Source organism: Acidithiobacillus sp. (assembly GCF_023256195.1).
GTDB lineage: Bacteria > Pseudomonadota > Gammaproteobacteria > Acidithiobacillales > Acidithiobacillaceae > Acidithiobacillus_A.
The window spans coordinates 1-115,343 of record NZ_JAGDWX010000010.1 but is presented as its reverse complement, the minus strand read 5'-3'; the positions used below and the strand labels follow the sequence as shown (position 1 = coordinate 115,343).

Sequence of the window (115,343 nt, the reverse complement as noted above, 5' to 3'; positions counted from 1 at the left end):
AACGCCTCAACGGCGAGGACGGGCTCAACGGCATTTTCCCGGCCATGGTCAACGCCCACGAGGCCCTGGCGTTGCTGGGCTACGAAGCCGAACACCCCTACCGCCAGCAGACCCGCGCGGCCCTGAAGAAGTTGGTGGTGGAACGTGCCGGCGAAGCCTACTGCCAGCCCTGCGTGTCGCCGGTTTGGGATACTTGCCTGGCTCTGCACGCACTCCTGGAAGCGGAGGGCGATGTAGCTGAACCGGCCAAGCGCAGTATGCAGTGGTTGCTGGATCGGCAGATCACGGACGCGCCGGGCGACTGGCGTGAGCGGCGGCCGGAGCTGGCTGGAGGAGGCTGGGCCTTCCAATATGCCAACCCTTACTATCCCGATCTGGACGATACCGCCGCTGTGGCCTGGGCACTGGCCCGCGCCCGTCGCCCGGAGGATCGTCCCGCCATCGAGCGGGCAGCGAACTGGCTCGCGGGCATGCAGTCCCGCAATGGTGGCTTCGGCGCCTACGACGTCGACAATACCTACTATTACCTCAACGAGATCCCCTTTGCCGATCACAAGGCCTTGCTGGATCCGCCCACGGCCGATGTCTCCGGAAGGGTGCTGGCTTTCCTGGCCATCCTCGACCGCGAGGTGGACGCGCCGGTGCGCGCGCGTCTCATCCAGTATCTCCTGCGGGAGCAGGAGGCCTCGGGAGCCTGGTTCGGTCGCTGGGGGACCAACTACATCTATGGCACCTGGTCGGTGCTCATGGGCCTGGCCGAGGTTCGCAATCCCAGCGCCGAGGTCCGCGATGCCATGTCGCGGGCGGCGCACTGGTTGCGCTCGGTGCAGCAGGACGATGGTGGCTGGGGTGAGAGCAACGACAGCTACGCCGATCCCGGTCTGGCGGGCCTGGGTCAAGAGAGCAATGCGGCACAGACCGCCTGGGCCTGCCTGGGTCTGATGGCTGCGGGCGATCGCGACAGCGAGTCCCTGCGCCGCGGAATCGACTGGCTCCAGCGTCACCAGGAGCAGCCTGGTGACTGGCGGGATCCGTATTTCAATGCACCGGGCTTCCCTCGGGTGTTCTATCTCACCTATCACGGCTACAAGATCTACTTCCCGCTCTGGGCCTTGGCGCGCTACCGCAATCTGACGGAGCGGCATTGCGTCTAGGCATTGTCACGGCGCTGCTCGCGGAGGCTCGCAGTCTGGGCCTGAGAAGGCCGCGCCCGGGACAAACCCAGTGCCTCGGTGACCATCTCCTGGTGCGGTTGTCGGGTATGGGGCCCGAGCGGGCAAGTCTGGCGGCGCAGCAGTTGCTGGAAGATGGCGCGCAGGCCCTGGTGTCCTTCGGCACGGCCGCTGCCCTGCAGCCGGAGCTTCGCCCCGGCACGCTCTGTCTGCCCCAGGAAGTGCTGTGGCAGGAGCAGCGTTGGCCGACGGACGAGTCCCTGCGCGGCAGGCTCATGGCAAAGCTGCCGGCGCGGCGGCGTTGGACGGTCTGTAGCCGGCCGCTGCTCACGGTGGCGGAGGCCTGCGTCGACCCCCAGGCCAAGGAGGCGCTGGGCCGACGTTTCGGTGCCGCAGCCCTGGACATGGAAAGCGGTGCCGTGGCGGCGGCGGCGGCCGGCGCGCAGGTGCCCTGGCTCGCGGTGCGCGCCATCATCGACCCATTGCAGCGCCGCCTGCCTAGGGCCGCCCTGGGCGGTGTGGATGCCTTTGGTCGCCTGCAACCCCGCGTCTTTCTCGGCCTGCTCTCGCGACGCCCGCAGGATCTGCCGGTACTGATGCTGCTGGGCCGAGATCTGGATACCGCCAGTACCAGTCTGCGCCTGGCGGGGGAGGCACTGCGGCAGGAATGGAGCCTATGAAGGTCCTGTTGACGGGAGCCTCCGGCTTCGTCGGCAGTGCCGTCCTGCGCCGCCTGCGCGCGGAAAATCTGGACATCCGCCTGCTCCTGCGGACACCCTCCGCCGCTCTTGAGGCCGACGATGTGGAGCTCTGCTACGGCGATCTGGCCGATCCCGCGAGCCTCGAGGCAGCGGTGCAAGGCTGTCAGGCGCTCTTTCACGTCGCCGCCGATTACCGGCTCTGGGTACCGGATCCGGCGGCCATGATGCGGGCCAACGTCGACGGTACCATAGCACTTCTGGAAGCGGCCCTGGCTGCCGGCGTCGAGCGCATCGTCTACACCAGCAGTGTCGCCGTCCTCGGTTTTTACCCCGACGGCCGTCCCAGCGATGAGGAGGCCTGGGCCAGCGTCGACGACATGATCGGCAGTTACAAGCGCTCCAAATTCCTGGCCGAGGAGGCGGTGCGACGCATCCAACGGCAGCATCAGGCATCCATCGTCATCGTCAATCCCTCGACCCCTGTCGGTCCCGGCGATGTCAAACCCACGCCCACGGGGCGCATGGTGCGCGATGCGGCCCTGGGACGCGTGCCCGCCTATGTCGATACCGGGCTCAACATCGTCCACGTGGACGATGTGGCGGAGGGGCACTGGCAAGCCTTCCAACACGGTCGGCCGGGAGAGCGCTACATCCTGGGTGGCGATAACCTCTCCCTGGCGTCGATCCTCACCCGCATCGCCGGGCTCACGGGTCGCCCTTCGCCGCGTCTGCGCCTACCCCGTAAGGCTCTATACCCCATCGCCTGGGCGGCGCAAGGCTGGGTACGCGCCCGCGGTCGGGGTACGCCGATAGTGACGGTGGACGAGCTGCGCATGGCCGCCCATCGCATGTATTTCAGTTCCGCCAAGGCAGAGGCCGAGTTGGGCTATCGCCATCGGCCGGCGGAAGAGGCACTGCGCGATGCCGTGCGCTGGTTCTTGCAGGCGCCGCCCCGCTGAGCATGTCCGGCTGGTGGGGTATCTGGCAGCTGCTGTGCGCATTCCTGCTGGTCGCAAGCTTCGTCTACTGGGGTCTGGCCTGGATTTCGCTGTGGCGCTGGCGGCCGCATCTGAAGGAGATGGACGATGGCAGAGCTCCCGAGGTGTCGTCCTGGCCGAGGGTGAGCCTGCTGAAACCCCTGCACGATGCCGAGCCCGGTCTCGGCACCTCGATCCTGGCGGCGGCGCGCCAGAACTATCCCCGCTATACGCTGCTCTGCGGTGTACAGCGCCCTGCGGACCCTGCCATCTCCGTGCTGGAAGCGCTGCGGCAGCAGCATCCGGAGCTGCCGCTGTACTGGCACCTGCACGACTGTCGGCTGGGCAGCAATCCCAAGGTGAACAATCTGGCCGGGATAAGCACGCTCGGTCTTGCCGAATGTCTGGTGATCCAGGATGCCGACATCGTCGTCGGGCCGGACTATCTGCGTCACGTCGTCGCTCCTTTGCAGGATCCCGAAGTGGGTCTCGTGACCTGCCTCTACCGCCCGCGGCCGGACCAGCGTTTCTGGTCCAGGGTACTGGCGGTACAGATTCAGGAGCTTTTCCTGCCTTCGGTGTTGACCGCTACCCGCCTCGGTCCGACCATTTATTGCGCCGGTGCCACCATGGCCCTTGGCCGCGACACCTTGGAGCGCTGCGGGGGTTGGCGGGCCATTGCCGATAGTCTCGCCGACGACTACGCCCTGGGCGCCTGTGTTCGCGCCCAGGGCAAGCGCATAGCGCTGTCGGATTATGTGGTGGATACGCAGGTGGCGGAGGCCAGCTTTCGGGATTTTCACCGCCACGCCCTGCGCTGGGCGCGCACCACCCGTTCGGTACAGCCGCTGGGGCACGCCTTTTCCTTTCTCAGCTATCCCGGGCCGTTGACGGTGCTGCTCGCGCCCTGGCTCGGCTGGCCGGGCTGGAGCCTCATTCCTGTGGTTCTCACGCTGAGGCTCGTGTACCATAGGGCGATTGCGAAGCAGCTCAAAAATCCCTTGCCGCCCGCGGCGGTATGGCTCGGCGACATGCTTGCCCTGGTGATCTGGGCCGAGGCTTGGATCTCTCGCCGGGTATACTGGCGGGGCGGTGACTTTGCCTACGACAGCCACGGTCGCATGCGTGGCGGAGACGGAGTGGAACGATGACCATGAAGACCCTATTTTTGCAGGCGCCATCCTTTGAAGGCTTCGATGGCGGTGCGGGCTCGCGTTACCAAGCCAAGCGGGAGATCCGTTCTTTCTGGTTCCCCACTTGGCTGGCGCAGCCGGCGGCTATGATTCCCGGGAGCCGCTTGCTGGACGCTCCGCCTGCCGACGTCAGCGTCGAAGAAACCCTGCGGGTGGCCAAAGACTACGAACTCTGCATCATCCACACCAGTACCCCTTCTTTTCCCTCGGACCTGCGAATGGCCGAGACCCTCAAGGCGCACTATCCACACATGCGCATCGGCCTCGTGGGCGCCAAGGTGGCGGTAGAGCCCGAAGAGTCCCTGCAGGCATCGCCGGCCATCGATTTCGTCGCCCGCGAAGAGTTCGACTACACGCTCAAGGAGATTGCCGAAGGGCGTCCTCTGGCGGAGGTGGACGGCATCCACTACCGCGATGCCGACGGACGCATTATCGGTAATCCCGACCGCGCCATGATCGAGGATATGGACGCCTTGCCTTTTGTGTCCGAGGTCTACAAGCGGGATCTGCGGATCGAGGATTACTTCATCGGTTATCTCAAGCACCCCTATATCTCTTTTTACACCGGGCGCGGTTGTCGGTCCCAGTGCACCTTCTGCCTCTGGCCGCAGACCGTGGGCGGGCACCGCTATCGCACCCGCAGTGCCGCCAACGTGATCGAGGAAGTGCGCTACATCCAGAAGCATTTTCCACAGGTCCAGGAGATCTTCTTCGACGACGACACCTTCACCGACGATCGTCCGCGGGCGGAGGAAATCGCGCGCGGCCTGGGCAAGCTGGGGGTGACCTGGTCCTGCAATGCCAAGGCCAATGTGCCTTACGAGACCCTCAAGGTCCTGCGCGACAACGGGTTGCGCCTGCTGCTGGTCGGCTATGAGTCCGGAGACCAGCAGATCCTCAACAACATCAAGAAGGGGCTGAAGGTCGAAGCGGCGCGCAAGTTCACCAAGGATTGCCACGAACTGGGCATCACCATCCACGGCACCTTCATCCTCGGCCTGCCCGGAGAGACGCGGGAAACCATCCAGAAGACCATCGATTTTGCCAAAGAGATCAATCCGCACACCATCCAGGTGTCGCTGGCGGCGCCCTATCCCGGAACCTATCTCTACAATCAGGCCAAGCAGGAAGGCTGGCTCACGGACGAGGACGAGGCGCACCTGGTCAATGATCGGGGGGTGCAGATCAGCCCCATGAGCTACCCCCATCTCAACCACACCGAGATTTTCGATTCGGTCGAGGTGATGTACAAGCGCTTCTACTTCCGTGCCGGCAAGATTGCCGAGATCACCGGTGAGATGCTCCGCAGCTCGCAGATGATGAAACGGCGTCTGCGGGAAGGTGTGGAATTCGTCCGTTTCCTGCGTCAGCGCCACGGTTGAGTGCCGCCAGCCTCGCCCCTCGGCGTATCGTCTTCAATGCCGATGACTTCGGTCTGGATGTGGCCGTCAATGAGGCCGTGGAGTCGGCATTTCGGGATGGTCTGCTCACCAGTACCAGCCTGATGGTGTCGGCGCCGGCGGCCGCCGATGCCGTAGCGCGGGCGCGGCGGCTCCCGGGCCTTGGGGTTGGGCTGCATCTGACCCTGGTGGACGGAGTGCCGACGCTTCCGGCCAAGGCCGTACCGGATCTGGTGGACGCACAGGGCCGTTTTGCCGCCGACCTATGGCGCCGTGGGGTTCGTTATTTTTTTCTGCCGCGCGTGCGCCGGCAGCTCGCAGCGGAGATCCGCGCCCAGTTCGAGGCTTTCGCGGCCACGGGTCTGCCCCTGGACCACGCCAATGCCCACAAGCACCTGCACGTGCATCCGACGGTGCTGCGCCTGCTGCTGGACATCGGCAAGGACTACGGTCTCGGCTGGGTGCGGCTGCCCTGGGAGCCGCTCCCGCTCAAACGTTGCATGGAAAAGCTCTCCTGGCAGGACAGCCTGGGAGCGCTGTTGCTGAGCCCCTGGGTGCGTCGCATGCGGCGCCAGATTCACGCCGCGGGCATGGCCTGCAACGAGGTTCTGGTGGGCCTGCAGGCCACCGGACGTATGGATAGCATGGCCCTGTCGCGTGCCTTGCAGTGTCTGCCCGATGGCGTGCTGGCGGAGGTCTACTTCCACCCGGCCAGTCGTCAGACACCTCTGCTGCAGCAACTCATGCCCCACTATCGGCCGGTGGCCGAGTGGCAATCCCTGTTGAATCCGGACCTTGCCAGCTATCTGGACGAGGCCCACTTCGTCCGCGGGAGCTTCCGTGATTTTTCCGGCTGCCGATAGATTTCTCGAGCGCCTGGGCAAGGCCTACGGTCGCTTGCTCGTGACCATAGTGGATGGCTGTGTGCGTTTCTCCGGCGCCGTCCTGTTGTTTTTTCTCGTGGCACTGGCGGCGTCGGTGTACTTCGTGGTCGGCCATTTTGCCATCAATACCGATACCAGCAACGCCTTGTCGCGCGATCTCCCTTTCCAACAGCGTGAAGCCGCCTACAAAAAGGCCTTCCCCCAGGATCACGACAGCATCGTCGTGGTCATTCAGGGGCAGAGTCGCAGCGCTACGGACGATGCGGTGGACCGTCTGGAGGGCTGGCTGCGAGCCCATCGCGAGACATTCCCCCAGGTCTACGTGCCGGGGGGTGGATCCTTCTTTCGGCGCAATGGTCTGCTGTATCTGCCGACGGCGCAGGTAGAGGAATTCGCCAAACGGATCACCGACGCACAGCCCCTCATCGCCCGCCTTTCCGCAGACCCCAGCATCGGTGGTCTCAGCACCTTGCTCTCCCAGGCCATTGACCACGAGCTCTCCGGTGGTAGCTCTCTCAGCGGCCTGACCAAGGTCTACGGCGCACTGAACGGTGCCATCCTCGCCAACCTGCAAGGCAAGCCCTATACCGTGTCCTGGGCCGAGCTCATGGGTGGCAAGCTCGGCGATCTTGGGCCGAGCAAACGCTTCGTCATCATCCAGCCGGCAATGAACTACCAGGCTCTGGAGCCTGCCGCAGCCGCCATCCATAGCCTGCGGGCCGGCCTGCACTCGCTGCAGCTGGACCCGGCCCATGGCGTGCAGGTGGGTATCACGGGCTCCGCCGTGCTGGACGCAGAGCAGCTGCAGACGGTGAGTCACGGTGCCGCCTTCTCGCTGATCCTGACCTTCATTCTGGAGATACTGCTGGTCAGCATCGCCCTGCGCTCGGTGCGGCTGGTGACTGCGGTATTCGTCAGCCTGATCAGTGGGATTGCGTTCACGACCGCATGGGCGCTCTTCTTCATCGGTCCCTTCAATCTGATATCCATCGCTTTCGCCATACTCTTCGTCGGTCTGGGCGTGGATTTCGGCATCCAGTTCTGCATGCGCTACCGCGAGGAGCTCTTCAACGGGGCGCCGCATCGCGAGGCCATAAGCTTGGTGACCCGTGGCATCGGCGCTGCCCTGACCCTGGCGGCGGTGGCTGCGGCCTTGAGTTTTTTTGCCTTCGTGCCCACGACCTACGCCGGTATCGTCGATCTCGGACTCGTCTCCGGGGGCAGCATGCTCATTGCCCTGTTCTTGACCATCACCATGGTGCCGGCCATCCTGACCGCCTGGCCCATATCGGCAAGTTCGTTGCGGCGGGTCACCTATCCGCACTTCCGCAAGGTGCCGACCCTGGCCCGGCACCCCATCCACCGTTACGCCTACTGGGTCCTGGGGGCCGTGGTCCTGCTGGCCCTTGCCGCCATCCCGGCGGCCCTACGGGTATCCTTCGATTTCAATCCCTTGCACATGATCGACAAGAAGGCGGAGGGGGTGCGGGTGTTCGAGTCCCTACTGGCTGACCCCGACACCGCTCCCTACCGCATTGAAGTGCTGCGCCCCAACCTTGCCGGCGCCCTGGCCACCGCCCGGCGTCTGGACAGCGTGCCCACCGTGGCGCGTACCCTCACCATCGATAGCTACATTCCCAAGGATCAGCCGGCCAAGTTGGCGATTCTGCAGAATCTGCAGATTCTCGTACCGCCCTTTTCCTTGCTCATGCCCGCTACCTTGACCCGCCCCGACGATCAGAAAAGCCTAGCGGATCTGGAAAAGCTGCAGACGAAGCTGCAGGAACTCATCCATCGCGATACGGACGCGTCGAAAGGATCCAAACCCTCTGCCGAGCTGATCGCCGCTCGGCAGCTGTCCGCAAGTCTCGCCCGCTTCCTGCCCGCAGCGCGCCAGGATCCTGCACGCATCCAGGCGCTGCAGGAGAGTGTGCTGGGGACCCTGCCCGGTGAGCTGAAGAAACTGGGAGAGGCGCTCATGGCATCTCCGGTGACCGTGGATACCTTGCCCAAGGATCTACGGGAACGTTACCTGAACGCTCGCGGGCAGGCTCGGGTCGAGGTGTTCCCCAAGGAAAATCTGGACAGCAATCGCAAGATGCTGGAATTCGTGCGTTCGGTTCAGCGGGTCGTGCCGGATGCCGTGGGAACACCGGTGATGCTCATCGAGGGTGGTGAGGCGGTGCTCTCGGCCTTTCGTCAAGCTACCTTCACGGCGTTGATCAGTATAAGCCTGCTGCTCCTGCTTGCCCTGCGCCGTTATCGCGACATGCTGCTGATCATGGGACCGTTGATGCTGGCGGCACTCTTTACCGTCGCTGCCATGTCCCTGTTCGGGCTCAGCTTCAATCTGGGAAATATCATCGTTCTGCCACTGCTCATCGGCCTTGGTGTTGCCTTTGCCATCTACCTGGTACTGCGCTGGCGCAGCGGGGTGGACGTCGCCCATCTGCTGCAGACCTCTACTCCCATGGCGGTATTCTTCAGCGGCCTGACCACCTTGAGCGCCTTTGGCAGCCTCGCCCTCTCCAGCGATCCCGGAATGGCCAGTCTGGGAAAGGCCCTGAGCCTTGCTCTGGCCATGGTGCTGCTCTCCATCCTGGTGGTTCTACCGGCCCTGCTGCTGATCTTTACCCATTCGCCGCAGGAAGAGGGGATGGCCGCGGACGAGGGGAGTTGAGCCCATGCAGCGGGGGAAAATCCTGACCCTGCTGAGCTTCCTGGTCGGGCTCGGATTTACCGTCTACCTCTTGCGGGCGGAGGGTTGGCACCAGATCTTTGCCCTGCTGCATCGTGCTGGATGGCTGTTGCTTCTGCTGCCGCTGGTACACGTCGTGCCCATCTTTCTGGACGCCCTCAGTTGGCGCTGGCTCCTCGACAGTCCGGGGCGGACCTCCCGGCTCTTCCTGACCTGGCTCGCCTTGTTGCGGGAGGCCGTCAATGCGCTGTTGCCTGTAGCTCGCATCGGTGGGGAGGTGCTGGGGGTACGCTTGTTGGGCAAGTCCGGTGTGCCCATCTATACCGCTGCGGCCAGCGTGCTGGTGGAGGTCAGCCTGACTCTCGCCAGCCAACTGTTATTCACTCTGGTGGGTCTCGTCATTCTGCTGGCGACCGTCGCCGATCGTCAGATCCTCCACTACACACTCTGGTTTCTGGTCGCGGCCATACCAGCGGTCGGGACCGTCTTTTGGTTGCAGAGCCGTGGCCGGCTCTTCGCGCGCTTTCAGTCGGTCCTACGTCGCTTTCTCGACGCCGACCAATGGTTGATGCGCGTGGTCGACCTCGAGCATCTGGATGCGGAGATCCAGCGTATCTACAGCCGGCGTTGGGCATTGCTGTGGGCCAATTTCTGGCAGCTATCGGGCCTTTTTGCAGGCGCCCTGGAAGTGTGGCTGACATTCTGGCTGCTCGGAAACCCCATTCCGTTGTGGTCGGCGGTACTTCTAGAGAGTCTCGGGCAGGCTTTGCGCAGTGCGGCCTTCTTTGTGCCGGGAGGGCTGGGTGTTCAGGAGGGCGGCTTTCTGCTGTTGGGTGCAGCCGTAGGCATCGGCCCGGATCTGGCCTTGGCTTTTTCCCTCGCTCGCCGCCTGCGCGAGCTCGTTTTGGGTGTGCCACTGTTGGGTTCTTGGTATATTTACGAGAGCCAGCGGTGGCAGCAGAGATGGCAAGGACAGGACGCTTCCAGGGAGGGTGTGATATGACGGCAGCATCGGCCGAGATGACTCCATCGAGTCACAGGGATCTTTTTTGCCGATTTTTTCACGACACGCACATCGAATTCGACCCGCGACGCATTGTTTGGCCGGAGCTGGATCCTGCAGCGGAACGGCGTCTCAAGTCGCTGCCCTTTTGGGGTGAGGCAGTGGCCACGGAGAGTGTCACCGCGCGCATGGTGCAGCACATGGCGGACTGCGAGAAGGATCCGGTGGTCAAAGCCGCGGTCGCCTTGGACGGCTTTGAGGAGCGGCGCCACGCCGAGCTGCTGAGCGCCCTGGTGGAGCATTACGGCATTGCCATCCCGCCCTTGCCCACTCCGCCAGCCATCCGCGATCCATACTGGGAATTCCTCTACACGGGCTATGGAGAATGTCTGGACTCCTATTTCGCATTCGGCCTTTTCGCAGCTGCCAAGAAGTCCGGTTTCTTCCCGGAGGAGCTGGTCAAGATCTTCGACCCCATCATGCAGGAAGAGGCGCGCCACATCATCTTCTTCGTCAATTGGCTGGCCTGGTATCGCCGGCAATTGCCCTGGTATCGGCGCATCGTCCTGGAGTTCCAGCGCATTCAGGTGATCCTGCTGCAGGCATGGGGGCGAATCCAGACGGCGCGGGGATTGGGTGGGCGTGAGTCGGAAAATTTTACCCTCACCGGCCACGAAGAGGTCAGCCGGGACATGAGCCTGACGGAGCTTCTGGCTCTGTGTCGACAGGAGAACGAGCGGCGCTTCAGCTACTACGATGAGCGCCTGCTGCGGCCAAAGCTTGCTCCTCGGATCGCGAATTTTCTCTTCTTCTTTCTGGCGCGGCGTAGAGCGGCCTGAGAGGCTGACCGCATGGTCGACATACGGTTTGGTATGTTATAGTTTCGGCAATTGAGTCGTAGTGCTTCGGAAAGGAGAGGCAAGAATGGGTGTTCCCTTGGTGCAAAGCTATCGGGTCGGTCGATACATTCTCGCGCAGAAGCTGCGCCGGCGCCGTCGCTATCCCTTGGTGCTCATGCTCGAGCCCCTTTTTCGCTGTAACCTGGCCTGTGCCGGGTGTGGGAAGATCGACTATCCGGACGATATCCTGGACAAGCGCCTGTCCGTAGACGAATGCATCGGCGCCGCCGAGGAGTGCGGTGCGCCCATCGTCTCCATCGCTGGCGGAGAGCCGCTCATTCACAAGGAGATGCCGGCCATCGTCCAGGGGCTCATCCAGCGCAAGCGCTTCGTCTATCTGTGCACCAACGCCCTCCTACTGAAAAAGCGGATGGACGACTATCAGCCCTCGCCCTACCTGACCTTCTCGGTGCATCTGGACGGCAACGAGCATCGTCACGACAGCTCCGTCTGTCAGCCCGGAACCTACCAGCGTGCCACGGACGCCATTCGCGAGGCGGTGGCGCGGGGCTTTCGCGTGACCGTGAACTGTACTCTGTTTCAGGGAGAGCAGGCGGACGAGATTGCGGCCTTTCTGGACGACTGCAAGGCTCTGGGGGTCGAGGGTGTGACCATCTCGCCCGGCTTCAACTACGAACGGGCGCCGCAGCAGGAAGTATTCATGAAGCGCCAAGCCTCCCGGCAGCTCTTCCGCGATCTCTTCCGCATCGGCAAGGAGCGCAAGGCGGGCTGGAAGTTCAACCAGTCCAGCCTGTTCCTGGATTTCCTGGCGGGCAATCAGGATTACCAGTGCACGCCTTGGGGCAATCCTACCCGTAATATCTTTGGTTGGCAGAAGCCCTGCTACCTGCTGGTGTCCGAGGGTTATGCTCAGAGTTTCCGTGAGCTCATGGAGACCACACCCTGGGACAAGTACGGTCTGGGACGTAACAGCAAATGCGATCAGTGTCAGGTGCACTCGGGTTTCGAGCCGACGGCGGTCAATGACACCTTTGCTCATCCCTTGAAAGCGCTGCGGGTCGCTCTGTTCGGCCCACGCACTTCGGGCCCCATGGCGCCGGACATGCCCATCAGTCCGCCCAGTGCGTCGGCCAATCATCCGGTATTCCCTTTGCGCGTGGAGCGATAAAAGTGGCGCGAGGTTTTCTTTGGCACCCGCTCGCTGGAGGGTGCAGGAGGAATGCGATGCAGAGAAACGGATTCGGTACCCATATCGGTGTGGTGCTGCTGGCCCTGATCGTCGTCCCGATCTCCGGGATGGCCGCCGACAGCGGATCCAGCGCGGCAGCGCCCAAATCGGAGTCGGCAGGCCCTGCCCAGAGATCGCCGGATGCTGCCATCCAGAGCCTGGATGCGGCGCTGCTGAAATCCATGCAGATGGGCAAGTCCGCCGGTTACTCCGGACGCTATCAAGCCCTCGCACCGGTGCTTTCCAAGGTTTTCAATTTCGAGCGCATTGCCGAGCTTACCCTGGGCCCGGACTGGCAGAAGCTCAGCGCGGCGCAGCAGAAGACCTTTGTCGAGGTCCTGCGGGAATACACCCTCGCAACCTATGCCGGTCGCTTCGATAGTTACGACGGTGAACGTTTCGCCATCGTGCAGACGCAGGCCTTCCAGCCGGGAACCGTAGGTGTCTATGCCACTCTGACGGAACGCAACGGCAAGGTTCACCGTTTCGATTATCTGTTGCAGAAAGACGGTGACGATTGGCGCATCGTCAATGTCGTGGCCGATGGTGTCAGCGATCTCGCCCTGAAAAGGGCCGAATATACCGAGACCCTCCGCAAGAAGGGTTTCGAGGCGCTCATCCAGCATCTGAAGAAACAGATTGCGGCCTATCGCGACGGGGCCAAGCAATGAGACCTTGGCGCATATGGTTGGGTAGCATCATCGTGCTGGGCGCACTGAGTGGTTGCGCGACCACCCAGGGACCGAAGAGCGTTGCCGATCAGGCATCGGGCGACCCCCTGCAGGCCGTGAACCGGCCTATCTTTCACTTCAACATGGGGCTTTACGATTACGTGTTGGAGCCGGTGGATCGCGGCTACAAGGCGGTGACTCCTGCCTTTTTCCGGCAGGGTGTGAGCAATGTCTTTGCCAACGCCGACACCCCCTACATATTCGTCAACGATTTTCTCCAGGGCCGTGTGCAGATGGGCATGGAGGATCTGAGCCGCTTCCTCGTCAACACGATCTTTGGTCTCGGTGGTCTTTTCGATGTGGCCAATCACTTGGATCTGCCCAAGCACGAGAACAGTCTGGGCGTGACCCTGGGTGTCTGGGGGGTGCCGCAGGGGCCGTATCTGGTCCTGCCATTCTACGGACCGAGCTCCCTGCGCAGTCTGCCGGGCCTCGCTCTGGCCATCTTCACCGGACCGACCTACTATATCTCCAGTAGCAACGCCCAGTACGCGCTGACGGGTATGGGCATCATCAACACCGGTTACGTCGACGGACCGAAGATCCGGATGGTCCAGGAAGCGGTCAATCCCTATATTTTCATGCGTAACGCCTGGGAGCAACACGAGCAGTACCTTATCGATGGCGGTAAGGTCAGTTCGTCTCAGCTCCTGCAGGGACTCGAGTTGCCGCCCGCTTCGGGTCCGTCTGCTGCTACGGAATCGGCGGGTAGTCTGCCCTAAGCATCACACCATCCGGGATAAGCCATGTCTTTCACCACCGATACGGTAAAACGCACAGCCAGTCTGGCGCGCCTGGCCCTGCCAGAAGCCGATCTTGCCCATGTCGCCCAGCAACTGGAAGGGATTCTTGTCCTCATCGAAAAACTGAGCGCCGTGCCCACCGAGGGTGTGGAGATCATGGCCCATCCCCTGGAGTTGCAGCAGCCGCTGCGCGAAGACCGTGCCGATGGGCGCGACCTCGCGGGTCGGGATATCTATTTGAAGAATGCGCCGGTCAGCGCCGATGGCCTGTTTCTGGTCCCCAAAGTCATTGAATAGGAGTCAGCGTGGAACTCCACGATCATGGTCTTGCCGACCTGCGCCGCCTGTTGCAGAAAAAAGAAATATCCGCCGTCGAGTTGACCACGCACTTTCTGCAACGCATCCGTTCGGTGGATCCCCAGCTACGGAGCTTCATCACCCTGAATGGTGAAAATGCCCTCGTGCAGGCCCATCGGGCCGACCGGCAGCGGGCGGATGGCTCTACACAAGCGCTGCTGGGTCTGCCCATTGCCCACAAGGATATCTTCTCTACCCGCGGACTGCGTACCACCTGCGGTTCACGCATGCTGGAGAATTATATTCCGCCCTTCGATGCCACCGTGGTGGAGCGTCTGGAGCAGGCGGGTACGGTATTACTGGGCAAGCTCAACATGGACGAGTTCGCCATGGGCTCCTCCAATGAGACCAGCCATTACGGTGCCGTGCGCAATCCCTGGGATACTCGGATGGTGCCCGGCGGTTCCTCCGGTGGTTCGGCGGCCGCGGTAGCAGCTCGTCTGGTGCCGGCGGCAACGGGTACCGATACCGGCGGCTCCATCCGCCAGCCGGCTGCATTCTGCGGTATCACGGGCCTCAAGCCCACCTACGGCCGGGTATCTCGCTACGGCATGATCGCCTTCGCCTCCAGTCTGGATCAGGCAGGCCCCATGGCCCGTAGCGCCGAGGACTGCGCTCTGCTCATGGATGCCATGGCGGGGCACGATCCGCGCGACTCCACCAGCCATCCGCAAGCGGCCGGCCAGTTTTCCGCCGCTCTGGACCGCCCGGTACGGGGCCTGCGCATCGGCGTGGCGGAAGAGTTCTTCGCCGACGGTCTGGACTCACAGATAGCCGAACAGGTACGCGCGGCCATCGCGCAGTTGGAGAGCCTCGGCGCCCGGATCGTCCCGGTGCACCTCCCGCATAATGCGGTGGCGGTGAGCGCTTACTACGTGCTAGCGCCGGCGGAGGCCTCCAGTAACCTGGCGCGTTTCGACGGCGTGCGCTACGGCCATCGCAGTCAGCATGCGGATAACCTTCAGGAACTTTACCAGCAATCGCGTTTCGAGGGATTCGGTGCCGAGGTGCGGCGGCGTATTCTCATCGGCAGCTACGTACTTTCGGCCGGTTACTACGACGCCTATTATCTCAAGGCTCAAAAAGTGCGAAGTCTCATCCGCGAGGATTTCCGTCGGGCCTTCGCTGAGGTCGATCTCATCGTCGGGCCGACGACGCCTACGCCGGCCTTTGCCCTGGACGCCAAAACGGAAGATCCGGTGTCCATGTATCTAGCGGATATCTATACCATCGCCGTCAATCTGGCGGGTATCCCGGCGCTCAATCTGCCCTGCGGTTTTACCCGAGAAGGCCTGCCCATAGGGATGCAGCTCATGGGAAATTACTTTGCCGATGAACTGCTGCTGGCCGTCGGCCACGCTTATCAGCAGGCCACGTCGTGGCATCTTCAGCGTCCGGATCTGGCGGAGGTACAAGGGTGAGTTGGGAGGTCGTCATTGGTCTTGAGGTACACGTACAGCTCAATACGCAGAGCAAGATATTCTGCAGCTGTCCCACCCGCTATGGCGCCGAGCCGAATCTGCACACCTGTCCCGTCTGCCTCGCCTTGCCCGGGGCGCTGCCGGTGCTCAACGCCGCGGCGGTGGACAAGGCCATTGCCTTTGGCTTGGCCGTTGGAGCCGAGATAAATCGGCGCAGTATCTTTGCGCGGAAGAATTATTTCTACCCCGATCTGCCCAAGGGCTATCAGATCAGTCAGTATGAGATTCCCATTGTCGGTCGCGGCCAATTGTTGCTGACCTTGGCCGATGGTACGGAAAAGGTCGTAGGCATCACGCGTGCGCACCTGGAAGAAGATGCTGGAAAATCGCTGCACGAAGCCTTTTCGGCGGAAACGGGCATCGATCTTAACCGGGCCGGTACGCCGCTGCTGGAGATCGTGTCGGAACCCGACATGCGCTCGCCCTCGGAGGCGGTGGCCTACCTCAAGAAACTGCACGCCCTCGTGCGCTATCTGGATATATCCGATGGCAATATGCAGGAGGGTTCTTTTCGCTGCGATGCCAACGTCTCCCTGCGGCGTGCAGGCGAGCCCTTCGGGACCCGCGCCGAGATCAAGAATCTGAATTCCTTCCGCTTCCTGGAAAAGGCTATCGAGTATGAGATGGAGCGGCAGCAGGATATTCTCGAGTCGGGCGGCAAGGTTGTGCAGGAAACGCGCCTGTTCGATGCCAACAAGGGCGAGACTCGCTCCATGCGCAGCAAAGAAGAGGCCAACGATTACCGCTACTTTCCCGATCCGGATCTTCTGCCCCTGGTTCTCGAGGAGAGCCACATCGAGACCGTGCGGGCAAGTCTGCCGGAACTACCGGACGCCAAAAAACAGCGCTTCATGGAAGCGTATGGGCTGCCGGCCTATGATGCCGGTGTGCTCACCAGCAGCCGGGCCCTGGCCGATTATTACGAGGTCGTTGCGGAAGGTCTGGATGCAAAGCTCGCGGCCAATTGGCTGATGGGCGACCTGCTAGGCGCCCTGAACCGCAGTGGTGCAGAGATCGAATCCTGCCCGGTACCGGCGGGTCAGATGCGCAAACTCCTACAGCGCATTCAGGACGAGACCATCTCCGGTAAGATTGCCAAGGAAGTCTTCGATGTGCTCTTTGAACAGGGCGCAGATGTGGACGATATCATCGAGCGCAAGGGCTTGCGCCAGATCACGGATCCCGCAGCGATTGCCCGTCTGATCGATGAGGTCCTGGCCAAGAACCCTGGGCAGGTGGCCGATTACCGGGCTGGCAAGGACAAACTGTTTGGTTTCTTCGTCGGGCAGGCGATGAAAGCGTCTCAGGGCAAGGCCAACCCGGAGCAGCTCAACCGCATACTACGAGAGCGGCTGGACCAGCCTTCTTGAGAGCGCCCCCTCAGGGGCCAATGACGCCCCTGAGGAAGACGGCTTGCGCCTTAGGATGCCGGAGGGACAGTTGCTGGCGTTTCCGCAACCAGCTTCAGGAATTCCGCAAAGGGCCCCATGTTTTCCATGGCTTCCATCTTTGGTCCCTTGAAATTGAGGCGACCCATCATCATGGCCATCATGGGTGAACCCATGTGGTGCCAGTCGTGGGTGGTGGCCCACATTTTGTAGTCGTAATTGTAGTTCAGCTTCTGCACCTTGACGGCGCCACCGTAGATGCACATGGCTTTGCCATCTTTGGGCGCAATCTCCAGCTGGACGGGTGCTACACCCTTGAGGCTAGAGTCCGAAATCTCCATGACTTTGTAGCCTTGCTTGCCGTCGTTCTTGATCCAGGAGCCGGCCAACTTCTCGGTAAGAGTGGCGTTGTTGTTCCAGGCAGCGCACAGATCCTTGGCCCAGCCTGCGGACATGAATTCCGGCGCGTCGCTGGCCCAGGCCGCTGTAGACGCTGCCATCCCCATTCCCAACAGTGCCAAGCATAGGGTTTTTTTGATCATCGGTTCTCTCCTTTCTCTATCCCGCAAAATTGCGGGCTTCTACACAAAGCCCACCTCAGTATATTGATCCGAGGGCAGATCTCCTAGCAAGGCCTTTTGATCCGGGAATAAAATCCAGGGAAGTAAGACATTATAATATAAGCAGATATAGAATGTTGTGCGTGTGTGCCCGAGCAAGCGAGTGAAATAGTACCGCTCGTACTGCGCTTCGGATCCCCTTGCCGGGCTTTTTCTGGCTTGGTGCTTTGGTTTCAGGGACCTTTGCATTAGACTAAAGGCGTCACGGAGGCGTGGCAGAGTGGTTGAATGCACCGGTCTTGAAACATCGAGCCCATCACGGGAAACGGTGGTGGTGAAGGGAATCAAATTCGGCGAAGCCCCTGGATGCTGTCCGAGGTAATGCCGAGCCAAGCCGGAGCGATCTGGAAGGTGTAGAGATCAGACGGTTCCCACCTAAGGCCCGGAAGCGGCTAGGGTGAAGGCATGATCCAGACCCCAAAGGCCCTAGGGTCGTGGCGAAAGCCATAGCGGGTACGGAAAACCGGCAGGGGTTCACGCCCCTCGTGAGTTCGAATCTCACCGCCTCCGCCACACAGTTAATCCGATAATCCGAACTCTCGATTCGAGCCCGTCGAGCGGTGTGAAAGGCTTGTGCCTTTGCCTACTCTATATGAATCTTTAGCTCTGCTTGGCTGCGGCTTGCGGAACCGTGTGGACTTTTCAGATGAGAAGGAGGACCAAGCTTTCGCTCCATGCAGGCAGGCTTTCGAGGACATCCTGCGCGGCATGCACATCGATCCGTCTTGCCGTTTTAGATTTGGCGCACCGAGCGCAGTACTTCAGCGCGGAATGCTGCGGCGCTTGCGCACTTCGACGGTGACCTTTTTGCCTTCTGCAGATGTCGGGCGCTGAGGAGTGGAGTTGGTGGGGCTATCCTCAGGTATGTCGAGATCCTTGGGGTACCAAAACTGCGGCTTGCCCGCTGGCGCAGCGGTCGGCGAGGTGGAGGGATGTTCCTGGTGGGACATGCCGTCCGTGTGTTCCCGATTCCTTTTACGCTCCGGGGTGATTCCATACTGCGGTGCGACGATGGGCATAACGCTCCCTGACAATGCCAGACCGGGGAAATCCTACCAAGGCATCTACCCGAATCTCTGACCAAAGCCTTGGATGCACTCCAGAGTGATGGACAGACACCCAAAGCCTACATAACTCAACGCTGATAATAGCAGAAAATCTCTGACAAAGGCAAAGCCTCATGGGTTCTATGGCGGTGGATCATCGCGGCCATGCGCGCCGCGGGCGCCAGAAGACGTCTATTGAAAAACCGGCGAGACCAGGGTTCCCAGGGATAGCAGGGAAAGCCTCGTTTCCTGTGTGCCGCTGCCCTTGCCTCCTGGCTACGGCAGCAAAGAGGTTACACGGGGTGTGTCCGATGCAAAGCGATGTTTCGCACTCCTGTCGCTGCGCCGCGCGGGGGTGATTTGCGCGGTCCATCCCCCAGCTCCAGCTGCAAGGGATGGGGGGTGCTCGGATAACTGGAGTCCAAAAACCACATTCCGAATCCTGTTCGGGTCGAGAACGGTTAGATTGGATTCGCGTCGCTCTTATCTGGTCTCCAAGTCAAACTCGTCGATCTATGGCATCTCGCGCCAAATATCCATGTTCCATTACATATCAAAATAATTATATATACATCTAATTTTAATCAAACATTTTATTGATGGGGCAGGAGCAATAAGAAAATTCATCTGTGATTACTAATTCTAGTAAGCTATACATTACCGGAGTTCCTTGTGAACCTTCGGTTGCGACACGGAGTTCCGGCTGCTGCGACATTGGGACGGCTCGTATTGGTTGAGGATAAAGAGTCACGATGACGCCTGTTCTTGGCCTGGTACGGCTGCCGCTTCGACTTTTTATGGGTGGCGTGATCTGGCAGGTTCGAAAGTTCGTGACCCTGACGATTCCGCACAGTCCGCCCTAATAGAATCGAGGGTGAAGATGCTTGGGAGGCTCACTATGATCCGGAGTTTATTGGTATGACCACAAAAAAATGGCTCCAGATGGGGCAATATGCCGCAATACTGCTGACCACGATGTTGCTGGGTGGGTGCGCGCGCCATTCCCCCTGGTGGATTTTTGATCCCAAGGGAGTAGGGGCTCGTGCCAGCTATGATTACATGATGATCGACATTGCTGTGATGTTGAGCATCGTGGGTTTGACGGCAATCATGATCGTATGGTTTATGATCCGTTACCGCAAGGGTGGGGGAGGCGGTAAATACGATGGTAAATGGAGCCACTCCATGACCATCGAGTTCTTTACCTGGGGTATTCCCATTGCCGCCGTTGCATTTCTTTCCTGGGCAGTGGCCATCAACGGTAGCTTTGCCCTGAATCCTTACAACCCCACGGTCATCACCCATACCATGAAGCCAAAGGGCGATCCTGTAGATGTCGACGTCATTGCGACGGATTGGCAATGGTTGTTTATCTATCCGCAGTTCCACCATATTGCCGTCGCCAATGAGTTGGTGGTGCCGGCCCATACCCCGGTCTTTTTCAAGCTGACGTCCACTGCGGTCACGACCGATTTCTTTGTCCCCCAGCTGGTCGGCATGATTGATGTCATGCCGGGTATGCGTACCAAAGATGCCCTGGAGGTCGATCACCGCGGCAGCTATCAGGGAATAGCTGCCGACTACTGCGGTGCCGGAACGTCCTGGATGCTCTTCAAGACGAAAGTCGTGAGTATGCGCGACTTTCACCGATGGGTGAAGACGGCGGAGGCGCAGCCGGAGACCATGAACTACCACCAGTTCAATGAATTCGCTCGTCCTTATATCAACGTGCATTATAAGACGCCGATATACGGGCATGTGGAGCCAGGTCTCTTCAATCACGTCATACTGGAGGTGATGAATGGCAAGAAATGGCCGCTGCCCATGTTCATGACCGAGAATATGTACGCCTATTTGCAGAAACAGGCAAAAGAGCACCGCGCCTGACGCTATTCGGAAGGAGATATCTGATGCTGGTTCACGTTCCCGGACCCTGGAGTCCATTACTCGGGCGACTTGCCCTGTCGGAGATTCCCTATAAGAATCTGATTCTTGCGCCCCTTTTTGTGTTGATCGTCCTGGTGGGTCTGGCTCTGGTCGGCTGGATCACCAAGCGAGGTCTGTGGGGTTATCTCTGGAGGGAGTGGTTTACCACGGTAGATCACAAAAAGCTCGGGATCATGTATATTTTTCTCGGCCTGGTCATGCTGTTCCGCGGGTTCATAGACGGTCTCATGATTCGCACTCAGCAGATGCTTGCAGTCGGCCCAGGCGATAATGGGATCAAGGCCATGGGGGCCATCCACGGTTATCTGACTCCCTTCCATTTTGGTCAGATCTACAGTGCGCACGGTTTGATCATGATCCTGTTGGCGGCGACACCCCTGCTGGTGGGACTGATGAACATCATCGTACCCTTGCAGATCGGTGCCAGAGACATGGCCTTTCCTTATCTCAACGCCTTGGGATTCTGGATTACGGCGGCCGGCGCGGCGCTGATCATGATTTCCCTTTTCGTGGGTGATTTCTCCCATAACGGTTGGTTTGGCTATGCTCCTATATTTGAGATGTCCTACAGCCCGGGTGTCGGTGTAGACTACTGGATCTGGACCTTGGAACTCATAGCACTTGGCACTACCCTGGGCAGCATCAATTTTCTGGCGACGGTGGTGAAGATGCGGGCACCAGGCATGACCTGGGGCAGGCTGCCGGTGTTCACCTGGTCCGCGGTGTCCGCCAATATCATCGCGCTGACCTCTTTCCCTTGCCTGCAGGTGGCCTTGGCGTTGGTAGGAGCGGACCGCTATCTCGGCACACATTTTTTTACGGCCGGTTTTGGCGGTAACTTGATGCTGTACACCAACCTATTCTGGCTCTGGGGCCATCCCGAGGTGTACTTCGTCATTCTCCCGGCCTTCGGTATGTTGGGAGAGATTATCCCCACGTTTTCTGAAAAGCCGCTGTTCGGCTACGTGGCGATGGTGCTGGCGACTTTTGCCATTGCCGGTGTGTCGTGGATCGTCTGGCTCCACCATTTCTTCACCATGGGCATGGGGCCTTATGTCAGTACCGAGTTCAGTGTGGCCACCATGCTGGTGGGCATACCTACGGGCGTCAAGGTCTTCAACTGGGCGTTTACCATGTACCGCGGGCGTATCAGCTACACGGCGGCCATGCATTGGGCTCTCGGTGCGCTCTTTCTGCTGCTCATTGGTGGCTTGACGGGGATGATGCTATCCATACCTGCCATCAATTACATGGTCCACAACAGCGTCTTTGTCGTCGCCCATTTTCACATGATGCTGCTGTGCATCGTCTATGCGGTGTTTGGGGCGGTCATCTACTGGTGGCCCAAGGTCTTTGGTTTCCGTCTCAATGAGGCCTGGGGAAAGATCATGTTCTGGCTCTTCAGCGCGGGCACCGCGCTGGTCTTCATCCCTATGTTCATGCTGGGCTTCATGGGCGAGACGCGGCGTCTGGACTGGCCCTTCGATCCGCACTGGGCGGGCTTGTTCGATGTCCAGGAATTTGGAATTGCCATCTACGTGCTGTCGGTAGTGTCCTTCGTAGTGCTGCTTTTCGTCAGTATCCGCGATCGCGCCAAGGAACGCGTTGGTGCCGATGCCTGGGGCACCTCTCGCTCATTGGAGTGGCTGACGGACTCTCCCGTGCCCTTTTATAACTTCGCCATGGTGCCGGAAATCAATGCCCGTGATGAGGTGGCCTGGCGTCGGGAGCATGGGTTTCTGGATATTCGTCCCGACCACTACAAGGCCATCCACATGCCCAATAATACCCCCGTTGCGCTCTACATCGGTGCGACCCTTTTTCTCCTGGGCTTTGCTCTGACTTGGCGCATCTGGTGGCTGAGTGGTATTGCGCTACTGGCAACCGTAGCCCTGATGATCTGGCGCTCTGCCAAAGGCGACCCGGGCTATGTCATCTCTGCTGAGGAAATCGCACGATTGGATCGCGAGGCTCGGCAAAAGATGCCCGTCGACGGTGGCGATACGGTGCCGGTAGGCGGTTTTGCCGGAGGCCAGATCATGGCCTATTCCCGTGAGGTATCCGACCAAGACCGAAGCCATCGGGGACCGAAATCTTGGTGATTTGTGTGAACGGCGGCGGCAGCGCTTATGGCACCTCGTCGCCGCGGTACCGCTGCATTGAGGAGAGAGAGCGATGAGTAGTTCGGAAACCGTAGTGGATCCGGATAAGGTCCGCCTGTGGTCGGAAGATTATGAGGGTCACGATGTCATATCCACGCGCACCTTCGGCTTCTGGATGTACGTGCTCAGCGATGCCATGCTTTTCGCGACACTGTTTGCGGCCTACGGCGTGCTCAGTTACCCACACAGCTATTACACCGGCCCGACGCCGGCACAGTTTGTCGCGCCTTGGTATACCTTCGTGCAGACCATGGCTCTTTTTCTGAGCGTGCTGGTTTACGGCTGGGCCATGGCAAGTCTCAAGGATGGCAATAAATCCGGTGTGATCAATGGGCTTTTGGGCGCTTTGGTGCTGGGCATATTGTTCCTGGCCCTCGATATACACGATGTGATGCGTCTGGTGGCCGCCGGAATCACGCCGGAGGTCAGCGGCGGTCTGTCGGCGTTCTACTGCCTGACCCAGGTGCATGCTGCCCACATATTTGCCGGTCTGATCTGGATTATCGTGATGCTCTGGCAGGTGGCACGCAAGGGATTCACGGAGGATGTAGTGGGGCGCCTGATCAGCTTGCGCATGTTCTGGCAGTTTCAGGCAGTGATGTGGGTCTTCATCTATGTCTTCGTCTATTTGTGGGGGTATATGTCATGAGTCATGGTCACGTCAATCCCATAGATCATCCGGAGGTGCAGATGGCCAGTCGCCGAGGTTATATGACTGGCTTCATTCTGGCCTCGGTCTTGATGGCTCTGGCGACCTTCCTGGTGTCCAGCCACGCCCTCCCACCCTTTGCCCTGCTCTTGGCCATCATGGCCTGCGCTGGCTTTGCAGTCATTGCTCAGGTGTATTTTCTGCTGCATATCGATATTTCTGAGCACAATATCTGGAATACCGTGGCCCTGGTGGCTTTCATCCCCCTATTCGTCATCACCATTGGGCTTACCTGGTGGATGTTCTCGCAACTCTATCTACGCACCATGCCGATGATTCCTGGGATGCCAGGGATGCATTGACAGTCCAGGGGCTCTCTCGCAGGACACGTGCCTGGGGGCAAGAGGAGGGTTGAGCCTCCTTGAGCCCCTTTCTCGTGCGCTCGGCTGAGACTCCTCGCGGTGTGCTGTGCCATCTGGCACATCCCTTTCGTCCGAAGCGGCGCACGGGCTCACCGAAGTGATGATCGCCGACGCCGCCCGTTGGCCTGGGCCGAGATCCAAAAAGTATAAATATTACAGTTCACAAATGAGACTGATCCGGAGGACAGACTGGATCGTAGCCTTTTGGCATACAGTTTGCTTTAGAGTCTATGCCTTACCCAAGGAGATGATAATGACCGCAAAATCTGTCCTGCTAGCTGCCGGAATGTGCCTGATGCCGGGCTTGGCCTTTGCCCAAGCCAATCCGGTCTATATCGAGAAGATCGATATGCCCATGGCCGCTGCGGCACACGAAGTGGAAAGCGTGCTGCACGATGGCGGCTACAAGATCGTGTTGAAACTCAACATACTGAAGCTCATCGGGGCGCAGCAGAAAACGCTGAAGATTCCGCACTTCAATGAGCGCCACTTCAGCGACATTCGCGCCATCGTATTCTGTAATCCCTTCGATTTCAGCAAGCTCATCAACAGTTCATGGCCAGTGGCCGCAGGCTGCCCCTTGACTCTGGATATTTTCTCCAAAGGTCAAACCAGCTATGTGGTGTACGGATTGCGCGCGGATTATGCGCTGACGCCCCAGAGTCGAAAGATCGCCGAAGCTCTGGATACGTCCGTCATCAAGGTACTGCAAGGCATACCCATGTCGCGGGTGGAGAAGGGTATCCCGGATATTGGCAAAAAGTAGTACGAGTGCCCGGAGTGAATGGTTCCCTATGGATATGGAAGGAAAAGTCATGGAAAGAAGGAAATTCTTGAAGCAATCTGTGTTGGTTTCGGCGCTGGTATCCACTGGTAGTGCCTTGTTGCCAAGCCTGGCCCGCGCCGCCAACGTTCCAGGGTGGCCGGCCAAGGAGTTCGATGCCAAAGTCCTGGACCAAGCCATGCACGACAGCATCGGCACGACTACGGTCCCTGAGTCTGCCGCGGTCCACCTGACAGCGCCTACCATTGCCGAAAATGGTGCGGCCGTGCCCGTCACCGTGGATGTGGATCATCCGATGACAGCAGATAATTACATAGACGCCGTATTTCTCTATGTAGATCACAATCCAACGCCTTTGGCGAGTGCATTTTTCTTCAGTCCAGAAAATGGTCGCGCTTATTTCCAGCAGCGTATCAAGATGGCCAAGACCGATATGGTTCGGGCCGTGGCGCGCACCAACAAGGGTGAACTGATGGGCTCAAAACCGCAGGAAGTCAAAGTGACCATTGGCGGTTGCGGCGGCTGATTGTGCCGGTGATTGGATTCTAGCATTTTATTCTACGGGAGACTGACCCATGGCTGATTTAGGTAATCCGATGATCCGTATGCCTGCCCACGCAAAAAAGGGGGAGGTGGTGGAGGTCCGTTCGTTGATCATGAATCCGATGACGACGGGCTTGCAGAAGAACAAGGAGGGTAAGCTGATTCCGGCCCACTTCATTCAGACGGTGACGGCGACTTTCGACGGTAAACCGCTCTGCCATCTGGACTGGAGTACGGCCATCAGTGCCAATCCTTACCTTGCCTTCAAGATGCGGGCAGAACGCAGTGGCACCCTGGCGATGACCTGGAAAGATAACCAGGGTGGTTCCTGGACGGCGGAGGCCAAGATCACCGTCGCCTGAATCGCGCGTTTTCATAACAGGAGTATAGCCGCATGAACCTATCGAGAAGAGATTTCATGGCCATTCTGGGCGTCGCCGGTGCCAGCGGATTTCTGGCGCCCGGCGCGGTGGCCGCATCCTGGGGATCGGGTAAAGATCCCTACGAAATTCAGCCCTACGGCAACGTGACCCTGTTGCATATTACGGATACCCACGCGCAGCTTTTGCCAGTCTGGTGGCGTGAGCCGGGTACCAATATTGGCACCCACCAGCAGCACGAGTGGGGAGTGACGCCGCACATCGTGGGTAAGTGGAAGCTGGATTATTACGGCATCAAGGCGGACACTCCGGAAGGCTACGCGCTTTCCTGTCTCGACTTCGACGCCATGGCGCACAAGTACGGCAAAATCGGGGGCTACGCGCATATCGCGACTCTGGTCAAACGTTACCGCGAGCAGCTGGGAAGCCGCGCGATCCTTCTAGACGGCGGCGATGCTTGGCAGGGCTCGGCGACGAGTCTGTGGACCAAGGCCGAAGATATGGTTGGGGCGCAGAATCTTCTCAAGGAAGATTATTTTGTCGGTCATTGGGAGTTCACTTACGGCGCCGATCGGGTGGAATATCTGCTCAAGCACAAACTCCAGGCAAAATTCCTGTCGCAGAATGTCTTTACCATCCCCTGGGACGAGCCGGTCTTCGATCCCTACGATATTCGTGAGATCAATGGCCGCAAGGTGGCCATCATAGGCCAGTCCTTTCCCTTTACCCCCATAGCAAATCCGGCCTACTTCATTCCCAAGTGGTCTTTTGGCATCCATCCCCAACACATGCAGAAGATGGTGGACGAATGCCGCGAAAAACATCACGCCGATGTCGTGGTAGTGCTGTCCCACAATGGTGCCGATGTGGACAAGAAGATGGCTTCCCAGGTAAACGGGATCGACATCATCCTCGGTGGTCACACCCACGAAATCATGGGGCCCAAGCCCGTGATGGTGAACAAGACGCTCATCATCAACACCAGTACCAACGGTAAATTTCTGGCGCGTTTCGATCTGGACGTGGGTAAAGGGCGTCTGAAGGGATTCCGCTTTTACTACCTTCCCATTCTGTCCAACATGATACCGGCTGATCCGGAGATGTCTGCGTATATCGAGAAGGTACGTGCGCCCTACGCTGAGAAGCTGGCGGAACCCCTCGCGGTAACGGAGAGTCTGCTATACCGCCGGGATAATTTCAACGGTACATTCGATCAGCTCATCTGTAATGCTCTGCGTGAAGAATTGGATTGTGAGGCGGCCTTCTCACCGGGCTTCCGCTGGGGCTATACCAAGCTTCCGGGAGAAACCATCACCATGGAAGACGTCATGGGCCAGACGGCTATCACCTATCCGGAGGTTACCGTTACGGAGTACACCGGTGCCGAATTGAAGAACGTCATGGAACAGGTGGCGGACAATCTTTTCAATCCAGACCCCTATTACATTCAGGGTGGCGATATGATTCGCGTGGGGAATATTCAGTATACCTTCAACCCTGCAGAGACTATCAACAAGCGTATCACCGATCTACGGGTGGGCGGAAAGATGGTGCATCCGAGCAAGAAATACAAGGTCGCCGGCTGGGCTGCCATGCAGAAGGTGGAGGGTACGCCGGTCTGGGACATCTTCTCCAAATGGCTGAAGGACAAGAAAACCGTCCGTGTCGATCATCGCGACAATCCGGTTCTAACCAAGAACATGAAAGGCAACCCGGGAATAGCCTATCCGCAAGAATACGATCTGTGAGCCCACTGTCATGAAAAGTCTGCCCGACCTGAGTTTGGTGGAAAAGATACTGTTCTCAGGCTTTATCTTTCTGGTGGGTCTGGGATTGCTGTGCGCCGAGGCGTATACCTATATCTCAATAGCCGGGCTTAACGGTAAGCCCGGCGTCCAGATGCAGGACCTGGTCATTCATTATTACGGCAACCGCAGCGCCAGTAAGCTGCAGACCATGTTGCCCAGCATGATGGTCATGGCGCATGTTCCCGTCGACGAACGTGGCAAAATGGAATCGGTGGTCAACCGGTGGGTGAAAGGAGGTGAGAGCAAAAGCTATTACCAGCAGCAGGTGCGACCCTTGATCAATGGCAACTGCCTGAAGTGCCACGCCATAGGCATGCCGAACATCGGTACGTTCACGCTTCTCAAAAGCCAGGCACACGTGGATATGGGGATGCCGTATTCTGCGATGCTGATGAACGGGATGATCCACCTGAGCACCCTGGGCGTGATTTACTTCTTGGCGGGCTGGATATTTGTCCGTACGCGGACTCCGGTCTGGCTGAAGATCCTGGTGGTCGGTCTGCCATTCCTGGCATTTTTTCTGGATTTCGCCGGTTGGTTTCTGACGAAGCAGAATCCGGACTTCGTTTGGCTGGTACTGGTAGGGGGTATTTTATCCTGTCCGGTGGCTCTGCTGGGGATGGCTCTGAGTCTGTTACAGATGTGGTTCCTAAAGCCCATGGAGAAAGATAACCACGCAGCACCTGGGGAGCTTGTCCAAAATGGCTAGCAGCCGTGACGCGGTCTATGTGGGTCCATTCCAGCGACCGCGTGCTCGGGTTTTGTGGGAGGTTCTCATATCCATGCGCTTGGCGGTGCATCTGCTGCTCTTTGTGGCCATAGCATCCGTCATCGGTACCATCCTTCCGCAGCAGGAATCCACAGCGCATTACCTGCAACAGTTCGGTCCTTTTTGGTATCAGATCTTCGGTAATCTCGACCTTTATGACGTCTACCGTTGTGGCTGGTATATGGGTATCGTTGCCTTCCTGGTGCTGTCGACGACGTCCTGTGTGGCGCGCAATACCCCCCACATGCTGCGCGATATGTTTCGGCATGAGTCTGGCATCAGCACGCGCGCCATCGCCGCCAAACCCCTCCATTACGAAGCGACGGTCTCGCAGCCGGTTGGCGCCGTTTTTGATAAGGCCGTGGATCTATTGAAGGAAGAGGGCTATGTCGTCCGCCGCCTGGCCGCACAGGATAGCAGGCTGCTGTTGTCGGCAAAAAAAGGACGCTATTATCGTTTTGGTTACATCTTTACCCACGTTGCCATCATTCTGTTTTGCGCGGGAGCGCTGTACAACGCCAATATTCCCCTGAAAATAGCGCAATGGACTGGCGCCGTAAAGCCGGAGCAGGATTTCGCCTTGCCCTTGTCCAAGGTGCCCAAGGATCGTTGGCTGTCACCGCAGCAGTCGTCCTTTCGCGGCATCATTACCATTCCCGTGGGACAAAGCGTCAACGCCATGTTTGAGTTGGTGGGAGATGGATTTCTGGTGCAGCAGCTGCCTTTCATCGTCCGCTTGGACAGCTTTCGGGTAACGCATTATCGCGACGGTCTTGCGAAGGATTATGTGTCCAAGGTGACGGTGCTCAAGCCCGACGGCAGAGTCTTGAAGACACACGACGTTCGTGTCAATCATCCGCTGACGGTAGATGGGGTCAACATCTACCAGTCCAGCTACAACGCCGATCCCTCTACGCTGCATCTGGTGAGTTACTCGCTGCTGGCACCCGATGCGTCCGCCACCCTCCTCAGAGCGCGCGTCGGCCAGAGCCTGGTCACGGGTGCTGGCGCATATACCCTCAAGGTGGACGACCTGAAGGTAGAAAATGTCTTGCCGCGCAGCTCGGTGGGGCTGCCGGCGCGTCCCGGGCATGGGATGGTCAACATGGGGCCGGTGGCGCGTTATACGGTCCTGCGGCACGGACAGCCCCCCATCCTGGTGAAGACCTTTCTGCGTCCGATGCCTCACGGCGCCTTGGACTATAAATTGGTGGCCTATCGTTCTGGGCATGGACAGGGCTTCCATTTTCTCGCATTGCCGATGGGACCAAAAGAAGGCGTCTCTCTCTTCGTGCATTACCTGGGAGCTCTGGAAAACGCAGCGCGCCATGGCGCCGTCGCAAGCTCCGCAGTGTTCCAACGCACGCTGGCGCAAGTAGAGCAGCGCCAGGGTGTGGAGCTGTCGCCGATTCAAAACCATTCTTTCCTTCGCGCAAGCCTCGTGGCGCTACAGTCTCTGCATACGTATCCGCTGCCTTTTCTGGTGCTCATACACGGTCTGTCACTGCATTGGGCGGCCGGATTGGAAATGACCAAGTACCCCGGTATGTCCATCGTATACCTTGCCTGCATATTGTTGGTGGTTGGCATCTTTGTTTTGTTTTATGTACCGAGAAAGCGGATGTGGCTGGCCCTTGACGACGGAAGCGCTGGTAAGACGCGCATTATTGCTGGCGGCGACGCATCACGCGATATAGAAGATTTCTCAGAACAGTTTGCTGAGTTCCTCGAGAAACTGGCTGGAGGGGAGCAGGATCGGACGGAAAAAAGGAGAAGGTCATGATAAAGTTCAGAGCTCTAGGATGGGGCCAGGTGTTGGCCCTAGGTTGCTTAACGGTAATGGGTACCGGGTTGGCGGTTGCTGCTGGTATCCCACCCATCAACGCCGCCAATATCGCGGCAGGCAGGACTATCGCCTTCAACAAGGCCCAGGGAAACTGTCTGGCATGCCACGTCTTGCCCGGCGGAGTGCAGGCGGGCAATGTCGGACCTAATCTCAGTGAGCTGCCCATCCATGTGATATTCAAGAACCGGGAGAAACTCGCGAAGTTTATTTACGACCCGGAAAAAGTCATTCCCCACATCAACATGCCGCGCTTTGGCAAGGACAAGGTGTTGACGAACCATCAGATCGGCTTGGTGACGGATTATTTATGGTCCCTCAAGTGACCATAAGGCGGGGTAACCAGGAGGAGTTATCATGAAAAAGACTACAGTCATTGCGATATTGACACTTGGGACGGTGGCCTTTGGGGTGCAGGCGCAGACCATCAATTGGTGGGATCTTGGCAACACCAAAGTGGGTCCGCAACGTACCTTGAAGGAGTTTCACGAGTACTTCAAGGAGCAGTTTCCAAAGATGAGTCTGCAGCAGTACGCCCTCGGTAGCTATGCCTTCAACAAGGGTCTCTATCAGCAGTATCAGGAGGCTATTCAGTTCAATCCGGGCGATCTCACCTTGAGTCAGGGCAAGAAACTTTGGGATACGAAGTTTCCCGACGGCAAGAGTTATGCGTCGTGTTTTCCCAATGGCGGTAAAGGTGTAGCCGCGAGTTATCCCTATTACGATGCCAAAACCCATGAGGTAACCACAGCGGCCATGAGCATCAATGCGTGCCGCGTCCAGAATCACCTCAAGCCCCTGCGCTACGGCAGCTCCAGTCTGATTGCCTTACAGACGTATTTTACCAGTCTATCCAATGGGATGCCCGTGGATGTGAAGGTACAGGGGCCGGGTGCAATCAAGGCCTTTGAAGAGGGCAAAGCCTATTATTTCATGCGGCGTGGGCAGCTCAATTTCAGCTGTGCTACCTGCCACGTGGCTTACGCTGGCAAGTATCTGCGGGCGCAGATCATCTCGCCGCTGTTGGGGCAGAGTGCACATTATCCGACCTATAGAGCGGCTTGGGGTGCGGTGAACACGTTCCAGAAGCGCTTCATCGGTTGCGATAAGAAGGTAGGTGCCAAGCCTGAGAAGCTGCAGAGTGTGGACTACCGTAATCTCGATTATTTCATGAGTTATATCAGTAACGGTATCAAGATCAACGTGCCGGGCTATCGGCCCTGATGGTACGCCTGTGGGTCACGGGGTCCTGGGCGCAAGCCGCGGTGAACTCGTGACCGTGAGAGGAGGTATTTATGGCTTTGGATACGGCGGACATAGGGCAACTGAGAGAAAGCTTCAGCGGTTACGTAGCGCAGGAAAAATGGCAGAGACGTATCTGGGTAGCTTTTCTCACCCTCGGGTCCGTGTCGGTGTGGTGGTGGTTCCGTGCCGATTTCTGGCTTTGGCAATATATCATTTTGGGAATATGGTATGCCGGCCTGATGTGGTTCGGTTTACGCTGGCCTGCATTTCGCCGGCTGTTTCTGGTGGTGCTGGCGGTGGCAGCGCCGGGCGTGGCACTGTACGATCTAGGCTATACGGCAAGGACCAGTGCCCTGCTGTACTGGATTTTTCAAAGTACTTCCATGTTCTACTGGATGAGTCTGGCCATTGCGTTAAGCGCGGTGGGTTATTACCGCTATCTCTATGCCGGACATCAGCTTAGTGGCGACTGGGGGCATCGTTTTGCCTGGGTTGCAGTGGTCCTGGGCTATGCGGGGCTGGCAATTCGTTGGAAGCAGACCTATGTGGGGCACCCTGGCTGGGGGCACATCCCGGTTACCAATATGTACGATGCCATGGTGCTCTTGTGTACGACCACGGCATTGTTCTACCTCTACTATGAATCCCAGGAAAAAAAGCGCGGGCTGGGTGCCTTTGCCATGCCGATGATTCTGTTGGCCGATATTTTTCTGGTGTGGGTGGGCATCGCCTATCATCAGAATCAGATCCAACCCGTCATACCGGCATTGCAAAGTTTTTGGATCAAGATTCACGTACCCTGTGAGTTCATCGCGTATGCAAATTTCTATCTCGCGGCCATGGTCGGACTGGCCTATCTCTTGCGCGAACGGGCGGGGCGGCTGGGTACGGTCTTGGCGGAACGCTTGCCCGACTTGAAACGCCTGGAGCGTATCATGAGCTCCATGATCATGTTCGGCTTCCTATTTTTCACGGCGGGTACCATTCTCGGCGCCATTTGGGCAGCCAAGGCTTGGGGCGGATTCTGGTCCTGGGACCCCAAGGAGACCTGGGCCCTCATCGTCTGGCTCAACTATGCTGCCTTTCTGCACCTCCGTTCGCGGAAGAGCTCGGCGCGGCCGACGGGACATACCCTGGCGTGGTGGTCGGTGATCAGCCTGGTGACGGTTACCTTCTGCTTCATTGGTGTCGACCTGTTCCTGGGCGGTCTACACTCCTATGCCAAACTCTGATGGCCGAAGCATCCCGATATAGGGTATCCCGCCCTGTCAGGAGCTGCTGCGCCGCACGTGGCGCGTCTGAAAACGCCGGTACAGGACGCGGCCCGGCGAACCGCTGGGGTGACGCTTGAGGTGACGCACTTCGGTCCAGTCGACGTCGGCACTTTTTGCCTGAATGTTACTAAACTGTAGTGCGGTCTGGGCGGCCGCTTCCAGCACCGCGTCGGGGACGGCGCGATCTCGAGGGCGGCGCAGGAGGACGTGGCTACCCGGATGATCCTGCACGTGAAACCAGAGATCCCAGGGCTGGGCCAGACGAAAGGTGAGATGGTCGTTGGCCTTGGCGTTACGACCCCAGAGGATCTCGAAGCCGTCGACTTCCTTGGACTCGATGGCAGGGCTGCTGTTTTGTGGTAGACGGCGCGGATCCCTGGGTTTTTCTGTGGGGCCCGGCGCGTCCTCGGACGGTGTGTGAAGCAGACGGGCGCGTTCTTGTTCCAACTTCGCTAGCTGCTCGGCGCAGGCCGCGCGACCGCGTTGCGCCCGCTGGCGTTGTCGTAACATATGGCGAGCATAGTCGTGCAGGCGGTATCCGGCAGGTACCGAAATGGTTCTGCGGCCGATACCGTCGCTGCGATAGTCGGTCACCTCCACCTCGCCACCGGGGTGTGTGGCGTCGGGGAGGCGGAAGAGCGCCTCGGCGTCGCGCTGCCAGGAATCGGGTATATTCTGCCAGCGAAGCAGATCACCCCGGACCTTCTCTAAACGCCGCTCCAGGTGCTGCAGCGCTTGTCGATGCGGCGCTAGAGAGTCCGCGGCGCCGGCGGCCTCCTCGTCCCAGGGGGCTGCGGCGAGGCGCAGCGCTGCTTCAGTCGGGATGGCGGAGTCCTGCGTATGCAGCCGAAGAGGGTAGCGCAGGACCCCAGCATCGGCGGAGCGCCACTCAAACCAGTCGCTGTCCGGATCTGAATAACGCGCCCGCAACGTTTCCGCCAGACGGGCGGAATCCAGGAATGCCGCCTCTGCCTGGGCGCGGATGCGGGGGGCGATGAGCTGCAGCGGCTCCCGCAAGGCATCGACGAACGACGGGGCGGGAACCGCAGATCTCGTGGGCGGGACGTAGCCGTGCCCCGGCAGGAAGCGTAATCCCGTGCTATCGAGTCGGTCCCAGCGCCAGGCCCAGAGGATGGCCCCGTCCTCATCGGTGACGGCCAGGTTGCCGCGTCCGCCAAAACACTCGGCAATGAGCCGGCGACGCTGCGTTTCTTTGGTAATGCTTACTCGCTGCCACGTCAGCTGCAGGATCCGGTCGGCCCAGGGCACATCGATCTGTTGCAGTTGAAAACCGCGCAGGAGCTGCCCTGGGACGTTCGGATGCGCATTTCGCAGGCGCGGACAGGGACCGGCAAGCCAGAGCCCGAGAGGTGCCCGGTGCTGGGCGATGACCAGGTTGACCTGCGTGCCGAGGCACAGGCGTAGCCAGCCGGAGCCAAGTTCTGCCTCGCGCAGGGTGGCCCCAGTGGCCAGCGGCGCGATGTAACGGGCGGCTGTCCATAACTGCAGGGTATCCATGGACAGAGTGGGATCACGAGCCGGGTTCACGATGGCTGTCGCCAGGGCCCAGGATACCGAGCCCGGTCAGTTTATCCAGCAGCAGGCGCAGAGCTGCCTGGCCCTCCAGGTGGCTGGTATCGATGCGGATGTCCGGATGCTCCGGTGCTTCATAAGGGTCGTCGACGCCGGTGAAGGAGCGAATCTCTCCCGCCAGGGCACGGGCGTAAAGGCCCTTGGGATCACGGGCAGCGCAAACCGAGAGGGGAGTGGCCACGTGGATCTCCACGAAGGCGCCGCCGGCCTCTTCCACCAGTCGGCGGGCCTCGGCACGTGCATCGCGATAGGGGGAAATGGCGGCGACGATGGCGATACCGCCGTGCCGCGCCACGAGGCTTGCGACAAAACCGATGCGACGGATGTTTTCGTCGCGGTCCTCGCGGCCAAACCCCAGACCTTTGGAGAGAAAGCGACGAACCACATCACCGTCCAGCAAGGTCACCGCGCGCTCGTCATGGATTTCCAGTTGCCGCGCCAGCATCCCGGCCAGGGTGCTTTTGCCACTGGCGGACAGTCCCGTGAACCACAGCACGAGCCCGCGTCGATCGGCACCCCGGTAGGCCTGGCGGAGGATACGGATGACCTCCGGCGGTGAGAACCAGGGGGGTATCTCTTCGTTGGCGGCAAGACGCCGGCGCAGCTCCGAACCGGAAATGCCTTCGAGACGCTCGCCGTTGGCCTCGGCGGCGGGCACATAGCTTTGCCGCGCCCGAGAGTAGGCGTACTCGGGCATGAAGACCGGCTCGATGCCCAGTTCATCGCGATGCGCGGCGACCCACTCCTGGGCCGCAAAGGGCGGATAGAACAGCCCGCCCTGCCAATGCCCCGGATCCGCGTGGCCGCGACCGATGAGAAAATGACTGGCGCCAAAATTGCGCCGGATAAGGGCATGCCACAGCGCTTCCCGGGGCCCGGCCATGCGCATGGCCAAAGGCAGTGGCGATAGCAGTACCCGGGCACGGGGATAGTGGTTCAGCACCGCTCGATAGGCACGCATCCGCCAGGAGGCCTCTACATCTCCCGGGCGCGTCGGGCCGATGGCCGGGTGCAGGAGGAGCCGCGCCCGTGGCCCCAGTCCTTCCAGGGCTGTCCGGGTGATGGCGATGTGGGCGTGGTGGAGCGGATTGCGGGTCTGAAAGGCGAGGGCAGGGGCGTCGGCCAGTTCGGCGCGGACTTGTGCCGGGCCGCGATACTCCGGTGGGAAGTCGACGGCGGCGGCCCGTTCCAGGGCGCCGTCGTCCCAGGGCTCCACGCTTCCGGCGATGTTGACGGGCAGGCGGTCCAGGGTCTCCGCCACACCGGGATGGCGACGGTCTTTGCTGCCGTAGATCTGCTGCACTTCCCAGTGGCGATCGGGGCGGTAGAGGCTGGCTACGGTCATGCGTGCCAGGGGTGTGCCGTCGTTGCGCTCCAGGCGCAGGATGGCGCCGGGGCCAAGACGCGCTGCCGTCGTCTCCTCCACTTCCAGGGTCACGGGCATGGGCCAGAGTCGGCCGTCGGGCAAACGCTGGCGTTCACAGACGGACTGCCAGGTCTGCTCGTCCATGAATTCCGTCAGAGGGGCAAAGGCGCCGCTGAGCAGGAGTTCCAGATCGCAGCGCTGCCGTTCGCTCAGCACGTGCACGGCATCGGCCGTGATAGACCCGGGTAGGCTCGGACCAGGGCCCGCATTAGGGCCCGCACTAGGGCGCGTCATGGTCGTCCCCGGTGGACGCTGCTGCCGGCCATGGGAAGAGCGGTAGGTGGGCCAAGGCCACGACATCCCGCCAGCGATCCGCGTCCCCTTCGGTGCAGATGGCAGCGCGGGCGACGACGAGGGCGCCCGCCTCGGTCATGAGGGTCTCCATGGCGCTGAGGGTAGAGCCCGTGCTGATGACGTCATCCACCAGAACGACCCGACGCCCCGCAATCCGGGGACGATCCTTGGCGTCCAGGTAGAGCTTCTGCGGGTGACCGGTGGTGATGGAGTGGCTGGTGCTCTGCAAGGCCTCGCCCATGTAGCTCTTGTACTGTTTGCGCAGCACGGCATGGGTCTTGCCGGTCTGACGGGCCATGGCATAAGCCAGCGGGATACTCTTGGCTTCGGCCGTGACCAGGCAATCGTAGTCGAGACCCTGCAGCGCCTCGGTCAGGCCTCGGGCGGCCGCCTCGCACAGCTCGACATCGCCCAGAATATTGAGCACGGCGATGGCGAGGTCGGGTGCTACGGGAAAGAGGGGAAGATCGCGCACCACACCCTGAATGTCCAATCGGTGGGTGGCGCCGCGGTGTTGGGTCTGGACCATCTATGGTTCTCCTTTCTGGCTTCCATTTTGCCACAGCCGTGACGGGGGCGCACCGTTCAAATGGTTGAGGGATGCAAAAGCAAAGGCCCCCGAAGGGGCCTTTCCGGTAGCCAGGTAGTGGGGGACTTAGAAGTCGCCCATACCACCCATGCCGCCCATACCACCCATGTCGCCGCCGGCACCGCCCTTGTCTTCCTTCTTGGGCAGTTCGGTGATCATGGCCTCGGTGGTGATCATCAGGCCGGCAACGCTCGCGGCCTTCTGCAGCGCCGTACGGGTGACCTTGGTGGGGTCGATGACGCCCATCTCGAACATGTCACCGTATTCGCCCGTCGCCGCGTTGAAGCCGTGCCCAGCCTTGCCTTCCAAGACCTTGTTGAGGACTACGCTGCCCTCGCCACCGGCGTTGGCAACGATCTGGCGCAGAGGCTCCTCGATGGCACGACGGATGATGGCTACACCCATCTCCTGATCGTGGTTGTCCACCTTGACTTTCTCCAGCGCGTGGCGGGCGTGGATCAGGGCGACACCGCCACCGGCGACGATACCTTCCTCCACCGCCGCACGGGTGGCGTGCAGGGCGTCTTCCACCCGGGCCTTCTTTTCCTTCATCTCGATCTCGGAGCCGGCGCCCACCTTGATGACCGCGACACCGCCAGCGAGCTTGGCCACCCGCTCCTGGAGCTTCTCCTTGTCGTAGTCGGAGGTCGCTTCTTCCATCTGCCGACGGATCTGCTCCACGCGCGCCTTGATCTCGCTCTGCTGGCCGTGGCCGTCGATGATGGTGGTGTTCTCCTTGCTGATGGTCACCTTCTTGGCCTGACCCAGGTCATTGAGGCTGGCGCTTTCCAGCTTCATGCCCACTTCCTCGGAAATCACCCGACCACCGGTGAGGATGGCCATGTCTTCCAGCATGGCCTTGCGCCGATCGCCGAAGCCTGGCGCCTTGACCGCCGCTACCTTGATGATGCCGCGCATGCTGTTGACCACCAGGGTTGCCAGGGCCTCACCCTCGACGTCCTCGGCGATGATCAGGAGCGGACGACCGCCCTTGGCTACCTGCTCCAGCACCGGCAGCATGTCGCGGATGTTGGAGATCTTCTTGTCGTGCAGGAGGATATAGGGGTTCTCCAGCTCGGCGGTCATCTTGTCCTGATTGTTGACGAAGTAGGGCGAGATGTAGCCGCGGTCGAACTGCATGCCTTCCACCACATCCAGCTCGTTCTCGAAGCCGGAGCCTTCCTCGACGGTGATGACGCCTTCGTTGCCTACCTTTTCCATGGCCTCGGCGATGATCTTGCCGATGGACTCATCGGAGTTGGCGGAGATGGTGCCTACCTGGGCCACTTCCTTCTGGGTCTTGCAGGGCTTGGACTGCTTCTTGAGGTCCTCGACCACGACGTGGACGGCCTTGTCGATACCGCGCTTGAGGTCCATGGGATTCATGCCGGCGATGACACCCTTGATGCCCTCGCGGATGATGGCCTGCGCCAGAACCGTGGCGGTGGTGGTGCCGTCACCGGCCTCATCGGAGGCCTGGGAGGCGACTTCCTTGACCATCTGTGCGCCCATGTTCTCGAACTTGTCCGCCAGTTCGATCTCCTTGGCTACGGACACGCCATCCTTGGTGATGGTCGGGGCGCCGAAGGACTTGTCCAGAACCACGTTGCGGCCCTTGGGGCCCAAGGTGACCTTGACGGCATCGGCAAGAACGTTGACACCGCGCAGCATCTTCTCGCGGGCGTGTTCGGCAAAAGCTACTTGTTTGGCTGGCATATACTCACCTCATCAATGGTTTGGAAGAATGGAAATGGCGTTGGGGATTACTTGTCGACCACGGCCATGACGTCGTCTTCGCGCATGACCAGCAGCTCCTCACCCTCGACCTTGATCTCGGTGCCGGCATACTTGGCAAAGAGCACCCGATCGCCGGGCTTCAGATCCAGAGCGCGGACCTTGCCGTCTTCCAGGATCTTGCCGTTACCCACGGCCACCACCTCACCCTGGACGGGCTTCTCTTTGGCCGTATCGGGGATGATGATGCCACCGGCGGTTTTCTGTTCTTCTTCCAGACGGCGAATGACGACGCGATCGTGCAAAGGACGCAGTTTCATAAAGCATTTCCTCGTGTGACTGGATTGTTGGGACAGATCCTCACTGACAGCGTGTTAGCAGCCGCTGCCATCGAGTGCTAATGATAAAGATTGTGTATGGCCTGTCAAGGCCGATGTGGAACGACGCTACGGTAGAGGTGGAGGCTGGCGCGCAGCAGTGCGGTATCGGCTCCCTGCAAACGGTGGTCGATCCCGGGCAGGTGTTCAACGCACAAGGGCCTGGCCTGGGCCCGTGCGGCAAAGTCGAAGCTGCGCTGCAAAGGCACGGCCTCGTCGGCGCTGCCGTGCAGGATGTGAACGGGGAAGGGATAGCTGGGCGGCTCCCGGAAAAGGTCGTACTGGGTGCTGTCGGCCACCAGGTCATAACGCATTTCCAGTTCTCCCAGACCGTAGGGGTCGCGCCAGCGGCGCAGACCTGTTTCTCGCCACTGCTCCTGCTCGGCGGCGGGGAGTGCGGCGAAGAGCAGGGGGATGAAGTTGAAGGCGGGAGCTATGAGCAGCAGGGCACGGATGCGTTGCGGCCAGCGCACCCCGGCCAGTGCGGCCACCCAGCCCCCCAGGCTGGAGCCCACCAGGAGCACCGGTCGATCCTGGAGGAACTCCAGCACCAGCGCCAGATCTTCCAGGTAGCGGGAGAGGGTGAGTTCGGCGAAGGCGCCGTCGGACTCGCCCACTCCGCGATAGTCGAAACGCAGCCAGGACCAGCCCTGCTGTTGGGCGAAGCGCGCGAGCAGCAGAGACTTGCTGCCGCCCATGTGCGATGCAAAGCCCGGCAGGAATATGCCCACGGGGCTGGAGCCAGCGTCCCGCCAGCGGCCACGGATGCGCTCGCCACGAACGTGGCGGAGTATCAAGGAATCTTCTTCCAGCTGCATGACACCAGCTTGAGACCGTAAAAAAGGGGCGTCAAGGACGCCCCTAAAACCACAAAGGAGGAAAGAAACATGCGCTCGCAACCAGCACTTGGCTGCAGGACAATATTAGCAAAGGTCCAGGAAGCATGCAACTACATGCTGACCGGTCGGAAGATAAAAGAAGGGCGAGACCGGAGTCTCGCCCAAAACCACCAAAGGAGGAAGAAACATGCGCTCGCAACCATCACAGCTGCTTGCAGGAAGTTAGAGCATGGGGTCGCGATAAAGTTCCCCCGAAGGGTGGATAGCTTGCTGAGCCTCTGCGGATACGCCCACCAGGCGGACCCCATGCCTGGTGGGCAGCTTGTAGGGGGGCAGGACGCTATCGCCAGAGACACGCTCCCAGGCTCAGTGCGGTCCGGATCCTACGGTGCCGTCCTCGTCGGGAAAGGGGAGCTCGTGCACCACGAGATCCGGGTTCTCCCGCTGCGTTGCCACCAGTTCCTTCGCATCATCGACACTGCCGACAATGGGCATGGAGCCCGGCAGGGGACGCCGTGCCGACTCGGGCATGAAGTAGATGGATATGGCGCCGATGACGGACATGAACATCAGGTAGTAAGCCGGCGCAAAATGGTTGCCCGTGGCCTGTACGAGGGATTCGATGATGAACGGTGTCGTTCCACCGAAAAGCGCCACGGAGATATTGAAGGCGATACCCATGCCACCATAGCGGTGGGAGGTGGGAAAGAGTGACGGCAGGGAGGAAGCGAGGTTGGCCGTATAGAAGGTGGCGGCCACGGCCATGACGAAGAGCCCGGCCAGGGACGACCAGGTGTGTCCCAGACCCATGAGCGCGAAAGCCGGTACCGACAAAAGGATGGTGATGGCAGAGCCGGTCCAGAGCATGGGGCGACGGCCGGTACGATCGGAGAGACGGCCGACGAAGGGCAGGCTCAGCGCCATGAAGGCGATCACCGGCACCGTCAACAAGGTGCCGTGCGCCGCATCGTAGTTCAGTACCTTGGTGAAATAGGTGGGCATGTAGGAGGTCAGGGCGTAACCCACGGTCTGGGTCGCGGCCACCAGGCCCATGGCCACGAGAATGGGCCGCCAGTAGCCGCGGATCACGGCCACGGGGTTCGTGCTCTCGGGGGAGGTGCTGGCCTCCTGGTCGCCCTCGTGCAGCAGCTCCCGAAAGGCCGGAGATTCCTCGACGCGCATCCGGAAGTAGATGGCAAAGAGACTGAGAGGTCCGGCGACGAGGAAGGGAATCCGCCAGCCGTAGGCCAGCATGTCCCGGGGATCCAAAAAGATCTGCAAGAGCGAGACCAAAGCCGCGCCGACCGCAAAACCCATGTAGCTGCCGAGGTCGAGAAAGCTGGCGAGGAAGCCGCGACGTTTATCCGGAGCGTATTCACTGATAAAGGTCGTGGCTCCGGCATATTCACCGCCGGTAGAGAAGCCCTGCAGCAGCTTCAGTAGGACCAGCGCCGCGGGTGCCAGCACGCCGATGCGGTCGTAGGTCGGGAGCAGGCCGATGAGAAAAGTGGATCCGGCCATCATCAGCAGAGTCGTCGCCAGAACCTTCTTGCGTCCGACCTTGTCGCCCAACCAGCCAAAGAACATACCGCCGAAGGGCCGAGCCACGAAGGTGACCGCGAAGACGCCGAGGCTGAACAATATCTGCAGCGAGGGGCTGGCCCCGGAGAGGAACAGCTGGCCCATGATGACGGCCAGATAACCGTAGACGCCGACGTCGAACCACTCCATGAAATTGCCGACGATCATGCCGGTCATGGCCGTGCGGAAGGTCTTGGGTTCCACGATGGTGATGTGGCGCAGACGCAGGCGAGGAATGCGCACGAGTTCATTGATGCGTCGCAACACCGCCGCGACTCGCTCCGAGCGTCGGGATCGACGTGGATTTTGGTCGTTCATGATGTATCTCCCTAGCGATAGAAGGTAGGATTCGTTGCATTTGATGATGATAGACGTTGACAACGAAGACCTATTTCAGGAAAACATACGATGGAAGGACGGTCAAATTATTGTTATAAATTACAATTAATTGTAGAATTATATATCTTTTTATAGAGTTATTCTGGGCGAACCTTATCCTGTAGTCTGTCATTTTCCAGAGGCATTGGACGACGTCATGGCTATTGGATCGTGGCCGCAATACATGGCATGTTGACCGGTCGTCCCTGCGAAGATGGATATCTCTCCACCCCGGTACAGGGACCGGTAAATCGGCGCTGCCTTACGTTGCGGTGGGGTTCGCTGGCCCGAGCTCGGTTCCTTCGGCACTCGCGTGTCGCGACAGCGCCTGACGGCAAGGGCGCCGCACCCGCGGCAGCGCCGCCAGGATCGGTCCGAGTCGGCCCGCGACCTTGCCAAGGTTGGGGCGCGACAAGTACCATCTGCCTTTACACTGCAGAGCAGGCATGCGCAGGAGCTCGAATGTTTCACGGCAGTATGGTGGCGCTCGTCACCCCTATGGATTCGTCCGGATCCATAGATTTCAAGGCCTTGAGAGATCTGGTGGAATGGCATGTGGCCGAGGGCACGCACGCCATCGTGGCGGTGGGTACCACGGGTGAGTCGGCTACCCTGGATGTTCGGGAACACGTGGAGGTCATCCGCACCATCGTCCAGCAAAGCCGGGGCCGGATTCCCGTCATCGCCGGCACCGGCGCCAATTCGACGGCAGAGGCCATCGAATTGACCAAGGCGGCCATGGACGTGCAGGCCGATGCCGCTCTGCTGGTCAGCCCCTACTACAACAAACCGACCCAGGAAGGACTCTATCGGCACTATCTTGCCGTCGCCGATGCCTGCCACTTCCCCATGATTCTGTACAACGTGCCCGGGCGGACCGCCGGGGATATCCTTCCGGAGACGGTGGCGAGGCTGGCGGTACGCCCGTGCATCGTCGGTATCAAGGAAGCCAGCGGCCACGTGGATCGCGTAGCGGAGATTCTGGCACGGTGTGAGGAGCACTCGGCAACCATCCGCGTCTACAGTGGTAACGATGGTGAGGCCCTGGCTGCGGTGGCTCTCGGCGCCCACGGGGTGATCTCGGTGACGGCCAACGTTGCGCCCAAGGCCATGGCGAATCTCATGACGGCGGCTCTGGCCGGGGATTTCGCCGAGGCGCGCGCGATCAATGCCCGGCTGGTGCCGCTGCATCGCGACCTGTTCTTGGAATCCAATCCGATCCCTGTGAAGTGGGCATTGCAGGAGATGGGGCGGATTCCCGGCGGTATCCGTCTGCCCCTGCTGCCTCTGTCCGAAACACTGCACGAGCGCCTGCGCCAGAGTCTGGTGCAGGCACAGTGCCTGGTTTCTCCCTCCGCCCCTCAAGGAGCGCATTGATCATGGGCCGTAAGCTGGGCCGTAGCATTGCCGTAGCCACCCTCGCCACGGTCGCTTTGAGCGGCTGTTCCTATCTACCCTTCTTCAAGAGCAACACGGGTCCGAATTATCAGGATGCCAAGCTGATGAAGCCTCTGGAGGTTCCGCCCGACCTGCTGGCCCAGGCGCCGGCGCCGGGGGTGACGGTCCCCGGCGGACCGGTGACGGCCGGTGAAGTGGCTAGCGAGGTATCGGGAGCGCGCAGTTCCGGCGGCTACGGCCTGTTCGTGCCCAGGGTGGCGCCGGGTGAGAAGCCTATCGAGGAAAAGACGCTACCGGGCGTGTCGGCGCAGGTGGCGGGCCAGGGTGCAGACCTCTATCTCGTGACCTCGGCCAGCGACGACCAGATATGGAAGGCGGTGCGCGCAGTGCTCGCCAAGGACAAGATCCCGGTAGAAAAATTCTCCGCGGAAGCGGGCACCCTGGATACGGGATGGCAGTATACGCGTTCCGGTATCAGCCGCATTTTCGGCACGGCCCTGGCGCCCAGCCACAAGATGCGCTATCGCTTCCGACTGGTCGCCGCCGCGGATGGGCAAAAAGAGCTGCACCTGGAGCAGGAGCGCTACCTCAACAATCCCGAGGGCAGCACCATCAACTGGCGCAAGCAGACCCCGGAAGCCAGCCGCAACCGGGACCTGCTCGAGGCCGTGCGGCAGCAGCTGGAACGCTCGGTGATCCTGGCTGAGATGCCGGTGATCAAGGTCACTCGCTATCGCGACGATCTCGGACCCTATCTGGTGCTGGACCAAGTGCCGGAGAAGGCGGAGCCGGCCGTGGCCATGGCGCTGCGTGGTCTGGACCATCCGGTCACCCAAGAGGGCGTCGGCGTCTGGTCGGTGCAAGTGCGCGCGGGCAGTGGCGAGTCGCAGCATTCCGGCGGCATGGTGGGCAATATGTTCAGCCAAGCCTGGTACAAGATCACCCATATTTTCGGTGGGTCGAAAAAGACCAAGCCGCTGGATGTCACCGTCAAGCTGCTGCGCATGAAGGACAACGAGGGCAGTGTGTTGGAAACCGAAGCTCCCAGCGACGAGGGTAAGGACGGCCAGAAGGCGGCTATCGACATTCTCGACCGCCTGCAGAGCGCCCTGAGCCCGAAAGATCAGGGCAAGGCATGATCGAGCGCTACACCCGCCCCGAAATGGGGGTTCTCTGGGACCAGAACGCCAAGTATCGGGCCTGGCTGGAGGTGGAGTTGGCGGCTTGTCGGGCCATGGCCGCGCGCGGCGAGATTCCAGCGGAGGCGCTGGCGGAGATCGAAGCCAAGGCCGACTTCGACGCCCAGCGCATCGCCGAGATCGAGGCGGAGGTCAAACACGACGTGATCGCCTTCCTCACCTCGGTGGCGGAGCACGTGGGGCCAGCCAGCCGCTTCATCCACAAGGGCCTGACCTCTTCCGATGTGGTGGATACGGGCTTTGCCCTGCAGCTGCGCCGGGCTGGGCAGCTGCTGGAGACCGGCCTGCAACGCCTGGATCGGGCTTTGGTGCGTCTGGCTTGGGAGTACAAGGACAGCGTCATGATCGGCCGCTCCCACGGCATCCACGCCGAGCCCATTACCTTCGGTCTGAAGGTGGCGGTGTGGCGGGCCGAGGCGCAGCGCAATCTGCAGCGTCTGCGCGATGCCATCGCCACGGTCTCCGTCGGCATGCTGTCGGGTGCCGTGGGTACCTTCGCCCACATCGATCCGGCCATCGAGGCCCAGGTTTGTGCCGAGCTGGGTCTGCAGGTGGAGCCCGCCAGCACCCAGGTGATCTCGCGCGACCGGCACGCACAATTCTTCTCGACGCTGGCGGTGATCGCCGGATCCCTGGAAAAGATCGCTGTCGAGATTCGGCATCTGCAGCGCACCGAGGTCCTCGAGGCAGAAGAGCCTTTCACCATCGGCCAGAAAGGCAGCTCGGCCATGCCGCACAAACGCAATCCCATCCTCTCGGAAAATCTCACGGGGCTGGCGCGGCTCATGCGTGGCTATGCCGGCATGGCCCTGGAGGATATCGCCCTGTGGCACGAGCGCGATATCTCCCACTCCAGCGTCGAACGTGTCATCGGTCCCGATGCCTGCATCGTTCTGGATTTCATGCTGCACCGTGCCAGTGGCCTGCTGGAGGGCCTGGTGGTCTATCCGCAGCGGATGCTGGAAAATCTGGGCCGCACCCACGGTCTGATCTTTTCCCAGCGGGTGCTCCTGGCGCTGACGGAAAAAGGCATGCTGCGCGAAGATGCCTACCGGCTGGTGCAAAAGCATGCCATGCGGGTCTGGGAGTCCGGTGGCGAGTTCCAGGATCTGCTGGCCGAGGATCAAGAGATCGGGCGCTACCTCAGTCGGGAAGCGCTGGCAGCGCTTTTTGACCTCGATTACCACCGCAAGGCCATCGATACCATATTCGCTCGGGTATTCCCGGAGGGGCGTCCGCAATGAGCGAAGCACCCGCGGCGATCTACGAAGGCAAGGCCAAGATCCTCTATCCGGGGGACGATGCCGATACCCTGGTGCTCTTCTTCAAGGACGACACCTCGGCCTTCGACGGCGAAAAGCGCGAGCAGCTGGCGCGCAAGGGCGAGATCAACAATGCCTTCAATGCCTACATTCAGACCTATCTGCAGGAGCACGGGGTGCCTACCCACTTCGTGCGGCGTCTGGATGCGCGGCGCAGCCTGGTGCGCCGTCTGGACATGATCCCGGTGGAGTCGGTGCTGCGCAATCGCGCCGCTGGCTCCCTCTGTCGCCGTCTGGGTATTGAAGAGGGCCGATTGCTGGAGCCGCCGGTACTGGAGTTCTTTCTGAAGAACGATGCGCTGCACGATCCCATGATCAATCGTTCGCACATGCGCACCTTCGGCTACGCCAGCACTACGGAAGTAGAGCTCATGGAGCACTGGACACAGCGGGTCAACACCCTGCTCAGCGCCCGTTTTGCCGATGCCGGACTCGTTCTCGTGGATTTCAAACTGGAATTCGGCCGCGCGGGCGGTGAGATCCTCCTGGGAGATGAATTCAGTCCCGATGGCTGCCGGCTCTGGGATGCACAGAGTCAGGAAAAAATGGACAAGGATCGCTTTCGGCGAGGCCTTGGCGGTGTGGTCGAGGCCTACATCGAGGTGGCGCACCGGCTTGGTATTGCCACGGACGCCTAGCCGCCGATGACTCCCGGATCCTTGCACTGCTACCAGGTCCTGCGGGGGCCGCGTGCCCTATCGGCGTTTCGCTGCAACACGGTCCTGCGCCGTCTGCGCGATGCGGGACTGCCCATCGTGGCGGTCTCCGCCCAGTTCGTCCACCTCGTACAGAGTCTGGGGCCCCTGAGTGCCGAGGAACAGGCAAGACTCCAGGCGCTGTTGACCTACGATGAGGCCTTTTCAGCCCCGCCAGAAGGTCGTCTTGCCGAGGTCTGCGTCGTACCGCGTCTCGGTACGATTTCTCCCTGGTCCACCAAGGCGACGGAAATCGCCCACTCCTGCAGTTTGTCCAGTGTCACCCGCGTCGAGCGCGGTCGCGCCTGGTTTCTGCAGATGGAGGCTGAGGCCGGCGTGACGCTGCCCCTGGATGACGCGCTTGACCTGCTGCACGACCCCATGACGGAGTCGATCCTGCCCGATTGGAGCGAGTCTCATCGGCTCTTTCAGCACCCGGCACCGCGACCGCTGCAACGTATTCCCCTGCACCGCGATGGTATGGGGGCGCTGCAAGCGGCCAACGCGCGCCTCGGCCTGGCTCTCAACGAGGCGGAGATGGAGTACCTGGCGCAGATCTTTGCCGGGCGCGCTGAAGACCCCAGCGACGCCGAAATCATGATGTTTGCCCAGGCCAACTCCGAGCACTGCCGCCACAAGGTCTTCAATGCCGAGTTCGTCATCGACGGGGTGGCCCGGGAGCAGAGCCTCTTTGCCATGATCCGCGAGACCCATCGCTTGCACCCTCGGGGAACGCTGTCGGCTTACAAGGACAATGCGGCGGTCATGGCAGCGGCAGCGCCTGGCTCCTACTTCCACGCGGGCGTCGACGGGGTCTACGGCGAAGTGCGCGAAGCGGGCGCCATCCTGATGAAGGTGGAAACCCACAACCATCCCACGGCCATATCGCCTTTCCCGGGCGCTGCCACGGGCAGTGGTGGCGAGATCCGCGATGAAGGCGCCACCGGTCGTGGTGGCAAACCCAAGATGGGGCTTTCGGGGTTTTCCGTGTCGCATCTGCGCATCCCGGGCTTCGTACAGCACTGGGAAAAGGATTACGGGCGCCCGGCGCGGATCCGCTCCAGTCTGGACATCCTGCTGGAAGCACCCATCGGTGCGGCCGCTTTCAACAACGAGTTCGGGCGCGCCGCCACAGCGGGCTACCTGCGCGTGTTCGAGGCGGATTTCGACCAGGTGCACTGGGGCTATCACAAACCCATCATGCTGGCCGGAGGCCTGGGTCAGATTCGCCCCAGCCTGATCCATAAGGAATCTTTGCCCATCGGCGCCAAGATTCTCGTGCTGGGTGGTCCGGCCATGCTCATCGGCCTGGGTGGCGGTGCCGCCTCCAGTCAGGCCAGCGGCAGCAGCTCAGAGGCTCTGGATTTTGCCTCGGTGCAGCGGGGCAATCCGGAGATGCAGCGGCGCGCCCAAGAGGTCATCGAGCGCTGCATCGCCATGGGCCAGGATTCCCCCATCCTGTCCATCCACGACGTAGGTGCCGGTGGGCTCGCCAATGCCATTCCTGAGCTTCTCCACGATGGCGGGCGCGGCGGCCATCTGCAGTTGCGGCTGGTGCCCAACGAGGATCCGGCCATGTCGCCCATGGAGATCTGGTGCAATGAAGCCCAGGAGCGCTATGTCCTGGCCGTGTCGCCCAAGCGTCTGCAAGACTTTCTCGACCTCTGCGCGCGGGAGCGATGTCCGGTGGCGGTGCTGGGGGAGGCCACCAAGGCCCAGGAACTGCGGGTAGACGATAACCTTTTTGCCAACACTCCCATCCGTATGGACCTCGGTGCCTTGCTGGCCTGCCCGCCGCGCATGCGTCGGGAGACGACACGGCGCAGGCGCCAGGGGGCCGACCTACACCTCGGCGAGTGGACCCTGACAGCGGCGGCGCGCGCCGTGCTCCAGCATCCGACGGTGGCCAGCAAGGAATTCCTCATCACCATCGGCGATCGCAGTGTTGGCGGACTCATCGCCCGTGACCCTATGGTCGGGCCCTGGCAGGTGCCCGTAGCGGACTGCGCGGTGTCCGTCGCCGATTTTCGTTCCCATTTCGGCGAGGCCATGGCCCTGGGCGAGCGGGCGCCCGTAGCCCTCCTGGACGGTCCGGCCAGCGGTCGTCTGGCCGTGGCCGAGGCCCTGACCAACCTCTTCGCCGCCGATGTCCGCGACCTTGGCGATGTGAAGCTTTCGGCCAACTGGATGGCGGCCGTGGACGAGTCGGGAGAGGATGCCAAGCTTTTCGACACGGTGCGTGCCGTGGCTCTGGAGCTCTGCCCGCAGCTGGATCTCAGTATCCCGGTGGGCAAGGACTCGCTGTCCATGCAGACGCGCTGGACCGAACGGGGGCAAGCCAAGCAGGTAGTGGCCCCCTTGAGTCTCGTCATCAGCGCCTTCGCACCTGTGGGCGATGTGCGGGCGACCTGGACTCCACAGCTCCGGGCGGAAGAGGACACGCAGCTGTGGCTCATGGAACTGGGACGCGGACGCTTGGGAGCGAGCATACTCGCCGAGATCCGGGGCGAAGTGGGATGTACGCCGGCAGACCTCGATCATCCTCAGCAGCTACGGGCAGCTCTGGAGTGCCTGCGCCGCTGGCGCGCCGAGGGGCTGGTCCTGGCCTATCACGACCGCAGCGACGGTGGTCTCTGGGCGACTTTGTGCGAGATGTCCTTTGCCAGTCGTCTCGGCATCCGGGCGGATCTACCCGCGGCAGCCGATGCCTGGGCCTGGCTCTTTGCCGAAGAGCCGGGGTTTGTGGTGCAGGTGCGCCGCCGCGATGGCGAGCGTCTGCGTGCCATCGCCGGGGAATTGGGCCTTGCGGCCGAGCTCCAGGCCATCGGCGAGGTGATGTGCGAGCTCTGGGAGCTGCAGGTCCAGGACGGTGATCAGGCCATCCTTTGCGAGTCCGCAGCCGATCTCCTGCGCCTTTGGGCCGAGCCCAGCTATCGCCTGCAGGCCCTGCGCGATGATCCCGTCTGTGCTGCCGAGGCCTACGCCGAAGTGGCGGCGACCCGACCGCCGCTCTTTTCCGCGGGAGTGCGCTCTGGTCACTCGGCGCCTCGGGTCCGTGTGGGTGGGCGGCCGCGAGCGGCCATCCTGCGGGAAGAGGGCGTGAACGGTCAGCTGGAAATGGCGGCGGCCTTCCACCGGGCCGGCTTCGAGGCCGTCGACGTGCACATGAGCGATCTGCTCGCCGGGCGGCTACGCATCACGGATTTCCCCCTCTTTGCCGCTTGCGGTGGTTTCTCCTATGGAGACGTGCTGGGGGCCGGTGCGGGCTGGGCCAAGTCCATTCGTTTCCACCCCGAGCTGCGCCAGCAGTTCGCCGATTTCTTTGCCGACTCCGGGCGTCTTGCCCTGGGCGTTTGCAACGGCTGCCAGATGCTGGCGCAACTGCGCGACATCATTCCGGGTACCGAGCATTGGCCGCAGTTCCGGCGCAATCGTTCGGAGCAGTTTGAGGCCCGTCTGGCCATGGTGGAGGTCTTGGATTCTGCCTCACCTTTCTTTGCCGGGCTGGCCGGTATGCAGGCACCCATCGTCGTTTCCCACGGTGAGGGCCGGGCCGAATTCGCCTCCGGGTCGCATCCCGAAGACCTGATCGTGCTGCGCTATGTCGATGCCCATGGCCGTCCCGCCCAGCACTATCCTGCCAATCCCAACGGCTCGGACGGCGCCGTCACGGGTCTGTGCAATGCCGATGGTCGGGTGACCATCCTCATGCCCCACCCGGAGCGCACCCAGCGCCGCCTCAACATGAGCTGGTGCCCGGACGACTGGCCCGAAGAGACCCCCTGGATGGAGCTCTTCCACAACGCCTATCGGGTTCTGGCCTAGCAGGATAGCGCCGCGGAGTCTTGCACGGCGACCGGATGGCCGGCGGCGTGCGCGCCCCGGGTTTCAGGAACGATCCACTGCCAGCACCTGGAGCAGACGCTTTGGGGCCTTGCGCGCCCAGAACCAACCCAGGATCAGACTGCCCGTGAGGGTGGCGGCGAATGCCAGCACCGCCAGGCCGACACCGCCACCGGGCCAGGGTGAGACGGTCCCCCAGAGGACGGCGAGCAGGAAGGGAATGGTCAGCACCGCAAGACCCAGACTCATCCAGCTCCACGGGTTACCGGCGCGAAAGAGACAGCGCGCCGCCGCCAGGTTGGCGAGACTGTAGAGCAGCACGAAGCTGAGGCCTGTAAAGGTGCCGAAGATATCGACGAGCTTCAGCACCCGAAAGTGGCCCAGCGCCACCGTCGCAATGCCTGCGAGTACCACGGCAGCGAGCAAGGCGAGAGCGAAGCTGGGTGTGGCGTGGCGCGGATGTCGGCGCGCCAGCGCCGCCGGCAGGACGCCGCGCTCCGCCATGCCGGCAAAGATACGAGAGATGCTGTTGAAGGTGGCGATGGTGGCGGAGAAGGCGGCAGCGGCCATGGCCAGGTCGCTGGCGATGGCGAGCTCCGGTAGTCCCAGCGCGCGGGCGATGTGCGACAGCGGCGCGTTGCTGTCGGCCAGGGTCTGCCCGAGACGGGCGAAGGCCAGAGTCTCCACATAGGCCATGAAGACGAAGAAACCGCCCACCAGCAGCACACTGCTGAGCATGATCCGGGGAATGCTCTGCGGTCGCCGCGCTTCGCCCACCAGATTGCCGGCCGTCTCGAAGCCACCGTAGGCCAGCAGGGAGAGGACCAGCGCCTGCAGGAAAGGCCGCAGCCGCCACTGTCCCCAATCCACCTGCGCGGGGTCGCGAAAACCAAAGTGCCACAGCACCCAGAAGGCAAGCAGCAGAATACAGGCCAAGGAAAAGAGCTCGATCCACAAGCCCCAGCGGGTGGAGAGTTCTGCGCCTCGGCGCGCCAGGTACCAGGACACCCCCGTAAAGACCAGCGCGATCAGTATCTCCGTGGGAAAAAAGGGTAGGGGGACGAGAATTCTCAAGGCCTCGGCCAGGAAGAGTCCGCCCAGCAAGGGTGCCGCCAGCAGGGCACCACCGTAGCCGAGTACCATGCTGAAGCCTGCGACCAGCCCGGCCACGGGGTGCAGACCGCGGGCAAGATAGGAGAACAGAGAAGCCCCGGACGGAAAATGGCGGGCCAGGATGCCCATCTGCCAGGCGACTCCAAGCATCAGCAGGCCCGTCACCAGATAGGCAAGCCAGGTGAAGGCGCCGCCGTGAATGGCCACCAGAGCGACGGTAACGGCTGCCATGGCCGAGGGGGTGATGTTGGCGACGGCATGTCCCCAGACTTCGCGGCTGCTGACGGTGGGAGTTTTCCTTGTTTCCGTGACCAAAATAACTCCTGGGTGGCGGTGTTGCCCGTCACTGGGACGGATCGAGGCCGCGGTCATCGATGGTGGATGCGAGAACACTCGGCGCGGCGGGCATAAAAAGAGTCTGCTATGCTGTTTTTCAGGTGTTCAGTCCATTGCAGGTTCAGCCATGTACCATAGAATCCTTCTGGCGGCGGACGGTAGCGCCGCCTCGGAGGCTGCTGTACGCCAGGCCTTTGCCCTTGCGCAGACCTCGTCGGAGCCTTTGCATGTCGTTACCGTGGTCGATGTCTTCGGCGCCTATTATGCCACACCCGAATCCATAGTCTTCCTGCAAAACGAAGGTCACAAACTCCTACAAAGCTTGCAGCACCGTGCTCAGTCGGAGGGCATCTCGGTGGTGACGCGTCTGTTGGAAACCGATACCGGCGGCAAGCATATCAGCGACCTCATCCTGGCCGAAGCCGAGCGCATGCACGCGCAGCTGATTATCCTGGGAAGCCATGGCTGGCGTGGAATGCGCAAACTGCTCATTGGTAGTGTCGCGCAGACCGTTTGCCAAGCGGCTCATTGTTCCGTACTGATTGCCCGCCAATGAGCGCGGCTGGGACGGACATTGACTCGAGCAATTCAGAGAGCGAGACGGCAGTTCCGCACCGCTGGGCCATCACGGTGGCGGTCATGACCGCCATCGTGATGAATGTCTTGGACATTACCATCGTCAATGTGGCCCTGCCGCACATGGAGGGCTCCCTGCGTGCCAACAGCAATCAGATCACTTGGGCCTTGACCACCTATATGCTGGCTATGGTCATCGTTACGCCCCTGACAGGACTGTTGGTAGAGCATTTCGGACAGCGGCGGCTGATCCTCGCCAGCGTCGCCGGTTTCCTGCTGTGTTCGGCCTTGAGCGGGCAATCCCACAGCCTCCCGGAGATTGTCCTGTGGCGCTTCTTCCAGGGAGTTTTTGGCGCCTCGCTGGTGCCTGTGGGACAGGCGATCCTGGTAGAGAGCTATCCTCGCTCCCAGCGGGGCATCGCCATGGCGACCCTGGGCATGGGGACCATGCTCGGGCCCATTCTCGGTCCGGTGCTGGGCGGTTATCTCACAGAAGATCTATCCTGGCGGTGGTGCTTCTATGTCAACCTCCCCATCGGCGTCATCGCTCTGATCCTGCTGTTCTTTTATGCGCCGGATTTCGGTCGGAGTGAGCACCCAAGCCCCCTGGACTGGCAGGGACTGCTGTGGATGACCCTGGGTCTGGGTGGTTTGCAGCTGATCCTGAGCCTTGGCGATCAGGATGACTGGTTCAGCTCCCGCTTCATCGTCGCAACAACGGTGGTCGCAGCTCTGGCCTCCCTGCTTTTCGTTGTGCATAGCCTGTCCGTGTGCAGCCCGGTGGTCAACCTACGCCTCCTGGCCGATCGCTCGCTCACCCTGGGCAGTATCGGTATAGGACTCTTCGGACTTGCACTCTACGGTACCATGGTGGTGCTGCCCATCTACCTGCAGAACTATATGGGTTATGAGCCGCAGACCGCCGGGCTGGTGATGGCGCCCCAAGGTATCGGTTCGTGGATCTCCATGTGGGCCGCGGGGCGCTTGCTGAACCGCGGCGCGAGTCCACGTCTGATGATCATTGCGGGAGTGTTCCTGGGCAGCCTGGGCACATGGCTCAGCCTGAGCTATGACCTCGATATCAGCCCTGCCTGGATCATCTGGCCCGGAGTCATTCGTGGTCTGGGTCTCGGCTTGATCTCTATCCCGCTCTTCACCTTGGCCTTCACTACCCTGAGCAAGGCGGATACACCGGCGGGATCGGGTATCTTCAATCTGATGCGCAATCTGGGAGGCTCCGTTGGCATCGCCATCGTCTCCACCATCCTTACCGAACAGGCTCAGGTGGCTTGGAATCAGATGGGTGGCCACATTTCCCTCTTTGCCCCTGCAGTCCACCATTATCTGCACGCCGTGGGCCTGGCCCAAGGACCTTTGGCTTGGCAGGTCCTGGGCATGGAACTGGAGCGTCACGCGGCCATGCGCGGTATTCTCGATGCCTTCTGGTTTTTGTTGGCGAGCTTCCTGGTGGTGCTGGTCATCGTCCTGTTCATGCCCGGCAAAGAGCCGAATCCAGAAAAGGGTCGTCTGTCCTGATGTTGGCGACAAGGCCAGAGAGCCATGCTAGCTCGGGGTAGTCTTGATCCAGGGCCGGGGACTACAATACCCGGATATGCCAAGGTCTGCGGGTCAGCGTGTTTTCACCCCGTTGGATTTGGGGTGACAGTGCGGGCCAGGTGTGCATAAAAGGAGCATGGGAATATGGCCAGTCGGAAAAGAACCCTTGCGGGACTGTTGCTCATCGCTGTGCTGGCAGGCGCTCTGGTGTTCTGGCTCACACACCGCTCGTCCGCGTCCGGCAACCGCCTGACCATCTACGGCAATGTCGATATCCGCCAGGTTCAGGCGGCCTTTGACGATAATGGCCGGGTCCAGCATCTGCTGGTGCAGGAAGGAGATCGGGTGCGGGCGGGGCAGCTCTTGGCCGAGATCGATCCGGTGCGTTTCCAGGATGCCGTGGCTCGGGACCAAGCAGCGGTGGCGGCGCAGGAGCAGGTGCTCGCCAAGCTGCTGGCCGGTACCCGACCGGAGGAGATTGCGGAGGCCCGTGCCGATCTAGCGGCGGCAACGGCCACTTTGCACAACGCCGAGCTCGTCTGGCGACGGCAGAAGGCGCTGGCCGCGGACCGCTACGTGCCCAAGCAGAGTCTCGACGACGCCGCGGCGGCCCTGAAGGGCGCCCGCGCCAAGGTCGAGCGGAGCCGACAGGCTTTGGCTCTGGCCATCCGCGGTCCGCGCAAGGAGGACATCGCCGCCGCCCGGGCGCAGTTGGCGGCCGATCGCGCGGCTTTGGCCCTGGCCCAGCGGCAACTGCAGGACACCAAGCTCTACGCACCCGCCGATGCCGTGGTGCAGGATCGTATTGTCGAGGTGGGGGATATGGTCTCGCCCAGCACACCGGTGTTCAGTCTGGCGCTGGACAATCCCGTCTGGGTGCGGGCCTACCTGCCGGAAAAGGCCCTGGGCAAGGTGCGCTTGGGTATGCGCGCCGAGATCGAGAGCGATTCCTTTCCTGGCCAGCGCTTTCCCGGCTGGGTAGGATTCATTTCGCCGACGGCGGAGTTTACGCCAAAGACGGTGCAGACGACGGAGCTGCGCACGGAACTGGTCTACCGGGTGCGGGTGTATGCCTGTAATCCCGATCATCGCCTGCGTCTTGGGATGCCCGTGACGGTACAGATTCCCCTCGTGGACAATCGGCCGGAATCGTTGCCCGAGCATCCCTGTGGCCGTGACCACTGAGGCCTCCAGCCCCTTGCAGTTGCGCGCCGTGGTCAAGACCTTTGCCCGCGGCAAGGATGCCGTGCACGCCCTGGACGGGGTCGACCTCGAGATAACTGCTGGAAAGGTGACGGGTCTCCTGGGCCCCGACGGCGCCGGCAAGACCACCTTGATGCGCCTGGCCGCTGGTCTTTTGCGGCCAAGCTCGGGTTCGGTGACGGTGCTGGGTCGGGACCTGGGCAGGGGTGCCGGGTCGCTCCAGCAAGCTATCGGTTATATGCCGCAGCGTTTTGGTCTCTATGAGGATCTCAGCGTCCAGGAGAATCTGGATTTGTACAGCGACCTGCAGGATCTGGATCCCAAGGCGGCCCGGCAAAGGCAACAGGAACTGCTGGAGCTGACGGCCCTGGGCCCCTTCGGCAGACGCCGCGCCGGTGATCTGTCTGGCGGTATGAAGCAGAAGCTCGGACTCGCCTGTGCCCTGCTGCGTGCCCCCCAACTGCTGCTGCTGGATGAACCGACGGTGGGGGTCGATCCCATTGCCCGCCGCGAGCTCTGGCAGATCGTCGACGCCCTGCGCCGGCAGGGTACGACGGTACTCATGAGTACGTCCTACTTCGATGAAGCGGAGCGCTGTGATGAGATCCTGCTGCTCAACGCCGGCAAGATCCTGCAGCAAGGACCCTTGCCACATTTTACTGCGCCCTTGCGTGGCCGTTGTTTTCTGGTGCGCCATCGAGGTCTGCGCCGACGCCTCCTGCGTGAAGCCCTCCAAGGTCGTGCCGGTGTCCTGGATGCGCGGATCACGGCGGCTGGGGTTCGTGTCTTGAGTGGGCAAGGCCAGCCGTCGGCGCAGCCGGGTGAGGAGTGGCAGGCGGTGGAACCGGCTTTTGAGGATGCCTTTGTCGCGCTGCTGGGGAGGGTGCAGGAGGGCGGTGCCACGAATGCGTCCAAGACACCGGAGCAGGGTGCGGTGAAGCCTGCGGAAAAAGCCATCGGTAGGGCGGGCGACGGCGATACCGCGGTGGTGGAGGTACACGATCTGCGTAAATGTTTCGGCAGCTTCGAGGCGGTGAGGCAATGCAGCTTTACGGTGCGTCAGGGCGAGATCTTTGGCCTTTTGGGGGCCAATGGCGCTGGCAAGACGACGACCTTCCGGATGCTCTGCGGCCTCCTGCCAGCGTCGAGCGGCAGCTTGAAGGTGGCGGGTGTGGATATGCGTCGTGCGACCAGCGCGGCGCGTGGGCGCATCGGCTATGTGGCGCAGAAGTTTGCGCTCTATGGGAATCTCAGCGTCGACCAGAACCTCGCCTTCTTTGCCGCCGCCTACGGCCTGCGCGGCGGCCATCGGCGTATGGCCATCGCCAACGCGCGCGAGGAATTCCAGCTTGCCGCCTACGGTGCCGTCAATGCCGACGACCTACCCCTGGGCATCAAGCAGCGCCTGGCTCTGGCCTGCGCCCTCCTGCATGAGCCGCCCATCCTTTTTCTGGACGAACCCACCTCGGGTGTGGATCCCCTGGCGCGGCGGGAGTTCTGGCAGCGCATCAATGCGTTGGCCGCACAGGGGGTGACCATCCTCATCACCACCCATTTCATGGACGAGGCAGAATACTGCGACCGCTTGGTGCTGATGTCCCTGGGGGAGATCCTGGCGCAGGGCAGTCCCGCGCAGCTGCGCCAGCAGGCGCGTACGGCCGAGCAGCCCGAGCCCACCATGGAAGAGGCGTTCATTCGTCTCATCGAGGAGCACGAACGCGTGATTCGGAGGGCCTCGTGAATTCCCGCCGCCTGCGCGGACTCATCCGCAAGGAATTCATCCAGATACGGCGCGATCCCTCGGCCATCGCCATTGCTTTTTTCATGCCGGTATTTCTGCTTTTCCTCTTTGGCTATGGGGTCTCCCTGGATGCCCGGCGGGTGCCCCTGGCCGTCGTCGTCGATCAGCCGACGGCCCAGAGCAGTACCTTGGTCGCGGGTCTGGAGCATTCCCCCTATTTTCGTCCGCGCCATTACGCCAGCATTCAAGAGGCACGCACCGCACTGCTGCGGCGACAGGTGGACGGCATCGTCTGGCTGCGTGCGGATTTCAGCCGGCGGCTCCTGCGTGGACAGAGCCCGGACATCGGCGTCTTTGTGAACGGCGTCGATGCCAACAACGCCCGCATTGTCGAGGGCTACCTCCAGGGAGTGTGGCAGAACTGGCTGCAACAGCGGGCTCTGGCCGCGGGTACGCCGCTGCTGGTGCCCGTGGACGCCAAGGATCGCGTCTGGTTCAATCCGGCGCTGCGCAGCCGGGACTATCTGGTGCCGGGGCTCATCGCCGTCATCATGACCCTCATCGGTGCCCTGCTCACGGCCTTGGTCGTGGCGCGGGAGTGGGAGCGTGGCACCATGGAGGCGTTGATGGCCACGCCGGTGCAGATGGCCGAGATCCTCCTCGGTAAGCTCATTCCCTATTTTCTCATGGGTATGGGGGGGATGCTCCTGTCCGTGGCCCTTGCGGTCTGGCTCTTTGCCGTGCCGCTGCGGGGGAGCTTCTGGGTCCTGTTGCTCAGTTCGGCGCTTTTTCTGCTGGTGGCGCTGGGAATGGGCCTGCTCATCTCCAGCGTTGCCCGCAATCAGTTCGTGGCCGGACAGATCGCCATCATCGTGACCTTCCTGCCCGCTTTCATCCTGTCGGGCTTCATCTTCGATATCCAATCCATGCCCGCCGCCATCCGCATCATCACCCACCTCATTGCCGCGCGCTATTACGTCAGCCTGTTGCAGACGCTGTTTTTGGCGGGGGATATCTGGCCCATCGTGCTTTGGAACAGCCTGGCCCTGGGGCTCATGGCTCTATTCTTTCTGGGGATCACCTTGCGCCGATCCCATAAAAGGCTGGACTGATGCTGGCACGAGTATGGGCTTTGGTGATCAAGGAGTTTCTGGCCATCTTGCGCGACAAGAAGAGCCGCTTCGTGCTCATCGGTCCGCCTTTGATCCAGCTGCTGGTGTTCGGCTATGCCGCGACCTTCGATCTCAACCACATTCCCTATGCGGTATACAATCAGGACCCCGGTTATGCGTCGCGGCAGTTGTTAGGCTATTTTCAGGGCTCGACGGCTTTTCGGCAGGTGGCGACCGTGACGGACGAGGGGCAGATTGCGCCGCTCATCGACGACGAAAAGGTGCTCCTGGTCCTGCAGATCGGGCCGCGCTTCACGGAAGATCTGCTCCGCCATCGACCGGCTCCGGTGCAGGTACTCATCGACGGCCGCAACTCCAACACCGCGACCCTCGCCTTGAATTATGTCAACTCGGTGTTGCTGCGTTTTGATCAGCGCTGGGCCGCCGACCACCACTGGGGCAAGCCCCCGGCGCAACTGCTGGTACGGGCCTGGTTCAATCCCAATCTGCTGTCGCGCTGGTTCATCGTGCCCGGAATCGTCGCCCTGCTGATGCTGGTGGTGACCCTGCTGGTGACGGGGCTCTCGGTGGCGCGGGAGCGAGAACAGGGGACCTTCGATCAGCTGCTGGTGACGCCCATGACGCCGGCGGAAATCCTCCTGGGCAAGGCCCTGCCGGGAATATTCATCGGCGCCCTGGAAGGTACCTTCATCGCCCTCGTCGCCGTGTTCTGGTTCGGCGTACCCTTGGTTGGCAGCATCCTGGCGCTGGCATTGGGGATGCTGCTCTTCCTGCTGGCGGCAGTGGGTATCGGGCTGATGATCTCGTCCCTGGCGGTGACTCAACAGCAAGGCTTGTTGGGAGCGTTTCTGTTTTTGGTGCCCGCCATCATCCTGTCGGGTTTTGCCACCCCCATTGCCAATATGCCGGAGTTGGTACAGGACCTCACCTTGGCCAACCCCATGCGCTACTTTCTCGTGATTGTGCGCGGCGTATTCCTGCAGGGGGATTCGATCCCGGAGCTCTGGAGTCAGTACTGGCCGCTGGCGATCATCGCAGGGCTCAGTATGACGGCGGCGGCGTGGCTATTCCGCCATCGCTTGCAGTGAAAGCCGCTTGGGGGCGGCGGGACCGGACACGACAGCAGCCTCTGCAGAATACGGCGGATGTCGGTTTTTCCCGGCGGTTCTCCTTGACCTTGATCGTATTCAAAAAGCAAAAGCAGACCTGCGCTGGCTGCTGCCGTCGGCACTTACCAAGAGCTGCTGCAGCCGATGCTGGTGAACAGTGGGCTGCAACGGTTCTGGATGAAGGTGTGGTCCATGCGGTTGTGCTGAGGCCTGGGCCAAAGATACAGGGTTGAGGCCTGCAGCAGCGGGTAGCGATAGGGGTGCTCGCCAATCATCTGGATACGTATGCCGCGGAGATACCCGATGACCGTGATCTGGCGCCCTTTGCGGTAGCGGACGGGATCCAGCGCTGCGGAGGTACAGGCGATGAAGCGACCGCTATCGCCGGTATCGCCACCGATCTGCGGTTTGCCCAGGCGGTCGAGGGGATAACTCAGCACGGTGAGGCAGGTCTCACCGGATACCTTGCTGCTCCCGATGATCGTTCCGCCCCAGCGCAGAACTTGGGTGCTGGTAGCCGCGGTCTGCGCCTCCTGTGGCGTGATGGATGGGTAGCGGCCTGCCACAGGCGTCAGAGCGGAACAGGCGCTCAAGGCCAAGGAAGCAAGCACTGCAGGGGGGAGGACCAAAAACTTCAGCCGAGCATGCATACGCGTCTCCCTGAGCAAGGGGATGGACTCCGCCGTCGCCAAGCTGCCTGCAGACTCTTGGTTCCAGTCGCAGGCCCCTGCGCTACGGCGCCAAGCTGGCGGCGTTTGTTATCCGTTTCATGCTTACACTCTTGATTATAGTACGGGGCGCAGGGAAGGTCACAGCGTGGCTGTGGGCCCCGGCAGCTTCCGCCGGCTCCACGGAGCTCTCCCGAAGGGCGAATCCGCCGTCATCGTTCCGAGGGAAAATAAGATGGCGTCCCCAGGGGGGTTCGAACCCCCGTTACCGCCGTGAAAGGGCGGTGTCCTAGGCCGCTAGACGATGGGGACCGGACATGAGCGCCAGACTATACAAAGAAAAGGCACGATGGGCAATAGGCTTCTCTCACCCGGTATCCGTGGCAAATCGCTGTGCCAAGGAACGTCGGGTAGGCGATACGAACGCTGAGGAACCCCGGGAGAGAATCCACACCTGCTTATAAAAAGACTACAGGATATTGTGATATTGGGTTATATCACCGGATGGGTGGTGCATTTACCCGATCCTTTCTCTGTCAAGCCCGTACTGAGAGCAAGAATCAAGATCTTGGCGACGATCCTGCCATGGAACAGTAGTTGCTTATAGTCTGGTGCACCTTGATGTGTACTGTAATACCGCAAACGACAAACAAGGAGTGACCCATGTTACTGGAAAACACCATGCCAGTGCTCCTCAGTCGTCTGGACTTTGCCTGGATCACGTCCATGCACATTCTCTGGACGCCGCTGACCATCGGTATGTCCTGGCTGCTCTTCGTGTTGGAGATGGCCTGGCTCAAGACCGGTGACGAGCGCTGGTACAAGCTCAATCGCTTTTTCGAGAAGATCTTCATCATCAACTTCGGTGCCGGTGTGGCCACCGGTGTGACCATGGAGATGGCCTTCGGCATCCTCTACGGTCCCTTCTCCCAGGCCGTAGGACCCTTCTTCGGCAATATCCTGGGCTTTGAGACCATCACCGCCTTCATGTACGAGGCGGGCTTCATCGGCCTCATGGTCTTCGGCTGGGGCAAGGTCAGCAAGGGCATGCACGCCTTTGCCACCTTCAACGTCGGCCTGTCCTCGACCCTGTCCGCCATGTGGATCCTGGTGGCCAACTCCTGGATGCAGAGTCCCAACGGTGTGGTTCTGAAGAACGGTCTCTTTCAGGTGACCAACTGGTGGAACGCCATTCTCAATGAGAATTTCACTTGGGGCTTCCCGCATATGTGGGTGGCGACGGTGGAACTGGCTCTGTTCATCTTTGCGGCCGTGTCTGCCTGGTTCGTCCTGAAGAATCGCAACGCCGACCTCTTCACCAAGTTGCTGAAGCCGACCCTGCTCGCGCTGCTCATCGTTACGCCCATCCAGATCTTCATCGGCGATACCCTGGGACGTGACGTAGCGACGACTCAGCCCACTTCTCTGGCAGCCATGGAGGGGCATTATCACACCTACCTTCCCAATGGCCAGGTCAATACGGGCTGGCACCTCATCGCCTTCCCCAACGCCAAGAACGACGGTAACAGCTTTGCTATCACCATTCCCCACGTCTTGAGTCTATTGGAGACGCATACCTGGAACGGTAAGGTGACCGGACTGGACAGTTTCCCGGCCAAGGATCGCCCCGATGTCTGGGTGCCGTTCTATTCCTTCCGGGCGATGGTCGCCATCGGCTTCTTCCTGTTCTTCGTGGCGCTGTGGGGCAATTGGTTGCGTCTGCGTGGGCAGTTCAACGCTCAAGCCCTGCGCAAGCACCCCTGGTTCCTGCGTTCGCTGGTGTTCTCGGGTTTCCTGCCTTACCTCGCCATCTGGTGCGGTTGGTGGACGCGTGAGATCGGACGTCAGCCTTGGGTGGTCTACAACCTGATGCGGACTTATCAGGGCGTGAGCCATATGTCCGTGGGACAGGAGATTTTCTGGTTCGCGGGCTACATCGTCTTCGAGCTCGTGGTCTGGAGCGGCGCCTGGTACTTCTTCAGCCGGGTCATCGCCAAGGGTGTGGACGATATCGCACCCTCCGATACCCTGTTCCATCACCCCGATGCGGGAGAGGCCGATGCGGGTCAGGCAGGTGGCGGCTTTGCCAAGCCCACTTTTGCCAAGCCCACTATGGATAAGAGTCTCTAAGCAGTAACGCATTGGTGCCAGACTGGGGCGGCTTTGCCGCCCCCTCTGACCGGAGAAAAATCTATGTTTGATATCGCCAGAATTTCCAGTTCGTTGTCCACCTGGTGGTGGCTCATTCTGTGTCTGATGTTCCTACTGTATATCGGTCTCGACGGGGCCGACCTCGGTGCCGGAATTTTTGCCCTCTTTTCCAAGGATGAGGAGGAGCGGGGTGCCATCATGGCATCCATGGCCGGGTTCTGGGACGGTAACGAAACTTGGCTCGTGGTCGCCGGCGGCGTGCTCTTCGGCGCTTTTCCGTCGGTGTACGGATCGGCCTTCAACTATCTGATGATTCCTTTGATGTTTGCGCTCTGGGGGGTCATCTCCCGCGCCGTCGCCTTCGAGTTTCACATCCACGCCATTGGTTCCAAGCGCTTCTGGGGCTGGATGTTTGCTCTGGGCAGCCTGTTGGCCCCCTTCGGTGCCGGCGTGGCCCTGGGTGCGGTCCTGCAGGGATTCCCCATGAAGCACGGCATCGCTGCAGAAAATGTCGCCGGTGCGCACGCTCTGGCCTTCGATATGGTGCCGCACTACTCGGGCACGGCGCTTGCCTTCCTGACCCCCTTCAGCATCTGGACGGGTTTCGGTGCCGTCATCGCCGCCAGCCTTGCCGGTGGCCTGTATCTCTGTGCCCGCTTTGTCCCTGGTGATGCCATCCACGAGCGCGCCAAGAAGTGGACCAGCGCCTTTTCCCTGCTGGCTCTGGGAGGCATCGTCATCACCTTGATCTGGTCCTACGCTATCTTCCCCTGGGCGGCAGCGAAGTGGACCGGTCCCGATTGGTGGGTCTGGCTGATCTGGTTCGTGGTAATCCTGGGCTTTGCCTACAAGTCCATGATGGCCCACGCCAATCAACGGGATTTCGTGGCCCTGCTCTGGGGTGAGGGCGTGGTGGCGCTGATGTGGTTTGCCATGTGGGCGACCATGTTCCCCTATATCGTACCCAACACCTGGACCATTCAGGCAGCTGCCAATCCCGCCGACTCCTTGGCGGTGTTTACCCTGTTCATGACGGGCTTTGTGCCGGTGATGATCATGTACAACTGGTATCAGATCTGGGTTTTCCGCGGTCGCTATACCAAAAAGGCGATGTACGCGGGACACTGAGTCCTTACGTCCTGTCTCCGCTCGGCTCCGGGTGGAGCAGGATCCTTTCTGTGGAGTGACAACGATGCAGTTAACGAGATGGATACCGAGCCGCGATACTCCCCACACGGTCATAGCCAGCAATACCGTGGAAGAAGTGCTGGATGCGCTGGAGGAAAAGCATGAGGTGGTGAACGGACAGCTGCAGGATCTCCTGCGCCACATGGACGCTGCCCACCCCGACGAGTTGTTGGATCGCGTGTTGGCGGTGGACAAGGAGATGCGCAAATACCGCCGCTTTTTCACGATCCTCAAAGACCATCTGCTCCAGGGAGCGGATCGTCACGGTTTGAGCGGCGGCGCCTGCTGAGTCGACGCCCGTTGTGGGGGTACGCTGTTTTCCCTCTCGGCCGCGGTGCTCAGCCGCCTTCCGTCTGCCGGCGGATGGTCTCCCAGGCGGCAAGGGCGGCCTCCCGTGCCTGGTGGTGGTCCACCAACGGTCGTGGATAATCCTTGCCCAGGGTGACACCGGCCTTTTCCAGGACCGGCGCGGGGGCCTCCCAAGGCGCGTGGATGTGGGCCGTGGGCAGTTGCCGCAGCGGCGGTAGCCATTTGCGGATGTAGTCTCCGTCCGGATCGAATTTTTCTGCCTGCAGGACGGGATTGAATACCCGAAAATAGGGTGCGGCGTCGGCGCCGCAACCCGCCACCCATTGCCAGGATGCGCTGTTGTTGGCGAGATCCGCATCCACCAGGGTATCCCAGAACCAGGCCTCGCCTTCCTGCCAGGGAACACGCAGATCCTTGACCAGGAAACTCGCCACGATCATCCGCACCCGATTGTGCATCCAGCCGCTTTGCCAGAGTTCGCGCATGCCCGCATCGACGATGGGGTAGCCCGTCCGTCCTCGCTGCCAGGCGCGCAGTGCCGCGGGGTCGTCACGCCAGGGAAATTGCCCAAACTCCGGGCGCAGCGGCTCTCGTGGCAGATCCGGAAAGTGGTAGAGCAGGTGCCAGGAAAACTCACGCCAGCCGAGTTCTCGCAGAAAAGCCTCGATATGGCGGTGGCTACCGGGCTGCTCCTGAGCGAGATCGCTGAAGTGCCACCAGATCTGACGCGGGCTGATCTCGCCGTGGGCAAGGTAGGGCGACAGACGCGAGACGTAGGGTTTGCCCGGCAGGTTGCGACCCTCGGCATAGTGTGTGAGCCCTTCGTCCACGAAAGCGTGCAGCCGCTCCCAGGCCGCCGCTTCCCCCACCCGCCAGTGCGCTGCCAGAGACAGGGACCAGTCGGGATGACGCGGCTGCCATCCCCAATCCGCGAGGTCCTCGCTCTTGGGTGTGTCGGCGGGGGCGACGCACGGCGCGGGCTCGGGCAGCGGTCGGGCAAATTGATGGCGGGCCAACATGGCCTTCCAGAAGGGGGTAAAGACGCGGTAGGGCCGACCCTCGCGCAAGTGTTCCCAGGGCTCCACGAGAAGGTTGCCGACAAAGGAGCGGACCTCGATACCCATCGTCTTCAGGAGACGCTTGAGCTCCTCGTCTTCGCGCATGCCCTCGGGGTCGTAGCGACGATTCCAGTAGACGGCGGCGGCGCCTGTGCTGCGGACTATCTCGGGCAGGATCTCCCGAGCCTGGCCGCTGCGCAAGACGAGGGGCAGACCGCGCTCGGCGAGTCGAGCCTTGAGGATCTGCAGGCTATTGCCCTGCCACCAGCGCCAGGCCAGGCCGCTCTGGTCGGCAGTACTACGCAGGTAGACGGGCAGAATCGGGCCTTTCTGGGCGGCGTGCCAGAGTGCCGGGTGATCGGCCAGACGCAGATCGTTGCGAAAGAGGACGAGGGTGAGGGCGGTGGGATGGGACATCGCGCGGCTCCGCTGGGAACATGGCCCAGTGTAACCCAGGATGGCCCGCGGCGTTCAGGGCCCGGGATTAACGCCGCCCGCCGATCTCGTCGATGTGCGCCAAGAGGTCCGCGGGATCGGCGTAGACCCGGATGGCACCGGACTGGCGCAGCTCATCGGCACCGTAGCCGCCACTCTGCACGCCGATACCCAAGGCGCGGCAACGCACCGCCGCCAGCATGTCCCAGATGCTGTCGCCTACCACCATGGCTGCCTCGATAGGTGCCCCCAGGCGCGCGGCGGCGGTGACGAAGAGGTCGGGGTCGGGCTTGGCGTAGCGCACCTGGTCCCGGGTGATCACGATATCCCGGATGGGGTCCACACCCAGAGCCTGTAGATTGAGAGAAGCCGTTTCCATGCGTCCGCTGGTGGCGATGGCCCAGGGGATCTCCGCCTCCCGCAACCACTGCAAGAGTTCCCGGGCGCCGGGCAGAGGGCGTACCGACTCCGCCAGGCGGGTGAAGGCCGCGGCGTGGTTGCGATTCATGCGGGCGATCCGTTCCTCGCTGATCTCGAGCCCCGTTTCCCGCAAGAGCTGATGCGTGAACAGACCGCCGCTCATGCCGATCTTGCGGTGGATGCGCCACACGGAGAGCTCGATGCCCTCGGCATCCAGTGCGGATTTCCAGGCGAGGACGTGCTGGTAGACGCTGTCGATGAGGGTGCCATCGAGGTCGAAGAGAAAAACCGGGTTGGACACGTGGGGGACTCCGCAGCAAGCTTCCGCTTTTCAGTGTAGAACATCTTTTCGCGGGCGACGGCCGCATTTGTTCCCTGGGGCTCCTTCTCTTATGATGCGGGGGTCCATGCCAAGGAGGAAAAAACGTGAAATCTGCCATCAAAACCGCTGCAGCGGCGGCCGTCGTTCTTGCTCTGGGTGGCTGTGCAACGAGTCCCAACTCGAGCCCCGACGCCTCCGTCCAGGCCTACGTGAAGGATCTCATCACCCACGACTACAAGGGTCTCAACCAGGTGCTCTACCTGGGCCCCAAAGACCAGTACAGTGCGGACGACTACCAAAACATGGATCAGAAACTGGAAGCCTTCTCCCGCGGGCTTGCGGCCAAGGTGGCGGCGCACGGCGGCCTGGATCGGGTGAAGATCCTGGACGTGCAGAAGGAGAAGCAGGGCGATCAGGAGCTGGCCAAAGTGACCTTCGTCCTCATCGGCAAGGACGGCAAGCAGGTGGATACGCCTTCCACCTTGGTGACCATCCACACCAAGGAGGGCTGGAAGGTCAACCCCATGGCCTCCTGAGGGGGCCTTGTTGGTGGCGGTGGATGTGGTTTTTCGGGCCGGTGCGGGTCTAGAGGCCCGGCTCCTGCGCCAGCGCCCCGATGGCGGTCGCTGGACCCACGTGGGTCTGCTTTTTCGCGATGGCTGGGTGTATCACTGCGATGCGCGGCGCGGCGTCTGTGCCGATCCCTGGGACCATTTCCATCGTGGAAAAGGCCGCGACCTTGGGCGGGTCGTCCTACGCTGCTCGCGCCGGCGAGAGCAGCGGCTGCGGGCTGTCTGTGAGGATATGGTCGGGCAGGGGCTCGCCTTCGCAGACGATTACCGCGACTGGCAGGAGGCGGCGGGACGGCACTTCTATTGCACGACCTTTGTCTGCGAGGTGCTGGCACGAGCAGCGGATTTCTTCCCCATGGCACCGGAGGCCGTTGCCCCCCAGATCATCCCGCTGCTGGGCGAGCGGCGGCTGCTGCTGCCGGAGCCGCTTTATCGCGCTTTGGCTCGCAGCGTCGAGGCTGGACCTTTGCTCTGATTTTTTAGGCTGGACCCCAATGGGCGCCGGCGGTCTGTTGCACAGAGCGGTTAGATGGAACGGAGGGAGCGTATGAAAAAGAAGTGGTGGGGTCTGGCGGCAGGCCTATTGGCCGGCGCGATTTTCCTCATGGCGACGGCGACGGGGCAGCACTTGGTCTCCGTGGCCCTGGAGCAGGCGGGCAGCGAATGGTCGGAAGCGACGGCGCTCATGCCCCAGTCGCCGGTGACCATTCCGGCAGAGGGAACCATCGAGGTGGCTTTCTCGCCGCCGCCGGGAACCACCGACGCCATCGTCAAGGCCATGGGCGAGGCGCAGCACAGGCTCTGGATCCAGGCCTACAGCTTCACCAGCGCGCCCATCGCCAAAGCGGTCATCGATGCCAAGAAGCGGGGTGTCGCCGTGCAGGTCCTCCTGGACAAGAGCCAGCGCACGCAAAAGTACTCCTCCGCCGACTTCCTCGCCAATCAGGGGGTGGAGACTCGCATCGATGACCAGCACGCCATCGCGCACAACAAGGTCATGGTCATCGACGAGGCAACGGTCATCACCGGCAGCTTCAACTTCAGCAAGGCCGCGGAGCAGGCCAATGCCGAGAATCTACTGATTTTACGTGGCAATCCGGCCTTGAACCGGCTCTACGCCGACAATTTCCGCTTTCACTGGTCGCATTCGGAGCCTTACACCGCCCGCCACGGTCTGGATTGACCGGCTCAGACCAGGCCCTCCAGGAGCTGGACCTCCACCAGGCTGCCGGCTGGGATGTCGCCGGCTTCGGCGGGCAGGACCATGAGGCATTGGGCCTGCGCCAAGCCGCTCAAAATGTGGGACGACTGCGCGCCCACGGGTGCCACCTGCCAGCCTTCCGCCGTCGCCACCAGCCGCCCCCGCTGAAAATCCGTCCGTCCCGGTTTTTTCTTGAGGGTCGTGGCGCAGGGCAGGCGCAGGCTGGGCACCGTCCAGGGTTCCGTTTTCCCCATCCGTTTCAGAAGGAAAGGACGAACGAATTCGTAGAAGGTGACGACGGTGGAGACGGGATTGCCGGGCAGGCCGAAGAAGTGGGCCGAACCGATGGTACCGAAGGCCAGCGGTCGTCCCGGCTTCATGTTCATTTTCCAGAAGCTTACCTGGCCCAGTTCCTGGAGGAGCGCGCTGATATAGTCGGCCTCGCCCACGGAGACCCCGCCGGTGCTGAGGATCACGTCGGCCATGGCGGCCGCCTCCGTCAGAGCCTGGCGGATGGCGGCGGGTTCGTCGGCGACGCGACCGAGGTCCAGGGGCTGGCAACCGAGCCGCCCCAGAAGAGCGCGGAGCATGTGCCGATTGCTGTCGTAGATCTGTCCCGCCGCCAATGGCGCGCCCAGGCCTTGCAGCTCATCCCCGGTGGAGAAAAAGGCCACGCGCAGGGCCGGGTAAACCCGCAGTTCGGTCCGGCCGAGACTCGCGGCCACACCCAGGGCAGCGGGCCGCAGGAGGGTACCCCGCGCCAAGGCGACGGCGCCGGCGGGCAGATCGTCTCCGGCTTGCCGGATGTTGGCGCCGGGACGAAGCGCGCTGCGGAACTCCACCCGATCGTCCTGCCGCTCGCACTGTTCTTGCGGGACGACGCAGTCGACATCGGCGGGTACGGGTGCACCGGTCATGATGCGGATGCACTCCCCCGGCCCGAGCTCGCCGGTGAAGGGGTGCCCGGCGAAGGCAGCGCCGACGCAGCGTCGGTCGCCGGGACCGTCGCTGCAGCGCAGACCGTAGCCGTCCATGGCCGAATTGGGCCAGGCGGGGATGGGCTGTTCCGTGCGCAGATCCTCGGCGAGGACGCGATCGCTGGCGTCATCCAAGGCCCTTACCTCGCTGTGTGACGGGGGGGATGCCGCCGCCAGGATGATCTCCAGGGCCTCGGCTACGGATTTGGCCGCCGGATCGTGTTCGTTGTCGTCGCAACAAGTTGCCATGCTCAAGGTTCCTCAGTAATCCTCCAGCCCATGCTGGTCAATAGATAGCGGCCGATGGCCGGAGGGTCGTTCAGGTCGAGACGGATCAGGGTGTCTGCCGCGGGGCCCGTCAACGGTCCATCACTGGCGACGGCGATGACCTGCGGATCCTGTTCTGCCCACAGCCCTCGACCCAAGGCCGGCCGGTGTACTTCGATCTTGGGGATGGGCCAGTCCTTGTTGCCCTCCACCAGGACCAGATCCAACCCCGTTCCCAGCAGATCCAGAGTCGTGCGCCAGTGGCGAGGACTGCGCCGGACCACGAAGCAGCGTTCCGGACCCTGCAGGAGCACGGCCTCTGCCCCCGCCTCGCGTAGCCGGTAACTATCCTTGCCCGGCTGATCCCAGTCGATATCGTGGTGCGTAGCCTTGATGGCGGCCACCCGCAAGCCGGCCTCACGCAGGTAGGGAATGAGCGCGCAGAGCAGGGTGGTCTTGCCACTGCCGCTATATCCTACGATGCCGAAAGCTTTCATTCCAGATCCTCCGGCCGGTTGATGTTGTGCAACTCCTCCGGGGTGAGCCGCAGCAGGTTATGGGGAATGTTCTGCATCCATCCACGTACGCTGCGGGCGCCGCTGTCCAGGTAGTCGGCCAGGGAATCGCGCAAGGAACCGTGCAGGAGCGCTACTACCGGTGTGGTGCCGCTGTCATCGCCGGCGATGACGAGCTGTCGGTCGCCGCGGCTTTGCCACAGGCGGTCCAGGAGGTCGGTGGGCAGCGCCGGACAATCCACGGGGACGCAGGCGAGCCACTCCGTGTGCATGGCGTCCAGGCCCGCCAGCATCCCTTGCAAGGGTCCGCAGAAACCTTCCCGGGCATCGCGGATGATCCGATGCCCCAAGCTTTGGTAAGCGTCCAAGGAGCGGTTGGCGCTGATGAGCACTTCCTGTGCCCGGGCCTGCACCGTGGCCAGGGCATGGCGGATGAGGGGCTGCTCGCGATACATCAGCCAGCCTTTGTCCCGCCCGCCCATGCGTCGACCGGCGCCGCCGGCGAGGACGAGAGCGGTCAGAGGGAGGGGGTCTGGCTCTTTCGACATAGCGGCATTGTCGCGTATCATTGGCGGCTATGGCAATTTCCGGGGCACGGAGCGCAGCGGCTTGAAGTGGTTTTGGCAGAAGACGGCTGGGCCGCAGGAGCCGCCGCGCGGGGTGGTGGTGGAGGCGGGGGTCCCCCCCCAGGGTCGGGTGGACTGCCTGCCACTGCCGGAGATCCTCTTCGCCCGTCATTATCACGGCTATGCGCGTTTGCCGGAGGATCCGGCCCTGATGGCGTCCCTGCTTGCCTGGGCGCGCTCGCCGGATTTTCTGCGCGATCTGCCGCGCCAGAGTGCCCGCCGGTTCCTGGCGTCTCAGCCGGGGGCTTCCGCACGCACGGACGAGCAGTCCCTGACGGGTTTCTTCAAGGTACTGCATTCGGAAATCACACGACGCATGTATCTGGATGGGGCGCGCCAGCGCGAAGGGGTGGTGGGCATACGGCTGCGCCTGCGCGACCCCGCGACGGCAAGCAGCGCGGCTCAGGCCCTGGTGGCCAACGACGCCCACGGCCTTGGCCCCGGCATCTATCCTCTCAACGCCGTTCCCGAGAATCCCGAGCCGGGGCGGGAGCACCCATTCATCATCCAGATAGTCAGCAAAAAGGACCTAAGCCAATGACGACCATAGCCTTCTTTCCCGGGGACGGGATCGGCCCCGAGATCTGTGCCGCCGCCCGCTGCGTGCTCGAGACCTTGCAGGAGGAGGCCGGGCTGCCCATGACGGTGGTGGAGGGCCTGGTGGGTGGCGCAGCACTGGATGCCGCAGACGATCCCCTGCCGCCGGAGTCCCTGGAACTCGCCCGCCGTGCCGATGCCGTCTTACTGGGCGCCGTGGGCGGGCCCAAGTGGGACGGCCTGCCACCGGCCAAGCGCCCGGAGCAGGGACTGCTGCGCTTGCGCAAGGAGCTGGATCTCTTCGCCAATCTGCGCCCGGCGCAGATCTTCCCGCAGTTGCGTTCGGCCTCGCCGCTACGCCCGGAACTCATCGAGGGCGTGGATATCCTGGTGGTGCGGGAGCTGACCGGAGACATCTACTTCGGCCAGCCGCGCGGCAGCGAGGTCGAGAACGGCAAGCGACGGGCCTGGAACACCATGGTCTACGACGAGGATGAGATCCGCCGTATCGCCGAGGTAGCCTTTCGTGCCGCCCGCGATCGCCGCCGCCGGCTCTGCTCCGTGGACAAGGCCAATGTATTGGAAACCACGCGCCTGTGGCGGGAAGTGGTGACGGAAGTGGCGCGGGATTACCCCGAAGTCGAGTTGCAGCACATGTACGTGGACAACGCCGCCATGCAGCTGGTGCGGGCGCCGGCACAGTTCGACGTGATCCTGACGGGTAACATGTTCGGAGATATTCTTTCGGACGAGGCCAGCCAGCTGACGGGTTCCATCGGTATGCTGGCCTCCGCGTCCCTGGGTGAGGGGCGCGGTATGTACGAACCCATCCACGGCTCGGCGCCGGATATTGCCGGACAGGATCGCGCCAATCCGTTGGCCACCATCCTCTCCCTTGCCATGATGCTGCGCTATTCCCTGGGGCAGGCGGAATTGGCCGAGCGGATCGAGACGGCCGTGGTGCGGGTCCTGGATCAGGGTCTGCGTACGGCCGATATCGCGGCGGCAGGTGAGCGCGTGGTAGGTACCCGGGCCATGGGTGAGGCCGTGGCGGCGGCTTTGCGGGAGCCTGCGGCATGCTGAAGAAAGATCGCTATACCGTTGCCATCCTGGGCGCTACGGGCGCTGTGGGTGAGGTCATGCGGGAAATCCTGGAGGAGCGGGATTTTCCGGTGGAGACCTTGTATCTGCTGGCCAGTGAACGCTCCGCCGGGCAGGCTGTGCGCTTTCAGGGCAAGTCCGTGCGCGTCCAGGATGCGGAGCATTTCGACTGGGCCGGCGTGGATATCGGGCTCTTCTCCGCCGGCGCCCGCGCCAGTGAGATCTTCGCTCCCCGAGCCGTGGCGGCGGGTGCCGTAGTCATCGACAACACCTCGCGCTTTCGCTACGACGACGATGTTCCCCTGGTGGTGCCCGAGGTCAACCCCCAGCGCATCGCCGACCATCGCCGACGCGGCATCATCGCCAACCCCAACTGCTCTACCATCCAGATGCTCCTGGCCCTCAAGCCCATCGACGATGCGGTGGGCATCGAGCGCGTGGTGGTGGCCACCTATCAGGCCGTCAGCGGTGCCGGCAGCCGTGCCATTCACGAGCTGGGTGAGGCGACGCGGGCCGTTTTCACGCAACAGGATTTCAAGCCCGAAGTCTTCCCCAAGCGCATTGCCTTCAATTGTCTGCCTCAGATCGATATTTTCCAGGACAACGGCTATACCAAGGAAGAGATGAAGATGCTGTGGGAGTCGCGCAAGATTCTCGAGCGTCCCGAGCTCGCCCTGACCGCAACCTGTGTGCGGGTACCGGTATTCTACGGGCATTCCGAGGCCGTCAACGTGGTAACCCGGGAGAAGCTGAGTGCCGAGGATCTGCGGGAATTGCTCAGGCAGGCACCTGGTGTCTGCGTTCTGGACGAGCACAGCCCGGGCGGCTGGCCCACCGCCCTGGATGCGGCGGGCAAGGACGCCACTTGGGTAGGACGCATCCGCGAGGATTGCTCGCACGAGCGCGGATTGAATTTTTGGGTGGTGGCGGACAATATCCGCAAAGGCGCGGCCCTGAACAGCATACAGATTGCAGAGTTGCTCATTCGCGACTATCTATAGGTTTGTGGTGTGATACAGACAACCTGATCCGCCGATGGATCGGGACCGCGGAGAGTCCGCCAGAAAGGGGAAGGTATGGATAGAAAAGCGTGGGTTCAGGTCTTTCTGGCCCTGGGTGTGGGGGTTCCCGGCTTGGCGCAGGCCATGGGTCTTGGCGATCTGATCGTTCTCTCGGGTCCCGGTGAGCCCTTCCGTGCCGAAATTCCCATCCGCAGTGAGCATCCCAAGGAATTGACGGGTGCCCAGGCGGGGCTGGCACCGGCCTCCGCCTTCAGCCTCATCCACTTGCCTGTGGATCAGACCCTCAGCCAGTGGCACTTCAGCGTCCGCGAAGGTAGCCAGCCGGCCATCCTCATCTCCAGTCCCCTGCCGCTGACACAGGCCAGTCTGCCCTTCCTTGTGCAGTTGGACTGGTCCGGGGGACAGATCGTCCGTGAGTACCGGGCCTCCTCCGCCGCCGCCAACACCTACGGGGTACCGGCGACCCGTCTGGCGCCACCGTCCTCCAGTCCGCGCACGTCCGCCCGTGCCATGCCCTATCCGCCGATGCCGGCAAGGCCGCCGCGGGCCGAAGTCGCCGGCTGGGCCAGCGCTGCGCGCTACGGCCCGGTACCGGAGCATCAGACCCTGTTCGAGATCGCCCAGAAGCTCAGCCGGAGCAATCGCGTGAGTCTGGATCAGGTCATGGCAGCCTTGGTCAAAGCCAACCCGGGGGCTTTCAAGGGCGGCAATCCGAATATGCTCTACGCCGGTACCTACCTGCGAACGCCAAGCCTCGCGCAGGTGCAGGCCATGACGCCGGCACAGGCACGGGCCTGGCTGCGGGCGCAGGCCGCAGGAGCGGCTCAGGCTCGGCCGACTCCGGCGGTAGCCAGCCAGACTGCGCTGCCGCCGCAGAGAGTGCCACGGCTGCCCTGCAGTCGGAAAATGCCCATCTGCAGACCATGCTGCAGGCCCTCAATACCCGTCTGTCACAGACTCAGGCCCAGGTGGCTTCCCAGGCTACGGAGCTGGCCAAGCTATCGCAGGCCTCCGCCCAGGCACATCCGGGCAACAATCCCCTACTGTGGTTGTCTCTCGGCGGTAATGTCCTGCTGCTCCTGCTGTTCCTCTGGATGTACCAGAGACAGCAGGAGGCGGCACGGAGGCAGCGGGAGGTCTCCCAAAAGCTGACCATGCTGGCGGGCAATGGCAATGCCAATGGTGCCGGCGCACGCTCGGCGCCACCGCCGCCAGCCCGCGAGGAACCGGCGGCCTTTGCGCCGCCGCCCCGGACGGAGCCCCTCTCGACCTCGGGCGTGGCGGGATCATCGGGTGTTGCGGCGCGGACACCTGCACCTGAAGGGACGATGCCTGAGACGCATCCGGGGGTCGAACCGACGCTGGCGGCGACGGCGGCCGCTGCAGAGGCGGGGATGCTGGCGTTCGAGCACGAACGGGAGCCCGCGGGCAGCGCTCCTGCTGCACACGGGGCTTCGGATTCCGGCAGGACGGCGGTGGCAGCCAATACGGAGTCATCCGCCACTGCCGATACCGGTACGGATCTGTCGGACCCCCTGCAGGTGGACCCGCTGGAGCAGGCGGATCTATATCTGACCTACGGCAAGACCGATTCTGCGGTGACGGTATTGCAGGAGGCCTTGGAAGAGAATCCCCGGCGCAAGGAGCTCTACGTCAAACTGCTGGACCTCTACGCCCAGCTCGATCGTCGCGACGCCTATCTGGAACTGGCCGAGCGCATGCGCGGTCGATTTGGCCCGAGTAATGGCGCGTGGCAGCAGGTGGCAGCTCAGGGTGCCCAACTGTTCCCCGGTCACAGTCTGTTTGCCGATGCCGGTTCCGCCCCAGCCCCCGCACCGCAGCCGACGGCGCAGACGCACGAAGCCTTCGATGTGTCGGCCGTGCCACCCCTGGCCGCAGGGGATAGGGCCGCTCCGGGCGAAGCGGACGCGGATCACCTGTTGGATTTCAATCTCGACAGCCTGCTGAGCAGTGCGGATGAGGAGCAGGATCGTACCAGTCCCCAGCACGAAATCCCGGCGGCTGAGAAGCAGCGGCTGCTGGATTCCGTCAATGAGCAGTTCCGGGCCTTGGACGCCGAGTCCCTGGCCGGGCCCGCCGAAGCACCCGCTTCCGCCCACTCCGGTCTCGACTTCGAATCGGGGCATGCGCCTGCCGACACGGCTTCGTCCCCCACGACCGTAGCGCAGCAGGCTACTGCCGAGAGTTCCGGCGATTGGGATGCCGTCGGTACCAAGCTCGACCTGGCCAAGGCCTATCTGGAAATGGACGATGCCGAATCGGCGCGGGAACTTCTGGAGGAGGTGAGCCGGGAGGGCAATCCGCAGCAGCGCAGCGAGGCACATACCCTGCTGGAAAGTCTCTAGGCAGGAGGTATTACGGCAGAGTCGCGGGTCTCGCCGGGGGCGCGTTGGGCCCTGGGCATAGAGTATCAGGGTAGCGCCTTCTGCGGCTGGCAGCGTCAGGACGGGCCAGCCAGCGTGCAGGAAAGCCTGGAGGCTGCGCTGTCGGAAATTGCCCAGAGCGCCGTCCACACCACGGTCGCCGGACGTACCGATGCCGGGGTTCACGCCCTGGGCCAGGTCGTGCATTTCGATGCTCCCGCGGCGCGCCCGGCCTTGGCCTGGACCCGCGGCGTCAATCGTTTTCTCCCCCCCACCATCAGTGTGCGCTGGGCAAAGCCCGTACCCCTCGACTTCCACGCGCGCTTTGCCGCCCTCGGACGGCGCTACCGCTACTGTATCCTCAACCGTGCCGAGCGTTCGGCGCTCTTTGCCGATCGCGCCGCCTGGATCGCTCGACCTCTGGCGGTGGAGGCGATGCAGGAAGCGACGCGCCTGCTGGTAGGTCACCACGATTTCTCGGCATTTCGAGCCGCTGCCTGTCAGGCCAAGCATCCGTTGCGGGAGTTGCGCGAGCTACGGGTGACGCGCCGCGGCGACTGGGTTTTTGTGGATGCCGAGGCCAACGCCTTCCTGCACCACATGGTGCGCAATCTGGTGGGGGTGTTGCTGAGTATCGGCTGGGGGGATCGCCCGCCGCACTGGGCGGCACAGGTGCTGGCCTCGCGCGATCGCCAGCAGGCGGGGATGACGGCTCCCGCCGAGGGGCTCTACTTCGTCGCCGCGCTCTATCCCCCGCAGTTCCAGCTGCCGACCCTGGATTTCCCCGATCTCCATACGTTATGCGCGCCATCGTGTTAGATTAGTGACATGCTGCGCATCAAGATCTGTGGAATCACTCGTGTCGAGGACGCCCTGGCCGCCGCCGAGGCCGGCGCGGATGCCATTGGCCTCGTCTTTTATCCACCCAGTCCGCGGCACGTCGAGATAGTTGCCGCTCAGGCCATTCTTGCGGCCCTGCCGCCCTTCGTCACGCGCGTCGGTCTCTTCGTCAACCCCCAGCCGGACTGGGTGCGCGCGATCACGGAGCAGTGTCCGCTGGACCTGCTGCAGTTTCACGGCGATGAGACGGACGACTTCTGCGCTGGATTCGGCCGACCCTACATCAAGGCCGTGCGGCTGTCGGGTCCGACGGATCTGCGGCCCTGGCGCGAGCGCTATCCGCGGGCCCAGGGACTGCTTCTGGACAAGGAAAACGATCGGGTCTACGGGGGCTCGGGTGAGAGTTTCTCCTGGTGGCCGCTGCCTACCGACCTGGGTGTGGCGTTGATCCTCGCCGGCGGGCTGCGAGTGGATAATGTCGCGCAGGCGGTGTGGCAGACTCGGCCCTATGCCGTCGACGTCAGCAGTGGTGTCGAAGTATCGCCGGGGGAGAAGGATCGTGGCAAAATAAGGAATTTCATTCACAGCGCCCGCGCGGCTCTACAGGAGACCTGAATGGCTAACTATCATCAGCCGGACGAGCATGGGCACTATGGTCCCTACGGTGGTCGCTTCGTCGCCGAGACCTTGGTGCCGGCCTTGGACGAGTTGCAGGCGGCCTACGCCGCGGCAGGACAGGATCCGGAATTTCGCGCGGAACTGCACAGCGAACTGCGGCAGTTCGTCGGGCGACCCAATCCGCTCTATCACGCCGCGCGCATCTCCCAGGAGCTGGGGGGCGCGCAGATCTACCTCAAACGCGAGGACCTCAATCACACTGGCGCCCACAAGATCAACAATGCCGTTGGTCAGGCGCTGTTGGCGCGGCGCATGGGCAAGAGGCGCCTCATCGCCGAGACGGGAGCGGGGCAGCACGGCGTGGCCACGGCCACCGTCGCTACCCGGTATGGCATGGAGTGCACCGTCTTCATGGGCGCCGATGACATCCAGCGGCAGTCCAGCAATGTCTATCGTATGCGCCTTTTGGGTGCGGAGGTGGTGGCGGTGGACAGCGGCACGCGTACCCTCAAGGACGCCCTCAACGAGGCCCTGCGCGAATGGGTCACGCGGGTGGAAGATACCTTCTACGTCATCGGCACCGTGGCTGGCCCGCACCCCTATCCGGCCATGGTGCGGGATTTTCACCGCGTCATCGGTGACGAGGCCCGCGCCCAGTGCCTGGAGCAGACCGGCAGCCTGCCGGCGGCCTGCATCGCCTGCGTCGGCGGCGGCAGCAACGCCATTGGCCTTTTTGCCGCCTTCATCGACGATCCCGAGGTGCGTCTCATCGGTGTCGAGGCGGGTGGCTTGGGCCTGGCCAGCGGCAAGCACGCCGCTCCGCTCAATTCGGGGCGGCCCGGGGTGTTGCACGGCAATCGTACCTATCTCATGGAGGACGGCAATGGCCAGATCCTGCCCACCCACTCCATCTCGGCGGGTCTGGATTACCCCGGGGTCGGTCCGGAGCACGCTTACCTCAAGGACAGCGGCCGTGCCGAGTACGTGGTGGCGACGGACGAGGAGGCGCTGGCCGCTTTCCACACCCTGAGCCGGCGGGAAGGCATCATCCCGGCATTGGAAACGGCCCACGCACTCGCCTACGCCTTCAAGATCGCGCCGCAGATGCGTCGGGATCAGAGCATCGTCATCAATCTCTCGGGCCGTGGCGACAAGGATATTCATACTGTGGCGGCGCTGGAGGGCATCGTGCTATGAGTCGGCTGGCGACGCGTTTTGCGCAGATGGAGGGGCGTACGGCCCTGATTCCCTTTGTCACCGCGGGTGATCCCAGTCCTGCGGCCACCGTGCCCATCCTGCACGCCCTGGTGGCCGCGGGCGCCGATATCATCGAGCTGGGTGTGCCCTTCTCCGACCCCATGGCCGACGGCCCGACGATCCAGCGGGCCAATGAGCGGGCCCTGTCCAAGGGCGTGCATTTGCGCCAGGTGCTGACCTGGGTCGCGCAGTTTCGTGAGCAGAATCAGCACACCCCCATCGTCCTCATGGGCTATCTCAATCCCATCGAGGCCATGGGGGTCGAGGATTTTGCCCGCGAAGCGGCAGCGGCGGGGGTAGATGGCACCATCATCGTCGATCTCACGCCCGAGGAAGGTCAGCACGAGAGCACGGTGCTGCGCGCGGCCGGTATCGACCCCATCTTCCTGTTGGCTCCCACCAGTGGTTCCGAGCGCGTGGCGGCAGTGCGACGGCTGGGCGCCGGCTTTGTCTACTACGTCTCTCTGCGCGGTATCACCGGGGCGGTACAGCGGGATTGGCAGGAGGTGCTGGGGCGGGTGCGGCAGCTGCGCGAGGCTCTGGGCCTGCCTGTGGCCATCGGCTTCGGTATTCGCGATGCAGCGACCGCCCGGTTGTTGGCGCGAGGGGGAGCCGACGCCGTGGTCATCGGTTCCGCCTTGGTAGAACGGCTGGCAGAAGCGACGGACGTCGATACTGCCGTGGAGCTGGCCCATGCCTTCCTCACGCCCGTCGCCGCGGCCCTGGCGGAGCCCACGCAGGTGTCGGCATGAGCTGGTTCGACCGGGTGCTGCCGCCCAAGATCAAGAAGGGCCCGGAGCAGCCGCTGGTCAAGGAGGGGGGACGGCGCAGTTCCGTGCCCGAGGGCCTCTGGTCCAAGTGTCCCACCTGCCAGGCAGTACTCTACCGGACGGAGCTGGAGGCCAATCTCTTTGTCTGCCCGCACTGCGGTCATCATCAGCGTCTCACGGCGCGCCAGCGTCTGCACCATTTTCTCGATCCCGAGCCACGGCTCGAGTTGGGGGCAGAGCTCATCCCCGTGGATCCACTGCGCTTCAAGGATCAAAAGAAATACAAGGATCGCTTGCAGGAGGCGCAGGAAAAAAGCGGCGAGAAGGATGCCCTGGTGGCCATGCGCGGTTTTCTGAAAGGCCAGCCGGTGGTGGTGGCGGCCTTTGCCTTCGAGTTCATGGGCGGCAGCATGGGTTCGGTGGTGGGGGCGCGTTTCGTCAAGGCGGCGGAGGCGGCCATGGTGGAGCGCTGCCCGTTCATCTGTTTCAGTGCCAGCGGCGGAGCGCGCATGCAGGAGGGTCTGTTTTCGCTGATGCAGATGGCCAAGACGGCGGCGGCCGTGGAGCGCTTGGCGAAGATGGGGATCCCCTACATCTCGGTGCTGACGGATCCGACCATGGGTGGTGTTTCGGCGAGTCTCGCTACCCTGGGCGATATCCTCATTGCCGAACCGCGGGCGCTCATCGGTTTTGCCGGTCCGCGGGTCATCGAACAGACCATCCGCGAAAAGCTGCCCGAGGGTTTTCAACGCTCAGAGTATCTGCTGGAACACGGCGCTATCGACCAGATCGTCGATCGTCGCCAGCTGCGCGATCGCATCGCCGAGATCGTTGCCATCCTGAGTCATGGCGAGCGCGCAGTCTGAGGACCGGGTCAATGCCCGGGTGATGGCGCTGGCCGGGGCGCCGGAACGCATCGACATGGGTCTGGAACGCATGCGCCTGGCCATGGCCGCCCTGGACCTTCCGCAGCGCCAACCCTGGCCGGTGATCCTGGTGGCCGGCACCAACGGCAAGGGCTCCACGGTAGCCTATCTGGAAAGCCTCTACCGGCAGGCGGGTTACCGGGTTGCTGCCTACACGAGCCCGCACCTTTGGCAGTTCGCTGAGCGCTTGCGGGTGGATGGCAGCCTGCTGGGCGAGGAGCAGTGGCTCGAGGCCCTGGAACAGGTTGCGCGTGCTGCGGGTCGCATTCCTCTCACCTATTTCGAACTGGCGACGCTGGCGGCGCTCCTGCTGGTGCGTGCGGCGGCGCCCGAGCTGCTCGTCCTGGAGGTGGGCATGGGTGGGCGACTGGACGCCGTCAATGCGGTGGACCCAGACCTCAGCATCATCACCACCGTCGCCATGGACCACCAGCAGTGGCTGGGCGACACCCGCGAGGCCATCGGTGTGGAGAAGGCGGGCATCCTGCGCCGCGGCGTGCCGGTTCTCTACGGCGATGCCAAGGATCCTTGCGCGACCGTGCTGGCGGCCGCCGAAACGCGAGAAGCACCACTCCATTGGTTGGGTCGGGACCTGGATGTGGATCCCGCCGCCCAGACCTTGCGCATGAACGGACGGCTCTGGCGGATACCCGCGCCGCTCTGGGGCGGGCGGGAGCAATGGGACAATCTCGCCCTGGCCACGGCCGCCACCTGCCTGCTGCGCGAGCGTTTACCCGCCGCTGCGGTGGAGCCAGGGGCTCGATGGCGGTGTCCACCGCAGTTGCCGGGGCGCTGTCAGCGCCTGCGCCCATGGGGGAGCGATGGCCCCACGCTCTGGCTGGACGTGGCCCACAATCCGCAGGCGACGGGACAGCTGGCGGAAGCGCTACGGCAGCACTCCGGGGCGCGCATCCACGCGCTCTTCAACCTGCTCGGGGACAAGGACCTGGCCGGCTGTCTCGAGCCCCTGCGGGGCTTGGTGCAGCAGTGGTTTCCCGTAGCTCTACCGGGATCGGCGCGGGCCCGACCCTGGCGGGAGCTCCTGGCGGCCCTCGATGCCATGGGCTTGCCCGTGCGGGTGGTGGAGGAGGGCGATTTTGCGGCGAGCTTCGCAGCTGCACGCGGTGAGCTGAATGCCGAGGACCTGCTGCTCTGCTTCGGCTCTTTTCAGGTCCTTGGTCAGTTGCCCATGGGTCTGTTGTCGGCAGCGGCTTCGGCAAGGATACCGATATGCCAAGCTGGGTGAATCTTGGTGTGCTCGTCGTCCTTTTTCTATCGCTGCTCTGGGGAGTCCTGCGCGGCATGCTGCGGGAGTTCTTTTCCCTGCTGGGCTGGGTGGGCGGGGTCTATGTGGCCTGGCGTTACGGCGCCCAGTGGCTCGCCCCCCAGTTCACGGGTCTGCCGGCACCCTGGCGCGTGCCTCTGGCGGATTTCCTGCTCTTTCTCACGGTGATTTTCCTGACCACCCTGATCGCCTTTCTGTTGCGGAAGGTCCTCTATCCTATCGGCTTCTCTGGGCCCGATCGGCTCTTGGGAGGCGCCTTCGGTCTCCTGCGCGGGGGCGTGATCCTGCTCGTCTTGATGTTCGTCGCCCGGGCGGCGGGCTTTGCTGAAACCGACTGGTGGCAGAGCTCCTGGCTCGGCTCACCGCAGGTGCGCTCGCTGTCGCAGTCCATCACGGCTCCGGCCGTTTCTTACTGGGAGTCGCAAAACCGTGTCAAAACCACCCGTATGCATGAGCCCCTCTGAGTGCGCGCCGACCGGCGCCAGCCTCTGTGCCGACACCGATGACGAGCACTTTCACGACGAATGCGGTGTCGTCGGGGTATTTGGCCATCCCGAGGCCGCCAATCTGACCTACCTCGGTCTCTATGCCCTGCAGCACCGCGGGCAGGAGTCCACGGGCATCGTCTCCGCCGATCAGGGACAACTCCATACCCAGCGGGGGATGGGCCGGGTCGCCGAGGTCTTTGGTGTGGAGGAGTTGGGTCGACTGCCGGGATCGCAGGCCATCGGCCACGTTCGCTACTCGACGGCGGGCGGCTCGGTGCTGCGCAATACCCAGCCCATCTTCATCAATTACCGCCACGGCGCCTTTGCCGTGGGCCACAACGGCAATCTGGTGAATGCCGGCGCCCTGCGTGAGCAACTGGAGCGGGAAGGCGCCATCTTCCACACCGATATGGACACCGAGGTCATCGTCCACCTGCTGGCCCGGGTGCCGGGCAAGGACGCTGGCGAGCGACTGGCGGCGGCGTTGGCGCAGGTGGTGGGCGCGTATTCCCTGGTCTGTCTGACGGAAACGCGCCTCATCGGCGTGCGCGACCCCATGGGTTTCCGGCCGCTGGTGCTGGGTCGACTCATCGACTCCGGCGGCTTCGTGCTGGCCTCGGAGACCTGCGCTCTGGACCTCATGGGGGCGGAGTTCGTCCGCGACGTGGCTCCGGGGGAAATGGTGATCATCTCGCAGGGCGGCATCGAGAGTCGATTTCCCTTCCCGGCGGTGGGCAGGCGCATGTGCGTCTTCGAATATATCTACTTTGCTCGTCCCGACAGCGTCCTGGATGGCGTTCACGTCTATTCGGCGCGTAAGCGCATCGGTCGGATACTGGCGCGGCTGCATCCCCGCGACGCCGATGTGGTGGTGCCGGTGCCGGATTCCGGCGTAGCGGCCGCCATGGGCTACGCCGAGGCTTCCGGTCTGCCTTTCGAGCTGGGCCTCATCCGCAACCACTACGTGGGGCGCACCTTCATCCAGCCGGCCCAGCGCGGCCGGGATTTCAGTGTCAAGGTCAAGCTCAACGCCCAGCCGGAGATCCTCAAAGGCAAGCGGGTGATCCTGGTGGACGACTCCATCGTTCGTGGCACCACCAGCGCCAAGATCGTCCACCTGATCCGCGCCGCGGGGGCTAAGGAGGTCCATTTTCTGGTGAGTTCGCCGCCCACCATCGGCCCCTGCTATTATGGTATCGATACCCCGGATCGAGCGCAGCTCATCGCCGCCCAGCACAGTGTCGACGAGGTACGCAAGATGATCGGTGCCGATTCCTTGGGTTATCTCAGCCTCGATGCCTTGTTCGAGGCGGTCGGTGGGCGTGCGCTGGGTTTTTGCGATGCCTGTTTCAGCGACGACTATCCCCTCCCCACACCCGAGGGGCACGGTACGCGGCAGCTGTTTTTGATGAAGGAATTGCGATGAGCGAAAACGAGACGGCCCGTGGCAAGTGGCATCCGGAAACCCTGGCCATCCGCACGGGTATCCATCGTTCTCCGGAAAAGGAGCACTCCGAGGCGCTCTTTCTCACCTCGAGCTTCGTTTTCGACTCTGCCGAAGAGGCAGCGGCGCGCTTTGCCGGTACGAGCCCCGGAAACATCTACGCGCGGTTTACCAACCCAACGGTGCGGGCCTTGGAGGAGCGGCTGGCGGCTCTGGAGGGAGCGGAGGACTGTGTTGCCACGGCCTCGGGCATGGCGGCCTGTCTCACCACCTTCATGGGTTGCCTGCAGGCGGGCGATCACATCGTCGCCTCGCGTTCCATCTTCGGGTCCACCGTTCAGCTTTTGCAGAATATCCTGAGCCGTTTCGGTCTGGAGACGAGCTTCGTCGCCCTGGACGACCTCGAAGCTTGGCGCCGCGCCGTGCGTCCCAACACCCGCCTTTTGTACCTGGAGACGCCCTCCAATCCCTTGACAGAGGTGGGCGATATCGCCGCTCTGGCGGCCCTGGCACGGGATCAGAGCGCGATCCTGGTGGTGGACAACTGCTTCTGCACGCCCGTCTTGCAGCAGCCGCTCGCCTTGGGTGCCGATCTCGTGATCCACTCCAACACCAAGTACCTGGACGGTCAGGGACGGACTCTGGGTGGTGCCATCTGCGGGCGTAAGGAACTGCTGAGCGGGCCGCGCAATTTCGTGCGCACCGCCGGCCCCAGTCTCAGTCCCTTCAACGCCTGGGTGCAGCTGAAAGGGCTGGAGACTCTAGCCCTGCGCATGGAGCGGCACAGCCACAACGCCCTCGCTTTGGCGCAGTGGCTGGAGCAGCGGCCGGAGGTGGCGCGGGTCTACTATCCGGGGCTGTCCAGCCATCCGCAGCAGGCCTTGGCGGCGCGCCAGCAGCGCCTGCCCGGTGGTATCCTGTCTTTCGATCTGCGCGATGGTCAGGCCGCGGCCTGGGCGCTCATGGACGCGGTGGAGATCTTCTCCCGCACCGCCAATCTCGGCGATGCCAAAAGCACCATTACCCACCCCGCCAGCACCACCCACGCTCGGGTGAGTGTCGAGGCAAGGGTGGCAGCGGGTATCGGCGACGGCCTCTTGCGCCTGAGTGTGGGGCTTGAGCACGTGGACGATCTGCGCGCAGATTTGCAGCGCGGTCTCGAGGCGGCGGCCGCCGCTCGCCCGGAACCCAGTGTGTGAGCCGGTTTTTTCTGCAGTACCATTGGGAGAAAGCAAAATGACCAGATACCGACCCCTGAGCCATCACCACCTGCGCCCGGACACCCGTCTGAGCGTCTTTGACAACGGTCTGTCGACCCCTGTCACCATGGACGACAATGCCCTCAAGGTCATGACCGACCTGCGTCGGGTACCTGCCGCAAGTACCCACCCTGAGGTGAGCATCGACGCTGCCATGCAGAAGATGATCCACGTCGGCGTGCGACTGCTTTTTGTGCAGGACGACTATGGCGTCGTCGTCGGTATCATCACGGCTCGTGACATTCTCGGCGAGAAGCCCGTACAGGTCTCCGCCGACAAGAAGATTCCCCGGGATCGGGTACTGGTGGAGGACATCATGACCCGTCGTGGCCGTATCGAAGTGTTGGATTACGCGGAGGTGGCGCGCTCCACCGTCGGCGATATCGTCGCCACGCTCAAGGAGGTCGGGCGCCAGCACGCCCTGGTGGAAGGTGAGGGGGGCGCGCCGGAGATCCGCGGCATATTCTCCATCAGCCAGATCGGCCGGCAGCTGGGTGTCAAGATCGAGACGACGGGAACGGCGCAGACCTTTGCAGAGCTGGAAAAATTCCTGACCCAGGACGACCACTGAAAGCAAGCGATATCGTCGTCAACGTACCGAAAGGGGTGGGCCAGTGATGGAGTCCTGGGGGCTCGCGCTGGCCGCCGCCCTGATCCTGCTCAACGGTTTTTTTGTCACCGCCGAATTCGCCCTGGTGCGTCTGCGGGTCACGCAGTTGCGCAGTCTGGCGCAGACCCAGGGCCTGCGCGGGCGCCTTTTGGCGCGCATGCATCGGCAACTGGATGCCTACCTTTCGGCCACCCAATTGGGCATCACCCTGGCGTCCCTGGCCCTGGGCTGGATCGGCGAACCCGCCACCGCCCGGCTTCTGGCGCCCGTTCTGGCGACACTGGGTTTCGGCGATGGTGCCGTACTGCGCTCCGTATCGTTGACGGTGGGTTTCGCGCTCATCGCTTTTCTCACCATCATCCTCGGCGAACTAGTGCCCAAGTCTCTGGCTATCCGTCGCAGTGTGCGTGTTGCCCTGTGGGTGAGCATTCCTCTGTATGCCTTCTACTGGCTGATGTTCCCTGCCATCTGGCTGCTGAATGCCTGCAGCCAGTGGGTACTGCGCATCTTTGCCTTGCGTGGCCGTGAACCCTTGGGAGACGCGCCGCATTCGCGCGATGAGCTGGCCATGATCCTGGCGCTCAGCCAGGCGCAGGGGGTGCTGGGGCGACGCAGCGGGGACCTGCTGGAAAGAGCCCTGGATTTCAACGAACTCAGTGCCGGTGATCTGGCCCGTCCTGCCGCCGACATGGTCTGCCTGCAACAGGACGCCAGCGTGGATGCGATCCGTGCCGAGCTGCTGGCCCACCGTTTCACGCGTTATCCCGTCTGCGCCGGCGATCGGCAGCACATCGTCGGTCTGGTCCACGTCAAGGATCTGCTGGCGGAGCTGAGCCGACCGACGCCCGCCCTGCACATGAAACGTATCCTGCGGCCGCTGCCGGCGGTGCACAAGGATCTTCCGGCCCTGGATTTGCTGGCGCATTTCCGTTCCGGCCAGCCCCACTTTGCCTTGGTCGTGGACGATCTGGGTACCATCACCGGCTTCGTTACCCTGGATCACGTGCTCGAGGCCCTGCTCGGTCCCATTCCCGATGAATTCGGTCATCGCCGGCGCGACTGGGTGGCGCAGTCGGACGGCTCCTGGCTCGGGACCGGCAGTCTATCCATCTACTCCCTGGAGCGGATCCTGGGGCGGGATATCGAGGAGGCGGGTGAGGCCGACAGTATCGGTGGGCTCTTGATGCAACGCCTCGAGCGTCTGCCCGAAAGTGGCGAACGGGTCGCCTTTCGCGACTTCGATGTACTGGTGCGCGAGCGGCAAGGGCCGCGTATCGTGCTTCTGCAGGTTTTCCCACACCCTGCGCTGGACGACGAAGACTGGTTTTCCTGATCATGAAGAAAAGCGATTTCTACTACCATCTGCCGCCCGAGCTCATCGCCCAGGAGCCGCTGCCCGAACGCAGCGCCGGCCGCCTGCTGTTGGTGGATCCGGGCAGCGATGTCTTCCAGGACGCCCGGGTGCGGGACCTGCCACGGTTTCTGCGCCCGGGTGACCTTTTGGTATTCAATGATACCCGGGTGCTACCGGCACGCCTGTGGGCGCGGAAAACCAGTGGTGGATCGGTCGAGCTCCTTCTGGAGCGCCTGCTGACGCCGGAGCGTGCCCGTTTCCTGGCGCGCGCGTCCAAGCCGCTCCGCACAGGTGGGCGCTTGATCCTAGCGGGAGGAGAAACGGCGGAGATCCTCACGCGGGACGAGCGGATGGTGGAACTGGGGCTGGTGGGAGGGGGTAGCTGGCTGGACATCCTCGAGGCCCAGGGCGAGGTGCCGCTGCCACCCTATATCGATCGCGCCCCTGCCGCGGCCGACCGCGATCGTTATCAGACGGTCTACGCACGCACGCCGGGGGCCGTCGCCGCACCCACCGCCGGATTGCATTTCGATGCAGAGCTGCTGGCGGCCCTGGATAAGGCGGGTATCCAGCGCGCCTACATCACCCTGCACGTGGGAGCGGGGACTTTTCTGCCGGTACAGGTGGAGAAGGTGGAGGAGCACCGGATGCACAGCGAGCGCGTCACGGTGCCGGCGGCCACGGTGGAGCAGATCCGCCGCGCCCGGGAGCAGGGGGGGCGGATCTTTGCCATCGGCACCACGGTCTGCCGCGCCCTGGAGGCGGCCGCCAGCGATCAGGGTTTGCAAGCCTTTGTCGGCGAGACCGACATCTTTCTCTACCCGGGACGGCCCATTCGGGTCATCGACGGGCTTTTCACCAATTTTCACCTGCCGGAATCCACGCTGATGATGCTGGTATCGGCACTGGCCGGACGGGAACGGATCCTCGCCGCCTACGCCCACGCCGTGGCCCAGCGCTATCGCTTTTTCAGCTATGGCGATGCCATGCTCATTCTTCCCGCAGGGGGTAACAGTCGTGACCTTCTTTGAGCGGCTGGCCCAGGACGGCGCCGCCCGTCGCGGGCGCCTGCATTTTGCGCGCGCTACCGTCGAAACTCCGGCCTTCATGCCGGTGGGGACCTACGGCACGGTCAAAGCGGTAACTCCCGAGGAGTTGCAGGCGACCGGAGCCGAGATCGTCCTCGGGAATACCTTTCATCTCTTCCTGCGCCCCGGTCTCGAGGCCATCGAGGCCCTCGGCGGCCTGCACCGGATGATGCACTGGGATGGTCCGATCCTGACGGACTCCGGCGGTTTTCAGGTGTTCAGTCTCGGTGCGCTGCGCAAGATGAGCGAGGCCGGAGTCCGTTTTCGGGCGCCCGTGGATGGCCGCGCGGTTTTTCTCGGCCCCGAGGAGTCCATGGATATCCAGCGACGCTTGGGTTCGGATATCGCCATGGTCTTCGACGAGTGTACCCCGCATCCGGCCACCTGGGACGTGGCGCGGGCCAGCATGGAGTTGTCCTTGCGCTGGGCGGCCCGCTCCCGCGCCGCCTACCATGGCCCTGGCCGGCTTTTCGGGATCGTCCAGGGCGGGATGTACGGCGATCTGCGCCGGCGCTCGCTGGCGGGGCTCGAGGCCCTGGATTTCCCGGGCCTCGCTCTGGGTGGTCTGTCCGTGGGTGAAAGCAAGGGGGAGATGTTGGCCGTGCTGGACGACATCCTGCCCGAGATGCCCCAGGAGAAGCCCCGTTATCTCATGGGCGTGGGACTGCCAGAGGATCTGGTGGAGGGCGTGTGGCGTGGTGTGGACATGTTCGACTGCGTGCTGCCCACCCGCAACGCTCGCAACGGCTGGCTCTTTACTCGTCACGGTGTGCTCAAACTGCGCAACGCCCGGTACGAGCGCGATCCCCTGCCGCCGGATCCCGAGTGCCGCTGCTACACCTGTCGACACTATAGTCGTGGCTATCTGCGCCACCTGCAGCGTACTCAGGAAATCCTCGGTGCCCGTCTCAACACCCTCCACAACCTGCATTACTATCAGGAACTCATGAGCGGGATGCGCCATGCCATCGAAAACGGGCGGCTGGATGAGTTTCGCCGGGACTTCTACGCGGCGCGGGGTGGCGTTACCCCGAAAGTTTCCCATGTCCCGACCTAAAGGCTACAATGGCGGCCCTCGGATTCCATCGGAGCGCCCATGAACCTGTCCCCCATCGCCACGGCTTATGCCGATACCGCGGCGGCCCCCGCTGGCCCCGAAGCCATGATCGTGCAGTTTCTGCCGCTGATCGTCATCTTTGGCATATTCTATTTTTTGTTGATCCGACCGCAGATGAAGCGGGCCAAGGAGCAGCGCGCCCTCATTGCTTCCGTGAGCAAGGGCGACGAAGTGGTGACCAATGGCGGGCTGGCAGGACGGGTCATGCAGGCAGGTGAGGAGTATCTGCATCTGGAAGTAGCCGAGGGCGTGGTGGTGAAGGTCCAACGCAGCGCTGTGGCGCTCATGCTTCCCAAGGGCACCCTCAAAAAACTCTAAGGCCTGGTCATGACCCGTTACCCCTGGTGGAAATACCTCATCATCCTGGCGGTGGTGCTGCCTTCCTTCCTGTATGCCCTGCCCAATTTTTTTGGCTGGCACGCGGCGGTAGAGGTGCGCGCCCCCGTGGGTACCCAACTGCCACCGGTGGCCACCATGGAGGATTGGCTCTCCGCCGCGCGCATTCCCGTTACCAAGGTGGCCAGCGATGCGGCCGGGATCACCTTCTTCTTTCCCAACGACAACGCCCAGGGTCTGGCCGAGACCTTGCTGCAGAACCGTCTGCCTCGCAATGCGCAGGTGATCCTCTCGCAGAAATCGGCCGAGCCTGCCTGGCTGGCGGCGCTGGGGGCCCGGCCCGTCAACCTCGGCCTCGATCTGCGCGGTGGTGTCTATCTACTGCTCAAGGTGGACACCGATGCCGTGATCAAGCACGCCCTGGAGGAGGATCGCAACCGTCTGCGTAGTTTCCTGCGTCGCAAGGACCTGCAGTACCTCAACGTGGAGCAGACGGGACCGACCACGCTGTCCATCCAGATGGCCAGCGAGCAGCTGGCGCGTGAGGCGCAGGGGCGCATTGCCGAGGAGTTTCCCGATCTGGCGCTGACCCCGAAGGGCCAGGGAGTACTCCAAGCGCAGCTTACGCCGGCGGCGGCGCAAAAAATGCAGGACGACGCTCTGCAGCAGGCCATCGTCGTTATCCGCAATCGTATCGATGAACTGGGAGTGGCCGAGCCACAGATCCAGCGGCAAGGCAAAGAGCACATCGCGGTCCAGTTGCCGGGGGTGCAGGATACCCAGCGGGCCAAGGAAATCATCGGCTCCACGGCGCAGCTGGAATTCAAGATGGTGGCCGAGCGCGTGGACATGGCGGCCGCTCTGAAGGGGCAGATTCCCCCTGGCGATGCCCTCTACTATGGTGTGGACGGCACTCCTTACGTGCTCCATCAGGAAACGGTGCTCACGGGTCGCTACCTCAACGGTGCCAGCGCCGGCATCGACAACAACACCGGACAGGCCATCGTCAACATCAGCTTCGACAGCGTCGGTACCCGCATCTTTGGCGATCTCACCAGCAAGCACGTGGGCCAGCGCATGGCCATCCTGCTGGACAACAAAGTGGTGACGGCGCCGGTCATCCGAGAAGCCATCACCGGTGGGCGCGCCCAGATCGACGGCTTCTCGAGCCTCAAGGATGCCAGCAACGTGGCCATCGAGCTGCGCGCCGGAGCATTGCCGGCGCCGGTGCACGTATCGGAAGAGCGCACCGTGGGCCCGACCCTGGGACAGGATTCCATTCACGATGGCGTCATGGCGGTGATCTTCGGCATGCTCTTCGTGGTCCTGTTCATGACCCTCTACTACCGCGCCTTCGGTCTCATCGCCGACCTCGCCATCCTGGTCAACATCCTCTTTATCTTGGCAGTGTTGTCCATCATGGGGGGGACCCTCACCCTGCCGGGCATTGCCGGTATCGTTCTCAAGATCGGCCTGGCGGTGGATGCCAACGTTCTGGTCTTCGAGCGTATCCGCGAGGAGCTGCGCCATGGCATGAGCCCGCGAGCCAGCATCGATGCCGGTTTCAAGCGCGCCTTTGCCACCATCGTCGACTCCAACATCACCGTGCTCATCGCCGCCTTGACCCTGTTCCAGTTTGGCACGGGCGCCATCAAGGGCTTTGCCCTGGTCTTGACCATCGGTGTGCTGGTGTCCATGTTCACCGCCACCCTCATGAGTCGCGGCATCGTCGAGTTTGCCTTGGGTAAGCGGCGCGTGCAGAAGCTCTGGATCTGAGGTCAAGATGGAACTGCTCAAAACCCGAACCCACGTCGATTTCATGTCGCGCCGTTTCCTGTTTCTGGGGATATCGGCGCTGCTGATCGTCGCCTCCATCCTTGCCTATCTGGTGCGCGGCCTTGACTACAGTATCGACTTCACAGGCGGTACTCTGGTGGAACTGGGCTTCAGTCAGACACCGGATCTGGCCGCCGTGCGTGGCACCTTGGACAAGGCCGGCTACCACGACGCGGTGGTACAGACCTTCGGTGGCGACCGCGACCTGCTCATCCGCCTGCGCACCCAACCGGGCGAGAGCAGTGCGGTGGCGAGCCGCATCCTGCAAGTCTTTCAGAAGGATCAGCAGCAGTTTCCGGGCGTCCAGCTACGACGTACCGAATACGTCGGACCCGAGGTGGGCAAGGCTCTACGCAACAAGGGCATCATGGCGTTGATCATCGTCACCCTGGGCATTCTCATCTATGTGGGCTTTCGCTTCGAGTGGCGCTTTGCCGTGGGTGGCGTGGCCGCCATGCTGCACGATCCTATCCTCGTGGTGGGCTTTTTTGCCCTGACCCAGCAGGAGTTTTCGCTGACGGTGATCGCGGCACTCCTGGTGGTCATGGGTTATTCTCTCAACGACACCGTCGTCGTCTTCGACCGCATGCGCGAGGACCTGCGTGCCAGCCGCAGCGGTTCGGTGGCAGAGATATTCAATATCGCCATCAACGAGACTCTGTCGCGAACCCTCATCACCAGCTTCATCACCTTCATGGTGGCCCTGTCGCTCTTCCTTTTCGGCGGGCCGGTCATTCACGGCTTTGCGACGGCCCTGGTCATCGGCGTGGTGGTGGGCACCTACTCGTCCATCTTCATTGCCAGCCCCATTGCCCTGTGGCTCGGACTCAAGCGAGAGCATGTCCTCAAGCGCCAGTTCATCAGCGCCAAGGATCGGAAGGACGGCGCGACGCTCTGAGAGCGCCGCCACAGATGCACCCAGACGGGAAATGCTGCCCTTGTTCGCCCCGTCGCCCTGCGGTTTAATGGAGAGATCATGACAGCTAGAGCAGATCCAGCGCAGACGAAGGATGCGGAGGCGTCGCCCGACTTTGCTGCAACCCTGGCCTCCCTCGAGGAGACGGTGCGCCGCCTGGAGTCGGGACAGCTGGGCCTCGAGGATTCCGTAGTGCTCTTTCAGCAGGGAATGGAACTGGCGCGCCGGGCGCAGGCGCAGTTGCAGGACGCGCAGCAGAAAGTATCCATCCTCCTGGGCTCCGAAGAGACGCCTGTCCCCATGGTTCGTGACGAGGAGCCGTGATCTTGCATAGTGCAGCCGCAACCGAGTCTTTTGCCGAATTCCGCCAGCGCCGGGTGGAACGTATAGAAAAGGTGCTGGAAGCGCTCCTGCCGCCGGCGGATATCCTGCCCGGGCGTTTGCACGAGGCCATGCGCTACAGCAGTCTGGGGGGAGGGAAGCGAGTGCGCCCCTTGCTGGTGTACGCCGGCGGACAGTGCCTGGGTGTTGCCGAGGAGCTTCTGGATCGTGCTGCGGCGGCCCTGGAAATGGTACATGCCTATTCCCTGGTCCACGACGATCTGCCGGCCATGGACAACGACGATCTTCGGCGCGGTCGGCCTACCTGCCACAAGGCCTTTGATGAGGCGACGGCCATCCTCGTGGGCGATGCCTTGCTCACCCATGCCTTCCAGGTCCTGGCCGAGCCCGTCGCGGGTCTCAGCTCGGCCCAGCAGCTTGCCATGGTGCTGGATCTTGCCCGCGCGGCGGGCTCGCGCGGTATGGTGGGGGGACAAGCCATCGATCTGGCCGCCGTCGGTCACGAGCTGGCACAGCCGGCTCTGGAGCAGATGCATCTACAAAAGACCGGTATGCTTATCCGCTGCGCCTTGCAGCTTCCTTTGCAGGCGGCTGCGCTCGGCCCGGATTCCGCCGAGGCGCGGGCCCTGCTCGCCTATGCCGATCGCATCGGTCTGGCCTTTCAGGTGCAGGACGATATCCTCGACGAGATCGGGGATATCCGCGAGACGGGCAAGGCTCGCCAGGGGGCTGATCGCAGTCGCCAAAAACCCAGCTTCGTCAGTCTGTTGGGTCTGGCGGAGGCGCAACGCTACGCACGCCGCCTGCTGGAGGAGGCCCTGGATGCCCTTGCGCCCTGGGGTAGTGAGGGCGATCACCTGCGGGCACTGGCCCGCCTCATCGTCGAGCGAAACCGATGAATCCTTTGCTGGAGCAGATTCCCGATCCACAGGGCCTGCGGCAGATGAGTCGCAGCGAGCAGAAAGCGGTAGCACGCTGGGTACGGCAGTTTCTTCTGGAGACGGTCAGCCAGACGGGTGGGCACCTGGCTTCCTGTCTGGGAACGGTGGAGCTCACCGTCGCCCTGCATGCCGTCTTTGCTACGCCTGAAGACCGGCTGGTCTGGGACGTCGGTCACCAGGCCTATCCGCACAAGATCCTGACAGGCCGGGGACCACTCTTTCAGCGCCTGCGCATGAAGGATGGCCTGTCGGGCTTCCTCAAGCGCGACGAGAGCCCTTACGATGCCTTTGGTGCCGGACACTCCAGTACCTCCATCAGTGCGGCCCTGGGTATGGCGGTGGCGGCAAAGCTCAGCCAGCAGCAACGGCAGGTAGTGGCCATCATCGGTGACGGTGCCATGACCGCCGGTCTCGCCTACGAGGCCCTCAACAACGCCGGTGTCCTGGATGCCGATCTTCTGGTGGTACTCAACGACAACGAGATGTCCATTTCCCCCAATGTGGGTGCGGTCTCCCGGTATCTCACACGCATTCTCTCGGGCCGGTTCTACAACAGCATGCGCGAAGGGGCGGGCCAGGCCCTGAGCCTCGTGCCGCCCCTGCGGGAGCTGGCACGCAAGGCGGAAGAGGGCGTCAAGGGGCTGGTGTCGCCGGGGGTGCTGTTTGAGGAGATGGGTTTCCACTATTACGGTCCCATCGACGGTCATGACCTGGATGTACTGATTCCCACCCTGGAGAACCTCAAGAAGATCAAGGGGCCGCGGCTCTTGCACGTGATTACCCGCAAAGGCAAGGGTTTTGCACCAGCGGAAGCCGATCCCTGCACCTATCACGGTGTGACCCCCTTCGATCGCGAGAATGGCCGCATGGCCAAGAAAAGTGGCGGCGCTCCCAGCTACACTCAGGTTTTTGGCGACTGGCTCTGCGATAAGGCGGCGGCCGAGAGCACCCTCGTCGCCATAACTCCGGCCATGCGCGAGGGTTCTGGCCTGGTGCGTTTCCAGCAGCTCTATCCCGAGCGCTACTTTGACGTGGGTATTGCCGAGCAGCACGCCGTGACCTTTGCTGCGGGGCTTGCCTGCGAGGGCCAGCATCCGGTAGTCGCCATCTACTCCACCTTTCTCCAGCGGGCCTACGATCAACTGCTGCACGACGTCGCCATCCAGAATCTGCCGGTGCTCTTTGCCGTCGATCGGGCAGGGTTGGTGGGGGCCGACGGTGCAACGCACCAGGGCGCCTTCGACATGGCCTACGCACGCTGTATCCCCAATCTCTGCATCATGGCGCCGAAGGATGAGCAGGAGCTGCGCGACATGCTCAATACCGGCTTTGCCCTGCCGGGACCGGCACTGGTGCGCTATCCTCGGGGTGCAGGCGTGGGCGTGCCCCTGGAGCGCGACCTGACTCGCACCGTCCCGCTGGGCAAGGCCGAGCTGCTGCGACGCGGACGGCGTCTGGCCATCCTCTCCTTCGGTACCCGAGCAGCGGCAGCGCTGGAGGCGGGGGAGGCCCTGGACGCTACCGTGGTCAACATGCGCTTCGTCAAGCCTCTGGATGTGGAGCTCCTGGAAAGCTTGGCCCGAGAGCACGAGGCTTTCGTGACGGTGGAGGAGGGCTGCGCCATGGGCGGCGCCGGTTCTGGCGTAGCGGAGGCGCTGCTGGCCCAAGGTCTGCGGCCGTCCATGCGCATCCTTGGTCTGCCCGACAGCTTCATCGAGCAGGGCGATGCCAAAGCCTGGCTGGCGGAACTGGGGCTGGATGCCGCCGGTATCATCACCGCGGGCAGAGAACTGTTGGGGCGCCTTGCCCACCCCGCCCCGGTGGCGTAATATTTGACCAATTTGGTCAACCTTTATCCGAGAGGCCCACTGTGAGAGATTGTGCTGCCGAAACCTTGGAGGACGTGCAGGGACGTGCCGATCCCCGCGCCATCGCCATTCAGCGGGTTGGCGTCAAGGCGGTGCGTCATCCTCTGCGCATCAGCGACCGCGGCGGCAGGATCCAGCACAGCATCGCCCTGTGCAACATGTACGTGGCTTTGCCCGCCCACCTCAAGGGCACCCACATGTCCCGCTTCCTGGAGATTCTGAACCAGTATCCGGAGCCTGTCGGGGTAGCGAATATCGACAGCTTTCTGGAGGAAGTGCGCCACCGCCTGGAGGCGGAAGAAGCGCGTGTGGAACTGCGCTTCCCCTATTTTGTGAATAAGAAGGCACCCGTTTCGGGGGTGGAAAGCCTCCTGGACTACGAGGTGGAAATCCAGGCAGAACGGACCGCTGCTGGTCTGCGGCTCGAGCTTGGAGTAATGGTGCCGGTCACTAGTCTCTGTCCCTGCTCCAAGAGCATCTCCGACTACGGTGCCCACAATCAACGCTCCCACGTCTGGGTGCGCGCCGATACCCGGCAGACGGTGTGGATCGAGGATATCATCGATCTGGTGGAATCCGTCGCCTCCTGCCAGCTCTATGGTCTGCTCAAGCGTCCCGATGAGAAGTTCGTGACGGAGTATGCCTACGATCACCCGAAATTCGTCGAGGATATGGTTCGGGATGTCGCCCTGCGCCTGCGCCAGGATCGGCGGATCCGTCGTTTCACGGTCTCTTCGGAAAATTTCGAGTCCATACACAACCATTCGGCCTACGCCGAGATCCAGATGGATAATTGAGGCGTGGCGGGAAGCAGCATCGGCGAGTGTTTTCGGGTGATGACCTTTGGCGAGAGCCACGGTCCGGCCATTGGTTGCATCGTCGATGGCTGCCCGCCCGGCCTGCCACTGACGGAGGAGGACATCCAGCAGGATCTGGATCGTCGTCGCCCCGGTCAGTCCCGCCACACGACCCAGCGGCAGGAGACGGATCGGGTAGAGATTCTCTCGGGGGTTTTCGAGGGTGAGACGACGGGAACCCCCATCGGTCTGCTCATTCGCAATGTCGATCAGCGTTCTCAGGACTATGCCAAGATCCGTGATCGATTCCGGCCGGGACACGCCGACTACACCTATCTCTTGAAATACGGCCGACGCGATTACCGCGGCGGCGGGCGCTCCTCGGCACGAGAGACAGCCACCCGGGTAGCCGCAGGTGCCATCGCCCGCAAATATCTGCGCTATCGTCTGGGGGTGGAGATCCAGGCTTGGTTGGCGCAGATGGGTCCCATCGTGGCTCAGGATTTCGACGATGCCGAGATCCAGCGCAACCCCTTTTTTTGTCCCGATGCTGCGGCGGCCCAGCGCATGGCCGACTATCTGGACGAGTTGCGCAAGGCCGGCGACTCCATCGGCGCGCGGGTGGACGCGCGGGTACGGCACATGCCGGTGGGACTGGGTGAGCCCGTCTTCGACCGCTTGGAAGCGGACGTGGCCAAGGCCCTCATGAGCATCAATGCCGTCAAGGCCATCGCCGTTGGCGATGGCTTTGCGGTGGTGGAGCAGAAAGGCAGCGAACACGGTGACGGCATGCGCCCCGAGGGCTTCCTCAGCAACCATGCCGGCGGCGTTCTGGGTGGTATTTCCAGCGGTCAGGATCTGCGCGTTTCGGTGGCGGTCAAACCCACCTCGAGCATCCGCATCCCGCGACCCAGCATCGACCTGCACGGCGAGCCCGTCGAGGTCTCCACCACCGGGCGCCACGATCCCTGTGTCGGCATCCGTGCCGTGCCCATCGTTGAGGCCATGCTGGCCCTCGTTCTCATGGATCACGTGCTGCGCCAGCGGGCGCAGAACGCGGACGTCCAAGCCCCCATCCAGCCCATTCCGGCGGGCTGATGGTGGGTCGCGAGGCCCGGGCCCTCGTCGCCTTCTATTTTTTCTATTTCTGTGCCCTCGGTGCCTTCATGCCGTACTGGGGTCCCTGGCTCAAGAGTACCGGTCAGGGTGCACTGGCCATCGGTATCCTCACTGCCGCCGTGCAGTTCAGTAAGGTGCTGGGGCCCAATCTCTGGGGCTGGCTCGCGCAGGGTCTGGGTAGTGCCCATATCGTGCCGCTGGCAGCATTGCTGACGGCAGCGGGTTTTCTGGCCCTGGAGCTGGTGCACGGTAATTTCTGGGGTCTGCTGCTCATTACCCTGACTTTTTCCTTTTTCTGGGCGGCGACCCTACCCCTGGTGGACGCTGCGACCCTGGACTGGGCCGAGCGCAACGGCAGGGCCTACGGTCGTATCCGCTTGTGGGGCTCCCTCGGTTTCATCGCGCTTGCGCTCGGTATGGGGGGGCTGGTGCAAATCTGGGGCCTCGACGTCTTTCTGCCGGGCATCGCCGCCTTCCTGGCGGCCGCCTGGTGGTTCAGCCGCCGCTTGCCCTATCCGCCGCGCGCACCTTCGCAGGAGCGGGTATCCCTCGGGCCGCAGCTGCGCGACTGGCGGCTGTGGGCCTTTCTCGCGGCAGGGGCTCTGGAGCAGGCCAGCCACGGGGTCTACTACGCCTTCTTTTCCATCGACGCTCAGGCCCATGGGCTGAACGCTGGTTGGGTGGGACTGCTCTGGTCCTGGGCGGTCATCTGCGAGGTGGTCTTCTTCTGGTACGGTGAGCGTATCCTGCGTCGCTTCGGTCTGCGCAGGGTGCTCATCCATGCCTTCGTCCTCACCGGGACGCGTTGGCTGGTGATCGCCGTCTGGCCCGGCCTCATCCCTATCTTTCTGATCCAGAGTCTGCACGCCTTCAGTTACGCCGCCTTTCACCTGGCGGCGGTACACTGGATCTTCGCCCGTTTCCCCATGCGCCTGCGTTCCCGTGGGATGGCCCTGTACGCCAGTCTCGTCTACGGTCTCGGCGGCGGACTGGGGGCACTGGCCGCGGGCTGGGCCTGGGGACACTGGGGTAGCGTGGGGGCCTTCGCCGCTGCCGGCATCCTGGCCTGGCTTGGTCTCGTCGGACTCCTGCCCGCCCTGCGCCCCTTGAAAAGCGGAGTCGCGGCTATCATTTAAGGGGGGAGACCTTTTATGGAGCCGGAAACGCCATGCGTGTCGACAAACTGACCACCAAATTTCAACAAGCCCTGCAGGAGGCCCAGAGCCTGGCCCTTGCCCGCGACCATCAGCAGATGGAACCGGTTCACCTGCTTCTGGCCTTCCTCGATCAGGACGGCGGCATTGCCCGACCGCTGCTCGCCAAGGCAGGAGTGCGCGTGGACGCGCTGCGCAACGCCTTGGGCAGGGCGCTGGAGTCCTTGCCCCGAGTCGAGGGCGTGCCGGGCGAGGTCCAGATGGGCCGGGACCTGGGCAACCTTCTCAATCTGGCGGACAAGATCGCCCAGAAGCGGGGCGACAGTTACATCTCCACGGAGCACTTCCTTCTGGCGTTGCTGGAGGACCGCGGCGAGGCGGGGCGCCTCTTCAAAGAAGCGGGGGCCTCGGCCAAGGATCTGGAACAGGCTGTCCAGGAACTGCACGGCGGTGAAAAGATCAACGATCCCAATGCCGAGGAGCAGCGCCAGGCCCTGGAAAAGTACACCTTGGACTACACCGAGCGCGCCGCCCAGGGCAAGCTGGACCCGGTTATCGGCCGCGACGACGAGATTCGTCGCACTATCCAGGTGCTGCTGCGGCGCAGCAAGAACAACCCGGTCCTCATCGGCGAGCCGGGGGTAGGCAAGACGGCCATCGTCGAAGGGCTCGCTCAGCGTATCGTCAACGGCGAGGTGCCGGAATCGCTGCGCGGTAAACGCCTGCTGGGTCTGGATCTGGGCGCCCTCATCGCCGGTGCCAAGTTCCGCGGCGAGTTCGAGGAGCGCCTCAAGGCCCTGCTCAATGATCTGGCCAAGGCCGAGGGGAACATCATCCTTTTCATCGATGAGATCCACACCCTGGTTGGCGCGGGCAAGGCCGAGGGCGCCATGGACGCCGGCAACATGCTCAAACCGGCCCTGGCCCGGGGTGAGCTGCATTGCATCGGCGCCACCACGCTGGACGAATACCGCAAGTACATCGAAAAGGACGCGGCCCTGGAGCGGCGCTTCCAGCGGGTCCTGGTGGATGAGCCCAGTGTCGAGGATACCATTGCCATTTTGCGTGGCCTCAAGGAACGCTACGAGGCTCACCACGGCGTGCGCATCACCGATCCGGCCCTGGTAGCGGCGGCGCAGCTCTCCCACCGCTACATCAGCGACCGCAATCTACCGGACAAGGCCATCGATCTCGTGGACGAGGCGGCCTCTCGGATCAAGATGGAGATCGATTCCAAGCCCGAGGAGCTGGATGAGCTGGAACGCCGCCTGATTCAGCTGAACATCGAGAGGGTCGCTCTGGCCAAGGAAAAGGACGAAGCCAGCCGCAAGCGTCTGGAGATCCTGGAGGGCCAGATCGCCGAGCTGCAGCGCAAGTATCAAGAGCTGGAAGAGATCTGGAAAAGTGAGAAGCTCGCCATCGAAGGCACTTCCCAGATCCAGAAGGAGCTGGATCGTCTACGGGTGGAGCTGGACAATGCCCGGCGCGCCAACGATCTGGAGCGCATGGCGCAGATCCAGTATGGGCAGATCCCCGCCCTGGAAGCCAAACTGCGGGAGGCGGAAAAACACGAGGCCGATGGCCAGCGCAAGGCGCCCACCCTCCTGCGTACCGAGGTGACGGAGGAGGAGATCGCCGAGGTCATCTCTCGCTGGACGGGTATCCCCGTCTCCAAGATGCTGGAAGGGGAAAAGGAAAAGCTGCTCAAGATGGAGGAGCGCCTGCGTGCGCGGGTGGTAGGGCAGGACGAGGCCGTCACCGCGGTGGCCAATGCCATCCGCCGCTCGCGCGCAGGTCTTTCGGATCCGCGCCGCCCCATTGGCTCCTTCCTGTTCCTGGGCCCCACGGGTGTGGGCAAGACCGAACTGACCAAGGCTCTGGCGGAATTTCTGTTCGACTCCGAGGAGCACATGGTGCGCATCGACATGAGCGAGTTCATGGAGAAGCACTCCGTCGCCCGCCTCATCGGCGCGCCGCCCGGCTACGTCGGCTACGAAGAGGGCGGCTATCTCACTGAGGCGGTGCGGCGCAAGCCCTACTCCGTCATCCTCCTGGACGAGGTGGAGAAGGCTCACCCGGAGGTGTTCAATATCCTCCTGCAGGTGCTGGACGATGGACGTCTGACGGATGGACAGGGGCGGACGGTGGACTTCCGCAACACCGTCATCGTCATGACCTCCAATCTCGGTTCGGATCGCATCCAGGAGTACGGACGCTTAGGGGACATCGACGGTATGCGGGCGGCGGTGATGGACGTGGTCCAAGGGCACTTCCGGCCGGAGTTCCTCAACCGCATCGACGAACTGGTCATCTTCCAGCCGCTCAGCCGGCAGCAGTTGCGTTCCATCGCCGAGATTCAGATGGGCTCCCTGCGCGCCCGTCTACGTGAGCGGGATCTGGACATTCTGCTGAGCGATGCGGCCGTCGACCTCCTGGCGGAGACAGGCTTCGATCCGGTCTACGGAGCGCGGCCCCTGAAGCGGGTGATCCAGCGGGAGATCGAGAATCCCTTGGCGCAGCGCCTGCTGCGAGGTGAGTTCGCTCCCGGTCAGGTGATCCACGTCGACGCCCAGGATGGTCACTTCGTCTTCGGCCCCTCCACTCTCCACTGATCTAGGCAGATCGTGGCTCTGCGGATATCCGGGATGAGCCTGGATATCCGGGTTCGGGAGCCGGTGCGAGGCCCGCGACTGGAAGCAGGGAGCCTTGCGGGTTAACATGTCCCATTCGAATTGAGCGAATGTGGACAGAGAAAGGGCAGGGCATGCAGACAAAAACGGTAGCGCTGGCGGTAGGTCTATTGGTGGTGGGCGCTCTGGGTGGCGTCTTCGCTGGAAAATATCTGCCCATTCCCTATGCCAAGGCGGACGTCGTGTCGCAGGCCGAGGCTCAGAAGCTCGTGGATGGACTGACCCACGGTGTTGGCAAAGTGGAAAAGACTTTTGCCGGCCCCGGTGGTTTGACCGGGGCCTTGGTTCAGATCGACGGCCGTCCCAACATCCTCTACCTGACGCCCGACGGCAAATACCTCGTCGTCGGCACGGTTTTCAATGCCGCCGGTGAGAATCAGATGCGGCAGGAGGCCATGGAGCTCGGCCTCATACCCAAACCCGAGACTCCCGAGGCCCTGGCCAAGAAGGCGGCAGATGCCGACAGCTTCGTACTCGGTAGCGGGGGACCGGAGATCACCGCCTTTGTCGATCCCAACTGCATCTTTTGTCACAAGTTCTATGAGGAGGCCAAGCCCCTGATTGCCGCTGGCAAGTTGCGGGTCCGCTTTGTCGTGGTGGCCTTCCTCAAGCCCAGCAGCGCCGGCAAGGCCGAGGCCATCTTGGGTGCCAAGGATCCGGCGGCGGCCATGGCGGAGAACGAGAAGGGTTTCGATGAGGCGACGGAAGAGGGTGGTATCCAGCCTGCCAAGGATCCCACGCCCGCAACGGTCAGTGCCGTGCAGAACAACACCAAGTTGTTGGAGCAGAGTGGCGAGGTAGCCACCCCGACCTTACTCTACTGCAACGACCACAATGCCGTGGTGCTCAAGCACGGACTTCCGGACAAGGACCTGGGGTCTTTCCTCAAGGAGATCCATTCTCTCGAGCACGGTAGCTGCAAAAACAGCTGATGGCGGCAATGATGGCCAGCATCCAGGGAATTCGACGCGAGGATTATCGACCTCCGGAGTATGACATCGTCGCCACCTCCCTCGACTTCTATCTGGATGCAGACCGTACCGAGGTGTCTGCGGAACTGCAGATGCGCTGTCGCAGCTTGGAACCGCCGGAGAGTCTGACTCTCCACGGTGAGAACCTGGAGCTTTTGGAGTTGCGTCTCGACGGGCAGGTGCTGGCGGCCGATCGCTATGACCTGGTCGCCGATGGTCTGCGCCTGCGGCGTCCTCCCCAGACTTTCACCCTGAGCAGCCGGGTGCGGATCTGCCCGTCGGCCAACACCCAGCTGTCGGGACTGTATGCTGCCGATGGCGTGCTCCTCACCCAGTGCGAAGCTGAGGGTTTCCGTCGCATCACCTACTATCTGGATCGGCCCGATTGCCTCGCGCCCTTCACCGTCACCCTGCACGCTGCCCGAGATCAGTATCCGATCCTGCTGGCCAATGGCAATCTTGAGGCAGTGGGGACAGACGATGCCGGCGGGCACTGGGCGCGCTGGCGCGACCCCTTCCCCAAGCCCTGCTATCTGTTCGCGCTGGTGGCTGGAAAGTTCGTGGTGGAGCGCGACCATTTCACGACCATGAGCGGTCGATCGGTCGCTCTGGAGGTCTACGTCGCCGAGCGTTACCGCGACTCCTGCGGGCGGGCCCTGGACAGTCTCAAGCGGGCCATGGCCTGGGACGAGCAGGTCTACGGGCGTGAATACGACCTCGAACGGTACATGATCGTCGCCACCGACAGCTTCAATATGGGGGCGATGGAAAACAAGGGCCTCAACATATTCAACACCAAATACGTGCTGGCCAGTCCCGAGACGGCGACGGACGACGATTACCTGCACGTCGAATCGGTGATCGCGCACGAGTACTTCCACAACTGGAGCGGTAATCGCGTCACCTTGCGCGATTGGTTTCAGCTGAGCCTGAAAGAAGGGCTGACCGTCTTTCGCGATCAGGAGTTCTCGGCGGATCAGAATTCTCGCGGCGTGCAGCGCATTGCCGATGTGCGCCGGCTGCGTGCTGCGCAATTTCCGGAGGACGCAGGCCCCTTGGCCCACCCCGTGCGACCCGAGGTCTACGCCGAGATCAACAATTTCTACACGGCGACGGTCTACGAAAAAGGCGCAGAAATCGTGCGTATGATCCATACCACCTTGGGTCCTGCGCGTTTTCGGGCGGGCATGGACGAATATTTCGCCCGATTCGACGGCCAGGCGGTAACCATCGAGGATTTTCTGACGGCCTTGGAAGTGGGCAGTGGCTGCGATCTACAGGCCTTTCGCCGCTGGTATGCGCAGGCAGGTACGCCGCGGGTCGTGGCGCGATGGCACCCGGATCCAGAGTCGGGCAGCCTGCGTCTGGAGCTGTCGCAGCGGACCCCGGCAACCCCGGGGCAGCCCACCAAGACGGCGGTGCCCATACCCGTGCGTGTCGCCCTCTTCGATCACGCGGGTAAGCGTTTGCCTCTGCAGCTGGATGGTGCCCATCTGGGTGAGGAAACCGTCCTGATGCTATCGCAAACACGGCAGGAATGGACCTTCACCGGGATATCCGGGCCCTGCGTGCCTTCTCTGTTCCGAGGCTTTTCTGCCCCCATCATCCTCGAACGCAGCGATGCGGCCAGCGCCGAGCCCTTTCTTGCTCGTCACGACGATGATCCCTTCAGCCGCTGGGAGAACTTTCAGGCCCTGGCCATTCGCGAGCTGCTCGGCTACATCCGTGAGCCAAAGCAGGTTCTGCCCGGCGCCGACCTGCGCGAGGCGGTTGCGGCCGTCACCGCCCAGTGGCCGGAGGACCCGGCCTTCTGTGCCGAACTGCTGACCCTGCCGTCGGAGGATTATCTGGGCGAGCAGATGGAGATACTTCAGGTGGATGCCATCCATGCTGCCCGCGAGGCCTTGCGTAAGGCGCTGGGCGAGCTCTTCGGCGAGACCTGGATGGCCTGGTATCAGGGGCTTGCCGCGCCCTACCGTCTGGACGGTCTGGCCGTGGGCCAGAGGCGTTTGCGTCAGCTTGCCCTGTCCTATCTGTTGGCCAACGATCGTCTGCGCTGGGAGGCCATTGCCCTGGCACGTCTGCAATACGCAGAGGCCGACAACATGAGCGAACGTCTGGCAGCCTACGCATTGCTGGTCCAGGATGTCGACCACGACAGTGAAGATCTGATCATGGATTTCTATTGGACCTGGCGCCACCATCCGCTGGTGCTGGATCGGTGGTTCAGTATCCAGCTGGGGCGGGCGGAACCGGCGACCCTGCATCGCGCGGCCAATCTGTTGGTGCATCCCGATTTCGACTGGCGTGTGCCCAACCGGGTGCGTTCGGTCCTGGGGGCATTTGCCGCCAACCCCACGGTCTTTCACGCCGCCGATGGCTCCGGCTACCGTTTTTTCGGCGAACAGCTCCGTCGTCTCGACGATATCAACCCGCAGACGGCCGCTCGTCTGGCAACGGTGCTGAGTCGCTGGCCGCGGCTGGACGAGCGGCGTCGCGGGCACATGCAGGAGGTCATCGCCGAGCTCGCTCGAAAGCCTGCCCTGTCGCGTGACCTTGCCGAGGTGCTCGGCCGTTGCCGCGAGGCGGCGACGGAGGCCCCAGCCCATCCCGTTAGACCGCATTCCATTTCCATTCATCCTTCAGGAGCGCGCGAAATGAACGTCGACATCGACACTGCAGTGAAGAAAGGCCTGGAAAAAGCGGAGGAAAGGTGCCTGGATGCCGCCACCCTGGCGGTAGCGGAGCTGGTGGCTCGGAAGGAGATCGGGGATCTCGGCGCGGCGGCAGAGGTATTCGGATCCGATCAGGTCGCCGAGTTGGCGGGCTTCCTGTCCGACAGCATGGACTGCAAGGCCTTGCAGGACTGCTGTGCCGGCCAGCATTTCGATGCCGAGCAGGCCCGCGAGTGGGAGCTCGACCGCGATCAGTACCGACTCGCCCTGTCCATTGCCTTGGTGGCGCATAAGATCGAGCGGGAACGGGAGAGACTCGGCCCCTGCTGAGGCCGAGCAGTCCGCCCCGACCCCCGGGCGTCAATCCCAGGGTCGGGAGGCCTCCAGAAAGCGGTTCCAGGACTTGCGAAACTTTTTCTCTTCCCGCTGCATGCGGGCGACGAGGTAGCCCCACAGCACGCCGGCGTGCAGGGCCAGCTCTGAGGGGGCCTCGTGTCCCAGGGGTTGGAGGTGGCTGGCGGACATCTGCGCGTCGCGAATCAGACCGGAACTCTCCTGCAGGTGGCCCAGAAGCTTCATCATGCCTTTGCTGTCCTTGGCCGGCCAAAGTCCGGCAAGACGCTGCAGCACGTAGCGGAAATTCTTGATCTGGATACGCAGTCGGTGAAACTCGGCGCGATCTTCGGCGCTGACGGCATCGATGTGGGCACGCCGTAGCTTGCGGTCCATCTGGGCCAGCTGCTGTTCGGCAAATTCCCGCAGACTGAGACGCCCGGACAGGGCGGTGGCGCCTTCGAGCTGCGCCCAAAGCCTCAGGAGGGTGGCCGCGAGTGTTCCCGCAGAGCTCGGTGTCTCGGTATCGCTTTTCAGCAATGCCTCCGTCAAAAGTCCGGGTGCCAGCTGGAATTCCGGGGCGTGACTTTGCCAATGGTCCAGTAGGGCGTCGCGGTCACGGCGACCACTCTGCTGATGAAACCAAGTGGCGAGCTCCTGGCGCGGCTTTTTCAACCCGGCGTCCACCTCCAAGGGCTTGCAGAAACGCAGCAGAGCGCGTAGCTGGCGCACGGCGCGGCGCAGATCGTGAAAACTGGTGCGGCTGCCATCGCGCGTATCGACCCGAAGTGCGGTCAAAGATTCCTGGATCTCGCCGATGAGTATCCCCCGCAAGGCGTCGGCGGCATCCTCGCGGCCGTGCAGCTTCGGCGTCTGGATCTCCTGCCGTGTCTGCACCGAGGATGTTGGGAGCTGAGCCAACTGCAAAGCGATTCCCCGTTGAAACTTGCTCTGGGACTCGGGGCACAGCGGCAAAGCCTCACAAAGGGCCGCACCGCGCTCGAGAAGGGAGGCCACCGTGCCAGTGACCAACTCCAGCTCCAGCTCCAGGATGGGCAAGACCTCCTCCTTGACCCGAATCTCGCCGCGATCGGCTGCCAGCAGCCACTGCTCCCCCCCGACCTCGGTCAGGCGGCGCTCACGCCGCTCGAAGACCGTCTCCAGCACCACCGTCAAGGGTAGATCGCGATAGGGGCGCAGGATCTCTGTCAGTTCCGGATCGCTGAATACGCCCAGATCCGCCTGCGGCTCGGCCACCGCCACATTCCATTCCGGGCGCTGATGTAGCCCGCCGCCGGCTGCTCCGGCGAATTTCAGAGTGGCTACCCACTGCTCGCCCTCCCGGCGCAGACGGTAGGCAATACCGGCGCGCTGCAGACGACGGTCACTGGTGTCGAAGTAGAGGGCGTGCATCGGCCGCGGGGCCACCGTGGCCAGATCCACCAGCGGGTGGCTCAATACGGTTTCCCAGGCCTCGCCTTGCAGTACCTGCAGTTTGAGTTCACGTTCCACGGTCGGTTTCCCCCAAGAACTGCAGGATACGGGTCCACTGCGGCAGCTCCGACCTGTTCTCGCTGGCGCGCAGATCGGCGATGCCGAGCCCCGCAGCGGCGGCCCGGACATAGATCTGACTGTCGCGCAGAGAGGCGATGACCGGGATCTCCAGATCGCGCAAGAAGTCTTCCAAGGCCTGCTTTGCCCGCGTACCCTGATGCACTCGGTTGGCGACGATGCCGATGCGGATGCGCCCCTTGCGAAAGCGCTTGATTTCCTGAAGCCGCTCGAGGAAGACGAGACTCGCGTCCATATCCAAGACCGAAGCGGTGATGGGTACCAGCAGGGTGCTCACCTCATCCAGCATCTCCTCCAGACGGGTGCGCTTGAGGCCTGCCGGAGCGTCCAGAATGAGCCACTGGGCCGGCGGATAGTCGCGGAACTTGCGTTGCGGATCGCTCACCAGAGTGATCTCCGGCAGTGCCGGCGGTCGGCGCCGCCACCAGTGGCTGCTGGATCCTTGGGGATCCAGATCGGCCAGCAATACCGTTTCGCGCTGGGCAAGCAGGCTCGCCAGATTGGTGGCAACCGTCGTCTTGCCTGCGCCCCCCTTGCTGTTCAGAACCAGGACCGAGTATCGCTGCAGCTCAGCCATTACCTACACCGCCCCGACCGTAGAGCGCGAGGAGACGATCCTGGGCAGAGTGGCAGGGCTGCTCGGCCGGCTTCCGCAGGTGGGTATAGGAACCGTCACTGGTCATGGCCCAGGCGTTGCAATCGTCCTCCAGATAGAACTCCAAGGTCTCCCGTATGAGCCTTTGGCGTAGATCCGGATCCTCGATGGGGATGGCCGTCTCCAGCCGGCGGAAGAGGTTGCGACTCATCCAGTCGGCGCTGGCCATCCACAGTTCCGGGTCACCATTGCGGCCGAAGTAATAGACACGGCTGTGCTCCAGAAAGCGGCCGACGATGGAGCGTACCCGGATGTTCTCAGACACGCCAGGAATACCGGGGCGCAGCGTACAGGGCCCGCGGACGATGAGATCGATCTGGACCCCGGCAGAGGAGGCGAGGTACAGGTCGCGGATGAGGTCCGGCTCGACCAGGGCATTGACCCGGGCGATGATGCGTCCGGCGCTGCCCAGAGCGGTCTCGGCCGCGATCTTCTCGCGCAGGGCGGCGAAGAGTGTGAAGGGACTTTGCAGCAGCTTCGCCAGCGTCGGGGCCCGACCCATTCCGGTAATGTGCATGAACAGCGCGTTCATGTCGGCGGTGATCTCGGGATCGGCCGTCAGCAGACTCAGATCCGTATAGATACGAGCGTTGCGGGCGTGGTAGTTGCCGGTGCCCAGGTGCCCATAGAGGCGGATGCCGTCCTCCTCGCGCCGCAGCACCAGGGCCATTTTGGCGTGCACCTTGTGATTCACGACGCCATACACGACCTGTGCACCGACTTCCTCCAGCTGCTCTGCCAGCCGAATGTTGTTGGCCTCATCGAAGCGGGCCTTGAGTTCGATGACGGCGGTCACCTGCTTGCCGGCCACGGCGGCATCCATCAGCGCCTGGACGATGGGAGAATCCGGAGTAGTGCGATAGAGCGTCTGTTTGATGCCCAGAACCGCTGGATCGTTGGCCGCCTGACGGATGAAATCCACCACAGGCATGAAGCTCTGGTAAGGGTGATGCAACAGGATCGGGCCTCGCCGCAGCTGGCTGAAGATCTCTTCGCTGCGCAGACAGCGGTCGGGCAATCCCGGGGTGAAGGGCGGGTAGAGGAGATCCGGACGCCCGGCCATGTCGATGATGGCCGCCATGCGCGAGAGATTGACGGGTCCCGGCAAGGTGTAGAGGCTTTCCTCCTGCAGGTCGAAATGGCGAAGCAGGTAGTGATAGACCTCGGCGGGACAGTTGCTGGCAACCTCCAGACGCACGGCCTCGCCAAAGGGGCGAGTAGTGAGTTCGTCTGCCAGTGCGTCCAGCAGGTTGTCCACCTCTTCCTCGTCCACGAAGAGTTCGCTGTTGCGGGTCACGCGGAACTGGTAGAAACCCTTGACGTGCAGGCCGGGAAAGAGGCTTTCGATGTTCTCGTGAATGACCGAGGACAGGAACACGAAATCCGCGGGACCCGCGATATCCGTGGGTAACTGGATGATGCGCGGGAGGATGCGCGGCGCCTGCACGATGGCGATAGGGCTGTGCCGACCGTAGGCATCCTGACCTTCGAGGACGATGGCAAAGTTGAGACCTTTGTTCTGCACCTTGGGGAAGGGGTGTGCCGGATCCAGACTCAAGGGCGTGAGCAGAGGCAGGACCTCCTGCTGAAAATAGTGGGCGATCCAGCGCCTCTGCGCCGCACGCCAGGTGTCCCGCCGACGCAGGCGGATGCCCTCTTCTGCCAGGGCAGGGAGTATGCGCTCATTGAGGCAGGTGTACTGGGCGCGGATCAATTCGTGAGCGACTTTGGCGACGGCGCGTATTTCGTCCTCGGGACCGAGCATGTCCGGGCCCAGGGGCCCCGCATTGTATTTGCGCCGCTGCATGAGCCCCGCCACCCGAACCTCGAAGAATTCATCGAGATTGCTGGAGACGATGGTCAAAAAGCGAAGACGCTCCAGGAGCGGGACCTGTGGATCATCGGCCAGGGCCAGCACGCGTCGGTTGAACTCGAGAATGCTGAGGTCGCGATTGAAATACAGCGAGGGATGGTCGAGGGCACCGACCGGCAGGGCCTCCGAGGGCTTCGGGGCCACCAAGGTCTCGGACTCAGGCGGATTGCTGGGCCGCATGCAGTCGCTCCTGCCGTCGTTCCGCTGCCAGGACCGTATTCTGCAGGAGCGTGGCCACGGTCATCGGCCCCACGCCGCCCGGCACCGGCGTGATCCAGGCCGCCCGCTCCCGCGCACCGTCGAAATCCACGTCTCCCACCAGGCGGCCGTCGTCCAGGCGATTGATACCGACATCCAGCACCGCTGCACCCTCGCGCACCCACTCGCCGGGGATGAGCCCGGGTTTGCCGGCGGCTGCCACCAGGATCTCTGCCGAGCGTACATGTGCCTCCAGCTTGCGGCTGAAGCGGTGGCACACCGTGACCGTGGCACCGGCCAGCAGCAGCTCCAGCGCCAGGGGACGGCCAACGATGTTGGAGGCTCCGACCACGACGGCTTCGCTGCCTTTACACGGAATCTGATAACGCTCCAGCAGGGTCATGATCCCCGCCGGCGTGCAAGAGCGCAGCGTAGGGGCGCGCAAGGCCAAGCGCCCGACATTATAGGGGTGAAAGCCATCCACGTCCTTGTCCACAGCGATGGCCTCGATGATGGTCTCGGGGTCGATGTGTGCCGGCAGCGGCAATTGCACGAGAATACCATCCACATCCGCGCGGGTATTGAGCTCGGCGATTTCTTCCAGCAAAAGCTCGACGGGACAGTGCTCGGGAAATTCACTCCCGAAGGAGCGGATACCGACCTGGCTGCAGCTGTCTTTTTTCTTGCGGACATAGATCCGCGAGGCAGGATTCTCTCCCACCAGTACCACGGCGAGACCGGGTGGCCGCCCGTAGCGCTCGGCAAAGGCACGGCTGCGATCCGCCGTCTGAGCCGACAGCTCTGCTGCCACCGCCTTTCCATCGATGATCCGGGCACTCATGCCAGCCCCCGCCGGGGTTCCCACGAGCTCCATGCGGGGATAATGCACATGATGATGGCCTGCCTTGTCTGGAAATGGGGCCCACGGGCCGCCGCTAAGCGCCTTATTCTTCGGGCCCCAGGGGGCCCTTGTCAAGGCGCCGCGCCATCAGCTCGCCACGGGTTCCTCGCCGGATCCGTCGCGAATTCTCAGACGTGAGGCCTCTGCCCGCTTGTCCTTGGCCAGGACCATGTACATGGCCGGCACCACGAAGAGCGAAAAGAGCGCGCCGATGGATAGACCCGTGAAGATCACCAGACCCATCTCCTGTCGCGCCACCGCTCCCGGACCCGTGGCCAGCACCAGGGGCAGTACACCCAGTACCATCGCCCCCGTCGTCATGAGAATCGGCCGTAGACGGATGCTCGAAGCCTTTTCCACGGCCTCGCGCTTGTCCAGACCCTCCTCCAACTGGATCTGATTGGCAAACTGCACGATCAGGATGCCCTGTTTGGCGATGAGCCCGATCAGGGTGATCAATCCTACCTCCGTGTAGATATTGATGGAGGCAAGTCCGAGGCTGATGAAGATCAGCGCGCCGCTGATGGACATGGGCACGGTGATCAGCACGATGAGCGGGTCGGTAAAGCTCTCGAACTGGGCGGCAAGCAGCAGGTAGATCAACAGAATGGCCAGGAAGAAGGTCAACAGCAGGCCGCCCGACTCCTGTACATACTCCCGAGACTGACTGGCATAGTTGATGGAGAAATCGCTGGGCATGATCTTCTCGGCCGCGGTCCGGAAGAAGTGCAGGGCCTGCCCCATGCTCACGCCCGGCTTGGGCACCGCCTGAATGGTGACGGAGTTGAGCTGATCGAACTGCGGCAGGAACTGGGGCTCGGTTTTGGTTTCCACCTGGACGATGGTGGACAGGGGGATCAGCGCGCCGCTGCCGGTGGTGATGTAGTAGTGCTTGAGTGCATTGGGATCGGCACGGAACTTGTCCGGTACCTGCGGAATGACCTTGTAGCTGCGACCTTCCATATCGAAGCGATTGACATAGTTGCCCCCCAGCAGCGGCTGCAGATCCTGAGCGATGGCTGCCATGCTGATGCCCAGATTGCCGGCAAGGCTGCGGTCGATCTTCAGCACGAGTTCCGGATTGTCGATGCGCAGATCCTTGGTGACGTAAAAGAACAAGCCACTCTTATAGGCCTCACCGATGACCTGCCCAGCCACCTTATCCAGCTGCGCGTAGCTGCCGGGGCTCTGCAGGACGAACTGCACCGGTAGACCGCCGGAGGAGCCAGGCAGGGGCGGTGGCAAGAAAGAAGCTACCTGCAGACCCGGGACCGCCTGCAGCGCTTTCTGCACCTTGGGCTGCAGCTCCATGGCCGTGGTGCTGCGGTCCCCCCAGGGCGTCATCCGCATGCCGGCAAAAAGGCTGTTGGAGCCGCCCCCGGCGCCCACAGAGATGCCTGTCACCATGAAGGTCGCGGCCTTCTCCGGATACTGGTCGAGGATCTTCAGGATTTCCTTGCCGTACTTCACGAGTTGCAGCGGCGTGATCGTCGGTCCGCCCGTGCCGGCATTGAAGATGACGCCCTGATCCTCCTGCGGCGCCAACTCCGATTTCGACGTGCTGTACAGGAAATAGATACTGCCAAAGACCACGGCGGCGAAGAGCATGGTCGCCGGCACAAAGTTCAGGGAACCACGTAGCAGGCGGTCGTAGAAGCGACGCAGCCCGTCGAAACGTTCATCGACGAAATGCTCGAACCCGTGTTCCTGCTTGTGCCGCAACACCTTGCTGGAAAGCATGGGCGAGAGGGTGAGGGCGACGACCATGGAGATCAGCACCGTCGCCACCAGAGTAAAGGCGAATTCACCGAAAAGGCTGCCCGTGAGCCCACCCATGAAGGCGATGGGCGCAAAGACGGCGATGAGGGTAGTGGACATGACGACGATGGCGCCGCCCAGCTCCCGTCCGGTCATCAAGGCCGCCTCGAAAGGCGATTTGCCCTCGTCGATGTGGCGATGGACGTTTTCGACGACGATGATGGCGTCGTCCACCACCAGACCGATGGCCAGGACGATGGCCAGGAGGGTCAAGAGATTGATGGTGAAGCCCAGCCCCCACATGATCAGGCCAGCACCGATGATGGACAGCGGTATGGCAACCCCGGGGACGATGACCGCCCGTAGGGAGCCCAGGGTCAGGAAGATGACCAGTACCACCACCGCCAGTGTGATACCGATGGTCAGCAGCACCTCATCCAGCGACGCCTTGATGAAGACGCTGGCGTCGTAGGGAATCGCCTCATGCATGCCCGGGGGTAGACTCTTATCCAATTCCTTGAGTGCAGCGCGGACCTTGCTCGCCACCGTCAGGGAGTTCGCCGACGGCGACTCCTGAATCCCGATGAAGGCACTGGGCTTGCCGTCAAAGAAGGCGTAGGAGGTATAGTCCTGGGCGCCCAGCTCCACGTGCGCGACATCCTTCAAGCGGATGAGGGTGTTTCCCTCGCGCTTGATCACCAGGTTTCGAAATTCCTTGACGTTGTTGAGATTGGTGGTGGCGACGATGGTGTTCTGCACCGTCTTGCCGCGCGTCTGACCCACGGCAGAGATGAAATCGTTGCTCTGCAGCGCCGATGACACCTGCGCCGCGCTCACCCCCAGGGCCGCCAGTTTCTGCGGATTCAGCCACACCCGCATGGCATAGGTGTTGCCATTGCCCGCACCGGGCGGCAGGATCTGTGCCTCACCCACGCCGGGAATGGTGGCCAGACGGGGCTGTGCCACGCGCAGTAGATAGTCCGTGATCTGCTGCTGACTGAGGGTATCGCTGTAGAAAGCGATGTACATGAGGTCCGTGGTGTTACCCACCGTGACATTGACCGTGGGCTGTTGGGCGCCGGCCGGCAACTGATTCGATACCTGCTGGATCTTGGCCAGGATGTTGGCCACGGCCGAGCTGGGTTCGGTGTTGAGGTCCATGTACACCGTGATGGTGGATTGCCCCTCAGAGCTGTTGGAGGTCATGTAATCGATGTGCGGAGCACTGGCGATGACCTTGCTCAGGCGGGTCGTGATGAAGCCCTGGATGGTACTGGGGCTGGCACCGGGATAGGGGGTGGTCACCGTCACCACGGTGTTCACCAGAGCCGGGTATTGGCGCACTGTCATCATCGTGTAGGCGTGCAGGCCCAGCAGGAAGATCACCAGACTCAGGGCGGTCGCCAGGACCGGCCGACGGACGAAGGTGTCGGTAAATTTCATGGCTCGGCCCTCAGGAGTCCGAATCGGCGTGGCGGACACTGACCATGCTGTCGTTGCTCAACTTCACCTGACCGGCCGTGACCACCAGATCCCCAGGTTTCAGTCCCTGCAGGATCTCCACCTGTCCATGCCGCTGCTCGCCGGGTTTGATGACCTGTTGGGTCGCCACCTGCACCGTCTTGCCATCCTTCTTTTCCGAATGGATGAGATAGACGTAATCGCCATAGGTGTTGTAGGACACGGCACTGACCGGAATGGTCAAGACCTTGCGCGCAACGTTCTGCACCACCTCCGCCTCGGCGAACATACCCGGGCGCAGGACGTGCTTGGGATTGGGTAAGGTCGCCTGCACAGCGATCTGGCGGGTGGCGCCATCCACCGCCGATCCCAAGGCCGTGATCTTGCCCTCGAAACTCTGACCTGGGGCGGCATCGCTGGTAACGCGGACGGGCGTGCCCACCTGCAGCCTCGGGAGGTCGCTCTGGGGCAGGGTAAAGTTCACGTAGAGAGGATCCCAGGACTGCAGGTCCACGATTTCCGTGCCGGGGGTCAGATACTGACCGAGATTGACCTTGCGGATTCCCAGATAGCCACTGAAGGGCGCCTTGATGGCCAGCTTGCCCAGGGTCGCCTCGTCGTTGCGGATGGCGGCCTGGGCCGTCGCGTAATTCGCCTTGGCGGTGTCCAGCTGGGACTCGCTCGCCGCGTGCGTCTCCATCAGCTTCTCCGTCCGGCGCAGATTGACCTCTGCCAGATGCAGATTGGCACGATCGGAAGCCAGTTGGGCCAGCTGATTGCTGTTGTCGATCTGGACGAGCAGGCTACCCTTCTTGACATACTGACCGGAGTGGAAATAGATGCCGGTAACATTCCCCGCTAACTGAGTGCTGATGGCCGTGCCCTCGGTGGCCGTCAGAGAGGCCACCGCCTGCAGGCGCGGATGCCATTCCCGTATCGTCGCTTTGGCCGCCTCCACACTGAAGGTGGGCGGCGGTATATGATCTATGGCCTTGTGCATCATGTAGTTGCCAAAGGCCTTGAAACCGAAGATCCCGCCAAAGAGGATGACGAGGACGAGGATGACGATGACGAAAGCTTTTTTCATGCTCAGTCTCCACGACCGGAAGAGTGGGGCTGGGAAGCCGATTCGGGACGATCCATTCAGGATTTACCGGCGACGTTCTGGGCCATATCACCGGAGTGCGCGGCGTAGGGCTCGGGCATATCGTTCTTCTGCGTCCACCAGCCACCACCCAGGGCGACCAAAAGGGCGGCCGTATCCTGATAGCGCTGGGATTGCGCCCGGATGACGGCGATTTTGGCGTTGTCGTACTGCACTTCCGCCGTCAACAGGCTGAGATAGTCCGTCGCCCCGGCCCGATAGCTGGATTCCGCGAGGCTCAGGGCGCTACGTGCCGAATCCAGTGCCGCTTCCTGAGCTTTCAGGGTCTCGGCATCGTGCTCCAGGGCCCGCAGTGCATTGGCTACCTGCTCGAAGGCGCCGAGAACGGTGCTGCGATATTGCTGGTAGACCACTTCATAGGCAGCTTTCGCCTGCGCTTCCTGAGCACGCAGCTTGCCACCCTCGAATATGGGCTGCGACAGACTTCCCACCAGGCTCCATATGCTGCTGATGGGGTTGAAAAAGAGGTTGGGGTTGCTGGCGGTATCGCCCAGTGCAGCGGTGAGCTTCACCGTCGGATAGAACTGCGCCCGCGCCTCGCCGATGGTGGCGTTGGCCGCCTGCATCTGGGCGATGGCCGCCTGAATATCGGGACGCTGCTTGAGCAGCTGCGAAGACAGGCTCACAGGAATCTTCTCGGGGAGGTGCAGGTCGCTCAGTTGAAAGTCGGGCACTTTGGCCTCTGCCGGGAACTGCCCCACCAGCACCGCCAGCTGGTGGCGATAGACCGCCAGTTGCTGTTCCAGCGGTGGCAAGGTCGCCATCTCCGAAGAGAGCTGGCTGCGCTGATTGACCACGCTCAGGTAGGTGATGGCGCCGGCCCGATACTGGTTTTCGGTCAGCTGCAGGAGCTTCTGTTCCTGCGCGATGATCGCCTTCGTTGCCGCAATCTGGGCCTGCGTTGCCGCGACATTGACGGCAGCGGTGACGATATTGCCCGTCAGGGCCAGGCGTGCCGCCTGCAGCTCCCACTGCTGGTAATGCACCAGAGCTTCGCTGTTACGGTAGACCAGACGATTCACCCCAAAGATGTCGGGATAGTAACTGACATTGAGGCTGCCGGTGATCAGCGAGTAACGGAAGCCGCCATTCTTACCGCCAAAAGCAGCGGAAGAGGCCTTCTGCCGCTGCGCCGCCAGACTGCCCGAAACCTGAGGATAGAAGATGCTGGCGTTCTCACGTGCAACCGCTCGCGCTTCTTCCAATTGCGCCTGGGCCTGCGCCACGGTCGGGCTATTCTTCAGGCCCGTGGCGATGAGGGTATCCAAAGCTCTTGAGTGGAAGAGGGTCCACCACTCTTGATCAAGATCTCGACCGTACTCCAGGGTTTGAGCCTGTCCGGCTGGGCCTGGTGCTGAGGCGGTCTTTTCGGGGCTCGGGCTCGCCGTGTAGGGTACCCGATCCGAAGGGCTGGGGGGTATCCGTAGGGCCGGTTCGAAGCTACAGCCGCCGAGGGCTGCAGCGAGCCCAGCGGCGCCGAGGGCTGCCAGTGTCGATTTTCGGAGACTATACAAAGTTGACCCCCATCCAGGGCTGGACCGACCGTTCGGTATAATGACCGCGCGACCACCCGCTGTCAATACAGAGCTGCCTTGAAAGTGCTCCTAGCCTCTTGAATTCCGACAGGGTTACCCGCATCATGCAACGTATCTTAACCTTCTCGGGAGGAGCGTATGAAACTTCGCGAAGTCTTGCTCGCGCTGGGTATCGGTCTCACGATGGTGACCGGAATTGCCTACGCCGAGCCTAGCGTAACCCAGGTAACCCAAGCCATCCAGTCCGGCCGGCTGGATCAGGCCGAAAGCATGATCCAAGAGGTGTTGGCCAAACATCCCAATTCGGCCGAGGCTTACTACCTGGAGTCGCGCGTACTTGCGCGCCAGGGCCAATGGACCGCCGCTGGCCAAGCCCTGCACCGAGCCGAATCCCTGGCGCCCGCCATGCCCTTTGTGGCGCCCAAGGTCCTCGCCCAATATCGGGCTGAGCTCAAGAAGCACGGTGCTCTGGTTGCTGGGGCTGCATCTGCGCCGGCGGCTGCCAGGCAGGGTAGCGGGGTGGGTCGCGCTCTGGCCTACTTCCTGGGGCTGGTCTTCGTCATTGCCGCCATCGTCTGGTTCATGCGGCGCCGCCGGCAGCAGCAGGTCCTCATGACCCCTAACAACGGCGCGCCTGGATTTGGTAGCCCCTACGGCCCTAACTACGGACCCGGCATGGGTCCCAATCCTGGCGGGATGCCCGGCGGCGTCGCCCCCATGGCAGGGCCGGGAATGGGGTCTGGACTCGCCTCCGGACTTGCCACCGGCCTGGGAATCGGCGCCGGTGTTGCCGCGGGCTCAGCCTTGGCCAACGGTCTCTTTCACCACGGCGACGGCGGCGAAGCATCCGCGCCCGTGGGCGATAACAGCGACCTTGGTCTCCTGAACAACAACTGGGACGATTCCAGTCAAGTCGCCAACAACGACGATTTCGGCCTGGACGACGGTGGGAGCGACTGGGGCTAGGATTGACCATGCTGGCCGCTCTTGCTAGTATGCGCGGCTCGAAGCGCTCGTAGCTCAGCTGGATAGAGCAACTGACTACGAATCAGTAGGTCGGGAGTTCGAATCTCTCCGAGCGCACCAATCAAAGC

Annotated in this window: 99 protein-coding genes and 2 tRNA genes (1 of these 101 running past the window's edge); 77 read left to right on the top strand and 24 right to left on the bottom strand. The window is 62.5% G+C overall.

What is annotated here, in order from left to right:
• The 15 genes from shc to gatB all read left to right on the top strand — a co-directional run.
• Nucleotides 1-1,154: the 3' portion of a squalene--hopene cyclase gene (gene shc, locus Q0C23_RS01485; RefSeq protein WP_291510603.1), read on the top strand. Its footprint begins 793 nt before the window's first position; the window shows 1,154 of its 1,947 coding nt (coding positions 794-1,947); the start codon falls outside the window, past its left edge; the stop codon is at nucleotides 1,152-1,154.
• Nucleotides 1,145-1,852, top strand: a complete 708-nt coding sequence (locus Q0C23_RS01480; protein WP_291510602.1) for a 5'-methylthioadenosine nucleosidase — start codon at nucleotides 1,145-1,147, stop codon at nucleotides 1,850-1,852. The genes shc and Q0C23_RS01480 overlap by 10 nt, the downstream gene beginning before the upstream one ends.
• A complete protein-coding gene (gene hpnA, locus Q0C23_RS01475) occupies nucleotides 1,849-2,832 on the top strand; it encodes a hopanoid-associated sugar epimerase (RefSeq protein WP_291510601.1) in 984 nt (327 codons plus the stop codon). Before Q0C23_RS01480 ends, hpnA begins: the two co-directional genes overlap by 4 nt.
• A 2-nt stretch (nucleotides 2,833-2,834) precedes the next feature.
• Nucleotides 2,835-4,001 carry a bacteriohopanetetrol glucosamine biosynthesis glycosyltransferase HpnI gene (gene hpnI, locus Q0C23_RS01470; protein ID WP_291510600.1) on the top strand — a complete coding sequence of 389 codons (1,167 nt, stop codon included), beginning with the start codon at nucleotides 2,835-2,837 and terminating at the stop codon, nucleotides 3,999-4,001.
• Nucleotides 4,002-4,003: 2 nt separating this feature from the next.
• Nucleotides 4,004-5,425 carry a hopanoid biosynthesis associated radical SAM protein HpnJ gene (hpnJ, locus tag Q0C23_RS01465; protein WP_291510599.1) on the top strand — a complete coding sequence of 474 codons (1,422 nt, stop codon included), beginning with the start codon at nucleotides 4,004-4,006 and terminating at the stop codon, nucleotides 5,423-5,425.
• Nucleotides 5,422-6,306 (top strand): hopanoid biosynthesis-associated protein HpnK, encoded by an 885-nt coding sequence (gene hpnK, locus Q0C23_RS01460; RefSeq protein ID WP_291510598.1) that lies wholly within the window; start codon nucleotides 5,422-5,424, stop codon nucleotides 6,304-6,306. The genes hpnJ and hpnK overlap by 4 nt, the downstream gene beginning before the upstream one ends.
• Nucleotides 6,284-9,007: an MMPL family transporter gene (locus tag Q0C23_RS01455; protein ID WP_291510597.1), complete on the top strand. Its 2,724-nt coding sequence runs from the start codon at nucleotides 6,284-6,286 to the stop codon at nucleotides 9,005-9,007. The genes hpnK and Q0C23_RS01455 overlap by 23 nt, the downstream gene beginning before the upstream one ends.
• A gap of 4 nt (nucleotides 9,008-9,011) precedes the next feature.
• Nucleotides 9,012-10,028 carry a flippase-like domain-containing protein gene (locus Q0C23_RS01450; RefSeq protein WP_291510596.1) on the top strand — a complete coding sequence of 339 codons (1,017 nt, stop codon included), beginning with the start codon at nucleotides 9,012-9,014 and terminating at the stop codon, nucleotides 10,026-10,028.
• Nucleotides 10,025-10,867 carry a ferritin-like domain-containing protein gene (locus Q0C23_RS01445; protein ID WP_291510595.1) on the top strand — a complete coding sequence of 281 codons (843 nt, stop codon included), beginning with the start codon at nucleotides 10,025-10,027 and terminating at the stop codon, nucleotides 10,865-10,867. The genes Q0C23_RS01450 and Q0C23_RS01445 overlap by 4 nt, the downstream gene beginning before the upstream one ends.
• Nucleotides 10,868-10,952: 85 nt before the next feature.
• Nucleotides 10,953-12,056, top strand: coding sequence for an adenosyl-hopene transferase HpnH (gene hpnH, locus Q0C23_RS01440; RefSeq protein ID WP_291510594.1), 1,104 nt, complete (start codon nucleotides 10,953-10,955; stop codon nucleotides 12,054-12,056).
• Between the two features lie 56 nt (nucleotides 12,057-12,112).
• Nucleotides 12,113-12,787: an HpnM family protein gene (locus Q0C23_RS01435; protein WP_291510593.1), complete on the top strand. Its 675-nt coding sequence runs from the start codon at nucleotides 12,113-12,115 to the stop codon at nucleotides 12,785-12,787.
• Nucleotides 12,784-13,569, top strand: a complete 786-nt coding sequence (locus Q0C23_RS01430; protein ID WP_291510592.1) for a VacJ family lipoprotein — start codon at nucleotides 12,784-12,786, stop codon at nucleotides 13,567-13,569. The genes Q0C23_RS01435 and Q0C23_RS01430 overlap by 4 nt, the downstream gene beginning before the upstream one ends.
• A gap of 24 nt (nucleotides 13,570-13,593) precedes the next feature.
• Nucleotides 13,594-13,887, top strand: coding sequence for an Asp-tRNA(Asn)/Glu-tRNA(Gln) amidotransferase subunit GatC (gene gatC, locus Q0C23_RS01425; protein WP_291510591.1), 294 nt, complete (start codon nucleotides 13,594-13,596; stop codon nucleotides 13,885-13,887).
• An 8-nt stretch (nucleotides 13,888-13,895) separates the two neighbouring features.
• The gene (gatA, locus tag Q0C23_RS01420) at nucleotides 13,896-15,368 is read left to right on the top strand and encodes an Asp-tRNA(Asn)/Glu-tRNA(Gln) amidotransferase subunit GatA (protein ID WP_291510590.1); all 1,473 of its coding nucleotides are present in this window, start codon (nucleotides 13,896-13,898) and stop codon (nucleotides 15,366-15,368) included.
• Nucleotides 15,365-16,798: an Asp-tRNA(Asn)/Glu-tRNA(Gln) amidotransferase subunit GatB gene (gene gatB / locus Q0C23_RS01415; protein ID WP_291510589.1), complete on the top strand. Its 1,434-nt coding sequence runs from the start codon at nucleotides 15,365-15,367 to the stop codon at nucleotides 16,796-16,798. Before gatA ends, gatB begins: the two co-directional genes overlap by 4 nt.
• Before the next feature lie 50 nt (nucleotides 16,799-16,848).
• Here gatB and Q0C23_RS01410 read toward each other — a convergent pair whose 3' ends face one another.
• Together Q0C23_RS01410 and Q0C23_RS01405 are read right to left on the bottom strand one after the other, a co-directional pair.
• Nucleotides 16,849-17,358 carry an SCP2 sterol-binding domain-containing protein gene (locus tag Q0C23_RS01410; RefSeq protein ID WP_291510588.1) on the bottom strand — a complete coding sequence of 170 codons (510 nt, stop codon included), beginning with the start codon at nucleotides 17,356-17,358 and terminating at the stop codon, nucleotides 16,849-16,851.
• 839 nt (nucleotides 17,359-18,197) lie between these two features.
• Nucleotides 18,198-18,455, bottom strand: a complete 258-nt coding sequence (locus Q0C23_RS01405; RefSeq protein ID WP_291510587.1) for a hypothetical protein — start codon at nucleotides 18,453-18,455, stop codon at nucleotides 18,198-18,200.
• A 945-nt stretch (nucleotides 18,456-19,400) separates the two neighbouring features.
• Between Q0C23_RS01405 and Q0C23_RS01400 the strand changes: the two genes are divergently transcribed.
• From Q0C23_RS01400 to ccsB, 13 genes are all read left to right on the top strand, one after another.
• Complete coding sequence (locus Q0C23_RS01400; RefSeq protein ID WP_291510586.1) at nucleotides 19,401-20,369, top strand: ubiquinol oxidase subunit II; 969 nt, start codon at nucleotides 19,401-19,403, stop codon at nucleotides 20,367-20,369.
• A 23-nt stretch (nucleotides 20,370-20,392) separates the two neighbouring features.
• Nucleotides 20,393-22,531 (top strand): cbb3-type cytochrome c oxidase subunit I, encoded by a 2,139-nt coding sequence (locus tag Q0C23_RS01395; protein WP_291510585.1) that lies wholly within the window; start codon nucleotides 20,393-20,395, stop codon nucleotides 22,529-22,531.
• Nucleotides 22,532-22,604: 73 nt separating this feature from the next.
• Nucleotides 22,605-23,240: a cytochrome c oxidase subunit 3 gene (locus tag Q0C23_RS01390; RefSeq protein ID WP_291510584.1), complete on the top strand. Its 636-nt coding sequence runs from the start codon at nucleotides 22,605-22,607 to the stop codon at nucleotides 23,238-23,240.
• A complete protein-coding gene (locus Q0C23_RS01385) occupies nucleotides 23,237-23,602 on the top strand; it encodes a hypothetical protein (protein WP_291510583.1) in 366 nt (121 codons plus the stop codon). Before Q0C23_RS01390 ends, Q0C23_RS01385 begins: the two co-directional genes overlap by 4 nt.
• A gap of 313 nt (nucleotides 23,603-23,915) precedes the next feature.
• The gene (locus tag Q0C23_RS01380; RefSeq protein ID WP_291510582.1) at nucleotides 23,916-24,428 is read left to right on the top strand and encodes a DUF302 domain-containing protein; all 513 of its coding nucleotides are present in this window, start codon (nucleotides 23,916-23,918) and stop codon (nucleotides 24,426-24,428) included.
• A 28-nt stretch (nucleotides 24,429-24,456) separates the two neighbouring features.
• Entirely contained in the window at nucleotides 24,457-24,972 is a 516-nt protein-coding gene (soxY, locus tag Q0C23_RS01375) for a thiosulfate oxidation carrier protein SoxY (protein ID WP_291510581.1), read from the top strand.
• Nucleotides 24,973-25,021: 49 nt separating this feature from the next.
• Entirely contained in the window at nucleotides 25,022-25,351 is a 330-nt protein-coding gene (gene soxZ, locus Q0C23_RS01370) for a thiosulfate oxidation carrier complex protein SoxZ (protein WP_291510580.1), read from the top strand.
• 32 nt (nucleotides 25,352-25,383) lie between these two features.
• Nucleotides 25,384-27,117 (top strand): thiosulfohydrolase SoxB, encoded by a 1,734-nt coding sequence (gene soxB, locus Q0C23_RS01365; RefSeq protein ID WP_291510579.1) that lies wholly within the window; start codon nucleotides 25,384-25,386, stop codon nucleotides 27,115-27,117.
• A gap of 10 nt (nucleotides 27,118-27,127) precedes the next feature.
• The gene (locus Q0C23_RS01360) at nucleotides 27,128-27,886 is read left to right on the top strand and encodes a hypothetical protein (RefSeq protein WP_291510578.1); all 759 of its coding nucleotides are present in this window, start codon (nucleotides 27,128-27,130) and stop codon (nucleotides 27,884-27,886) included.
• Nucleotides 27,879-29,729, top strand: coding sequence for a cytochrome c biogenesis protein ResB (locus Q0C23_RS01355; protein ID WP_367273162.1), 1,851 nt, complete (start codon nucleotides 27,879-27,881; stop codon nucleotides 29,727-29,729). The genes Q0C23_RS01360 and Q0C23_RS01355 overlap by 8 nt, the downstream gene beginning before the upstream one ends.
• Nucleotides 29,726-30,115: a sulfur oxidation c-type cytochrome SoxX gene (gene soxX, locus Q0C23_RS01350; RefSeq protein WP_291510577.1), complete on the top strand. Its 390-nt coding sequence runs from the start codon at nucleotides 29,726-29,728 to the stop codon at nucleotides 30,113-30,115. The genes Q0C23_RS01355 and soxX overlap by 4 nt, the downstream gene beginning before the upstream one ends.
• 31 nt (nucleotides 30,116-30,146) lie before the next feature.
• Nucleotides 30,147-31,013, top strand: a complete 867-nt coding sequence (soxA, locus tag Q0C23_RS01345; protein WP_291510576.1) for a sulfur oxidation c-type cytochrome SoxA — start codon at nucleotides 30,147-30,149, stop codon at nucleotides 31,011-31,013.
• A 71-nt stretch (nucleotides 31,014-31,084) separates the two neighbouring features.
• Nucleotides 31,085-32,266 (top strand): c-type cytochrome biogenesis protein CcsB, encoded by a 1,182-nt coding sequence (ccsB, locus tag Q0C23_RS01340; RefSeq protein ID WP_291510575.1) that lies wholly within the window; start codon nucleotides 31,085-31,087, stop codon nucleotides 32,264-32,266.
• Between the two features lie 36 nt (nucleotides 32,267-32,302).
• Here the strand turns inward: ccsB and Q0C23_RS01335 are convergent, their stop codons facing one another.
• The 7 genes from Q0C23_RS01335 to Q0C23_RS01305 form a co-directional block, all read right to left on the bottom strand.
• Nucleotides 32,303-33,856 carry an NFACT RNA binding domain-containing protein gene (locus tag Q0C23_RS01335; protein ID WP_291510574.1) on the bottom strand — a complete coding sequence of 518 codons (1,554 nt, stop codon included), beginning with the start codon at nucleotides 33,854-33,856 and terminating at the stop codon, nucleotides 32,303-32,305.
• Nucleotides 33,840-35,561, bottom strand: a complete 1,722-nt coding sequence (gene cysC / locus Q0C23_RS01330) for an adenylyl-sulfate kinase (RefSeq protein WP_291510573.1) — start codon at nucleotides 35,559-35,561, stop codon at nucleotides 33,840-33,842. Before cysC ends, Q0C23_RS01335 begins: the two co-directional genes overlap by 17 nt.
• Nucleotides 35,548-36,150, bottom strand: a complete 603-nt coding sequence (locus tag Q0C23_RS01325) for a phosphoribosyltransferase family protein (protein ID WP_291510572.1) — start codon at nucleotides 36,148-36,150, stop codon at nucleotides 35,548-35,550. The genes cysC and Q0C23_RS01325 overlap by 14 nt, the downstream gene beginning before the upstream one ends.
• A 126-nt stretch (nucleotides 36,151-36,276) precedes the next feature.
• On the bottom strand, nucleotides 36,277-37,926 hold the full coding sequence (gene groL / locus Q0C23_RS01320; protein ID WP_291510571.1) for a chaperonin GroEL: 1,650 nt from the start codon (nucleotides 37,924-37,926) through the stop codon (nucleotides 36,277-36,279).
• Nucleotides 37,927-37,973: 47 nt separating this feature from the next.
• Nucleotides 37,974-38,264, bottom strand: coding sequence for a co-chaperone GroES (gene groES, locus Q0C23_RS01315; RefSeq protein WP_291510570.1), 291 nt, complete (start codon nucleotides 38,262-38,264; stop codon nucleotides 37,974-37,976).
• Nucleotides 38,265-38,368: 104 nt separating this feature from the next.
• Nucleotides 38,369-39,139 (bottom strand): alpha/beta fold hydrolase, encoded by a 771-nt coding sequence (locus Q0C23_RS01310; RefSeq protein WP_291510569.1) that lies wholly within the window; start codon nucleotides 39,137-39,139, stop codon nucleotides 38,369-38,371.
• A gap of 387 nt (nucleotides 39,140-39,526) precedes the next feature.
• Entirely contained in the window at nucleotides 39,527-41,059 is a 1,533-nt protein-coding gene (locus Q0C23_RS01305; protein ID WP_291510568.1) for an MFS transporter, read from the bottom strand.
• Between the two features lie 522 nt (nucleotides 41,060-41,581).
• On the opposite strand from Q0C23_RS01305, the gene dapA reads away from it, so the two are divergent.
• The 5 genes from dapA to purL are packed head-to-tail and all read left to right on the top strand — an operon-like array spanning nucleotide 41,582 to nucleotide 49,558.
• Complete coding sequence (gene dapA, locus Q0C23_RS01300; RefSeq protein ID WP_291510567.1) at nucleotides 41,582-42,496, top strand: 4-hydroxy-tetrahydrodipicolinate synthase; 915 nt, start codon at nucleotides 41,582-41,584, stop codon at nucleotides 42,494-42,496.
• A 2-nt stretch (nucleotides 42,497-42,498) separates the two neighbouring features.
• Nucleotides 42,499-43,656: an outer membrane protein assembly factor BamC gene (bamC, locus tag Q0C23_RS01295; RefSeq protein ID WP_291510566.1), complete on the top strand. Its 1,158-nt coding sequence runs from the start codon at nucleotides 42,499-42,501 to the stop codon at nucleotides 43,654-43,656.
• The gene (gene purB, locus Q0C23_RS01290) at nucleotides 43,653-44,960 is read left to right on the top strand and encodes an adenylosuccinate lyase (RefSeq protein ID WP_291510565.1); all 1,308 of its coding nucleotides are present in this window, start codon (nucleotides 43,653-43,655) and stop codon (nucleotides 44,958-44,960) included. Before bamC ends, purB begins: the two co-directional genes overlap by 4 nt.
• Nucleotides 44,957-45,676, top strand: a complete 720-nt coding sequence (gene purC / locus Q0C23_RS01285) for a phosphoribosylaminoimidazolesuccinocarboxamide synthase (RefSeq protein WP_291510564.1) — start codon at nucleotides 44,957-44,959, stop codon at nucleotides 45,674-45,676. Before purB ends, purC begins: the two co-directional genes overlap by 4 nt.
• Before the next feature lie 6 nt (nucleotides 45,677-45,682).
• Nucleotides 45,683-49,558, top strand: coding sequence for a phosphoribosylformylglycinamidine synthase (gene purL / locus Q0C23_RS01280; RefSeq protein WP_291510563.1), 3,876 nt, complete (start codon nucleotides 45,683-45,685; stop codon nucleotides 49,556-49,558).
• Between the two features lie 63 nt (nucleotides 49,559-49,621).
• On the opposite strand, the gene Q0C23_RS01275 is transcribed toward purL, so the two are convergent.
• Nucleotides 49,622-51,004: an APC family permease gene (locus Q0C23_RS01275; protein ID WP_291510562.1), complete on the bottom strand. Its 1,383-nt coding sequence runs from the start codon at nucleotides 51,002-51,004 to the stop codon at nucleotides 49,622-49,624.
• Nucleotides 51,005-51,152: 148 nt separating this feature from the next.
• On the opposite strand from Q0C23_RS01275, the gene Q0C23_RS01270 reads away from it, so the two are divergent.
• The 6 genes from Q0C23_RS01270 (at nucleotide 51,153) to Q0C23_RS01245 (ending at nucleotide 58,323) form a co-directional block, all read left to right on the top strand.
• Nucleotides 51,153-51,581 (top strand): universal stress protein, encoded by a 429-nt coding sequence (locus Q0C23_RS01270; protein WP_291510561.1) that lies wholly within the window; start codon nucleotides 51,153-51,155, stop codon nucleotides 51,579-51,581.
• A complete protein-coding gene (locus tag Q0C23_RS01265) occupies nucleotides 51,578-53,137 on the top strand; it encodes an MDR family MFS transporter (protein WP_291510560.1) in 1,560 nt (519 codons plus the stop codon). The genes Q0C23_RS01270 and Q0C23_RS01265 overlap by 4 nt, the downstream gene beginning before the upstream one ends.
• 165 nt (nucleotides 53,138-53,302) lie before the next feature.
• Entirely contained in the window at nucleotides 53,303-54,343 is a 1,041-nt protein-coding gene (locus Q0C23_RS01260; RefSeq protein WP_291510559.1) for an efflux RND transporter periplasmic adaptor subunit, read from the top strand.
• Nucleotides 54,327-56,102, top strand: a complete 1,776-nt coding sequence (locus tag Q0C23_RS01255) for an ATP-binding cassette domain-containing protein (protein ID WP_291510558.1) — start codon at nucleotides 54,327-54,329, stop codon at nucleotides 56,100-56,102. Before Q0C23_RS01260 ends, Q0C23_RS01255 begins: the two co-directional genes overlap by 17 nt.
• Complete coding sequence (locus Q0C23_RS01250) at nucleotides 56,099-57,214, top strand: ABC transporter permease (protein WP_291510557.1); 1,116 nt, start codon at nucleotides 56,099-56,101, stop codon at nucleotides 57,212-57,214. The genes Q0C23_RS01255 and Q0C23_RS01250 overlap by 4 nt, the downstream gene beginning before the upstream one ends.
• Nucleotides 57,214-58,323 carry an ABC transporter permease gene (locus Q0C23_RS01245; protein ID WP_291510556.1) on the top strand — a complete coding sequence of 370 codons (1,110 nt, stop codon included), beginning with the start codon at nucleotides 57,214-57,216 and terminating at the stop codon, nucleotides 58,321-58,323. Before Q0C23_RS01250 ends, Q0C23_RS01245 begins: the two co-directional genes overlap by 1 nt.
• A gap of 143 nt (nucleotides 58,324-58,466) precedes the next feature.
• On the opposite strand, the gene Q0C23_RS01240 is transcribed toward Q0C23_RS01245, so the two are convergent.
• Both Q0C23_RS01240 and Q0C23_RS01235 read right to left on the bottom strand, forming a co-directional pair.
• The gene (locus Q0C23_RS01240; protein ID WP_291510555.1) at nucleotides 58,467-58,994 is read right to left on the bottom strand and encodes a Slp family lipoprotein; all 528 of its coding nucleotides are present in this window, start codon (nucleotides 58,992-58,994) and stop codon (nucleotides 58,467-58,469) included.
• A 254-nt stretch (nucleotides 58,995-59,248) separates the two neighbouring features.
• Nucleotides 59,249-59,324: transfer RNA gene (locus Q0C23_RS01235), tRNA-Glu, on the bottom strand.
• Nucleotides 59,325-59,675: 351 nt separating this feature from the next.
• On the opposite strand from Q0C23_RS01235, the gene Q0C23_RS01230 reads away from it, so the two are divergent.
• The 3 genes from Q0C23_RS01230 to Q0C23_RS01220 all read left to right on the top strand — a co-directional run bounded on the left by Q0C23_RS01230 (nucleotide 59,676) and on the right by Q0C23_RS01220 (nucleotide 62,640).
• On the top strand, nucleotides 59,676-61,142 hold the full coding sequence (locus tag Q0C23_RS01230) for a cytochrome ubiquinol oxidase subunit I (RefSeq protein ID WP_291510554.1): 1,467 nt from the start codon (nucleotides 59,676-59,678) through the stop codon (nucleotides 61,140-61,142).
• 63 nt (nucleotides 61,143-61,205) lie between these two features.
• Nucleotides 61,206-62,291 (top strand): cytochrome d ubiquinol oxidase subunit II, encoded by a 1,086-nt coding sequence (locus tag Q0C23_RS01225; protein WP_291510553.1) that lies wholly within the window; start codon nucleotides 61,206-61,208, stop codon nucleotides 62,289-62,291.
• A gap of 64 nt (nucleotides 62,292-62,355) precedes the next feature.
• The gene (locus Q0C23_RS01220) at nucleotides 62,356-62,640 is read left to right on the top strand and encodes a hypothetical protein (RefSeq protein WP_291510552.1); all 285 of its coding nucleotides are present in this window, start codon (nucleotides 62,356-62,358) and stop codon (nucleotides 62,638-62,640) included.
• Nucleotides 62,641-62,689: 49 nt separating this feature from the next.
• Here Q0C23_RS01220 and Q0C23_RS01215 read toward each other — a convergent pair whose 3' ends face one another.
• Together Q0C23_RS01215 and Q0C23_RS01210 are read right to left on the bottom strand one after the other, a co-directional pair.
• The gene (locus Q0C23_RS01215; RefSeq protein ID WP_291510551.1) at nucleotides 62,690-64,135 is read right to left on the bottom strand and encodes a deoxyribodipyrimidine photo-lyase; all 1,446 of its coding nucleotides are present in this window, start codon (nucleotides 64,133-64,135) and stop codon (nucleotides 62,690-62,692) included.
• Between the two features lie 67 nt (nucleotides 64,136-64,202).
• The gene (locus Q0C23_RS01210; RefSeq protein ID WP_291510550.1) at nucleotides 64,203-64,874 is read right to left on the bottom strand and encodes an HAD family phosphatase; all 672 of its coding nucleotides are present in this window, start codon (nucleotides 64,872-64,874) and stop codon (nucleotides 64,203-64,205) included.
• A 125-nt stretch (nucleotides 64,875-64,999) separates the two neighbouring features.
• On the opposite strand from Q0C23_RS01210, the gene Q0C23_RS01205 reads away from it, so the two are divergent.
• The 3 genes from Q0C23_RS01205 to Q0C23_RS01195 all read left to right on the top strand — a co-directional run bounded on the left by Q0C23_RS01205 (nucleotide 65,000) and on the right by Q0C23_RS01195 (nucleotide 66,650).
• Nucleotides 65,000-65,431 carry a hypothetical protein gene (locus Q0C23_RS01205; protein WP_291510549.1) on the top strand — a complete coding sequence of 144 codons (432 nt, stop codon included), beginning with the start codon at nucleotides 65,000-65,002 and terminating at the stop codon, nucleotides 65,429-65,431.
• Nucleotides 65,432-65,444: 13 nt separating this feature from the next.
• Nucleotides 65,445-65,942, top strand: a complete 498-nt coding sequence (locus Q0C23_RS01200; protein ID WP_291510639.1) for a hypothetical protein — start codon at nucleotides 65,445-65,447, stop codon at nucleotides 65,940-65,942.
• Between the two features lie 72 nt (nucleotides 65,943-66,014).
• The gene (locus Q0C23_RS01195) at nucleotides 66,015-66,650 is read left to right on the top strand and encodes a phospholipase D family protein (RefSeq protein WP_291510548.1); all 636 of its coding nucleotides are present in this window, start codon (nucleotides 66,015-66,017) and stop codon (nucleotides 66,648-66,650) included.
• 5 nt (nucleotides 66,651-66,655) lie between these two features.
• Here Q0C23_RS01195 and glp read toward each other — a convergent pair whose 3' ends face one another.
• The 3 genes from glp to mobA are packed head-to-tail and all read right to left on the bottom strand — an operon-like array spanning nucleotide 66,656 to nucleotide 68,975.
• Nucleotides 66,656-67,894 (bottom strand): gephyrin-like molybdotransferase Glp, encoded by a 1,239-nt coding sequence (glp, locus tag Q0C23_RS01190; RefSeq protein WP_291510547.1) that lies wholly within the window; start codon nucleotides 67,892-67,894, stop codon nucleotides 66,656-66,658.
• Between the two features lie 2 nt (nucleotides 67,895-67,896).
• A complete protein-coding gene (mobB, locus tag Q0C23_RS01185) occupies nucleotides 67,897-68,409 on the bottom strand; it encodes a molybdopterin-guanine dinucleotide biosynthesis protein B (protein WP_291510546.1) in 513 nt (170 codons plus the stop codon).
• Nucleotides 68,406-68,975, bottom strand: coding sequence for a molybdenum cofactor guanylyltransferase MobA (gene mobA, locus Q0C23_RS01180; protein ID WP_291510545.1), 570 nt, complete (start codon nucleotides 68,973-68,975; stop codon nucleotides 68,406-68,408). The genes mobB and mobA overlap by 4 nt, the downstream gene beginning before the upstream one ends.
• Nucleotides 68,976-69,036: 61 nt before the next feature.
• Between mobA and Q0C23_RS01175 the strand changes: the two genes are divergently transcribed.
• From Q0C23_RS01175 to pepN, 30 genes are all read left to right on the top strand, one after another.
• Complete coding sequence (locus Q0C23_RS01175; protein ID WP_291510544.1) at nucleotides 69,037-69,594, top strand: hypothetical protein; 558 nt, start codon at nucleotides 69,037-69,039, stop codon at nucleotides 69,592-69,594.
• A complete protein-coding gene (leuB, locus tag Q0C23_RS01170; RefSeq protein WP_291510543.1) occupies nucleotides 69,591-70,673 on the top strand; it encodes a 3-isopropylmalate dehydrogenase in 1,083 nt (360 codons plus the stop codon). The genes Q0C23_RS01175 and leuB overlap by 4 nt, the downstream gene beginning before the upstream one ends.
• On the top strand, nucleotides 70,670-71,692 hold the full coding sequence (locus Q0C23_RS01165) for an aspartate-semialdehyde dehydrogenase (protein ID WP_367273166.1): 1,023 nt from the start codon (nucleotides 70,670-70,672) through the stop codon (nucleotides 71,690-71,692). Before leuB ends, Q0C23_RS01165 begins: the two co-directional genes overlap by 4 nt.
• Nucleotides 71,693-71,767: 75 nt before the next feature.
• Nucleotides 71,768-72,865 (top strand): FimV family protein, encoded by a 1,098-nt coding sequence (locus tag Q0C23_RS01160; protein WP_291510541.1) that lies wholly within the window; start codon nucleotides 71,768-71,770, stop codon nucleotides 72,863-72,865.
• Complete coding sequence (locus tag Q0C23_RS09830; protein WP_367273165.1) at nucleotides 72,808-74,079, top strand: FimV/HubP family polar landmark protein; 1,272 nt, start codon at nucleotides 72,808-72,810, stop codon at nucleotides 74,077-74,079. Before Q0C23_RS01160 ends, Q0C23_RS09830 begins: the two co-directional genes overlap by 58 nt.
• Nucleotides 74,080-74,088: 9 nt before the next feature.
• Entirely contained in the window at nucleotides 74,089-74,916 is an 828-nt protein-coding gene (truA, locus tag Q0C23_RS01150; protein ID WP_291510637.1) for a tRNA pseudouridine(38-40) synthase TruA, read from the top strand.
• A gap of 9 nt (nucleotides 74,917-74,925) precedes the next feature.
• Complete coding sequence (locus Q0C23_RS01145; protein ID WP_291510540.1) at nucleotides 74,926-75,552, top strand: phosphoribosylanthranilate isomerase; 627 nt, start codon at nucleotides 74,926-74,928, stop codon at nucleotides 75,550-75,552.
• Nucleotides 75,553-76,752, top strand: coding sequence for a tryptophan synthase subunit beta (trpB, locus tag Q0C23_RS01140; RefSeq protein ID WP_291510539.1), 1,200 nt, complete (start codon nucleotides 75,553-75,555; stop codon nucleotides 76,750-76,752).
• Nucleotides 76,749-77,564, top strand: a complete 816-nt coding sequence (gene trpA / locus Q0C23_RS01135; RefSeq protein WP_291510538.1) for a tryptophan synthase subunit alpha — start codon at nucleotides 76,749-76,751, stop codon at nucleotides 77,562-77,564. The genes trpB and trpA overlap by 4 nt, the downstream gene beginning before the upstream one ends.
• The gene (gene accD, locus Q0C23_RS01130; RefSeq protein ID WP_291510537.1) at nucleotides 77,561-78,448 is read left to right on the top strand and encodes an acetyl-CoA carboxylase, carboxyltransferase subunit beta; all 888 of its coding nucleotides are present in this window, start codon (nucleotides 77,561-77,563) and stop codon (nucleotides 78,446-78,448) included. Before trpA ends, accD begins: the two co-directional genes overlap by 4 nt.
• Nucleotides 78,429-79,754, top strand: a complete 1,326-nt coding sequence (locus Q0C23_RS01125; RefSeq protein ID WP_291510536.1) for a folylpolyglutamate synthase/dihydrofolate synthase family protein — start codon at nucleotides 78,429-78,431, stop codon at nucleotides 79,752-79,754. The genes accD and Q0C23_RS01125 overlap by 20 nt, the downstream gene beginning before the upstream one ends.
• Nucleotides 79,739-80,257, top strand: a complete 519-nt coding sequence (locus Q0C23_RS01120; RefSeq protein ID WP_291510535.1) for a CvpA family protein — start codon at nucleotides 79,739-79,741, stop codon at nucleotides 80,255-80,257. Before Q0C23_RS01125 ends, Q0C23_RS01120 begins: the two co-directional genes overlap by 16 nt.
• A complete protein-coding gene (gene purF / locus Q0C23_RS01115; RefSeq protein ID WP_291510534.1) occupies nucleotides 80,244-81,707 on the top strand; it encodes an amidophosphoribosyltransferase in 1,464 nt (487 codons plus the stop codon). The genes Q0C23_RS01120 and purF overlap by 14 nt, the downstream gene beginning before the upstream one ends.
• Nucleotides 81,704-82,924: an O-succinylhomoserine sulfhydrylase gene (locus Q0C23_RS01110; RefSeq protein WP_291510533.1), complete on the top strand. Its 1,221-nt coding sequence runs from the start codon at nucleotides 81,704-81,706 to the stop codon at nucleotides 82,922-82,924. Before purF ends, Q0C23_RS01110 begins: the two co-directional genes overlap by 4 nt.
• Nucleotides 82,925-82,961: 37 nt before the next feature.
• Nucleotides 82,962-83,555 carry a CBS domain-containing protein gene (locus Q0C23_RS01105; RefSeq protein WP_291510532.1) on the top strand — a complete coding sequence of 198 codons (594 nt, stop codon included), beginning with the start codon at nucleotides 82,962-82,964 and terminating at the stop codon, nucleotides 83,553-83,555.
• A 46-nt stretch (nucleotides 83,556-83,601) separates the two neighbouring features.
• On the top strand, nucleotides 83,602-84,927 hold the full coding sequence (locus tag Q0C23_RS01100; protein ID WP_291510636.1) for a hemolysin family protein: 1,326 nt from the start codon (nucleotides 83,602-83,604) through the stop codon (nucleotides 84,925-84,927).
• A 2-nt stretch (nucleotides 84,928-84,929) separates the two neighbouring features.
• On the top strand, nucleotides 84,930-85,979 hold the full coding sequence (gene queA / locus Q0C23_RS01095; protein WP_291510531.1) for a tRNA preQ1(34) S-adenosylmethionine ribosyltransferase-isomerase QueA: 1,050 nt from the start codon (nucleotides 84,930-84,932) through the stop codon (nucleotides 85,977-85,979).
• The gene (gene tgt, locus Q0C23_RS01090) at nucleotides 85,966-87,093 is read left to right on the top strand and encodes a tRNA guanosine(34) transglycosylase Tgt (RefSeq protein ID WP_291510530.1); all 1,128 of its coding nucleotides are present in this window, start codon (nucleotides 85,966-85,968) and stop codon (nucleotides 87,091-87,093) included. The genes queA and tgt overlap by 14 nt, the downstream gene beginning before the upstream one ends.
• A gap of 39 nt (nucleotides 87,094-87,132) precedes the next feature.
• Nucleotides 87,133-87,471 (top strand): preprotein translocase subunit YajC, encoded by a 339-nt coding sequence (yajC, locus tag Q0C23_RS01085; RefSeq protein ID WP_291510529.1) that lies wholly within the window; start codon nucleotides 87,133-87,135, stop codon nucleotides 87,469-87,471.
• Nucleotides 87,472-87,480: 9 nt separating this feature from the next.
• Nucleotides 87,481-89,265: a protein translocase subunit SecD gene (gene secD, locus Q0C23_RS01080; RefSeq protein WP_291510528.1), complete on the top strand. Its 1,785-nt coding sequence runs from the start codon at nucleotides 87,481-87,483 to the stop codon at nucleotides 89,263-89,265.
• Between the two features lie 7 nt (nucleotides 89,266-89,272).
• Complete coding sequence (gene secF, locus Q0C23_RS01075; RefSeq protein ID WP_291510527.1) at nucleotides 89,273-90,223, top strand: protein translocase subunit SecF; 951 nt, start codon at nucleotides 89,273-89,275, stop codon at nucleotides 90,221-90,223.
• Nucleotides 90,224-90,301: 78 nt separating this feature from the next.
• Complete coding sequence (xseB, locus tag Q0C23_RS01070; protein WP_291510526.1) at nucleotides 90,302-90,565, top strand: exodeoxyribonuclease VII small subunit; 264 nt, start codon at nucleotides 90,302-90,304, stop codon at nucleotides 90,563-90,565.
• Between the two features lie 2 nt (nucleotides 90,566-90,567).
• Complete coding sequence (locus tag Q0C23_RS01065) at nucleotides 90,568-91,482, top strand: polyprenyl synthetase family protein (protein ID WP_291510525.1); 915 nt, start codon at nucleotides 90,568-90,570, stop codon at nucleotides 91,480-91,482.
• A complete protein-coding gene (gene dxs, locus Q0C23_RS01060; protein ID WP_291510524.1) occupies nucleotides 91,479-93,353 on the top strand; it encodes a 1-deoxy-D-xylulose-5-phosphate synthase in 1,875 nt (624 codons plus the stop codon). The genes Q0C23_RS01065 and dxs overlap by 4 nt, the downstream gene beginning before the upstream one ends.
• A gap of 41 nt (nucleotides 93,354-93,394) precedes the next feature.
• The gene (folE2, locus tag Q0C23_RS01055; protein WP_291510523.1) at nucleotides 93,395-94,189 is read left to right on the top strand and encodes a GTP cyclohydrolase FolE2; all 795 of its coding nucleotides are present in this window, start codon (nucleotides 93,395-93,397) and stop codon (nucleotides 94,187-94,189) included.
• A gap of 3 nt (nucleotides 94,190-94,192) precedes the next feature.
• A complete protein-coding gene (gene aroC / locus Q0C23_RS01050; RefSeq protein WP_291510522.1) occupies nucleotides 94,193-95,287 on the top strand; it encodes a chorismate synthase in 1,095 nt (364 codons plus the stop codon).
• Nucleotides 95,287-96,444 carry an MFS transporter gene (locus Q0C23_RS01045; RefSeq protein WP_291510521.1) on the top strand — a complete coding sequence of 386 codons (1,158 nt, stop codon included), beginning with the start codon at nucleotides 95,287-95,289 and terminating at the stop codon, nucleotides 96,442-96,444. Before aroC ends, Q0C23_RS01045 begins: the two co-directional genes overlap by 1 nt.
• Nucleotides 96,445-96,476: 32 nt before the next feature.
• Nucleotides 96,477-99,074, top strand: coding sequence for an ATP-dependent chaperone ClpB (clpB, locus tag Q0C23_RS01040; RefSeq protein ID WP_291510520.1), 2,598 nt, complete (start codon nucleotides 96,477-96,479; stop codon nucleotides 99,072-99,074).
• A gap of 152 nt (nucleotides 99,075-99,226) precedes the next feature.
• A complete protein-coding gene (dsbG, locus tag Q0C23_RS01035) occupies nucleotides 99,227-100,084 on the top strand; it encodes a thiol:disulfide interchange protein DsbG (RefSeq protein WP_291510519.1) in 858 nt (285 codons plus the stop codon).
• Between the two features lie 8 nt (nucleotides 100,085-100,092).
• Nucleotides 100,093-103,128 (top strand): aminopeptidase N, encoded by a 3,036-nt coding sequence (gene pepN / locus Q0C23_RS01030; RefSeq protein ID WP_291510518.1) that lies wholly within the window; start codon nucleotides 100,093-100,095, stop codon nucleotides 103,126-103,128.
• Between the two features lie 30 nt (nucleotides 103,129-103,158).
• Here the strand turns inward: pepN and Q0C23_RS01025 are convergent, their stop codons facing one another.
• From Q0C23_RS01025 to Q0C23_RS00995, 7 genes are all read right to left on the bottom strand, one after another.
• The gene (locus tag Q0C23_RS01025) at nucleotides 103,159-104,643 is read right to left on the bottom strand and encodes a CHAD domain-containing protein (protein WP_291510517.1); all 1,485 of its coding nucleotides are present in this window, start codon (nucleotides 104,641-104,643) and stop codon (nucleotides 103,159-103,161) included.
• Nucleotides 104,633-105,280: a ParA family protein gene (locus tag Q0C23_RS01020; RefSeq protein ID WP_291510516.1), complete on the bottom strand. Its 648-nt coding sequence runs from the start codon at nucleotides 105,278-105,280 to the stop codon at nucleotides 104,633-104,635. Before Q0C23_RS01020 ends, Q0C23_RS01025 begins: the two co-directional genes overlap by 11 nt.
• Nucleotides 105,273-107,411 carry a polyphosphate kinase 1 gene (ppk1, locus tag Q0C23_RS01015; protein WP_291510515.1) on the bottom strand — a complete coding sequence of 713 codons (2,139 nt, stop codon included), beginning with the start codon at nucleotides 107,409-107,411 and terminating at the stop codon, nucleotides 105,273-105,275. Before ppk1 ends, Q0C23_RS01020 begins: the two co-directional genes overlap by 8 nt.
• Entirely contained in the window at nucleotides 107,389-108,270 is an 882-nt protein-coding gene (gene folD, locus Q0C23_RS01010; protein WP_291510514.1) for a bifunctional methylenetetrahydrofolate dehydrogenase/methenyltetrahydrofolate cyclohydrolase FolD, read from the bottom strand. The genes ppk1 and folD overlap by 23 nt, the downstream gene beginning before the upstream one ends.
• A 147-nt stretch (nucleotides 108,271-108,417) precedes the next feature.
• Nucleotides 108,418-111,531, bottom strand: coding sequence for an efflux RND transporter permease subunit (locus tag Q0C23_RS01005; protein WP_291510513.1), 3,114 nt, complete (start codon nucleotides 111,529-111,531; stop codon nucleotides 108,418-108,420).
• Nucleotides 111,532-111,541: 10 nt separating this feature from the next.
• A complete protein-coding gene (locus tag Q0C23_RS01000; RefSeq protein ID WP_291510512.1) occupies nucleotides 111,542-112,636 on the bottom strand; it encodes an efflux RND transporter periplasmic adaptor subunit in 1,095 nt (364 codons plus the stop codon).
• Between the two features lie 56 nt (nucleotides 112,637-112,692).
• Complete coding sequence (locus Q0C23_RS00995; RefSeq protein WP_291510511.1) at nucleotides 112,693-114,228, bottom strand: efflux transporter outer membrane subunit; 1,536 nt, start codon at nucleotides 114,226-114,228, stop codon at nucleotides 112,693-112,695.
• 159 nt (nucleotides 114,229-114,387) lie between these two features.
• On the opposite strand from Q0C23_RS00995, the gene Q0C23_RS00990 reads away from it, so the two are divergent.
• On the top strand, nucleotides 114,388-115,215 hold the full coding sequence (locus tag Q0C23_RS00990) for a tetratricopeptide repeat protein (protein WP_291510510.1): 828 nt from the start codon (nucleotides 114,388-114,390) through the stop codon (nucleotides 115,213-115,215).
• Nucleotides 115,216-115,258: 43 nt separating this feature from the next.
• Nucleotides 115,259-115,335 (top strand) — tRNA-Arg (locus tag Q0C23_RS00985).
• Nucleotides 115,336-115,343: the final 8 nt, after the last annotated feature.

Coding starts and splice junctions, on each gene's coding strand:
- Q0C23_RS01145 (WP_291510540.1), top strand. CDS start 74,926: ATGCTGCGCATCAAGATCTGTGGAATCACTCGTGTCGAGGACGCCCTG.
- ppk1 (WP_291510515.1), bottom strand. CDS start 107,411: ATGCGGCCCAGCAATCCGCCTGAGTCCGAGACCTTGGTGGCCCCGAAG.
- queA (WP_291510531.1), top strand. CDS start 84,930: ATGAAGAAAAGCGATTTCTACTACCATCTGCCGCCCGAGCTCATCGCC.
- Q0C23_RS01230 (WP_291510554.1), top strand. CDS start 59,676: ATGTTACTGGAAAACACCATGCCAGTGCTCCTCAGTCGTCTGGACTTT.
- Q0C23_RS00990 (WP_291510510.1), top strand. CDS start 114,388: ATGAAACTTCGCGAAGTCTTGCTCGCGCTGGGTATCGGTCTCACGATG.
- Q0C23_RS01325 (WP_291510572.1), bottom strand. CDS start 36,150: ATGGTCCAGACCCAACACCGCGGCGCCACCCACCGATTGGACATTCAG.
- Q0C23_RS01385 (WP_291510583.1), top strand. CDS start 23,237: ATGAGTCATGGTCACGTCAATCCCATAGATCATCCGGAGGTGCAGATG.
- purC (WP_291510564.1), top strand. CDS start 44,957: ATGAGCGAAGCACCCGCGGCGATCTACGAAGGCAAGGCCAAGATCCTC.
- Q0C23_RS01435 (WP_291510593.1), top strand. CDS start 12,113: ATGCAGAGAAACGGATTCGGTACCCATATCGGTGTGGTGCTGCTGGCC.
- Q0C23_RS01245 (WP_291510556.1), top strand. CDS start 57,214: ATGCTGGCACGAGTATGGGCTTTGGTGATCAAGGAGTTTCTGGCCATC.
- Q0C23_RS01380 (WP_291510582.1), top strand. CDS start 23,916: ATGACCGCAAAATCTGTCCTGCTAGCTGCCGGAATGTGCCTGATGCCG.
- Q0C23_RS01160 (WP_291510541.1), top strand. CDS start 71,768: ATGGATAGAAAAGCGTGGGTTCAGGTCTTTCTGGCCCTGGGTGTGGGG.
- soxA (WP_291510576.1), top strand. CDS start 30,147: ATGAAAAAGACTACAGTCATTGCGATATTGACACTTGGGACGGTGGCC.
- Q0C23_RS01410 (WP_291510588.1), bottom strand. CDS start 17,358: ATGATCAAAAAAACCCTATGCTTGGCACTGTTGGGAATGGGGATGGCA.
- Q0C23_RS01000 (WP_291510512.1), bottom strand. CDS start 112,636: ATGAAAAAAGCTTTCGTCATCGTCATCCTCGTCCTCGTCATCCTCTTT.
- dapA (WP_291510567.1), top strand. CDS start 41,582: ATGTTTCACGGCAGTATGGTGGCGCTCGTCACCCCTATGGATTCGTCC.
- Q0C23_RS09830 (WP_367273165.1), top strand. CDS start 72,808: ATGTACCAGAGACAGCAGGAGGCGGCACGGAGGCAGCGGGAGGTCTCC.
- hpnA (WP_291510601.1), top strand. CDS start 1,849: ATGAAGGTCCTGTTGACGGGAGCCTCCGGCTTCGTCGGCAGTGCCGTC.
- folD (WP_291510514.1), bottom strand. CDS start 108,270: ATGAGTGCCCGGATCATCGATGGAAAGGCGGTGGCAGCAGAGCTGTCG.
- purL (WP_291510563.1), top strand. CDS start 45,683: ATGACTCCCGGATCCTTGCACTGCTACCAGGTCCTGCGGGGGCCGCGT.
- hpnI (WP_291510600.1), top strand. CDS start 2,835: ATGTCCGGCTGGTGGGGTATCTGGCAGCTGCTGTGCGCATTCCTGCTG.
- hpnJ (WP_291510599.1), top strand. CDS start 4,004: ATGAAGACCCTATTTTTGCAGGCGCCATCCTTTGAAGGCTTCGATGGC.
- Q0C23_RS01100 (WP_291510636.1), top strand. CDS start 83,602: ATGGAGTCCTGGGGGCTCGCGCTGGCCGCCGCCCTGATCCTGCTCAAC.
- trpA (WP_291510538.1), top strand. CDS start 76,749: ATGAGTCGGCTGGCGACGCGTTTTGCGCAGATGGAGGGGCGTACGGCC.
- Q0C23_RS01105 (WP_291510532.1), top strand. CDS start 82,962: ATGACCAGATACCGACCCCTGAGCCATCACCACCTGCGCCCGGACACC.
- groL (WP_291510571.1), bottom strand. CDS start 37,926: ATGCCAGCCAAACAAGTAGCTTTTGCCGAACACGCCCGCGAGAAGATG.
- Q0C23_RS01215 (WP_291510551.1), bottom strand. CDS start 64,135: ATGTCCCATCCCACCGCCCTCACCCTCGTCCTCTTTCGCAACGATCTG.
- Q0C23_RS01045 (WP_291510521.1), top strand. CDS start 95,287: ATGGTGGGTCGCGAGGCCCGGGCCCTCGTCGCCTTCTATTTTTTCTAT.
- soxY (WP_291510581.1), top strand. CDS start 24,457: ATGGATATGGAAGGAAAAGTCATGGAAAGAAGGAAATTCTTGAAGCAA.
- leuB (WP_291510543.1), top strand. CDS start 69,591: ATGACGACCATAGCCTTCTTTCCCGGGGACGGGATCGGCCCCGAGATC.
- Q0C23_RS01005 (WP_291510513.1), bottom strand. CDS start 111,531: ATGAAATTTACCGACACCTTCGTCCGTCGGCCGGTCCTGGCGACCGCC.
- Q0C23_RS01390 (WP_291510584.1), top strand. CDS start 22,605: ATGAGTAGTTCGGAAACCGTAGTGGATCCGGATAAGGTCCGCCTGTGG.
- pepN (WP_291510518.1), top strand. CDS start 100,093: ATGATGGCCAGCATCCAGGGAATTCGACGCGAGGATTATCGACCTCCG.
- ccsB (WP_291510575.1), top strand. CDS start 31,085: ATGGCTTTGGATACGGCGGACATAGGGCAACTGAGAGAAAGCTTCAGC.
- Q0C23_RS01120 (WP_291510535.1), top strand. CDS start 79,739: ATGCCAAGCTGGGTGAATCTTGGTGTGCTCGTCGTCCTTTTTCTATCG.
- dsbG (WP_291510519.1), top strand. CDS start 99,227: ATGCAGACAAAAACGGTAGCGCTGGCGGTAGGTCTATTGGTGGTGGGC.
- soxB (WP_291510579.1), top strand. CDS start 25,384: ATGAACCTATCGAGAAGAGATTTCATGGCCATTCTGGGCGTCGCCGGT.
- Q0C23_RS01310 (WP_291510569.1), bottom strand. CDS start 39,139: ATGCAGCTGGAAGAAGATTCCTTGATACTCCGCCACGTTCGTGGCGAG.
- Q0C23_RS01450 (WP_291510596.1), top strand. CDS start 9,012: ATGCAGCGGGGGAAAATCCTGACCCTGCTGAGCTTCCTGGTCGGGCTC.
- hpnH (WP_291510594.1), top strand. CDS start 10,953: ATGGGTGTTCCCTTGGTGCAAAGCTATCGGGTCGGTCGATACATTCTC.
- Q0C23_RS01125 (WP_291510536.1), top strand. CDS start 78,429: ATGGCGAGCGCGCAGTCTGAGGACCGGGTCAATGCCCGGGTGATGGCG.
- Q0C23_RS01445 (WP_291510595.1), top strand. CDS start 10,025: ATGACGGCAGCATCGGCCGAGATGACTCCATCGAGTCACAGGGATCTT.
- yajC (WP_291510529.1), top strand. CDS start 87,133: ATGAACCTGTCCCCCATCGCCACGGCTTATGCCGATACCGCGGCGGCC.
- accD (WP_291510537.1), top strand. CDS start 77,561: ATGAGCTGGTTCGACCGGGTGCTGCCGCCCAAGATCAAGAAGGGCCCG.
- bamC (WP_291510566.1), top strand. CDS start 42,499: ATGGGCCGTAAGCTGGGCCGTAGCATTGCCGTAGCCACCCTCGCCACG.
- groES (WP_291510570.1), bottom strand. CDS start 38,264: ATGAAACTGCGTCCTTTGCACGATCGCGTCGTCATTCGCCGTCTGGAA.
- trpB (WP_291510539.1), top strand. CDS start 75,553: ATGGCTAACTATCATCAGCCGGACGAGCATGGGCACTATGGTCCCTAC.
- Q0C23_RS01265 (WP_291510560.1), top strand. CDS start 51,578: ATGAGCGCGGCTGGGACGGACATTGACTCGAGCAATTCAGAGAGCGAG.
- soxZ (WP_291510580.1), top strand. CDS start 25,022: ATGGCTGATTTAGGTAATCCGATGATCCGTATGCCTGCCCACGCAAAA.
- Q0C23_RS01220 (WP_291510552.1), top strand. CDS start 62,356: ATGCAGTTAACGAGATGGATACCGAGCCGCGATACTCCCCACACGGTC.
- Q0C23_RS01395 (WP_291510585.1), top strand. CDS start 20,393: ATGCTGGTTCACGTTCCCGGACCCTGGAGTCCATTACTCGGGCGACTT.
- Q0C23_RS01360 (WP_291510578.1), top strand. CDS start 27,128: ATGAAAAGTCTGCCCGACCTGAGTTTGGTGGAAAAGATACTGTTCTCA.
- Q0C23_RS01430 (WP_291510592.1), top strand. CDS start 12,784: ATGAGACCTTGGCGCATATGGTTGGGTAGCATCATCGTGCTGGGCGCA.
- Q0C23_RS01110 (WP_291510533.1), top strand. CDS start 81,704: ATGAGCGAAAACGAGACGGCCCGTGGCAAGTGGCATCCGGAAACCCTG.
- cysC (WP_291510573.1), bottom strand. CDS start 35,561: ATGACGCGCCCTAGTGCGGGCCCTAATGCGGGCCCTGGTCCGAGCCTA.
- Q0C23_RS01405 (WP_291510587.1), bottom strand. CDS start 18,455: ATGCCCATCGTCGCACCGCAGTATGGAATCACCCCGGAGCGTAAAAGG.
- Q0C23_RS01195 (WP_291510548.1), top strand. CDS start 66,015: ATGAAAAAGAAGTGGTGGGGTCTGGCGGCAGGCCTATTGGCCGGCGCG.
- Q0C23_RS01355 (WP_367273162.1), top strand. CDS start 27,879: ATGGCTAGCAGCCGTGACGCGGTCTATGTGGGTCCATTCCAGCGACCG.
- mobB (WP_291510546.1), bottom strand. CDS start 68,409: ATGAAAGCTTTCGGCATCGTAGGATATAGCGGCAGTGGCAAGACCACC.
- Q0C23_RS01400 (WP_291510586.1), top strand. CDS start 19,401: ATGACCACAAAAAAATGGCTCCAGATGGGGCAATATGCCGCAATACTG.
- soxX (WP_291510577.1), top strand. CDS start 29,726: ATGATAAAGTTCAGAGCTCTAGGATGGGGCCAGGTGTTGGCCCTAGGT.
- gatC (WP_291510591.1), top strand. CDS start 13,594: ATGTCTTTCACCACCGATACGGTAAAACGCACAGCCAGTCTGGCGCGC.
- Q0C23_RS01270 (WP_291510561.1), top strand. CDS start 51,153: ATGTACCATAGAATCCTTCTGGCGGCGGACGGTAGCGCCGCCTCGGAG.
- Q0C23_RS01240 (WP_291510555.1), bottom strand. CDS start 58,994: ATGCATGCTCGGCTGAAGTTTTTGGTCCTCCCCCCTGCAGTGCTTGCT.
- Q0C23_RS01225 (WP_291510553.1), top strand. CDS start 61,206: ATGTTTGATATCGCCAGAATTTCCAGTTCGTTGTCCACCTGGTGGTGG.
- secF (WP_291510527.1), top strand. CDS start 89,273: ATGGAACTGCTCAAAACCCGAACCCACGTCGATTTCATGTCGCGCCGT.
- dxs (WP_291510524.1), top strand. CDS start 91,479: ATGAATCCTTTGCTGGAGCAGATTCCCGATCCACAGGGCCTGCGGCAG.
- mobA (WP_291510545.1), bottom strand. CDS start 68,975: ATGTCGAAAGAGCCAGACCCCCTCCCTCTGACCGCTCTCGTCCTCGCC.
- clpB (WP_291510520.1), top strand. CDS start 96,477: ATGCGTGTCGACAAACTGACCACCAAATTTCAACAAGCCCTGCAGGAG.
- Q0C23_RS01305 (WP_291510568.1), bottom strand. CDS start 41,059: ATGAACGACCAAAATCCACGTCGATCCCGACGCTCGGAGCGAGTCGCG.
- Q0C23_RS01020 (WP_291510516.1), bottom strand. CDS start 105,280: ATGGCTGAGCTGCAGCGATACTCGGTCCTGGTTCTGAACAGCAAGGGG.
- purB (WP_291510565.1), top strand. CDS start 43,653: ATGATCGAGCGCTACACCCGCCCCGAAATGGGGGTTCTCTGGGACCAG.
- secD (WP_291510528.1), top strand. CDS start 87,481: ATGACCCGTTACCCCTGGTGGAAATACCTCATCATCCTGGCGGTGGTG.
- Q0C23_RS01260 (WP_291510559.1), top strand. CDS start 53,303: ATGGCCAGTCGGAAAAGAACCCTTGCGGGACTGTTGCTCATCGCTGTG.
- xseB (WP_291510526.1), top strand. CDS start 90,302: ATGACAGCTAGAGCAGATCCAGCGCAGACGAAGGATGCGGAGGCGTCG.
- glp (WP_291510547.1), bottom strand. CDS start 67,894: ATGGCAACTTGTTGCGACGACAACGAACACGATCCGGCGGCCAAATCC.
- purF (WP_291510534.1), top strand. CDS start 80,244: ATGAGCCCCTCTGAGTGCGCGCCGACCGGCGCCAGCCTCTGTGCCGAC.